This window comes from Natrialba sp. SSL1 (assembly GCF_001861355.1).
In the GTDB taxonomy this organism is placed as follows: Archaea; Halobacteriota; Halobacteria; order Halobacteriales; family Natrialbaceae; genus Natrialba.
Genome location: NZ_MASN01000018.1, coordinates 284,449 through 395,577, shown reverse-complemented (window position 1 = coordinate 395,577; position 111,129 = coordinate 284,449). Strand labels below are relative to the sequence as shown.

Sequence of the window (111,129 nt, the reverse complement as noted above, 5' to 3'; positions counted from 1 at the left end):
ACTGGGTGTCGACTCGAGTAGTTACGAGGGTTGTCTAACCCGGGGAAGAAGGCTTATAGAACTCTTCTAATTGTGTTGACTACATCAACTCTCCCGGTGAACTGGCCGATAAGTGGGTCTGCTTATTGATCAGCAGGCGTTCTATCAGGTTTGAGTGAGATTCGTAGCGTCGTGATGAATACAGAAGATGAATTCAGCGTGGCGGATTCGTTTGTTTCACTTGATATCTGAGGAACCAATCACTCGGTATGATTCGTCGACATACCACCAAGTGACAACATTTCTCACAACCGAGTGTTTATACTGTGCTAAACGCGCATATCACACATGACTGGGAGTGGTACTGTCGAACGGATTTTTATCGCACCTGAAGCTGAAGCGGAGATGGAAGAACAGACCGACGTTGAAGCAGTTGCCGGACAGGGGCTCCGAGGTGATCGCTACTTTAGCGAGATTGAGACGGGAACCTTCGTCGGGTGGGAGCCAGATGAGGAACGCCACGATGGGTACGACCTCACGTTGATCGAGCAAGAGGCTATAACAGCAATCGAACGCGAATCCGGAATTGAACTCGCACCAGGAGAACACCGACGGAACATCGAAACCCGTGATGTCGCACTCAACCACCTCGTCGGACAACGATTCCGAGTCGGTGACGCCATCTGTCGGGGGGATCGACTGTGCGAACCCTGTAATCACCTTCAGCGCATCACTCAGGACGGCGTGTTGCAGGCTCTTACTCACCGAGGTGGGCTCCGGGCGGACATTCTCGAAGACGGGGAGATTCGCCCCGGTGACGAGATCGAACCGCTCGAATAATCTGTACCCACCTGTCTGTACTCTCCTGTTTAGAAACAATTCGTATTCCCGCTTGCGGCTGCCACATCTGGTGGACAATCGACTCGCTTACGATCGGGATGTCGGGAGGAGAGAGGGATGTGTGCTACGGTAGTGCCTTCCGGAGATCCTCGCAGAGGTCATCAGCGTCTTCGAGGCCAACAGATACCCGAACCAACGTTTCGGGAATCTCCGCCGAGCCCTCACTCCGACTGAACTCATCGGGGAGCATTAGTGACGGCACCTCCACAAGGCTCTCAACCCCACCGAGACTCGCCCCTGGCGTGAATACCTCAAGTCCCTCGACGAACGCCTCAAGTTCGATGAGTGCCCCATCGAACTCGAAGGACAGCATCCCGCTGTACCCCGACATCTGCTCACTCGCAAGATCGTGTTGCGGGTGGCTCTCAAGACCCGGATAGTAGACACGAGCGACCCGATCGTGGCTTTCGAGGAACCGGGCAACTCCCATTGCGTTCTTCTCATGATGTTCCATCCGCGCGGGCAGCGTCTTGATGCCTCGTGTAACAAGGTAGCAGTCGAACGGCGAGAGCATATTCCCAAGCCCAACCCGCTGCGCGAACGCCAATTGTTCGAAAACCTCACTGTCGTCGGCGATAGCGGCACCGCCGATCGAGTCGGAATGCCCATTGAGATACTTGGTTGTGCTGTGAATGACGATGTCAGCGCCCAGTTCAAGTGGAGCTTGGTAGTACGGACTTGCAAATGTACTGTCCACGCCGAACAAGGTATCGTGGTCATCGGCGATGTCGGCTATCGTTTGGATATCGCACAACCTGATTAAGGGGTTCGACGGTGTTTCTGCCCAGATCAAGTCAGTGTCAGCGTTGACTGCATCGGCGACATTGTCGGGGTCACGGGCGTCAACGAAGTCGATGTCAATGTCGAGATGTCCGGCCATGTGGTCCGTGAGCAGTTTTTCGGTTCCGCTATAGATGGTGTCCGAAGAGACGACATGGCCTTCCGGGGGGACTAGCGACAGCATCGTCGTCGATGTGGCAGCCATCCCGGAGGCGAACGCCAATGCATGCTCGCCGCCTTCGAGGGAGGCCAACTGATCTTCGAGCACTGCCCGCGTCGGGTTGCTCTCGCGGGAATAGTCGTGTTCGTTGGCGTCCTCTCCGCTGGCCCACTCGAACGTAGTCGAGAGGTGAATAGGCGGGATAACATCGTTTGTGCCCTCTCTGTGATGACGCGTCTCGGTTCCAGCTGAGCCGACTGCGCTAGTTGCGAACCGATTCCTGTCGGATTGGCTATTGTGTCGTGTCATTGGATGCTCACCATAGGTTTACTCGAACTCAATTTAGAGGGCTGTTCATGCCAATATTTTCAGTTGCGAAGCTTAGGTGTGAAGTTCCCGGCGAAGGTGGCCAGAAACCTAAATCCGACTCGGGTGTGTCGGCGTGTCGTTGCTTGCTAACTATTGTATGCTATAGTAACAACTGCAACTATTTACACACTGATCGCACAGCCGCCGTGCGATCAGGTGTGCATTGACTTGCAGTGGCTACTATAGGGGAAGCATCTTGTTCGTATGGACGAAGGCACAGTCATGACGTATTTGGTTATGTTTCGCCTCGATCCCGGGGAGTACGACGCAGAGTTTCATGAGTTGAATGACGCGATACAAGCGGCTGCCGAAGACACGGAAGGCTATCTCGGTAAGCGGACGTGGCATGCGCCAGAGAGTAAGGAGGTTCTCGTCGCGTACTACTGGGAGTCCTTAGACGCGCTTGAGACGTTCGGCGCATATTCAGAACACAAAGAGGCGAAACAGCGGTGGACAGAGTGGTACGATGCCTATGAGGTCACCGTTACGGAAGTTATCGAATCATATGGAAGTGGATTTGGTGACGGCGCAAACCCGCCCGCATAGGGTACTACTGTCTTGTTTGGTTGGAATACTCAGCAATGATGCGAGTAAGCAAGCTCTGTGTCTCTACCGATTCGAGCAGCCCAATCTTCGTCGGTGACCGATTCGCCCTCTGTATTTAGCACGCCGTTTTTGACAGTCAATAGGAAGATTGGTACTTTGCCCTGGTGACGTCCTCGTTTGTACTTGTCGTTCGTCGGGTAGTCGCAGAGAAGGTACGAACTGTTTTATATCCCCTTCGGGAAGGTACTTTCCACACTGATTACCGCGAGTTTTTATCGAGCGAAGCGGGATCGAAACTCCCGCGAGGGCCGAGAGAGCTTTGCCTTCTCTCGAGATTGTGCCGAGGGCCAGCTTTGCTGGTCCGCAGCGCAAACGTTCGCTCAGAAGAATTTGAACAGATCGTCCCGGTTCTGTTCGTGCAGGTGCTCCCGAACCGACTCGTTCAGCGAACTGATCTGGCCGTTCTTCGCGGTGATCGGCGCGATGGTCTCCTGCCACTGCTTCCACGGCGGGAGGATCCCGAGGCGGTCACAGAGTTCGTTCAGCCGCTCGTCGCGGTCGTCGACTTTGTCCATCTTGTTGACTGCAACGACGGTGGGGATCTCGAGTTCCCGCAGGAAGTGGAACATCTCCACGTCGTAAGGGATCTCGTCGGGGCCGGAGTGGCGGTCGATGATGTCGATGACGCTCTTGCCGTCGACGACCAGAACCGCGACGAGGACGTTGTCGGCGTACTCCTCGATGTACTGGACGATGTTCGTCTTGATTTGCTCGCGTTGCTCCTCGTGGACGCCGCTCATGAAGCCGAAGCCGGGGAGGTCGGTGATGACGAAGTCTTCGGGTGCCCAGTCGTAGTGGTTCGGACTGCGGGTGACGCCGGGATTGCCACCCGTGTCGAAGCTGTGACCGGTGAGTTCGCGCATGAGCGTCGACTTGCCCACGTTCGAACGGCCGACGAGGATGACCTCGGCCTCGCGATTGGGACGGGTATCGAACATACCGCCGCTACGGGGCTCTCGGGTTTATAAGCACCGTGACTGGGCCGGCGCTGTGGCGTCTCTCCCGCCAGCAGATCGTTCGGAGATGCCCCCAAGTTATGACCCCCGGGGTATTCAGTGGCTCACGTGCGCCTCGTACAGCTGACGGTTCCAACTGGGAGACGAGAGACGATTCTCGAGACGCTCGACGAGCGAGAAATCGATTACGTCGTCACGGACGAGGCCAGCAACCGGGAGTATACCGCTGTCGTCTACTTCCCGCTGCCATCGGCTGCGGTCGAACCGGTTCTCGACGAACTGCAGGAGGCTGGGATCGACGAGGACGCCTACACCGTCGTCGTCGATGCCGAAACGGTAATTTCACGCCGGTTTCAGGCGCTCCGAGATGAGTACGAGAAGGGTGATGTCGAGTCAGACCGCATCTCGCGCCAGGAGCTACAGGCCGAAGCGGAGTCGTTGACCCCGACGTTCGGCGTCTACGCGACGATGACGATCGTGAGCGCGGTCGTTGCGACCGCCGGCCTGCTGCTCGACTCGCCGGCTGTCGTCGTCGGATCGATGGTCATCGCGCCGTTGATCGGGCCGGCACTCGGCGCGAGCGTCGGCTCCGTGATCGACGACGAGGAGCTGTTCATCGAGAGTATCCTCTACCAGATAATTGGTATCGTGCTCGCAATCGCGGCTGCGGCTGTTTTCGCCTGGCTGGTCCGGACGACGAACATCGTTCCGCCGGGCCTCGATATCGGGTCCATCGACGAAATTTCCGAACGGCTCACACCGGACTTACTCTCGCTTGCAGTCGCACTCGGTGCGGGTGTCGCCGGCATCGTGAGCATCGCGACTGGGATTTCCGTCGCACTCGTCGGGGTGATGATCGCGGCCGCGCTCATTCCGCCCGCTGCGGCCGCTGGCGTCGCCATCGCCTGGGGAGAGCCGTCGGCCGCGATCGGCTCGACCGCGCTCGTCCTCGTCAACGTGCTCTCGGTGAACCTCGCCGGACTGTTGACGCTCTGGTACGCCGGTTATCGCCCCGAGAACCTGTTCTCGCGGGACGAAACAGAAAAACGCGTCCGCGAGCGAGTCGTCGGACTCGCCGCAATCGTGTTCATCTTCGCCGTCTTCCTCGGCGGAATCACCTACGCATCTTACGGGCTTGCGACGTTCGAAGAGAGCGCCCAGAACGAGGCCGAAATCGTCCTCGAGGACGATGCGTTCGCGGAGTACCAACTCATCGAAACGGAGGTAATCGTCGACGAGGACTACCCGTTCGTCGGGCCTGAGCGTGTCATCGTGACAATCGGCGGTCCGCCGGGTTCAGAAGAGCCCGGCATTGCCGATACGTTAGCAGAGCGGATCAACCAACAGACGAACGAGGACGTGATCGTCGAGATTAGGTATATCGGCCAGGTCGAGCGCTGAGGACGGTGACGGTTTCCGACGCTATCGTCTGAGAAATCGCTCAAGCCGACTGGATCGTGTCGACTCTGTCTCCGAAGCCGACTCGCGTTCCTTCTCCGTCATCTCTCCTGTTTCTGTCTTTTCTGTCTTTTCTGCCTTCTCTGGCTCCTTTGCCTTCTCTGCCGCCTCTACCGTCGATTCCGTCTGTCTCCGTGTTCCAAAAACCGTCGATTGCAACGACTGTCGTTGACTGTCGTCTCCGTTTGCGGATTCCCGGTCTCCACTCGAGTCCGGTCCTGGCTTCACTGCCGACCACACGCTGCTGGCCAGCCAGCGAAGCCAGTTTCGCGGCCCACCGATACGCTTGACGAGATACGTCGGGAAGTAGAGTGCGATCGCTCCGAGCAGGAAAAAACCGATGCCGGCGACGATGCGGTCCGTTCGAACGAACTCGAAGCCGACGACGAACATGGGCCCCGCCATCGAGAGTCCGGCGGCGATCTGGAGCATGCTGAAGATGCCGGGTCCCTTCATGCTCTTGTCAGCTCCTCACTCCGTCTGCTCGACTCGTCCGTTCGCCAGTTCGCCCGCTCGTCCGGTCGTGGCCTCGTGAGTTCATACGCCAGTTAGCCGTCGAACGGCAACTCAGGCTCGAAGTCGATCGCCTCGACGGCCGCCTCGAGCACCGTCTCGACGTTCTCGCCCGTCTCGACGCTCATCTCGTAGTCCGCGTTCAACTCGTCGAGCAGGCTCTCGTCCCACGCCTCCGCGCGGTCCACCTTGTTCGCGAGCGTCAACACCGGTACCGTCTCGAATTGGGCCGCGATCGAATCGCGCAACTCGAGTTGGGACTCGAGCGGATAGCCACACTCGGCGCTGGGATCGACCATCACGAGCATGCAGTCGGCGAGGTGTTCGATGGCGCTGACGGCCTGAGATTCGATCTCGTTGCGCTCCGCCGGTGGTCGGTCGAGCAGGCCGGGGGTGTCGACGATCTGGTGGCGGATGTGCTGGTGTTCGAAGTGGCCGACGCCGATCCCCTTCGTCGTGAACGGGTAGGAGGCCGTCTCGCCGCGGGCGCTCGTGACGTCGTTGACGAACGAGGACTTGCCGACGTTCGGGTAGCCGGCGACGACGATCGTCGGCTCCTCGGGGTTGATCTCGGGCAAATCGCGCAGGTCGTTTCGCGACTCGTTGATGTACAGCAGTTCGTCGTTGATCTGCTCGACGATGTCTGCGAGTCGGGCGAAGGCCTGTTTGCGGTGCTTGCGGGCGGTGTCGATGTCGGTCTTGCGAAGCCGCGGCTGGTACTCGTTGTGGATCTCGCGGGCCTTCCGACTGGCCCACATCGTCTCCGAGAGCGCCTGCCGCAACTCGTCGACGTCGACGATCGCGTCCGCGAGTTCGTAGTAGAACGGGTGGACGTCGTCCTCGTACTCGAAGTCCGGCCAGGCCGTGACGACGTTTTCTAAGTTGTCTGAGATGATGTTCGCCGCGGTCTGGAGCATCGACTGCTGGGCCTCGAGGCCGCCTTTGGCCTTGCCGGCCCGCGCTGCCCGCGAAAACGCCTTGTCGATCAGCTCTTCCGACGTGGGCGTCGTCGGAAGGTCTTCGAAAATCATGCTCACAGGTAGAACGCGCGGTCTTAAAAGGTCGTTCGTTATGCGGCGAGCGCTTATCCGTTCACGACGCGAAGAGAGACACGATGACTAACTGGCGCGCGGTTATTATTGGATTTCTGGTCGCAACGGTCCTGAGCGTGGTCGGCGTGGTCGTTCCCGGCATCGGACAGCTCGTCGCCGTCCTGTTCGGTGGCTTCGTTGCGGGCTACCTCGCCGGCGGTGGCCTCGCCAGCGGCTTCTGGCACGGACTGCTCGCCGGTGCGTTCGGCGGACTCGTCGGCGGCACGCTCATCGCCCTCATCGTCGCGGTTTCGGGCTGGGCGGCCGGACCGATCGGCGGTCTCTTCTCCGGCGTCGCCGGCCTCGGTATCCTGCTCGTCGCGCTTGCCATCTCGTTCGTGATGGCACTCGAGAGCGCCATCGCTGGCGCGGTCGGCGGCGTGCTTAATCCGAACCCGCGCCGGTAGCGGGCGCGTCCGGCACCGATCGAGTGCGAGCACGTTCGTAGATCGCGCCGCTCAGACAGCCGAGGGGGAGCGTGAACCAGGCTGTGAACGTCGCTGCAACAATCGCGATGAGCGCGGTCAGCGTTGCAGCGTCCCACAGAACCGCGTCCGACCCGCCGGTAGCGTGGAGCCCGACAGCGAGGATGAAGACAATCACAATCGAGACGAGGTAGGTAAGAATCGTTGCGACGAGGCCCGCGACAGCACCGAAGTAGGGGATGGTCGTCGGGCTCATCGTTGAGAGCGTCCGCCAGACGAGGACACCCACGAGGAACGCTGCCGGGACGACGATCGGAAGCGCGGCGATCGCGCTCAGTGCCCAGAAGGGGTGACCGACGCCGAACGGCGAGCCGAGCTGTGCGAGCGCGAGCATGCTCAGGGCGAACAGTATGCTGATCGCGAGGGCGGCGCTCGCGCCCGCGTAGCCGGCCCCGATATCGCGCCGGTCGGCATTCGGGAGCCGACCGGGTCCGTACCGCTTGCAGCCGGTTGCCAGCCTGTCGATTCCGCGGCCGAGGTCGGCGCTGCGGCGGGGTGGCGAGCTCATACGGATCTCTTCAACGAATTGTCGCAAAAATGTTCGGTTGCGTTTCGTGGCTCGTCACCGCTGTGGTTAGCTCGCTGCCATCTCTCGGCAGCTTTCGGCACACTCCGGCAGGATCTCCGCACAGGCCTGGCAGTGGTCGTGGTCGTGTTGCTCGCACTCCTCGGCACACTCCTCGCAGAGGTCCGCACAGAGTTCGGCGAGCTCTCGGTGGTAACCCGAGTTCCGCGCCATCCAGCGAGCGTGCAGCGTCGTGATGTCCGCCACGTCCCGACAGAGCCGGATGCAGCGGGCCATTCCCTCGCCTTCCTCGGCGCAGGCGTCTGCACACCACTCACAGACCTGCGCGGCTTCGAGACAGTTGTCGATACATTCCTGCATGTGGTCGTCCGCGTGTGGAAGCTGGTCGAGCGCCATCACAGAACGGACACCGGCACTGCTCATCAACGTCCGATAGGCGTTTGCAAGGCGTAATCAGCAAGCCAGCAAGCCAACGGACCTGCGAATCAGCGCCGCGCCTCGAGTTCCGTCTCGAGATCCTCGATCTCCATGTCCTTCATCGAGAGCAAGACAAGCAGGTGGTAGACGATATCCGCCGCCTCGTAGGCGATTTCCTCGTCATCGTCGTCCTTCGCCGCGAGAATGAGTTCCGTCGTCTCTTCGCCGAGCTTCTCGAGTACCGCGTTCTCGCCCTTGTCGTGGGTAAAGAGTGAGGCGGTATAGGAGTCCTCGGGCAGCGTTTCCTTCCGATCTTCGATGACGGCGAACAGTTCGTCGAGCGTATCGTCCATTTACAATTCACCGGAGACGTTACGGATGTCTTCTAACTCCGCGAACTTCTCGCTGTCGTCTCGACTGTCCTCGAAGACGGCCTCCGAGACCTCGATCGCAGCGTTCGTTCGCGCGGCGAGCGCGAGCGAGTCGCTCGGCCGGGCGTCGATGACGGTCTCGCCGCGGGGCGTCGCGACGTGGAGGTCGGCGATGTAGGTGCCGCCCTGGCCGTCCTCGCGGCTCTCGATCTCGCTGACGACGACGCGGTCGATTCGACTTCCCAACTCTTCCATCACGTCGAGCAACAGGTCGTGCGTCAGCGGCCGGCCAATGTCCTCGGCTTCGAGGCCGCGGGCGATGCTCGAGGCCTCGTTGAATCCGATGAAGATGGGGACCACGTCGTTCTTGCCGTCGATCTCGAGGACGACGACGGGGACCGGGCCCTGCGGAGTGCCGGCGACGCGAACCGCGTCGATAGATGCCTGCATAGCCCTAGCGACGGCGGCCGGGAAGAAAAACGTGCCCGGTTGCGAACGCATACCTGCGCTGTGTTAGTCGGTTACGCTTACGCCGAATCCGAGGCCGGCAGCGCCGCCTCATCGTTCTCGAAGAACGCCAGTCCGTGGATTCTGCTGTCAGGCGTTAGCTCCGGATGGAAGGAGGTTCCCACGACCGGCCCGTCTCGCACCGCCACCGGCCGTCCATCCCACGTCGCGAGCACCTCGGCCGATCCCGCGTCCGCGATCGCCGGCGCGCGGATGAACACCGCCGGAAACGGCTCGTCGTCCGCGAGCCCTGCCACGTCGAGCGGCGCTTCGAAACTGTCCTTCTGTCGGCCGAAGGCGTTTCGCTCGACCGTCACGTCGAGCAACTCGAGTTCGTCCACGCGCTCGTCGCCGGTGTCGGCTGCGGCGACGATCAGGCCGGCGCAGGTGGCGAACAGCGGCTTGCCGGCCGCGACGTGGTCCTGAATTTCGGGTGCGATGCCGTCGTCGTGGAGCAGTCGGGAGATGGTCGTGGACTCGCCGCCGGGCATCGCGAGGAAGTCACAGTCGGGAACGATCCCTGACTCGCGAATTTCGCGGACCTCGACGTCGCGTCCGTGGGCCGCTGCGGCCCGTTCGATGGCTGCAACGTGTTCTGCGACGTCGCCCTGCACGGCGACGACGCCCGCCTGAAGTGTCATAGATCGGCGTAGGGAGACGAGGGTCAAAAGTGGCGCGCACGGCGACGAATCCTGTCGGTATCGGGTGGCGGTTGCTATCAGGTGGCAGTTGTTATGGGATGAACAGGCGCAAAACCTCGCCCTTCAGGGCGGGGAGGATGTCAATGGGTGCCGGGTGCTATCGGGTACGGTATGAATCGTGCCGCGAAAATGTGCTACCTGCGACGCTTACGAAACGAACGTCAGCAACTGCACGAGGACGCCGATCAGGACGCCCGTCGCGATGACCGTCTTCGGGTTGATGAGAATCGCGTTCGAGTCTTCCGCGTCGAAGTACCGGACGAGGCCGGCACTGGACATCAGCCCGCCAGTATTCTGTCCTTTATCCATACCAGTCCCTATGCGCTCCGGGAACTAAAACTTTCGACTCCCAGAGGTAGTTGTGGGTCGCTCGGTGAATCGACTCGAGTACCCTCGCTGCTCACTTCGCAGTTCGCAGTTCTCGGTTCGCGGTTCGCTGTGCGCTGCTCGCGGCTCGTTATGCCGCCGCAGCCACGATGGCGGCAAGCCGTTACGACTGGGAAACCCTTATGCGCCGCGCGTGGCAACTAGCGCTGAACCGTATGACTGTCACGCTTAAGGACTTCTACGCGGACTGGTGCGGCCCCTGCAAGACGCAGGACCCGATCCTCGAAGAGCTCGAAGACGACTGGGACGGTCGCTTCGAGGTCGAGAAGGTAAACGTCGACGAACAGCAGGACGTCGCCAACGAGTACCAGGTACGCTCGCTGCCGACGCTAATCATCGAGAACGACGACGGCATCGTCGAGCGCTTCGTCGGTGTCACCCAGCGCGGGGACCTCGAGGACGCACTCGAGTCCGCGGGCGCGTAAGCTCTGCTGCGACTCGGCGTTTTGTTTCTCTCAGCTGCGCACTGTGAGCGGTTTCGCTGGAGTCTGATTTTAGGGCTGTGCTGTGTCGTAGAACTGCTGTCGCCGAAATCAGACCCACTTCACGCCAACGTCGTGCAGCTCCTCGTTGTGCTTTGCGATGTTGATGACCAGCGGCGTCACACTCTCGACTTCCGCCGCGTTCGCGAGCGGCCCGGCATCGAGCGCGCGCAGTCCCTCGATTTCGTTCGTCAGGTTTCGCACCAACTCTTTCGCGTCTCCGTCGTCGCCGACGAGCAGCGTATCCAGGTCGAACTCGAGTTCGATGTTCGCGAGCTTTCCGGCCGCGAGGTTGTGGTACGCGCCGACGACGGGAACGCCGTCCGGCGCGCGCTGGGCGACGAGTTCGCTGACGCTGCCCGTTCCCGGCGGGTGGTAGTGCATGCCGTCTTCGTCACCCTTCATGCCGACGGCGGGGGTGACCAGAATTGTGTCCTCGTCGAGCACGTCCGCAACGGCCTCGACAGTGTCGCCGATGTGGTACGGCGGCACGCTGAGGATCACGACGTCAGCGCGGTCCGCAGCCATCTCGTTGGCGAAGCCCTTGCAATCTGCTGTGGCGCCGTGGGACTCGAGTACCGAGTTGTATTCCTCGACGGCGTCGCGCGCCCTTTCGGGGTCGCGCGAGCCGATGAGGAGTTCGTGGTCGGTATCGCGGGCGAAGCGGAGTGCGAGCCCTTCGCCGATGTCGCCAGTGCCGCCGAGTAGTGCGATTCGCATGCCTGTCACTCTCGTCGGCACTCGAATAAAGGGTGCGGGGATCGGTCGATCTCGCCGCGACTGCGTGAATAGCGTGGTCTCAGTCGAAAAGCTCGGGTGAACACCTGGATCTCAGGCGAACACCTGCACGCTCGTCTCGGCTGTAACGCCGTCACTCTCGACGCGGACGGGGAACTGTTCGTCCTGACTGGTTTCGTACGTCTCGTAGCCGAGCGTCAGTGTCTCGCTCTCGCCGGGTTCGAGCGTCACCGTCTCGCTGTCGACACTGGTCGGGTCGTGCCCGACGATAAGCTCGACCGATGCCGTCCGCGTCTCGGCCCCGTCGTTCGTCACGCTCGCGGTTACCTCGAGGAAGTCGCCGGCGTCGACGGGCGAGTTCGTTCCCTGGATCGAGAGGTCGAGTTGGCCGGTGCCCGTTCCGTCGTCGTCATCCTCGCTCTCGTCCTCGTCGTCCTCATTCCCGACTGCGTCAATCTCCCACCGCGAACTCAGTGTAGTGGCGGTGCCGTCGTCGCAGATTACCCACGGCACGACGTGACAGGTGTGACAGCCGCCCTCGATCGAAACCGTCGCCGTATCAGCATCGCCCTCGAGTTCGGTCACGCCGAGGATACGGTCTGCCTGGGTGAGCCACCAGACGACGCGGTCGAGTCCGCCGTCCGGATCGGTCGCCTCGAGTTCGAACTCGACCTGGTCGCCCTCCTGAACCGAGACGACGCGTTCGGTCGGCCGCACGCCCTCGACGGACGGCGATGCCGCGCCGTCGTCGGTAACCTCGATCTCCCAGCGGGCAGCGTAGGTCTCCTCGACGGTTTCTCCAGGTCCGGTTGGTCCATCGTCCGGAATAACGGCTGCAGTCACCTCGTGGCTACCGGGCTCGTCGAACTCGTGCCACCAGAAGTCCGCGCCGACTGTTTCGTAGTACTGCCACTCCCAGGCTCCGCCGACGCCGCTGGTCACGCTCTCGCCGTCAACCCACCAGATCGTCGTCTGAGACTCGTCCGGATCGACGGCTTCGGCTTCGAACAGCACCTCAGTACCCGGCTGTACAGTGAGTTCGTCGTCGGGACGAGCGCTCGGCAACGCCTCGGCTGCGGTGACGCTGACCGTCTGCTCGGCGACGCCGTGTGGCGTTTCGACACGCACGGGGAACTCGTCGTCCTGCGGGACGGGATAGGTGTAGAAGCCTTGCCGAATCGTCTCCGTCTCGCCAGCGCCGATTGTCATTCCGCGGCGTGTCATCTCCGTCTCGCCGAAACCGACGACGAGCACGGCCTCGGTTTGGATGTCTGTGGAGCCGGTATTCGTGAGCGCTGTCTCGACCCGCAGGTACTCGCCGGCGGGTACGGGCGCGTTCGTCTCGGTGATCGAGACCGAGAGTGATCCCTCGGTGTCCGTGTCCATGTTCGTGTGCGTATCCGTATTCGCGTCCGTGTTCGTCTGTCGTCGCGCTCGCACCGTCCTGTCACTCCACTGGACCGCACCGAGCGTGATACCCCCCGCTGTGAGTCCCTGGAGGAGTCGGCGTCGAGATGGCTTCGTCATAGGCGGACGGTCACCGAGAACGTGATAAAAGGATCACGACCGTTGCGGTCACAACGCCTCATTAGGTGCCGATTGCCCCTCGCTCAACCGTTGCTAGACACCAAAAAACCACAGCGCGTGCGGCCTCGCTGCCGTAGGCGGACGCTACTCCAGGCTTACGTCTCGGCCGACACCGTCGACTGAACGCCGTCCTACGGTGCTTCGTCCTCGTCCGGATTCATCGCCGCGCCGAGACCGCTGTCGTAGTCGTCCCGGTTCTCCACCTCGCGGATGCGCTGGTCGACACGATCCGCGAGTTCCTGCCGTCGCTTCTCGTCGACGGCTGCATCGCTCTCCAGTGCGTTGAGATCCTCGCGGGCAGTTCGAAGGACGGACAGCGCTTCCTCCTCCTCGAGTTTGGTCGCGCGATCGAGTGCTCGTCTCACATCGTCGAGCGTGCTGTCGGCCATGGACTGTCGTTCGACGGCCAGGGTGTTCAACGTGTCCGCGGCGAGTGCCGCCGTTCGACCTCGACACCCCTCTCGCTTTGCAGCCCTGAACTGAACCAGCCGTCGTAGCCCCCAAGACACTCCACCGCGTGCGTCGACTCGAGGACGAGTACATGTCCGATCCCGCACTCATCGCTCATCGCGGCTACGCCGGCGTCGCACCCGAGAACACCGTCGGCGCGGCCGTCGCGGCTGCATCCCGCGAGGACACCGCAATGATCGAACTCGATGTCCAGCCCGCCGCCTGTGGCACGCCGGTCGTCATCCACGACGAGCGGCTCGAGGGCGCCCCGTCCCGCTCGCGCGCCGGCCGTCCGCTCACCGATGCTACGGGACTCGTCTGGGAGGCTGATCTCGAGGCCATCCAGTCCGCCAGCGTGCTCGGAACCGAGGAGACGGTCTCGACGCTCGCCGACGTTCTCGCGGCCGTTCCCGACAGCGTCGCCGTCAACGTCGAACTGAAACACTGCGGTGCAAGCGACCTTCGCTTCGCCGAGTTGTTGGGGCCGGACGAACGGGCAGAACGACGTGCGCTGTGGACGCCGTTCGTCGAGCGCGTCGTCACCGACTGCGACGCGTTCGACGGCGAGATCCTCTTTTCGTCGTTCTGCGAGGGCGCACTCGCCGCAGCCCGCGACGTTGGCCCCGAGTACGATATTGCTGTGCTCGTTTGGGATGCACTCGAGTCCGGCCTCGAACTCGCGCGCCGGTACGACTGCGAGGCGATCCACCCGCCACGAAACGCAATCGCTGGCATTCCCCTCGCTGGGACCGAGTACGCTGGGTTTGGTTCCGAAGAGCCGGCTGTCGACATCGTAGAGACGGCCCACGAGGAGGGACGCACGGTCAACGTCTGGACAGTCGAGACCTGGCTGCAGTACGACCAGCTTGCGGCGGCGAACGTGGATGGAATTATCGCGGAGTATCCAGGGCTTCAGCGTGGCTCGGACCCACTGAGCCGTTAGCCATCCCGCCCACTCGTCTCGTTCTCACGCCCTGTCTGGTCCGCAATGGGACTCTCTGCTGCAGCCAATTTCGACACGAAGACAGCGCCGAGGTAGATCGGAATCAGATACAGAAGTAACAAGACGGGGACAGCGATGATACCCGGCGTATTCGGGTCGCTGACCTCGTAGACGAGCGCCGCCAGCAGGAAGGTGATGAGCGCGAGAAACACGTCAGTTCGATCCATACTCACCTCGGCATGTTGGGTGGCTAACAATCTTCTGGTTTGATGTGTTTCTGGCTGTACAAACTGTGCGCGTTTTTGTCATCGTCATTGGGAGCAGGTGGGACTCGAGTTCGGCTCGATTGAGATCCCCGGATACCGGCACAGAGTGTGTGCTGGATACAGAGCGCGAATGTGGTACTGACTGAAGCCGATCTCCGTTGGTAGTGGTCGGTCAGTGCAGTCCAAGTAGTTAATCCACAAGACACATATTTGAGAACAAGTAGAAACACGAAATAATGAACGAGAACGCAGTCGTCTTCCGTCTCAATCTGATCATCGCACTTTTGATTGCCAACATTGTACTGCTGCTAATCTTCTTTCTCCCTCCAGAATTGCTCTTTCTCGGCGGCATTCTTCCTGCCTTCCTGACCCCAGTCGCGCTTCTGCTACTCTTCCGTCTTCGGTAAGTTCGCAGATGTACTGGCCGGGTGGGGTAGGGCATTAGGAACGAAACAAACAGTGTCGCTGTGCTATCTCTCTGCTCTGTATGCAACACACCGCTCGAGTACTATCCTCGGTCACTGATTTCGACAGACTTCGAGTTTGCTGTTGTCGCCCTCTCCTCAATTCCTCTCCTCATCTCCGACTCCTCCTCAATCCTCACCCTCATTTCTGCCCACCCCTCAATCCTCGCCCTCACCTCTGTCCTCCTCCTCGCTTCTACTCCCGCTACCGACACCACTCCTGTCGATGTCGATGCTCACACCCGTTTCGGCACCTGCGCTATCACCCACATCGACACCGCCATCGATGCTGGCACTCGAGAGCCCCTCGTTTGCTGGCCCCTGAAGTACCTCGCCGTCCGGTGCGAACCGCGAGCCGTGGCAGGGACAGTCCCAGCTACACTCGGCGTCGTTCCACTCGACGAGACAATACATGTGGGTGCAGACGGCCGAAGTCGCGTGCAGGTCACCGTCTGCGTCCCGCGCACACGCCATTGGTTTCCCGCCGCGACGGATCACGGTCCCCTCGCCGGGGTCGAGCGAGCGCAGTTCGGGCGTGAGCATCGTACGGAGCCAGTCGGTCGCGAACTCGCTCACGGCGTCGACGTTCTCGGTGATCGTCTTGCTCGCCGACGCCTTCGGAGTGAGCCGCATCGGATCGAACAACTTCCGTTCGGGCGGCTTGCGGCCGTCGATGAGTGCGGCCAGCAACTGGCCGGCGGCAACACCGTTCGTCATTCCCCAGCCGCGAAAGCCGGTGGCGACGTACACGTTCTGCGCCCCCGCGCCGACGCGGCCGACGAACGGCACCTTGTCGACCGGTTTGTAGTCCTGGTTCGACCAGCGGTAGGCGACCGACTCGACGGGGAATCGTTCGCGAGCCCACTCGAGTAGCGTGCGATAGCGCTCGACCGTCGAGCCGCCCTGGCCGGTTTTGTGGTTTTCGCCGCCGACGAGGAGGAGGTCTTCGCTGTCGCCGTTGTTGCTTCCGTCGCCCCTGCTATCGCTGTCGTCGTTCTCTCCCCCATTGCTCCCGTCCTTCCCACCCCCAGTGCTGCGATACGTCCGAACAGAGCGGTAGTTGTCTCCCGTCCGGTAGTACATCCCCTCGGGCGGTTCGCCGTCGAGACGGAGCGCGAGTACGTAGGATCGTTTCGGGTGCATCCGCGCGAAGTAGCCCGCCCGGTCGAGGATCGGAAAGCCGGTCGCGAGGACGACCTGCTCGGCGGTCACCGTCGCCGACGTGGTCTGTACGCGACACGGCGTGCCGGACTCGACGTCCGTCACGCGGGTTCCTTCGTAGACAGTCGCACCGTCGTCCTCCTGCAGCACGTCCGCGATTCCGAGGAGATACTGGCGCGGGTGGAACCACGCCTGGTCGTCGAACCGGACGGCGGCCTGCGCCCGTTCGAACGGCGGTACCGAGGTTACGAAGGTCGCCGGCAGTCCTGCCAGTTCGGCGGCGTCGGTTTCGCGTTCAATCGTATCTCGATCGTTTCCGTAGAGGTACGAGGGCTGGCGCTCGAAGCCGCAGTCGATTCCGAACTCCTCGATCCGGCGCTCGACCGCGTCGATTGCCTCCTCCTGTACCGCTGCGTACTGTTTCGCCTCCCGTCGACCGAACTCCCGGCGTAGGTAGTCGTAGATCGCTCCGTGCTGGCTGGTCAGCTTGGCCGTCGACTTGCCTGTAATGCCCGCCGCAATCCGGTCGCGTTCGAGGACCGCGACCGTCTTCCCGCGCTCGCGTACCTCGAGTGCGGTCGAGAGGCCGGCGATGCCAGCGCCGACGATGCAGACGTCGACAGTTCGATCTGTTGTGAGCGCGGGGGCGGGTTCGCCGACTGATTCACCTGCTGAGTCGCCAGTTGCATCACCCGTTGGCCTATCGAGTGCCGCGTCGGCCGGTTCCGCGAGCCAGACGGGAGTCGGCTCGCCGGGCAGGGTGGGGTCACAGGAAAACGAGGGGTCGGGTGCGGTCATGGGACCACGCTACACCGAGCGGTGGCAAAAAACGGGCGTGCGAACCTGCTGGCTCCTGACCGTGTGTCCGAGTCGTCGACCCGAGGACTGGGTGGCTCGGCGATTGGACGGCCCGCCTACTCGTCCGCGAGCAACGCCGGGAGTTCGTTGACCGACTCGAGTACCGCCGCTGCGTTTTCGTCACCATACTTCTGTCGACCTTCTGTGCCGGTGAGGCCACCGGTCAGGACGCCGATGCCGTAGTACGCACGGCTCGGATCCGCCTCACTCGCGTTCGTCGCCGTTCGCACGTCGTCCAGCGTGTCGCCGACGAAGACGACGCTGTCGGCGTCGAAGCGCTCGGCCAGCGTCGTCAGCGCGTGCGGGTGTGGCTTGCCCTCGTCCCAGTCGTCCATCGTAAACCGGTGTTCGACCGGAATGTCGCCCGCGAGGCCGACGCGGTCGAGCGCGATTTCGGCCTCTGCCTCGGGTCGGCCGGTCAGGACACCGACGGAGATGACGGCCTCTTCGAGCAGCCAGTCCCGCGTTTCCCCATCGAGGATCACCGGTTCGTCGTGGATGAACCCTTCCTGGCGCAGGTCGTCGTCAGGCTCGCCGCCCTCGAGCGCCCGGTAAAGTTCGTCGCCGAGATAGAGCTGCTGGAAGACATCACGCAGGCGCTCGCGATCCCAGCGGTCGGTGACGCGTTTCGTCGCCTGTGCGCCGATACCGTCGCGGACGGCGCTCTCTGCGGCCTCGAGTCCGCCACCCGCAGCAGCGATTTCGTTGGTGAACGTCTTGAGTGAGGCGTCGTAGCCCTCGCCGGTCGCGAGCATGTAGAGTGCGGCGGCATAGGTCAGCTCCCAGTCGTTGTTGAAGCCGCCAGCGTCCTTGAACTGCTGAATGTCGTCCTTGCGGATCGTCCGGTCGTAGACGGTGTCGACGGATTCGATGATCGCGCGCCGGTAGGAGTCGGCGACGTCGACGAGAACGCCGTCGATGTCGAGGACGACGGCATCGACGTCTGCCTCGAGTGTCGCAGTCTCGTTCTTCGCGTTCGTGGTCATACCGTCTCGAACGGGCTGATGGGAATAAAGCCGGTCGATTTCTCGTTTCAGGAAATCGGCCATCACAGCCCCATACAGTCGGCCGCCTCTCACACGAGCGGCGAACCCACGACCGCGAACGCGAGCAACAATAGTCCGATCGCGTAGAGGACGTCAGCCCACAGCCACGAGAGCAGGCTCACGACGTAGACTACGAGAACGAACGGAACGCCGAGCAGGACGAGCGGTGAGCGACGCCACCTGGCGCGTGTCTGTGCCCAGAGCGCGTTCGCGTCGCCGGTGCTCGGGAAGGCGTGGACGCCGATCACGAGTCCGAGCCAGCCCAGAGCGACCACGGCGGCGAGGAGTTCGCGCGACACGACCTCCGGATCGACGGCTGGGAACACGCCGCTGGACGGGGTGACGATTCCGGTCGTCGTCACGAGGTCGGCGAACGCGAGCAGCGCGCCGAACGCGACGACGGTGTTGACCAGAAACGGCGCGACGCCGATGACGAAGGCGTCGAAGTATCGGTTGGGCTGCTCGTGGCGGACGTAACCGGCCGGATCGCCAAATCGAAAGTAGACGACCTCGTGAATCCGTGCGCCGGTGAGTCGACAGGCGACCGCGTGGGCGAACTCGTGAACGATAACACCTGGAGCGGACGCGAGCTGGAGGGCGACCCAGAGGACCGTTCCGAGGCCGGTGATCGCTACCACGATGAGTGCCGTGATGAGTACCAACAGGAGAGCAGAGAGGAGTGGCTCGGGGAGCACGGGTCGTCCTGACGAAAGGGTTCCAGTGGTGTTAATTCATGTGTCTCGACCCGAACTGGATCGCTGACTCAGGGTCGCTGACTCAGGTACAGCGTTCCCGTCTCGATTGTTCGCTGCTCAACCGGAATCGCGGGCTGGTCGCCGCCGAGCGTCGTAAACAGCAGGTCTGCACACGATTCCCAGGCTACGTCGCGGGCAGGCCTGTGAAGTTCGGGTGGCAGATTTCGGGCGTAGATCGCGCCCGCGTCGGCGTAGATCGACGGCTCGGGATCGACGATATCGTCGCGGACGAAGCGAACTCCCTCCGGCACGTCTCGGTCGTAGATATCCGTCGCCGTCACGGTACAGCCACGTTCGGCGAGCGCCGCGGCTACGTCCGTTCGACGGCCGATCCCCACCTCGACGAGCCGGTCGTACGCCGCGAGAATCGCTGTCAGTGTGGTTTGATTTCGCCGAAAGTGGCCCATGGCGGGATGTTTATGAGCAAAGCGACCATAGCGTTTGTCATGCTCGTCGACATCGTGCCGGTCGGCAACGTCCCCGCGGCAGTCAAACGGGCGGCATCCTCCGCGTTGCGATCAGTCTACGACTGCGACGTCTCCGTGACTGACTCCCAGCCGGTGCCAAACGGCGCGTACGACTCCGGACGCGACCAGTACTCCGCCGAAGCGTTCATTCAGCTCGCAGAGCGCGTCGGCCGCGGCGCGAAGAATATCGCCATTACGCCACACGACCTCTTCTACCGTCGCCGAAACTACGTTTTCGGTCTCGCCTATCTGGACGGCAGCGGCAGCGTTGTCTCGACCTACCGCCTGCAGACCTCGAGCGACGGCGGCTTCTCGAACAAGAGCGCCAGCGAAATTTTCGAGAACCGCGTCCGCAAGGAGATCGTTCACGAGATCGGTCACACCTACGGCCTCGAACACTGCGACAACAACCGCTGCGTAATGAACTTCTCGCCAACCGTCCGCGAGGTCGACATCAAAGAGGAGAACCTCTGTGGCAGCTGTCAACGGCTGATTGGCTGATTCCCGGGTTCCGCCGTCTCACCCCATCTCATCACTATGACTCCCTCCCCCTTTGAGACTCATACCGACGCGTACGACGACTGGTTCGACACAAACGACGGCGCCTATCGCGCCGAACGGGACGCACTGGAACGCGTCCATCCGTCCCCCACCCCCGACCCCGACCGGGCACTCGAGATCGGCGTCGGCACGGGCCGGTTCGCCGGCCCGCTCGACATCTCCCTCGGAGTCGACCCCGCAAGCGCCCCGCTCGACCGAGCGCGCGAGCGCGGCGTCACTCCCGTCCGCGGTGTCGCCGAATCGCTTCCGTTCGATGACGGGGGACTCGAGTACGTCCAGTTCGTCACCGTGCTTTCGTTCGTCGACGACACCGCGGCTGCGCTCGTCGAAGCCCGTCGCGTCCTCAAACAGGATGGGTCGCTCGTCGTCGCGTTCCTCGACCGGGCGAGCCCGGTTGGGCAGGTCTATCAGGAACACAAGGATGAGAGTCCGTTCTACGCGGACGCAGAATTTTTGACCGCAGACGAGGCGTCTGCCTCACTCGAGTCGGCCGGGTTCGAAATCGAGACGCGCGTCCAGACGATTTTCGAGGACCCGTCCGAACTCGAGCCGGCGGATGTCGATGTTCGCGAGGGCCACGGTGACGGCCTGTTTGCGGTGGTCCGGGCGACGCCGCTGTGACGCTGGGTCGTACGGTATCGACTATCGGCCTGGAACGCTCGGATTCGATGGATCAGTGACTGGCTCGTGCACTGGACGCACCCATCGACACGTACAGGATACTGGCAAACGACTTACACCGCTCGATCCCGTACGGATGAGTGATTGCCCAATTCCGACAGTATTGGCGCCGATGTCAATGTCGATGCCGACGCCGACACCGACACCGACACCGGCAATTCGATAGGGAACCCGCATTCACCCAGAACCCGCTTCCAACGACTCCCTCCGACTCCACTCGTGACAGACGACCACTCTCCCACCGACGCAGATTCGGACGCCGACTCGAGTGCCGACGCTGACACTCCCACTTCTTCCTACTCGAACTCAAGTCCGTCTGGCACGACCGGCGACGAGTCTGACGGTGAGGTGTCCGGCGGCGAGGTCGAGATCGAGGTGACGCGCGGACCTCCCGAGTCGAGTAATCGCCGTGACCGCCCCGACCGAATGGAACGCGTTGGACGCCCCGATCGGACGAATCACATCGACCGCTCCAAACTCGACGGCAGTGCCAGCAGTGCTCGTCGCACTGGATCGCCAGACAGTGCGGCTGGCGATGGCAATCGGTCGAACGCCGCCCACCATCCGAAGGAAGGCCCGCTCGCCGACGAACTCGGCCGCATCGACGTGATGACGACTCCCGAGGGCTACGTCGAGGGCCGGATCGCCGACGTGACCGCACTCGACGAGACGACGGTCGAACTCACCGTCTCGCTCCCCCACGGCGAGGTCATCGCGTTCGAACTCGAGAAACCGATCCCGTGGTCCGAGGACTTTCTGTTCGCTCGACTCATCGAAGACGTTGGCTACGATGCGGCGTCGATCGACCACGCGATTGGCGAACCGGTCTATCTCGAACGAACTGATCTGCCGTCCGCGGACGCCGAGGCCGGCACTGACACCGCGACAACTACTGACGACTGGTGGACGACCACCGTCCACGCCGCGAGCGACGCCGTCCTCTCCTCGCTCTCTCGCGGCCGATACCGACTCGAACGCGCCGACGAACCCGAGTGGCGACTGGTGGACCCACTCGAGCGCCCCGATGCAATGCCAGACACCGAGGACGACGGCGTAACGACCGAACTCGTCGGTATCGGACTGATTCTCTTCGGGACGCTCGTCGCCGCCGCCGGCGCGGTCTTCGGGGCGACCGGCACGCTGGTCGTCTCGAGTGCAGTCCTCGCCTACGCGCTGCTTGGCGTGCTGATGGTGTTGACGGGAATTGTCGTACTGCTCGATAGAGACGTTACGGACCTTTGAGCGGTCCGTATGCTCGTGTAATGAACGAGCGTAACGGGGGTCGTCGAAAACTGTAAACTGTAAACTGAAAACTGAAAACCCGAAGACGCGATGACGGGAAGGCCAGAATACCGGAAGTTTGGAAGACGCGGAGAACGGTCTCAGGGAGAGTAGTAGTACTCGCCTTCGCGCTTTTGCTCGCGGTCTAGCTGCGACTCAGGCTTGTTGATCCGCGGACGCGACGTACGCTCGTCACGGCGGAACGTCACCTCGAGATTAGCGAGGAACTCGTTCATGCCGTCGCGCATCGCCTGCGGTTGGCCGGCGTGACCGTGCATTGCGGGTTCACCGTCGAAGACCATCAGGCGGTCCGCGAGCAGGTCGATCATGTAGATGTCGTGATCGATGACCATCACGGTCGCGTCCTGCTGTTCGGCGTAGCGTCGGATCGCGCTAGTTGCCTGGACGCGCTGTTCGACGTCCAGGTGTGCCGACGGCTCGTCGAGCAGGTAGAGATCTGCCGAATCGGACAGACAGGCAGCGATAGCAACTCGCTGGCGCTCACCGCCCGAGAGGTCGGAAAGATTCTGTTCCATGATCCGCTCGAGTTGGAGCGGCTGGGCGATCTCGGTGTTCCAGTACGAGGAGCCGAACTGGTCCGTAATTGAGGAGAGGAACGCGTCGACCCGCATGTGCTGGTCGATCGTCACGTACTGGGGCTTGTAGGAGATCTCCAGATCGAGATCAGCGTCGCCTTCGTCCGTCTCGAGGTTCCCCGTCAGCAGCTTCGCGAACGTCGACTTCCCGATCCCGTTCGGGCCGACGATGCCAAGGACCTCGTTGCGGTGGATCTCGCCACCTTCGACCTCGAGGCTGAACTCGCCATCACCGTAGCTCTTGGAGAGGTCGGGGTAGTCGACGAGCACGTCGCCGTGGGTCGCGGTTCGTGGGGCATGCTCCTCGAACTCGATCGGATTCTGGCGAATCCGCATGTTCTCGTTGTCGAGGTAGCCCGAGAGGTACTCGTTGATCCCGTTCCGAACCGACTTCGGCGAGGTAATCACACCGTAGGCACCGGGTTCACCGTAGGCGACGTGCAGCGTGTCCGCGAGTAGGTCGAGAATCGCCAGGTCGTGCTCGACGACGAGCATCGATTTCCCCTCGTCCTCGGCGAGTTCGCGAATCAGTCGCGCTGCGGTAACGCGCTGTCCGATGTCGAGGTACGGCGTAATCTCGTCCAGGAAGTAGAAGTCCGTATCTCGCGCCAGCGTCGCTGCGAGCGCAACGCGCTGGAGTTCGCCGCCGGAGAGATCCTCGATCGCCTGGTCCATGACGGGGCCGATCGACAGCCGCTCGACGAGCGAGTCGAGGGCGTCGCGTTCGTCCGTCTGCTCCAACAGTTGGCGGGTGTTGCCGTCGAACTGTTTCGGAATCTGGTCGACGTACTGTGGCTTTCGGGCGATGGTAATGTCGCCGTCGCGGACGTCTGCGATGTAGTCCTGAAGCTCCGTGCCACGATAGGCCTCGAGTACATCGTCCCAGTCTGGCGACTCCTCGTAGCGGCCGAGGTTCGGCTCGAGTTCACCGGCCAGAATGCGAACGGCCGTGGTCTTCCCGATTCCGTTCGGACCGAGAATCCCGGTGACATTCCCCTCCTGTGGGGCCGGGAGACCGTACAGCGAGAAGGCGTTCTCGCCGTAGCGGTGTGCGGGTTCTTCCTGCAACTCCTGTGGTAGGTTGATGATCTCGATTGCGTCGAAGGGGCACTTTTCGACGCAGATACCGCAGGTTTCGCCGAGACAGATCTCTTCGGAGATGCGAACCTGCTCGGGCTGTCCCTCTGGGGTTTCTTCGCCCCGGAGCGTGATGCACTCCTTGCCGGTCCGATTCGGTGGACAGTAGTTCTTGCACTCGTAGCTACAGCGGTCGGGCTGGCACCGATCCAGGTCTACGACGGCGATGCTGTCGTCCGCCATGGTTATGCGTTAAGCTCCGCGGTGAGCAGGATTCCCCACGTCACGAACCACATAGAGAAGGTCATGAACGTGATGAACAGGTAGTGTTTGATCCCGAACTCGTCGTCGCTGTAGATGCTCGTGGCGTCAAAGAGCACGATCTGTGCGACGATCGCGGTGAGGACGAGCAAGAGCGCTCGCGTATCGCCTGCGGCCTCACCCGGTGAGACATCACCGGTGAGCGCCATGGAGGCGAGCGCCGTCCCGACGCCGAGCAGCGCGGCCAGCGCGGTGACGCTGATCGAGCGGATATGCTCGCGCCGGTCGCTAATCGATTCGGTCGACATGTCTGTGACTCTATCGTCGGTGGTGAAAAGGGGTTCGGGTTGGTGGCGGCTCAGTCAGCCAACTGTGATGGCGTCGACATCAATATCAATCGTGGAATCGCCGATGTCGTCCAATGATCCATCTGCGTCCCCAGTCCAGTCGATTTCTTCGCCGGGTTCGATCTCGATCGGTGCTGAATCCTCTCGATCCTCGCTTCGAACAGTAACCTCGCCGCTGCCATCGTCATTGAGACTTGTCTGCCACTCGAGTTCAATCTCCGTCTCACCGTCTTCGTTTAGATCACTTTCTACCACTTCTTTTGTATCGACGACCTGGCCGTCGGGGTTGGTGAGCGTAATTATCTGTGGGACATCTTCCTCATCCAGATCCGGATCACGACTTGTGACCGTAGCCTCGATTGTGGCGGATTCACTGGCATTTACGTTCTCGACGTTGTTAATGTCGACCTCGAAGATCCCCTCGGCCTCGAGTTCCCAGCCGAACCGTGGGTAATCGTCGGGGACGGCGGCCCATGGGCCACCCTCTTCCTCAAAGTTGAGATTCCCCATCCGGCCATCTTCGATGACGTTGAGTCCAGTCATCTCCTCCGTAGCACGATCGTTCCAGTTCAGCGTTGGAGTCGGAGTTGTACCAGATCCCTCTTGGCGTCCGTAGCCATCCTCGTGTTCGGTCCGATCCCAGTAGACCGCATTGGTGAATACGTCACCGCTCTCCCCAGACTGCTGGAGGATCGATCCGACGAGCGCACCGCCGCTGGTGCCGGAAACACTCACGTTAGTGTACATCTGATCAAACTCTGAATCGACGTACGATGTGGCACCGAGGACACCGCCAGCGTTCGAGTGTCCGGATCCCGTAAACTCAACATCAATGTTCTGTGTGTAACCGACGGACAAGGTCGACCCCCAGTGAGTCCGACCAACTAATCCTCCGATCCCCTCCCCAAGGAATCCATCTCTGTTATCGCCACCGATTACTGTTCCCTGAGCGACGAGTTCGTTGTCTAGCTCGGCGTGTGCACCAGCTCCGACTAATCCTCCAACCAGTTGTTCTTCTGCTTTCACCACACCGTCACTACTGGATTGATCAATCGTTCCACCGGCTTGACCTGCAAGTGCACCGACGTACCGCTGTCCATGTATATAAACGTCTTCCAGCCGGACATGACGTATTTCTGAGCCCTCACCTACGTCCACGGTTTCGAAACCGTTCTCGTCTTCAACGTGGGGAAGGCTCGTTGAACCGAATAGGCCTACGAAGCGTTCGTCCGGCCGGTCAATGTGCAGCCCTTCGATGACGCTTCCGTTCCCGTCAAACGTCCCGCTGAACAGTTGACCTTCCCAGCTACACGGTCGATCACATCGAGATGAACCTTCCAGCCAGTCGTGTCCACCGTTCCCAATTGGTTCGAATCCACGTGGTTCGCCGGACTCTGCTGGAGTTTCATAGGAGACATCCAGTTGTGCCCAGTCGTCACCCCATCCAGGATTATCTTGTATCTCTACGATCCCTGCTTCGTCATCAACGAGTTCGAAGTCTGGGTTACTATCCCAAAATCCTGCATCCACTTCGACGCTTCCTTCCACCACTGGTGTTTCCGAGAGTTCGATCTGATCTCCTGCTCCAAATTCGCCGTTTTCGGCAGTGACGGTCTCTGAGTGGCTATCCGTGTCGACCACATCTGGATTCCAGTACTCGGTCCCATGAGCATCGATGTCGTCGACGAGTTCGTAGTGATCATCGAGACCTTGGTCGTTGATACACTGAAGCTGATCGACGTTGCTTATTTGATACGGGTCATGTTCTGACCCACTGCCCTCATAATCGACGGCGTCACATTCTGGCCCATCCCGCTTGACGACGACAACTTCCTCCATCTCGTCGTCTTCTGCTTCGAAACTATCCGTCCTGACCGTGATGCGATCAGTTCGCTCTCCAACGTTATCGTACTCGAGTTCGACAGTCTCTGTACCTGCACCTGGAACCGGAACGGACTGGCTATCAGCTTCGTTTCCATCGAAGTCCTCCAGTATCACGTCCGTGTCGGCTGTATCACCCATAGCCTCGACGACTGCCTCAACGGTTACCGACCCGTCTTCCTCAACCGGATCATCAAGCACATCGACATCCGTTATGTTGAGCGAGGGATTGACTTCGACCGCTTTGGTGGTGCTGTTCGATTCTGTTCCGACTGCGATTTCGGTATCAGTGGAGTCCGTCGGCAGATCGACGCTCCCCCACTCGAGTTCGACGGATTCCTCTCCGCTCCCATCGGAATCGACTTCGGCGGTGTCAACGATATTGCCGTCGAATCCACTGAGCCAAACGAGTTGATCGTCTCCATACCCTCGCTTTTCGACATTTGCGTGGACCGTTAACGTCTCTCCCTGGCCGACTGGATCCTCGACGTTAGTGATAGTGACTTCCGGCGGATCTTCCTCGATAATGAAGTGGCCTGGCTCGTCGAGGGTGTCCCCTCCTGGATCTGTTTTGACGTTGTACTCGTACTCTTCCCCCGGTTCGACATCGATCGTGCGATCGACGTTTGCGTTACCGGTTGTGTTATCGGTTTTGAAATAGTGGTTTGCGCTGTGCGAGCCCCATTCCCAATCTTCCTGGTCGGCGGTCGAGATTGATTCTCCCGGTTCAATTTCTTGCTTCGACGTGATCTCTCGGCTTTCGACGCCAGTACCGGATTCGTCCCGAATCATGAGCGTAGCGTTGACCTGCCCTGATTCGTTTCCGTAATTGGTTAGTTTCGTATTGATATGGAAAGACTCCTCGTGCTCCAAAATATGACTAGGAAGTGGCTCGTTCCCACCTTGATGCCATAGTCCGTGGTCCTCTTCAACCAAGAAATACGGCTCTTCTGGGGCTGCATCAATCTCCTCAATTGTCAACACGACCTCGTTGGGATTCGAAGTTGACTCGACATTGACATCGAACTCGGAGAATTGTTCAGCATACTCTTTTTCGCTTTCGAGGTGGTTCTTCCACCCCTCGGCATACTCGCTCTCGATTTTAATTGCAACGTCTTCCTCCGCCCGCGCAACTGCTGAAGTGAGGTTTGCTGCCGCTTCGGACTCGCCTTCGTAGTCGTGTCGGAGGACTCCTTCCGAACCAACAGTCTCGGATTGGTGGACCTGCATGAATTCCAGTCCCAATACCCCGTTCTCGGTGAAGCCGATCGGCGGTGACTTTTCGGTTCGCACACCGGAGTCTGTGACCTCCCAGATGGCACCACCTTGGTGTGCGAGTGTCCGATCATCGAGGTTGAATTCAAGGGCACCAAGTTCTTCAGTGACCGTCCGACTCGAGTTGCCCCATGGTGGACGGTCTCCATCTGAACTGTTATACCAGGTGATTGAAATTGAGCCGTCGTTGACGACTGCTGGTTGACAATCTGGGTCGTCAAGCGCCATCGACTGGTCGTATCCCGTTGAGGCGACAGTCCCGAGTCGGTGGTCGGTCTCGTCCATGCACAAGTGGGCTTTTTCGCGATCCACCTCGGAGCCGATTCCATCGAGCATCACGGAACCAGCCGCGAACAGCAGGACCGCACCGATCCCCACCATCGCAAAGAGAAGAACGATACCTAGTACTGGACTTGCGGCCCGGTCCCCACCGAACACCCTAAAATCCCCGTCCATTTCTAGTCTTATGAGTCAGTAACTAATACCTACTATAAAAATATGTATACCTAACAATGTTACCGGGTTGAAGACGACTCGAACGGCCGAATCGTCATCGACGACCCATTGCAAGAAGCGGCTGACCACCTGGTCAATGGCCGATATCGGCACTTGCAGATGCAGTGGGTCCACTTTACTTGATTCAGCGGGTGGAATTTTCTGTAAGTCTGTCGGTGAAAGGCTCAACTTTTATACTGCTGCACGCTTTCGATTCGTAACATGGTAGAGACCGACGGGGAGGAGATCGAAGACTTGCCTCCGAGCGCCAAACTCGTTTTCAAGGTTCTCGAGTACGACGGGCCGCTCACCCAGAAGCAGATCGTCGAGGAGTCGATGCTCTCGGCGCGAACGGTTCGGTACGCACTCGAGCGTCTCGAGGAGATCGGAATCGTCGACGAGGATATCTACTTTGCTGATGCGCGCCAGAGCTTGTATCGGCTGGAGGAGCCAGTAGCGGCGGATGGAAGCGGTGTGGAAGAGGCCCCGAAGAAAGACGCCTGCTGCGCGGAATAACCGTCTCCCGCTGCCACTCTCTTTCTTGTTGTCCGAATCGACGATGACACCAAGAACGGCAGGATTATTTTGATACAGTGACGCTCCCCAGATATGGACAAGGAGGCGTTACCACGGTGGGGCTGGCTGTTGGTCGGATTGTTCGCGACGGCGATGATCGCGAATTTGCTCAACTTCACGGTCCTCGGACCAGCAGGGTTGGGGCCGGACTTTCAGGTCGTCACGATTATTACGGCGATGTCGCCGGTGTTGATCTACGTCGGCGTCTGGTACGACGAGGACCGCCAACACTACTGGGAGCAGCCGCGCGAGCACATCATCGGTGACGTGTTGTTCGTCATCGTCGGTGCCGCACTCGGCTCGGCGCTCGCGCTGGTCGCGATCGTCGGATTTGGCCTCTGGCAGATCCTGCAGGACATTATCGCGATGGGTGCCGGGTTCATGCTCTCCTGGGGGCTGTTCTGGTGGCGGAATCCGAACCTGTACCGGTACGAAGCAGAGTAGACGACTGGACCGAATAGTTTAGTAGCCAGCGGCCGCTGTCACTCAGTTCGCGTCGGTACCGCCGCGCTTGAGCCGATCGACATCCGGTATCGGCGGTCGACATCGTTTGTGCTCGGTTTCGGCACACAGCCACGCAATCGCTCGCGCCGTCTCCGAGTCGAGATCGAGATCGGCAGCAGCCTCGGTGACTGATTGCGCTTGTTCGACCAGCCGGAACAGCAGTGGATCGATCGTCTCGTACGGGGCACCGAGCTCGTCGGCGTCGGTCTGGTCGGCCCAGAAGCCAGCCGTCGGCGACTTGCTGATGATCCGCCGCGGAACGCCGATTCGTTGTGCGAGCGCTCGCACTTCGGTCTTGTAGAGGTCGCCGATCGGATAGCTGTCCGCCGCTCCGTCGCCGTACTTGGTGAAGTAACCGAGTAACAACTCCGAGCGGTTCGCCGTGCCGAGGACGAGTCGCTGCTCGCGGTTGGCCGCGTAGTAGGCACAACTCATCCGAAGGCGTGCAACGACGTTCCCGAGTTCGCAGTTGCGTTCGTTGGGTCGCGCACTGCTGGCGCTGTCGTCGGTACTGCCGCTCTCGCCGTCTCCGCCACTGTCGTCATCTTCGATTTCGACCCTGCCTCTCCTCCCGTCTCCGTCGAGCCGACACTCGAGTACACTCGCCACCGTGTCGTCGAACAACTCGAGAAGCGGCCGCAGTTGAATCTCGGTGAACGCCATGCCGAGTCCTGCCGCAATTGTGCGGGCGTCGCGGGCGTCGCGCTGTTCGGTTTTGTGACACGGGAGTGCGAGGCCGAGGACGCGTTCGGGGCCGAGTGCCTCGACGGCCAGCGTTGCCGTGACGGTCGAATCGAGGCCGCCGCTCATCGCGACGACGACGCCGTGGGCACCTGCATCGGCGACGCGCTGTTGAATCGAGTCGACAATCCGGGAGCGAACGACCTCGAGACGTGGTCGCGTTACGATGAACGGTTCGTCGGGTGCGGTGCAGGTCGAGCGACCGTCGGTCTCGGCGTCAGTTGACATTGTTGTGAAACACCATTGTATGGCTAACTCAGTGGACGATCGTCTCGTATATGTGACTACTCCTTAAACAGCTAGTGGTCATTACTGATGTTGGTTGAATACTCACACCCAATACCCCGACCACTCACTAACTCTCCAAACATCAATCTACAACAACTATACCGGTCCGCGGTCGATGCCGAGTCAATGCCGTCAACGCAGACACCCGTTCCCGGACGCGGCTTTCGCTTCCGAATGGGAGTCGCCCTCACACTCGTCGTCTGCTTGCCGTTCGCGTTCGTCTACACGTTCGTATTTCTCGCGAACACCGTCGGTATCGCGCTCCTCGAGTGGGCGAACGAACGGCCGTTCCACGGTGAGTTCTACGTCGATCCGTTGCTCCTGACCGTCGTCGTCCTCGGTGGCCTCCTCGTTCAGTACCGATACGGTCCGAGCGCTGTCCTGCGGTCGGTCGACGCACGGCCAGTCGACGCTGATGCGTACCCGTCTCTGCACGCAACAGTGACGCGCCTGTCGTCACAGATTGGCATCGCAACCCCTGGCGTCGCAGTGATCGACAGCACCGTGCCGAACGCGTTCGCGGTCGCCGGTGTCGGGCGGGCAGACGAGGAGTACGTCGTGGTCACGACCGGCTTACTCGAGATGCTCTCCGAGGAGGAACTCGAGGCCGTCCTCGCACACGAACTCGCGCATATTTCGAACCGTGACGCCAACCTGATGACCGTCGCGTGGCTGTTGCCGACGATCACGTACTATCTCGCTTTCGTCGCGTTCTACGTCCTCTACGGCTTCTATCGGCTGCTCGGCTCAGGCTTCAGCTCCGGCGGATCGGGCGGGGACAGCGACGGTCGTGCACTGCTCGTCGCCATCGTCGTCATCACCGTCTGTGCGGTCGTAACGCTGACCGTCTCGGCGATGTTCTGGCTCGCGAGCGTCCTGTTTTACCGCGTTCTCTCGCGCGAACGCGAGTACGTCGCAGACCGCGCCGCCGCCACGATCACCGGATCGCCGGCGGCGCTCGCGAGTGCACTCGAGACGCTCGATTCAGAACTGCCCAATCAGCCCGACGAAGATCTTCGGAAGCTCGACGGTGGCGTGGAGGCGCTGTACCTCGCGCCGCTCGAGGACCGCGCGTTCGGCTCGCAAGAGCTCATCAGCACGGACATCTTTCCAGACACGCATCCGCCGACCGAGACCCGAATCGACCGCCTTCGTGAACTCGAACGCGAGACTGGTGGGATGACCGCTGCGGCGAGTACGGGGAGTGATCTGGGATGACAGAGGGCCGACTCACTCGGCGGCGAGTACTCACCGCTGTCGGAACCGGGCTGGCGACCGCAGTTGCCGGCTGTGGCTACCAGCCCGGTGGCGGCGAGTTCGACTGGCACCATGCAACCGGTCGCTCGAACGTCCCTGGCCCGATGCGGACGGCGGACGACCGCTGGTTCTCCGATGGATCACACGTCGCCCACGTTCGCAATCGCAGCGGACGCACGTTCACCCAAAACGGGTTTGGCGAGGTCGACGACGCCGCTCTCACGCTTCGGGACTCGAGTGGAGACCGCGTCTGGAGCGGGAGTACACCGGCGCAGTACGTCGGGGTGCCAGCGGTTTCCGATGGGGATGCGTACTTTCAGTTGGAGGACGACCGCATCGTTTCGATCGCGTACGAGACGGATGGGGGTGAAGACGGGTCAAGCACTGGTTCCAACACCGACATCGGCTCGAGTTCTGGCACCAGCAACAGTAGTAATAGTAATAGTAATAGTAATAATAGTAGTTCCGAGTCCTCGACCGAGACCCCCATACGCTGGGAGATCACCTGGGACGGCCCGGAACTCGCGCTTCGGACCGCACGATCCGGAATCGACTCGTCGCTTCTCGTCGGCACGCATTCCGATGGACTCGTCTGCTTCGACACCGACACCGGCGAGTTGCGCTTCGAGCAGACACTTGCCGATCTCGGCGGCCGAACCGGTGATGACGGCACCAACAGCACCACTGACGACGACACCGACGTTCTGCTCAGCGCAACCGCAATCACGACGGACGATCTCTGGGTTCTCACCGCTAGCAACCCAGATTCTGGTTACGACCCAGCACTGGTCTGCCTCGATTCGGACGGCACCGTCCAATCCAGCAGCACCCACCCTCGTTTCAGGGATGTCGTCGCTGTCGGGGAGTCCGCTCTCGTGGCTCTCGACGGCAGTGACGAGCACGTTCCGGAAGTACGGGGGATCGCTCCGGACGGCGAGCAGCAGTTCACGGTACCCCTCACCGAGACTGCCGAGATGGGTGGAGTGACGTTGCGTCCCGTTTCTGCTTCCGCGTCAGCTTCCGACACGGCGCGGGTGTACTGTCGCGCTGGCGACGTACTCACGGCTGTCGACGCTGCGTCAGGTGACCTCGCCTGGCGGCGCGACGACTACGCGTTCCGTGGGACGCTCGTCGCCGACGCAGACGGCGTCTACGGCTGGGGAGTTGGACCATCAATGAATAGTTGTGGGCTCGTGGCTATCACTGCCGAGGGTGAGTCCTGGTGGAGTGTACGACCACTCGAGGAAGTCTCGTGTCGAGACGACCTGCTGCTCGCCGACGACAGACTGGTAGTGGTTGCCGACGACGGACTGTACGGACTCTACAAGGGACCTGGGCGGCGGTATACGCTTGTCTCTTGACCCCTTCCCTGCGAGAATTCGCTCTCGCTGGCCCGTCACTCACTCCGTTCATGAAGGCTCCAAAAAGCCGCTCACTCCGTTCGCGGTGTTACGACGGAACGACCGTAACCGGATCCTTGCGGTCGATCGCCTGCTCTAACTCGTCTGCGATCGCGCTGCCGCGCGAGACCTGAATTTCGCCGCCGCGGCTCACCGTTGCGGTGAAGAGGTAGTCGCCGCCAGCCTGGACCTCGACGGTCTCGCCGTGGTTGCCGTCGACGGGAATGACGATGTGGCGGGAGGTGATTTCGGGCGTGACCATCTGGCCTGCGGCCTGTCCGCCGCTGCCGCCACTGCTACCGCCACCGCCGCCGTTCGCGCTTGCACCACCCGCACCTGCGCCGTAGTTCGGATTCTCGTCGTGCGTCCGCACGTCGATATCGATCCCGAGCCGGTTCTCGATATCCGTAATTCGGCCGCCGCCTTTCCCGATGACACTCGAGATGTCGTCATCTTCGACGTAGACGGTGGCGGTGTTCTGGCCCTTCAACTGGACGTCGACGTAGCCGCGGGCGACGGAGCGAATCTCGCGTTCGATCTCCTGCTTCGCGATGCGGTCGACGCCGGATTCGCTGCCGGGGCCGCCCTCGTCCTCTTTGAGGGGGACGGTGACGACCTGCCGGTTGAAGGTGTAGATTTCGTACTCCGGCTCTCCGGTTTCGAAGTTCGTGACCTGGATGACGGGGCGTGCGAGGTCCTCCTCGGTAAGACCTGCGGGCACCTTGACCTCCGTGCGCACGTCGTAGACGGTGTTGACCTCCCCGGCCTCGATGTAGACGACGGTGTCGACGACCTGTGGAATCATCCCGAGTTCGACGCGGCCGACGAGGCGCTGCAGGGCGTCGATCGGACGGGTCGCGTGTACGACGCCGATCATGCCGACGCCGGCGAGGCGCATGTCCGCGAAGACCTCGAAGTCGTCGGTCTTTCGGACCTCGTCGTAGATGGTGTAGTCCGGTCGGACCATCAGCAGGGCGTCCGCCGTCTTCGCCATCTCGCCGCCGAGTTCGGTGTACTGGGTGATCTCGGGACCGACCTGCAGGTCCCGCGGCTTTTCCATCGTCTTGACCGCGTAGTCGTGGTTCGAGATGAACCGGGCGACCGCCTGGGCGAAGGTCGACTTCCCTGCCCCGGGCGCACCGGAGATGAGGACGCCGCGCTGGCGCTCCAGAAGGCGGTCTTTCAGCTCCTCGGCGTTCTCGTAGTCCTCGATGTCCGTCTGTGCGATCGGCCGAACCGCAGTGATCTCGATCCCGTCCGCAAACGGCGGGCGACCGATGGCGATCCGGTAGTCCCGGAACTGGACGATCTTCATGCCCGGCTCCGAGAGCTCGATGAAGCCCTCCGCGGACTCCTTCGCGGCGTCGATGACCTCGCGGGCGTACTCGTCCATTGTCGCCTCGTCCAACGGCTCGTCGGCTATTTCCTCGTAGCGCATCTCGCCGAGTTCGCCGCGCTTTGCCATCGGGACGGTGTCCGTCTTCAGGTGGACGCTCATCGTCGCCTCGTCGAAGTACGTCTCGACGGTCAGCGTCCCTACGTCGACCTCGCGGGTGTCCGGGGCAACGTGCTCGACGTCGAGGCCCTTCGCCTCGGCGACCTCGGCCTGCACGATGTCGCTCGTGAGGAAGGTCGCCTCGAGGTCCTCCGCAATGTCGCGGATCAGCGCGTCGATCTCGCCCTCGGAGGCGTGCCCGCGCTCGATCGCGTTCGGTCGCTCTCCGACGTACTCGAGTTCGATCGCGCCCTCGTCGGCGCGGTCGGCGAGCCGCTGGAGTTCTTCCAGGCCGTCCCAGCCGGTCTCGATGCCGTCGTTGGCCTGCGCCTCGAGTTCTGCGACGACCGCTTCGGGGACGGAAATCGTCGCTCCCTCGAACTGCCCATCGTCAATCGTCGCCGAGACGCGGCCGTCGATGACCACGCTCGTATCCGGCACGACGTTCATACCTGAACTGGTTCACGTACGCCTATAAGGGTGTTCACCGCATGGCCACGGTTTCGCTTTCACTGCTTGGCCGCGGGGTTGGTTCTGGTCTGGTTCGTTGGGTGGCCGCTTGTCCATTGCAGTGGCTGGTGTGCAGTTCACCGACCGCTCGGCTGTACATGACGATCTGTACCCATTCTTATTCTGCGAGAACAGTCACGGAAAGTTCAATGATACGCCCCCGATCGACTTCCAACCAATGCAACCGGAGGAGACGTTCGGAAACGGCGGACTCAACGGCACGTTCGACGTCGACGACCTCGTCGACCGCATCGGACTCGACGACGGTGAACTCGCCTGGCGGAAAGCATTCATCGGCTTCGACTCAGCTGACGAGCGGCGACTCGCCGATCTCGAGCCGCTGTTGCGTGACAACCGGGAAGCGATCGCCGACGACTTCTATGACAACGTCCTGCAGTACGACCGAACGCAGGCAATCGTCAACCGATCGCCCAAGGGGACTGACGCGCTGAAACAGACCCAGCAGGCGTATCTGGTCTCGCTGGCGACCGGCTCGTACGACCAGGACTTTTTCGCGAATCGTGCTCGGATCGGCAAGCTCCACGAGCTGCTCGACATGCCGCTGCACCACTACGTGGGACAGTACGGCGTCTACTACGAACTACTGCTCTCGCGATTGAACGAGCGCGTCCAGCAACAGGTCGTGGATGCAATCATCGAGTGGGCGGACGAACGCGAGGCGGAGGCCGAAGAGTCGGCCGGCGGACTCGGTCGGGTCGTAAACGCGCTGGGATTCGGGCGTCACAATGCGGAACCGGGAGCGGAGACAGGAGCCGAGTTGGACAACGGTGACGCCGACGGCGACGCAACGCAAACCGCACTCGAGGAGTCGTTCGAAACGACGGTTCGCGAGGCGATCGACGACGGCATGCTGGACGTGCTCTCGCTGTTGCGGCTGCTCAACCTCGATATGCAAATCGCGGTCGACACGTACGTCGACGCCGACGCACAGCGGCTCGAAGACGAAATCGAGCGACGGGCCGCTCTCGCTCGGGAGGTCGAGTCTGACGTTCAGGCACCGCTTGCTGACCTTCACACCGCGGGGGAGACGGTCGCCCAGCGGGCTGAATCGATCAGTGACCAGACCGAAACGCAGGCGACTCACATCGAAAGTGCCGCCCGGGAACTCGACGACGTCAGCAACGCGGCTGACGAAATCGCATACGCAGCCGACGCGGCCCGCACAGAGAGTGCCCGAACCGAGCGCCTCGCCGCCGACGGCGTCGACGCGGCCGACGAGGCGCTGGACGAACTCGGTGCAATCGAGGACGCGACCGATCACGTCGCAGCGGACATGGACGCGCTCGCCGACCGGATCGAAGCGATCGACGATCTCGTCGACCGACTCGACGACCTGACACAGCGAACGTCGGTGCTGGCGGCGAACGCGAAGATCGAATCCGCTCGAGCGACGGGCGACAGTGGCGCTGGTGCCGACACTGGAAACAGCAGCGAAACCATGGGCATCATCGCCAGCGAGGTCCGCTCGTTCGCCCAGCAGACGAAGACTGATCTCGCAGACATTGCACGCGCCGCGGAGGCGATCCGCGAGGATGCCGCCGCCGCAGTCGAGACCACCGAGGAGACGGTCGAGCGCGTCGATACCGGCACAGATCGCGTCCGTCGAACGATCGACTCACTCGAGGAGATCCACGAGTCGGCACAGACGACGACCGCGCGAATGGACGAGGTTGCGGCCGCAGCCGATCAACAGGTCGCCGGCGTCGAATCGACGGCACAGACGCTTGCCGATCTCTCGGAGTCGGCCAACGAGGTTGCGAGTTCGGCTGCATCGGTTGCGGCGGCGAGTGAGGAACAGACGGCGAGTCTTCGGACTGTCCGCGACTCTGTCGATCGGCTTACTGATGAGGTCGAGACGGGGGTCGACGACAGCCAGCCGGACCGGTCTGTTTGAGCACGGTGAACGGCGATTTGAGCACGACTCGGCGGGTGATCCACGATGTCCGGTGGACTGAACACCTCGGCCGACGACACTCAGCGTATGACAGTTGCGACGCTGACCCGTGAACTCGTCTCGATTCCGAGCCACACAGATGAGGGTGAGGCCGAGGCTGGCGAGTTCATCGAGTCGTGGCTCCGCCGCGAAACGGACGCGGACGTCGAGCGAGACGCAGTCGGGAACGTGATCGCGCGGAAAGGTGACCGAACAGAGGGCGACACACCGGATGGCGACACACTCGCCCTCGTCGGCCACCACGACGTCGTCGCCCCGGACGACACCCAACTCGAGGCCGGCGGCTCCTCCCACGTCGAGGAGCGAAACGGACGCCTCTACGGCCGCGGCACAGCCGACATGAAGGGTGCCGTCGCAGCAGCCATGCTCGCGTTCCGCGACAGCGATATCAACGCGCCCGACTCGAGTAGCCCGCCCCCTTCACAGTCCGGTGAGACAGACGCCCCCGGCGAACTCGTCTTCGCGAGTTTCGTGGGCGAGGAAGTCGGCGGTACAGGCGCTCGACACGCCATCAGCGAGGGCTTTTCTCCCGAGTACGCCATCGTCGGCGAGGGCTCGACCAACTACTCCGGTCCCGACGTGACCGACGTCGCCGTCGCCCACAAGGGCCGCCGCGGCAGCACGATTACGGCACACGGCAGTGCCGCCCACGCCAGCGAGATCGACGCCGGTGAGAACGCCATCTACCGCGCGACCGATGCCGTCGCTCGCGTCCGGGCACTCGAGTTCCCCGCGGTCGACGTGACTGGGGAGGTACTCGAGGGTACCATCGCGGTCACCGAAATCGAGGGCGGGACGGCGATGAACGTGATCCCCGACCGTTGTACGATTACGGTCGACGAGCGGACGGTGCCGGGCGAGCGCGCGGATCTCGGACAGGTCGAGGAACTCGTCGGTGTGGAGTGGACGGTCGACCAGGATCTCCCGCCGATGCGGTGTGACGACATGTCCTTCGCGGGGACGGTCCAGTCGGTTGCTGACGACGTGCAGTCCGGTTCACCGGAACTCGTGACGAAGCCGCACGCGACGGATGCGGGGTGGCTCTCGGAGGCGGGAACGGAGTGTGTGATCTACGGGGCGTCCGAACCCGGTGAGGCCCACACTGCTGACGAGAGCGTCTCAGTCGAGGTACTCGAGCGTTGTTACGAGACGTATCGTGGTGTTGCAGAGACGTGGCTGCAGTGATGGGGTGGCTGAGCAGCGTCCCTGACGAAGGAGACCACAGTCAGCAAACGTGCCGCGACCAGCGCTGTTAGACGCCCGGCACACCAACCGCCTCGAAGCCGGTGAGGCCGAGTGCGGCGAGGGCGTAGAGCACGATCAGGACGGTGACCCACGCGACCAGGCCGATCATTGCCGCGGCAGTCCAGTCGGCGGGATACCGGAAGTTGATCACCGCGATGTACGCGAGCAATGCGAGGAGTGGGCCGACGAGCGGGATCCAGCCGACCAGATAGCCGACGACTGCCCATATTATCGCGCCGAACAGGGCAGTGACGATCGCGTGATCGAAGCTGCGCTCGCCGACGATGATTCGCGCGCCGACGTAGATTCCCAGTGCGCCGATGAGCAGGCTGACGACGAAGACGACGGCTGATGCGACGACCATACCCGTGACACAACAGCGAACGCGAACAGCCTGCGGCTTGCACGTTCCATCCGTGTATCACCGGTCCCACGTATCGTCGTCCGGACGCACTCTCTCGACCGACAGCGCGGATTCACGATCAGTACCGATGCTGACAGACGTGGCTGCGTCGCTGGTGAATCGCCGACGGGCCGCAGGCGGATCACTGACGGACTACCGATGGACTGCCGACAGATCGTTGACGGATCGCTGATAACCTGTCGGCCATCACGCCCATCGTGGCTCGCCGACAGCGGGTTCCGGAACCACGAGGTTGATACCAGTACCCACGTTATCGGCTAATATGTCAGCCGATCAGACCCAGCCCGACGGGGAGGGATCGACCTACGACGAGTTCGAAACGCGCATCGAACGCATCGCGAACGTCGCGAACGCCGGCGGCGTCCTGCGGTGGGACCAGGAAGTCGTCATGCCCGAGGAGGGGACGCCAGCCCGAGCGAAGCAGCTCTCGACGCTCTCGTCGATCAGCCACGAACTGCTGACCGCCGACGAGACCGGTGAGCTACTGGCGGAACTCGAGGACAGCGACCTCGACGGACAGCAGGCCGCCGCCGTCCGCGAGATTCGCCGGCGTTACGACCGCGAAACCAGCGTCCCGCAGGAACTCGTCGAGGAAATCTCCGAGACGACCGCGAACGCCCACCCGAAGTGGATGCAGGCCAAGGAAGAAGACGACTTCGAGGCCTTCGCGCCGACACTCGAGAAGCTGGTCGAACTCAAACGCGAGTACGCGAACCACATCGATCCCGACGCGGACCCCTACGAAGTTCTCTTTGCGGACTACGAGCCGTACCTCGACCTCGAAACCGCAGAGCGCGTGCTCGAACGCTTGCGCGACGAACTCGTTCCACTGATCGACGCGATTCAAGAGAGCGACGCCGACATCGAGACTGACGCCTTTGCGGGCGAATTCGACGACGACGACCAGGAAGCGCTCGCCCGCGACGTGCTCGACTCACTCGAGTACGACTGGTCGCGCGGCCGTCTCGATACGGCACCGCACCCGTTCTCCTCGGGGACGCAGTACGACGCGCGCGTCACGACGCGATTCGAGGAGGATGACCTGCTGGGTTCGATCACGTCCGTCATCCACGAGTTCGGGCACGCGAACTACACGCTGGGACTGCCGGACGAGCACTACGGGACGCCGCTGGGTGAGTCGCGGGATCTCACCGTCCACGAGTCCCAGTCCCGCCTGTGGGAGAACCACGTCGGTCGTTCGCGGCCGTTCTGGGAGCACTTCCTGCCGATCGCTCGTGAGCGCTTCGACGAACTCGCGGATGTCTCTCCCGAGGCGGCCTACGAGGCTGCGAATCAGGTGTACGACGACAACCTGATCCGGGTCGAGGCGGACGAACTCACCTACCACCTCCACATCGTGATCCGGTTCGAAATCGAGCGCGAACTCATCTCGGGCGACCTCGCGGTCGAAGACGTCCCCGAAGTCTGGAACGACAAGTACGAGGAGTACCTCGGCGTCCGCCCCGAAACGGACGCGGAGGGCTGCCTGCAAGACATCCACTGGTCGCACGGTTCCTTCGGCTACTTCCCGACGTACTCGCTCGGTTCCGTGCTCGCCGCGCAGCTCTACGCTGCGGCCGAGGACGAGTTAGGGAGCGAGGCGAGCGCCTCGGAAGCGCCGAGCGGCGACGAGCCGCGAGGCGCGTTCGACGACCAGATCCGCGAGGGCGAGTTCGAGGAGCTCAACGGCTGGCTCCGGGAGAACATTCACCAGCACGGCAAGCGCTACACGACGCCCGATCTGATCGAGGACGCCACCGGCGAGGCGTTCACGGCGGACTACTTCCTCGAGTACGCTAAATCGAAGTACGGCGAACTGTACGACCTGGACGACTACTGAGGCCGCCCGTCTCGAGCCCACAGATTCGTTTGCTGCTATTTTAGCAGCCTACAGCTGCCGGTCGTCTCGATCGCCCCTTCCCGAGGATTTAGTAGCGCTTGCTCTGTCCGTCGAGACGGAACATGTCAACTGCGGACGATTCACACGATACGGCGGACGCACCCGAGGCGTACCACGACCTCCTCGAGCGATCGGAAAAGCTCTCGAACGTCCACATGGCCTCGATGGCGCTCGGCTGGGACCAGCGCGTGATGATGCCCGAGGGCGGGACACCCGCCCGAGCCGGCCAGCTCTCGACTCTCTCGGGGCTCAGCCACGAACTGCTCGTCGACGACGATGTCGGGGCGTGGCTGGGCGGACTCGAGTCCGCCGAACTGACTGACGAGCAGGCTGCCGTCGTCCGCGAGCTTCGCCGCCAGTACGACCGCGCTGCTGACATGCCGGCCGAACTGGTCGAACGAGTTGCGTCCCACCAGGCCGAAACCCAGCAGGTCTGGCAGGAGGCCAAGGCCGAGGACGACTTCGCACACTTCGCACCGAATCTCGAGGAACTGATCGACCTTCACCGCGAGCGCGCAGCCGCCATCGACCCCGACGCGAATCCCTATCGGGTGCTCTACGAGGATCGGCTTCCGTACCTGCCACTCGAGACGGTCGAGGGAATTTTCGACGAACTTCGTGAGGGACTCGTCCCGCTAATCGAGGAGATCAAAACCGACGGTCGCGAGCTGCCGTCGGTGTTCAGGGGCCACACCTACGAGGAGGACGACCAGATGGCGCTCTCGCAGGAGGTCGTGGACCTGCTCGGCTACCCCGAGGAGCACGGCCGGCTCGACACTGCGCCACACCCGTTCATGGCGGGCAACCAGTTCGACGCCCGAATCACGACCCGCTTCCGGGAACACGATCCGACCGACGCGCTGATGGCGACGATTCACGAGTTCGGCCACGCGACCTACCAGCTCGGCCTGCCGAAGGGAGAGTACGGGAATCCGCTGGGTGAGTCGCTCTCCTCGGGCGTCCACGAGTCGCAGTCGCGCTTCTGGGAGAACCACGTCGGCCGCACGAAGCCGTTCTGGGAGTTCTTCCTGCCGACGATGAAAGAACACTTCCCGCATCTCGAAGACGTCACCGTCGACGAAGCCTACGCCGCAGTGAACCGGATCTACCCGGAGAACCTGATCCGCGTCGAGGCGGACGAACTCACCTACCACCTCCACATCATCCTCCGGTGTGAGATCGACCGGGCGTTCGTCGAGGGCGACCTCGACGTCTCCGAGATCCCGCGCGTCTGGAACGAGAAGATGGACGACTATCTCGGCGTCGTCCCCGAGACCGACACCGACGGCTGTCTGCAGGATACCCACTGGTCCGCTAGCTTCGCAGCCTTCCAGGGCTACACCGTCGGCAGCGTGCTGGCCGCCCAGCTCGACGCCGCGATTCGGGAGGATCTGGATGTCGATGGCCTGATCCGCGAGGGCGAGTTCGAGCCCCTCTGGGAGTGGATGACCGACCATATCCACCGCTACGGCCAGCGCTATCCGACCGAAGAACTGATCGAGGTCGCGACGGGCGAACCGCTCACCGCCGACTACTTCCTCGACTATGTCGAGTCGAAGTACGGCGAACTGTACGGTCTGGACGGCTATTGAGACTGCCCACCGTTTCCCGCCGTCTCGCCCGCTTTTCCGTCGCCTCGCCCGCTTGCCAGCCCGCTCGCGTGCCAGCCGCGACTTTATCATCGTTCTTATCCTACCAGTGTGCCCCGATGATGGTGACGACGCACGCGCTCGTCGGTCTCCTCGTTGCCCTCCCGCTGGCAGTGCTCGCCCCCGAGCACGCCACGGCTGTGCTCGCGGCGGGCGTTGTCGGTGGTATCGCCCCCGACTTCGACGTGTTCGCGACACACCGGAAGACCCTCCACCTCCCGACGTACGGCACCGTTGCGGCCGGCGTTGCGCTCGTACTCGCACTCGCTGTACCGACGCCTGCGACGCTCGCCACCCTCGCGTTCCTCCTCGCTGCCGCCCTCCACAACGCCGGCGACATCGTCTGCTGCGGACTCGGCGCTCGCCCCTGGCACAACCGTTCCGAGCGCTCCGTCTACGACCACTATCGCGGTCGATGGATTCCACCCAGACGATGGATCCGGTACGACGGCGCGCCCGAGGACCTCGCACTCGCTGTCGGTCTCGCCGTTCCGTCAGCGGCGATACTCGAGTGGCGCTGGCAACTGCTGACTGTCGCCCTGCTCGGCGTGTCGGTCGTCTACACGCTAGCCAGAAAGCGACTCGAGTGCGTCGCGCGGTGGGGTGTTCAATTCTTGCCGGCGCGGGTCCGTCGGTACGTTCCGGAGCGGTACGTGACTGGGTGAGCAGTCGGACGGCGCTCGCGACTTGGCGATCTGATTCTCCAGGTACCGTGTTGTGTGCACACAGCGCCCATGGGAGCTGAAACGCCGGGAATGACGGAAAGCATATACCGATACTCGTCCGATTCTGTGAGTGATCGAAGAGGAACGAAAATGACCGACATCGAACTCGTCAACAACCGCTGGGGTGACCGGAACGTCGAGGAGCAGGTAACGCGGCTGTTCGAGGACGATGGGACGATCTACCTCGTCACTGGCTTCTTTACGTACAACGCCTACCGCGTGATGCGACCCGATATCGAGGCGTTCCTTTCGCGGGAGCAGACGAACGAACTCGTGATCGTCGTCGGCGCGGCCGCGGACCAGTTCTCCGCGACGATCGCACGCGACCTGCGGGAACTCGACGAGAACGAGCAGATCAGCCTCTACAAGTACCCTGACGGCTTCCTGCACGCGAAGCTCTACCTCCGAGAGGGCGAGAACCCGGCTGCAATCGTCGGCTCGGCGAACCTGACGCAGGTCGCCTTCGAGCAGAACCTCGAACTGAGCGCCTACGTCGAGGGTGAGTCGATGCAGGATGGGCGTATCGAACCGTTCCGAGCGTGGATCGACGACCTGCTCGCGGTCTGTGACCCCGTTCGCCGTCGTGATCTCTTCAAACCAGTGATGATGGCCAAGACGGCCGTCAACTGGCTCAACAAGGGTAAACTCCTGCCAACTCGCGCCGTGTTCGGCCACCGAACGCCGTACGTGGTCGGGATGGTTATCCTCTGGCTGGTGCTCTCGAACGCGTTCGCCTGAAAGCGGTTCGCTGGCTCTGCTCGAGTTCCGATCCGTTGTGGCTGGCCGTGCGCGGGGATATAAAAGCGGGCTGGCACTGCCAGGCCTACACTCACCCCGGACGAACCCCACGGTCCGGTATGCGACTCTCCATTCCGGGCCTTCCCGGCGTCTACTACGACACTGACGCGGGGACCACGGCGATTGCAACGCTCATGTCCACCGCCGGCCGCCGCGCACCGAAGCCGAAGGGGTACGCGATTCAGGCGCTGCCGTACCTCTGGTCGTTCAACGTCGACCTCCACGAAGTCCCGAACGACCACCCGATCCAGTATCTCCACCCCGAGAGCGCGACCAGTCTCGGCGAACTCTCGAGTGACCGCCGTGCCCGTCAGGCTGGCACCGAACTCGAGTCCGTCCTCAGATTCGCGTGGTCGGTGAACCAGGAGGTCGAGTCCGCGACGAGTTCGCTGCTCGGCCAGACACAGACCCAAGACGGCGTCACGATCGAGATTCGGGATGGAAGCATCGTCGCGGATGGGGAGGAACTCGAGACGGACGAGTTCGATGTCGATGACCGAGCGGCCGATACTGGCGACGAGTTCGATACCGACGACCGGACGACGGATGCTGATTTCGAGACGGACGACTCGATCGTGGACACGGAGTTCGACGAGTTCGACGAGGATGAGGACGAGGAGTTCGGAACGGACGATGGCGAGTCCGATGGCTTCGACGGATCTGACGGGTTTGACGACTCGGGCAGCTCAGACGACGAACCCGACACTGACAGGTACGACACCGGTAACGAACGCTAACTGCTGTCCGATTCCCTCTGTCCCCGAGAACGGAACACGGTCTCGGAACACAGACTGCTATCCTGCTCACCGGGGCCGCTGTTTTTACTCACGCGCTGTGTACGACCAGCCATGCAAATCGTCACGACGCTCCCCTCGGCGACCGAACTGGTCGTCGCGCTCGGACTCGAGCCCGCCGGCGTCTCCCACGAGTGTGACTGGCCGCCGCGGGTCGAATCGGTCCCGTCGATAACCCAGTCACGCATCGACACCGACGGCTCCAGCGGCGAAATCGACCAGCAGGTGCTCGACGCGGCTGGAAACGACGAGAGCGACGCCACCGGAACCGGCGTCTACGACATCGACACCGACACGCTCGCCGCTCTCGACCCCAATCTCGTCATCACGCAGGGGATGTGCGACGTCTGCGCCATCGACGACATCGCCATCGCGGACGCACTCGAGTCCATCCCGGCCAACCCCGACCTGCTGACAACTGACCCGCACAGCATGGCGGACGTGTTCTCGGATCTCGAGCGCATTGGCCGCGCCGTGGGCCGCGAGGAACGCGCCGCCGAGGTGCGAGCCGAACTCGAGTCCCGGATCGACCGCGTTCGAGAGCGCACCCGGGACTGCACCCCGCAGGAACGCCCGCGAGTCGCCATCTTCGACTGGACCGACCCCGTCATGGTTGCCGGCCACTGGACCGCCGAACTCGTCGACTGGGCTGGCGGCGAGTACGGTCTGGCGGCCGTCGGCGAGCGCTCCCGCCCGCGCGAGTGGGACGAAATACGCGAGTACGATCCGGAGTGCATCGTCATGGCACCCTGTGGCTTCGGACTGGACCAGACAGCAGCAAACGTCGGGGACCTCTCCGAGCGCGAGGGCTGGGACGAGTTGACTGCGGTTCAGAACGACCGCGTCTGGGCGATGGACGGGAACCACTATCTGAACCGCCCTGGGCCGCGACTGGTCGACACGCTGGAGGCGCTCGCACCGGTCATTCGGCCGGAACTGTTCGGTGATTCGTCCGACCCAGCGCCAGCAGACGAGTTCGTCGTCCCGCTCGACGCACTCGAGACGGATCGAGCAGCACTACAGGTGGAGTCGTGACCCGAGAGTCGAACACCGACGCTCGCCCTCTCAGCGAAGCAGCCACCGACGGGGACGACCCGACGCTCGTCCTCCCCGACGAAATCCGAACACAGCTCTGCGAGCGCGCTCGCACCGGCACACCCGAAGAAATCTGTGGGATCCTCGGCGGCACGTTCGACGCAGACCGAAGTCAGGTCGCCTCCGCCTACCCCGCGACCAACGTCGCCGACACCCCGCGGACGCGCTACCGGATCGATCCCGAGGAGCAACTCGAGTGCTTCGAGCGACTCGAGGCGGCGGGCGAGGAAATCGTCGGGTTCTATCACTCGCATCCGAACGGGCCGGCGCGACCGAGCGAAACGGACGTCGAGGCGGCGACCTGGCCGGATCGTTCCTACGTGATCGTTTCACTCGAGCCGTTTGCGGTGGGGTCGTGGCGGTGGCGGTCGGACGATTCTGTGGACGGTGAGTCCGGCGGACAGTTCAAACGCGAGCGAATAATTTCCTGAGCACGGTTCGTTTCCAACCGCCCTCACAGGTCCATGAACCGGAGGAACAGCCCCAGAAGCAGGACGCCGAAACCGATGATCGCCCCAACAAACGGCGGGAGGACCGGAATCGGGATCACGATCAGGAGTAGCCCGACGATGAGTACTTTCGTGGAGAGGCGCATGGGTTCGCTTCGGTTGCCTTGCAGAAAAAGCTATAGTGAGGGTGACACTGAAAATTCGGAACGTCACACTGACTAGCCGGGGATCGCCAAATCTTCGAATTCGAGAATTCGAGTACGTGGTCGGTTTGCAGTGTTGTTCCTGCGATGTCAGCGCTATACCGACGCTACGCCAGCGCTGCACCGACGCTACGCCAGCGCTGCACCGACGGTGCTCCGGTACTACTGTGAATCCGAACTCTCGCTTTCGTCTGCTGCCTGCTCTCTGAACTCCTCAGCCTGCTCGCTCAGTTTCTTGCCGACGAGATACTTGAAATCGTCCGGCATCAGCCCGCGCTGGATGTCGATCGTCACCATCGTATCACAGCCCGCGACGATCTCCGGGGCCCACTTCCCCTGTGCCAGCTTCGACTCGTCGGTGACGACCGCCTCACCGTCTTCGACATCGATGAACGCCGTCACCGTGTTCCAGATGCGCGGATCGCTCGTTGTCGCCTCGTCGAACAGTCCCTCGAGTCGGGAGTCCTTGATCGGCTCGTCGCGCAGTTCTTTGATCAGGTCCTCGAGTGCGATGGCGAGTTCCTCGTACTCCTCGGGGGTCATGTCGTCGCCGTTGCCGCTGGCGGCGGTCATCGCATCACCCGTCGCATTCTGGTTCCGGTTCTGATCCCAGTTCCGGTTCCATTCGGGAGTGGCGCGCTCATACGAGGACATTGCCGTGGTCGGCGTATAAACTCCGTGTCCTGCGGCTGACACTGTGTCCGTCTGGGTGGTCTGCGTCCCATCGCGTACTCCCTGTTACGGCTCCTCGGTCGCCCGCAGCACGTCCGGCACCCACTTTCGATTCGGATCGTCGGTCTCCTCCATCCAGTTGATCAGTTCCGTTCGGAGGTCTTGGCGAACAGCGGCGTAGTCGGGGTGGTCGATCAGGTTCTGCAACTCCGCCGGATCTGCCTCGAGGTCGTACAACTCGTCTACGTCCGGCGCGTTGTAGACGTACTTGTACCGATCCGTGCGGATCATCCGCTGAGTGTAGAGGCCGAATTCGTCGCCGTGGTACTGGGCGAAGACTGAATCTGACCACGTCGGCGACGCAGTTCGCTTCCCCTCACTTTCACCCTCTCCCTTTCCCTCACCCTCTCCCATTCTTTCCTCCGCGTCAGCAGCTTCCAGCAACGGCACGAGACTGCGCGAAGCAAAACTCTGAGGGATCGCCACGCCGCCCATCTCGAGAAACGTCGCCGCCAGATCGTGAAGGTGCACCGGCTCCTTGCACACCGATCCCGGCTCCGTAACGCCCGGCCAGCGCACCTGCAGCGGGATGTGATACGTATCGTCGTACATCAGCGGCCCCTTGTTGAACTGACGGTGCCCTCCAGCGAAGTCGCCATGATCCGAGGCATGGACGACCACCGTCTCGTCCGTGAGGCCGGTGGACTCGAGTACATCCAGAATCCGACCAAGTTGGTCGTCGATCAGGGTGACGAAACCCCAGTACTTGGCGATGGCTTCCGTCCAGATCTCTCGGTCGAACTGCTCGACGCCGCGGTAGGAGCGGTAGTTCGCGTGGACCTGCGGCTTTCCGGCGTCGGTTTCGGCGTAGCTCCCGGGGAGATCGACGTTCTCGGGGTCGTACATCGAGGCGTAGGGTTCGGGGACGACGTAGGGATGGTGCGGGCCGTAGAAGTCCGCTCGGTGGAAGAAGGGGTCGTCACGGTCACCGTTCGCGTGTGCTTCGATCGCGTCGATCGTTCGCTCGGCCAGGAACCAGACGCGTGTCTCTTCGACATCGACCGAGGTCGTGGCGGCGACGAACGTCCCGCTGCTGTCGTCTCGGGGATCGGTGCCGGTATAGATGATGTCTTCGAGATCAGCCTCACCGACGGGCGTCCCGCGTTCGGCGCGGTACTCGCGGAACGCGTCGTCGATGTCGTCGTGGTGTGTGTCGCTGCCGCCGAGATAGGAGAAGCCGAAGTTCTCGGGGGTTTGATCGCGGCCGACGTGCCACTTCCCGGTGTAGGTCAGGTGGTAGCCGGCATCGTCGAGTTTCTCCGAGAACGTCGGGATTCCGGGCGGCAGGTTGGGCTGGAGGGCGTCGTCCTCGTGGCAGTTGTTCAGCATGCCGTGGCCGTGGGGGAACCGGCCGGTCAGCAGCGACGCGCGGGCGCTTGAGCAGATACTGATCGGGGTGAACGCGCGCTCGAAGTGCGTGCCGGTCGCCGAGAGGTGGTCTATCGTCTCCGTTTCGACCGTGTCGGCGACCGGCCCATCGAGGGCGCTGCAGTCGTAGCGCTCCTGGTCCGTGAGCACGAGCAGGACGTTCGGCCGGGTGTCGGCGTCGACCATCGCGGGTGCTACATCGCTGGGACAGTTAACTGTGAGACTTGCCTTTCGCCGGCACCCACCGGTGCCCACCGGCACCCGCCGAGGACCGCCGGGGGCCGCTGGGGCCACCGAAGGACGAACGGGGTCCCCATCTTAAACGCGCTGCGTATGAACCCGCACCCTCATTAGAACGCAGTTCCAGTCCTCACTCGTGCCAACCGCATACTGTGGGGAGTGTGAGTGGACGCACACCGTCACGGCAGAGGAGACGACCGACCTCGATCTCGCGATGATCGACCACCACGTCGACACCGGCCATTCGCCGATCGAACGTGGCGATCTGGTCGAGCCGATTTCGGCCGCCGGTGGGTCGGACGACGCGAGCAACGCGACCAAGATCAAACTCGAGAGCGCGCACGACGAGGGGGACAAGCAACAGCGCGAGACCGCTCCGACAACCGATGCAGAAGCGCAGACTGAACTCGAGTAACCGCTATCGGTGACGAGTAACGGGTGACGGGTGATGGGTAGCCACAGCCGGCTCTTCTGAGCAACAATCACTGCCGACTGAAACTCAGTCTGCGTATTCGATTCTTGTCCGACGCAGGGCAGTCAGTACTTCTGCTCGCTCGGCGGAATCCCGAGATCGTCGTAGAACGCCTGATCTATCCGGTCCCGTTCTGCGAGCCACGTGTCGAACGTCGACGGATCTGTCGGATAGGCCTCGTACTGCTGTTCGTACCTGGCGACGTGATTCCGTGTCTTCCTGACGGTACGGATGGACTCGAGTAGGTCGCGTTTGCTCACGCCGAGGGTGTCGAAGGAGTCCTTGCGATACTCGGAGACGAAATTCTTCAGGACCCCGGTACCGACGAGGAACTTGCTTTTGAGGCTGTCAACCTCCGTGGAGGTGCCGACGATCTCTCGAATTTCGGCCTCGGGGAGGAGTGCAGCGACGGCCCGCAGGGTGTTTACGTCGAGCATGCTCGCGGCGACGTTGTACGCGTCCCACGAGGCGAGCTTTGCGGCCTCGCCGTGCTCGCGGTAGAGCCAGCGGTTGTGCTCCCAGAGTCCGGCCTCCGAGGTGTCGCCGTCCTCGATGGCCTGGGCGACGGCACGGCCGGCGGAGTAGCCGGAGTAGGCCGCACCGCGGATGCCCTTGCCCGTAATCGGGTGGGTCGTCCCCGCTGCACCGCCCGTCGCCAGGTAGCCGGGGGCGACCATCGAGTCGAGCGGTCGGCGGAGGGCAATCGCCGCGCCGAGTTTGTTCGTGTTCCCGAATCGCTCTGCGACGGTTGCGCCCTGGTACTCGTGGCGGTGCTCGATATCGCGGCGCAGGCGGTCGGCGAGCGGGATCGGCTCCTTGTTCATCTGGAATCCCAGCCCGACGTTGATCTGGGTTGGCGTCCGCGGGAAGTACCAGATGTAGCCCATCTCCTCTAGAGGCTTGCCGACGATGGCGTTGTGGTACTCGACGGGCTGTTCGGTCTCGATGATTTCGCGGTAGGCCGACCCGAAGTGGGTGTAGTGGGGCACCTCGAACGTCGGCTCGCTGGGGGTATCGAGGTCCTCGAAGCTGACCATGTCCTGCAGGATCGACTGTGCGCCTGCAGCGTCGATCAGCACGTCACACTCGTAGCTGACTGGCTCCCCGTCCCGGACCGCTTTGACGCCGGTGATCTGTCCGTTCTGGGTTACCTCGTTGACCACCGTGTCGTAGTGTTGCTCGACGCCGCAGTCGGCTGCCTGCTCGAGCAGGCGCTGGCCGAACTCGTAGCGGTCGACGACGTTGCTGCTGTCCTCGTAGGGTAAGACCTTCCGTACGTCGAGTTCTTCGTCCCAGTACTCGATCTGGTCGATGTTGTTGTCGACGAGGACGGCCTCGTCGTCGGCGATCGCGTCCATATCGATCGGCCCCGGGTAATTCTTCGGATCGCGAGGGCTCTTGATCGCATCGCCACAGGCGATGAACCCGCCCTGCTCGCGGGGTTTGCGCTCTAACTGAACCACGTCGATCCCCTCCGCGGCTGCAGTTGCTGCCGCGAAACAGCCCGCGATCCCGCCCCCGACAACGATCACGTCGTACTGGTTGCGCACCATTGGGTACTGTTCCTGCCTTCGGAAATTGGGTACGTAACTCTTGCTTTTGCGGTGGTCTGGCAGGTGGACTGCTAGCGATCCTCCCGTACTCGCCCGCCAACCCGCTGCACACAGAAACTCGGCTGTGCCGCTCCTGGAACTGGACTCCCTATTCGAAGTCAGCGAGCGTCGGCCGCTCGTGCTCGCCGGGGAACGACTCGACTGGGACCTGCAACTGGTCTCCCGACGCCATATCTTTGATCGTCACCTCGTCGTTTGCGAGATCCTGCTCGCCCGCGATGACGACCGTCTCGGCGTTGATCGAGTCCGCGTAGTTCAGCTGCGAGCCGAACGAGCGGCCGGCGACGTCCGTCTCGACGACGTGGCCACGCTCGCGCAGGTCGCGCGCGATTCGGGCCGCTTCCGTTCGGGTGTCGCCGATCTGGAGGACGTAGTAGTCCGTCGTAACCTCTTCTGCGGGCCAAACGCCCGCGCGCTGGAGAAGCAGCGGCAGCGTCGCGTGTCCCGGTGCGACGCCGACCGCGGGCGTCGGCTGGCCACCGAAGCTCTCGATGAGGTCGTCGTAACGCCCGCCGCCGAAGATCGACCGCGAGACCTCGCCCGCGGAGTCGAAACACTCGAAGACGACGCCCGTGTAGTAGTCCAGTCCGCGGGCCGTCTCGAGTGAGATCGTACAGAACTCGCGCGCCCCGAAGTCGTCGGCGGCCGCGAGAACGTTCTGGAGGTTGTCGACCGCGGCATCGACGCGCTCGGTGTTCGCGAACTCTCGGACTTCCTCTAAGTCGCCGCCGGCGATGAGGTCGTCGAATTCGACGGCCTGATCGGCCGTGAGTCCCGCACCGATCAGCAGGTCGTGGTACTCCACGGTCGAGAGTTTGTCCGACTTGTCGACCGCGCGAATCGCGTCCTCGGTGTCGACGTCGGCGTCGTAGCTCTCCAGAACGCCGCCCAGAATATCGCGGTGGGAGATGCGGAACTCGAAGTGCTCGCCGGTGAGTCCGAGGTTGGTCATCGCGTCTGCGGCCCAGGCGAGAATCTCGGCGTCGGCTTCGGGTTCCGAGGAGCCGAAGATGTCGACGTTGGTCTGGTAAAATTCGCGCTGGCGGCCCTGCTGGACCTGCTCGTAGCGCCAGAATGGGCGCGTCGAGAACCACTTGATGGGTTTCGAGAGTTCCTGTTGCTTGGCGACGACCATCCGCGCGACGGTCGGCGTCAGTTCGGGCGTCAGGGTAACGTGGCGGCCGCCCTGGTCCTCGAAGGCGTAGAGTTCATCGACGATGTCGTCGCCGCTCTTGTCGGTCCACATCTCGGCGCGCTCGAGTGCGGGCGTCCCGATCTCGCGGAAGCCGTAGCCGCGGGCGGTGTCCTCCAGCGTGTCGATGGTCGCCCGTCTGGCGGCCATCTCACCGGGATAGAAGTCACGAAAGCCCTTGATCCGGTCGTACATGACTGGTGGTTCGCCGAGGGCGGACTTCTATCCTTTCGTTTCTGGACGGTTCTGCGCTCGTCGTCGGCACTCGATACCGGTCCGAACTGTGGTCGGTGCCCTCGCTCTGCAACTGCTATTCTTGTCCGTCGTACTCCGCACCTCATCCGCTCACGCGCTGTTTCGCGAAATCGAGAGCGAGCACGATGAGCGCGACCAGAACAGACACCCACAGAACGTATCCGACGTCGATCGAGCCGCGGTAGTACTGAAACGCCAGCAGGACGAGTCCGACGACGAGCGCCTGCACGACTCGATCACGGAGCGTTCGATTTGCGAGTTCCATTGTGGGGGGTGTACTCGGGTACGGGCTACCGCAAATCAGTCACGTACGTCTGTTCGTGATCCGGAAACACGTCCGTAACCGCCGCCGGGCCGTCCTCCTCGGCGATGAGTTCCCGAAGTTCTGCCTCGTAGTCGGCGCGGTCGATCTCCTCGCTCGGACCCACCGTCACGTCGAGGCGATCCTCCACGAGTCGATCGACGGCCGTCCGGCCGAAGCCCGACAGCGGCGCGATATAGTCGACGCCGTGGCGGTCCTCGAGGCTCTGGGCCTGTGCGCGCGAAACAGTTGGGACGCGGTCGTCGCGTCGGGTTCCGTCCGCGATTGCATCGAACTCGCCTGCGGCGAGCGCCTCGAGTGCGTGCTGGTGAACGTGCTGGATACCGTTGCGCGGGAAGCCGTCCTCCCGAATCCGGTCGACGGCCTCGTGCGCGACATCGGGGTCGAGTTCGAGGCGCTCGAACTCGAAGCCGGTTGCGTGGGCGGTTTCGCGGGCGTGTTTCCAGTCGTCGCTGATTCCGAAGTATGCCGTGGTGAGGGTGACGTCGTAGAACTCGTCGAGGAGAAGCGCGGCGAGCGTCGAGTCTTTCCCTCCGCTGTAAAGCAGTCCGAGATCCATTCCAGGTCGACGGTTAGCGGCGCTGGATGTCGAAACTCTTCGAGTCGGGTTTGAGTTCCTGCAGGAGTTGTTTCATCTTCTGGTCGTCGATCTTGCCCTGAATGCGGCCGCTGCGGGCGAGACTGATGACCTGACGTTCGACCTGTTCGCCGAACTGGGGTTTGCTCATCTTGACCGTGTTGAGTCGCTTGCGGGCGTCGTCGGTCAGATGCTGGCGCAGGACGGCCTTCTTCTGGGCTTCAGCCTGCTGGCGGGCTGCCTCCTGCTCTTCGCCCCCCTGTTGGGAGTCGGCGCGGTCCTGGAGCTGTTCCATCTTTTTCTGGCGAAGCTCCTCGAGTTTCTCCTCGTCTGGTGAGCCGCTCATAGCTATACCAACAGCTTGTCCTGCAAGGTGGAAAATGATTTCGGACGCGGCCGCTGGCGCGGCGTTTGCGTGGGAGTTGGTCCAGGAAGGGGGTTCGCCGTCCTCTCTGCTCGCGTCTAGCGGAACGCAACAGCCACAATTCGGAAGCGACGGCTGGCGCTCCAACACTGGACGTGAAAAATCTCGATCAGCGCAAACCCGTACTTACGCGTAGCGCTCGAGTTCCGGACGGTCGAGGTCTTCGAGAACGGAGCCGGCAGTGTCGTCGAGCAGGCTGCGGCCCTCGGCGGTGATTCGGCGACCCTCACCCTCTGCGGTCTCGACGAGGTCCTCCTCTTCGAGCTGCTGGAGAATCGTTCGGATCAGGTTCTTCGAGCCGTCGACGCGCTTGTCCGGTGCGACCTGGTAGCGGTTCGAGCCGTTCTTGCCGCCGCCGTACTCGGTCGAGAGTCGCTCGACACCGACAGGGCCGCGGTCTGCGACCTTGCGCAGGAGACTTGCAGCGCGGGTTGCCCAGAAGTCTTCCTGTTCTGGTGGCAGCTCTCGGTCGACGCCGCTCTTTGCAAACTCTCCCCAGTCCGGTTCGTCGAGTCGGTCCGCGAGGTCCTCGGCGAGCGCCTCGATGAGGTCGTCCGCCGGAACGTCATACATCGTAGCCATTGCCGTTTGGTTCCCTGTCGCGGCATTTAAGACCATCGTATCCGATCCGAGCGTGGACCCGGAACCCGGACGGTTTTTCGCACTCGAGTCGAAACGAGGCGTATGGACGAACGCGCCGCCCTGGCGCTACTCGCGGACGAACTCGAGTACGCCGGCGACGACGCCGCCGTGGTCGACGACCTCGTGGTGACGACGGACATGCTCCACGAGACGACGGACTTTCCGGCGGGGACGACCCGCTACACGGCCGGCTGGCGCGCCGTCGGAGCGTCGCTCTCGGACGTGGCTGCGATGGGCGCTGAGGCGGTTGCCGCGGTCGCCGCCTACGCTGCTCCCGAGTTCGACGGGGAGGACCTCCTCGATTTCGTTCGCGGCGCGCGCGACGTCTGTAACCTCGTCGGTGCCGACTACGTCGGCGGCGACCTCGACGGCCACGACGAGTTTACGGTGACGACGACCGCGATCGGCCGGTGTGAAGAGCAGCCAGTCCCGCGAAGCGGCGCGAACCCGGGCGACCGCCTCTGTGTCACCGGCACCCTCGGCCGCAGCGCCGCCGCACTCGAGTACTTCGCTCTCGCCCGAGATGAAGATGAAAAAGAAGGCGAAGACGGGAACAACACCGAACGCGCGAACGAACTGTTCCAGTTCGAGCCGCGAATCGACGCCGGGCGCGCGCTGGCACCCCACGCCACAGCGATGATGGACTCGAGTGACGGGCTCGCGCGCTCGCTACACCAACTGGGAGAGGCGAGCGGTTGCGGGTTCACAGTCGACGCGTCCTGCGTTCCGATCGCGGAGTCGCTGCGCGAGGTCACCGACACTGACGACGAAGCGCTGGAGCGGGCGACCACGTTCGGTGAGGACTTCGAACTCGTTGCGACGATTCCAGAGGGGATGGTAGCGGCGGTTCGCGAGGCGGTGCCGGTACCGATTTCGGTGCTTGGGTCGGTGGTTCCGCGCGAGGACGGAATCACGATGGACGGAGAGGAGATGCCGGATCGGGGCTTTACGCACGGCTCCGGCTAGTTCTGGAGTAGATAATAGAACACTGCGTTTCTACTGCCACACAGTGCCCACAGCAGCCGCCTCACTCGATGATCTCGATCGGAACCGGCATGAAACAGAGCACGCCGAGGACGAACGTAATGAGGCCGAGTACGAATCGGCCGGTCCCCAGCGAATCGTCACGCACGGGATGGGCCGGCCCGACGGAGGCCAGAACCGCCGTAAACAGCCCCCAGACGGCCCAGATGAGCACCGAGTTCCCGCTGTAGCCGCTGACGTAGTAGAGGTACGCCGCGAGGCCGAACAGGACGCCCGGAACCAGCGCTGCGATCGTCTCCTGGAACCGGCCGGTCATCGCGCGCAAAATGTGCCCGCCGTCGAGTTGGCCCACCGGAATCAGGTTCAGGAACGTGACGAACATCCCGACCCAGCCCCCGATAACCACCGGGTTCACCGCCATCGCCGGATCGTCGCGGTACAACGGCTGGTCGAAGGCAGCGGCGAGTAACTCGAGTAGCGGCGGGTAGCCGAGCTGGATCTGGATCGCGTTGGGATCCTGGACGACGCTATCGGGGGCGACCGTCGGCGGGAGGTGGAGACCGACGATGGTGACACCGATGGTGGCGATCAGGCCGGCGAGCGGGCCGGCGACGCCGATGTCGAACAGCGCCTTGCGGTCGGGCATTCGGCCTTTCATTTTGATGACCGCGCCCATGGTCCCGATGAGTGTCGGAACGGGGATGAAGTACGGCAGCGAGGCGTCGACCTCGTGGTAGCGGCTCATCACGTAGTGGCCCATTTCGTGAACGCCGAGGACGCCCAGAATCGCGACGGTGAACGGCCAGGCGCGCCACATCTCTGTGGGATTCGAGATGGGGTCGATGTGGTACCACATCGAGCCGGCGAAGAGGGTCGAGACGACGGTTGCGAGCAGTAACAGGATGTTCGTCCACGGGATGCCGTCGATGCCGACGCTCGTCGGCTCGGCAACGAGCACGTACTCGCCGTAGCGCGTCGAAAAGCGCGGTTCGTAGCCGTGTGAGCGGAAGACAGGCCACAGATCCTGAAGCAGCTCTTCAGGCGGTTTGCGAGGGTCGCCGTAGTATACCAGTTGCTCGCCGTCGACGTGAACGTCGTAGACCGCGAAGGCGGAGTCGATCCGCTCGATCGGAGGACCGTCGACAGTCTGCTCGGTGGCGGTGGTCGCCTGGCGCGTTGGGTCAGGGCCGGAGTTTGGCTCGGACGAAGCGCGGTCGTCCATCACCAGTGATTCATCATGGGTTCGTATAAATCGACTGCAGTTGGTCAGTTCCTGTTAGCCGTGTCCCATCTTCGACGGTGACCGTGTGTTGGTGTTGGACGTGACATGGTCGTTAGAGCGGACGTTGACGCTGGTGCTCTCTGGGACATGGTCGCTGTACTCGTATTCGGACGCGCTACACGCGAGAATCGAGAATAATGACGGGAGCCCGGACCTGGGTCGTCGGACCCGATCTGGCTCGCGTCTGGGGTGCGTCTGTCGGAGTGGCACGCGACGGATTGATGGTGTGTCTGTGGGGTGTCTGCAGCCCAAACGGGTGTGGCTACCCGATCTGGCTATCCAGTGGCGGAATCGAGCCGTGAGAGTCACGGCAGACGGGTGTGAAGCGGGGGGATACGTCGGAGGCGGGGACCGAACTCCGAGCGAGCCCGTCTCGATCCGCTACTGGATGGCCGCTGTGTCGACGGGGATCGACTTAGGCAGGTTCGACGCGCCACGTGGTCGCGCTCGTGTAGGACCACTTTTCGATCTCGAGGTCGTTCGCCGAGTCCGAGAGCTTGACCATGAGCGCGCCGATCTCCTTCGGGGACATGCCGACATCGTCGGCGATGAACTTCCCTTTGAAGTAGAGCTCGCCGTCTTCGGCGCGCTCGCGAAGGTATCGCTTCAGGCGGTGTTCTTTGCTTTCCGTGGAGGGGTGTGCTGTCGTGCTCATCGACAGAAACCACTATTTCCGGTAACATGTTATAAAGGGTGGATGGTTAGCGAAATTTCGATTGCGTTCAGCCATCACCCCCCGCTGTAACGTTTTATCGCGGTTCATCGACCTGGACAGAGACGCCCTGAGAGTCGATTAGAAATTTTAGAACGGCAGCTAACGTGTTATCTCTGTCCGGGGTGACTTGCCAAAACAGTCACGATAGTTGATAGTTTAGAACGCTATTCTACCACCGACTGAACTCAATTCGCTGCTGTGTGTGGCACACGACACCACTACTCACGATGTGGTTACGACTGCTCGTGCACCCAGAACTCGTCTTCGATCGTCACTTCCTTCTTGAACAGCGGTACTTCGTCTTTCAACCGGTTGATCCCGTCCTCGACCGTTCGAAACGCCTCCTCGCGGTGTCCCGCGAGCACGACGACGAACACGATATCCTCGCCATCTTCGACGACACCCGTTCGATGGTACAGTTCGACCGCGAACACACCCTCGCGCGCCTCGAGTTCCGACTCGAGTGCAGCCATGCGCTCGTCCGCTACGCCCTCGTACTTCTCGAACTCGAGGTACTCCGTCGGCGTGTCGTCTTCGGCGTCCTTCTGCCGGACGCGTCCCGTAAACGTCGCGATCGCGCCGGCGCGAGGCGCTTGGGGTGAGTGCTTGACCTCGCTGACGAGGGACTCGAGCGTCCGGTGTGGCTCGGTGGACTCGAATGCGCCGGTGAGCGCGAGCGTGTCGAGGTCGGTAGGGGAGTCGATGGTTGCGAGAGTGTTTTGGGTGTGGTCGAGGCTGCGTGCCCTGTCGTCGCTCGCAGCGCTGTCTGTGTCCACGTCACCGCCAACGATGAGCGTTGGATACCGCCGCTGGAGCGACGGAACGCCGACGACGACGCCGTAGTCGCAGGTGGTCGCGAGTTGGTCGATGGCGTCCTGCACGGAGAGGCCGGTGCCGGTTGCGGTCCAGTCGCCGTCAGCACCGAGGCCGTAGGTGACATCGCCGCCAATGGTGAGTGCTTCGTGGGTGCCGTCCGCGATCGTCGCGTCGTAGCGGATGACGCCGACACGGCCGTCCTGTGCGAGTTCGTCGACGGCTCGATCGACGACGGCGTCGAGCGTCGCCTCGTCGGCGTCGCGACCGAGAATCCCGAGTACGTGCATGGTCGACGTATGGTCCGGTCAGACTTTGTAGCTGTCGCCGTGGCGACTTCCGGCGGGTCCGGAGCGCAGTCGGCGCTGGCGGGGCGGAAACCGTCGGAATACCGACGCGTTCGCGGTGCTGGCACCGCACGGTCGCCACGGAGTTGGCAACCCTTAAGATAGCAACCCGGTTACACCGGGTTAGCATGAAAGTGGTCGTTTCTATTGGCGGCAGCGTGCTCGTCCCGGAACTCGGGACCGACCGGGTGGCCGAACACGCGGCCGTCGTCGAGGACCTCGTCGCGGACGGCTGTCGCGTCGGAACCGTCGTCGGGGGCGGCGGTGTCGCACGCGAGTACATCGGTGCCGCTCGCGGACTTGGGGCAAACGAGATCGAACTGGACCAGCTAGGTATCGACGTGACGCGGCTCAACGCGCGGCTGCTCATCGCCGCGCTCGGTGAGGATGCCGTCACCGCGCCCGCGGAGGACTACGACGAGGCCGGCGAGGCGCTCCGGCGTGGCGACGTCTCCGTTATGGGCGGCGTTGCACCGGCACAGACGACTGACGCCGTCGGTGCCGCGCTCGCGGAGTACATCGACGCGGACTTGCTCGTTTACGCGACCAGCGTCCCTGGCGTCTACAGCGACGATCCGAACGAGGACGACGACGCGACGAAGTACGACGACCTTCGCGCGGACGAACTCGTCGGCGTCATCGCCGGACTCGAGATGAACGCCGGTGCATCGGCACCGGTTGACCTGCTCGCGGCGAAGATTATCGAGCGCTCTGGCATGCGCACGATCGTTCTCGACGGGACGGATCCGGACCGGATCGCGAAGGCGGTTCGCTACGGCGAGCACGACGGGACGGACGTGATTCCGGAGGGTGCGGGCGAGGAACCAACCTACTGGGCACAGGACGACGATGAGTGAGGACGAACTCGACACTGAGGAGGGGCGCAGTCCGTACACCCTCCAGCAGGACGACGACGAGACGCGCCACGCCTTCTGGGCAGACACCGTCGCGGACCAGGTCGAAGCGCGTGTCAGCGAGCAGCAGTCAGATTCCAATTCCGATTCAGACGCCGATTCCGGCGAGGACGACCCTGAAATCGTCATCAAGGGCGGCATCTCGCCCTCTGGCGTTCCCCACCTCGGCAACGTCAACGAGATCCTTCGGGGCTACTTCGTCGCTGAAGTCCTGCGCGAGCGGGGGCACGACGTTCGGCAGGTCTTCACCGCCGACGACCGCGACCCGCTGCGAAAGCTTCCGCGCACGCTCTGTGATCTGGATGGAAACCTCGTCGACCTCGGTGATGTCGACGCGGGCGCGCTCGGACGCAACCTCGGCCACCCGTACACCGACATTCCGGACCCCTTCGGCTGCTGTGACTCCTACGGCGACCACTTCTCGACGATCATCCAGGACAGCGCCGATGCCGTCGACGTGCCGATCGACATGGTCTCGACGACCGAACTCTACACGGACGGCGAGTTCGACGAGGTCACCCGACACGCGCTGGCGAATCGCGATCGCGCACGGGAAGTGCTCTCCGAGTATCAGGACAAGGTCGACGAGGAGTACATCCCGTTCAACCCGATCTGCGAGGAGTGTGGCAAGGTTACGGAGACGGTGACGGGTGTCACGCTGGAGCCGGAAGAGAGCGACCTCCCCACCGTCGACTACCGCTGTACCGATATGGACGCCGGCGACCAAACCATCAACGGCTGCGGCCACGAGGGCACCGCCACCATCCGCGAGGGTAAGATGCCCTGGCGCTTCGAGTGGCCCGGCCAGTGGGGCGTCCTCGGCGTCGACTTCGAACCCTTCGGCAAGGACCACGCCGAAGGCTCCTGGCCGAGCGGCGACGACGTCGCTCGCAACGTCCTCGACATCGAGCCGCCCGTCCCGATGGTCTACGAGTGGTTCACCTTAGACGGCGAGCCGTTCTCCTCCTCCGAAGGGAACGTAATTCTCGTCTCGGACGTCCTCGAACTGCTTGAGCCGGAGGTCCTCCGGTACTTCTTCGCGAAGGATCCCTCGCGAGCGCGGGACTTCAGCATCGAACGCCTCGATCAGTTGGTCGACGAGTTCGACCGCTTCGAGGCGACCTACTTCGGCGAGGTCGAGGAGGCGACCGAGGACGAACGGGACTTCGCCGATCGTGTCTACCCGCTCGTCGTAGAGGATCCTCGCGAGGAGCGGATCCGCCTGCCCTACACCTTCGCCGCGGTGCTCGGCATGACGGACGATCCGGACCTGCGCGAGGAGATCGCCCGCCGCGAGGGACACATTCCGGACGACGCGCCCGAGTGGGCCGTCGAACAGGCGCTCGCGCGAGTCGAGCGGGCTCGCAACTGGGCGCGCCGAACCGAGAACGAGTTCGACTACGAGCTCAAGCGCACCGAAATCCCCGACCACGAGTTCGACGCCGAGATCGAGGACGCCCTCGCCGAACTCGCGGACTTCATCGAGGCGGGTCACGACCCAGAGGAGATCCAGGGCGAAATCTACGAAACGGCAAAGCGAAACGACATCGACACCGGCGAGTTCTTCGGCGCGGGCTACCGGCTGTTCTTCGACGAGGAACAGGGACCGAAGCTCGGCCCCTTCCTGGCGAAGGTCGATCAGGAGTTCGTCGTCGCGCGCCTTCGCCGGGAGCGCTAGGCGGCGCTCGCCGGTTCTCAACAGCGCTCGCCGGTATCCGAGTACGAGCCGACCCGATCTGGCAGCTCGATTCTTCACAAGCGCGGTGAAAACTATCAGCTGTGGTGAGGCAACGCCAGACAAAAGCCCTTTGAGAACACCGCGCTGAATTACTGTCGATGGATTACGGCACGCCAGCTGTCGTCTCGGTTCCCGAACTCTTCGGGTCGGAGCTGCTCACGTGGGTCGTCGTGGGTCTCCTGCTCTACTGGGCCGGGATTATCGCACTTCGGAAGCTGGACCTCCTGCCCGAATTTGTCGGGGCTCAGGGTCCAATTCTCACCTTCCATACGAAACGCGGTCGCGACTTTCTGGACTGGCTCTCCGGGCCGAAACGGTTCTGGCGGGCGTGGGCGAATATCGGGATCGGAATCGCCGTCGTCGTCATGGCGACGATGTTCGTCTTCCTGTTGCTCGCGGCGATCGCCGCGCTGACGACGCCACAGCCCACCGGCGGCGTCCAGCAGCCACGGAACGTTCTCGTTATCCCGGGCGTCAACGACTTCCTGCCGCTCTCTGCGACGCCGGGGATCGTCGTCGGCCTTCTCGTCGGTCTCGTCGTCCACGAGGGCGGCCACGGACTGCTCTGTCGCGTCGAGGACATCGACATCAACTCGATGGGAATCGCGATGCTCGCGATCATCCCCTTCGGCGCGTTCGTCGAACCCGACCAGGAGAGCAGCAAGGACGCCTCCCGCGGCGGCCAGACGCGGATGTTCGCCGCTGGCGTGACGAACAACTTCGCCGTCACGATCATCGCCTTCGCGCTCCTCTTCGGCCCGATCGCGGGCGCGATCGCCGTCGCTCCCGGTGCCGCCGTCGGCGGCGTCGCCCCGGGTTCACCCGCCGAAGACGCCGGTATCGAGCCAAACGACCGCATCACCGCCATCGACGGCGAAGCAGTGGAAGACAACGACGACCTCCTGGCGTCTCTCGACCCCGATAGCGACGAGGTCACCGTCGAACTCGACGGCGAACGGACGACCACAGTCGATCGCTCACTGCTCGTCACCGCCGCAATCGACGGCGGTCCAGTCGACCTCTCGACCGGCGACCGAATCGTCGCCGTCGACGGCACCGATGTCGGCACGGAACAGGCCTTCATCGACGCCGTCGGTGACGACCACACCGCGTCGCTCACCGTCCAGCCGGCGGACGACAGTGAGCAAACCGACACCGAGGTCCCGATCGGTGCAGCCGTCGAGGTCGCCGACGGCGAACCGCTCGACGACGCAACCGGCCAGGCCGGTACCGTCGTCATCATCACCGCCATCGGCGACGAGCGCGTCCACGATTACGCCGCACTCGAGTCCCAGCTCGCAGACGCCGACCCCGGAGACGAACTGTCTATCGTGAGCTACGCCGACGGCGACCGCGATGAGGCGGCAGTCACCCTCGGCGAGCACCCACAACAGCCCGGCAGCGCGTTCCTGGGAATCCGGGGTGCGCCGGGAACGTCCGGACTCGAGTTGAACGATCTCGGCGTGCAGCTCTACCCGGCTGAGGAGTACCTCGCCGTCCTCGGTGGGGGCGGCGAGAGCAGCTACGGGGCGGTGACTGACACGTTCCTCGGGAAGATCGGTCTCGCGCTCCTGTTGCCGTTGATCGGTGTCGTCGGGATTCTCCCGTTCAACTTCGCTGGCTTTACCGGCGGTGTGCAGAACTTCTACGAGGTGCAGGGGTCGCTCGCCGCGATGGGGGACGGGACGGTCTTCGTCCTCGCGAACCTGTTGTTCTGGACCGGGTGGATCAACGTCCAGCTCGGCTTCTTCAACTGCATTCCGGCGTTCCCGCTCGACGGTGGGCACATTCTTCGGACCAGCACGGAGGCGGTCGTCTCCCGGTTGCCGATCGAGGCGAACCGCGGGATGGTCCGCGTCGTGACGACTTCCGTGGGACTCACGATGTTGATTAGCTTCCTCGCGATGTTGTTCGCGCAGGGCTGGTTAGCGAGTTAATCGTCGCCGTTCCTGTTCTTTCACGCTGCTCCTGCTCCTGCTCCTGCTCTTTCGAGTGTGGCTGACACCGTCTCAAAAGAGCGCCGACAGACAGCCCTCCTATTCTCCGTCGCCTGCTACTCGCTGTCTGCTCTCTGCCGTCCGCTACTCGTCGTCCGTCTCGATTCCGTGACTCTCGTAGAACTCCTCCGGCGTCGCCTCGATACGCTCGAACTCCGTGTCGAAGTAGTGCTCGTGGTGGCGAACCACCTGCTCGACGACCCAGCGGCTGAAGTCCTCGTTGAACTGCCACTCGCCCTCGACGTCTGGTATCTCGAACCGCTCGTCCGTCGAAAACGCCGCGTAGACGTGGAAGAAGCCGAGGATTACGTCAGCGAAATCGCGCGCCTTCTCCGTACTGCTCTCGCGTCGCTCCTCGAGTTCCTCGTAGCCCGACTCGGTGAGTTCGAAGTACTTGCGGTCGGGTTCGTCCTCGCGCTCGATGCGCTCGGCCCACCCCTTCTCTTCGAACTTGTAGAGGATAGGGTAGACGGAGCCATACGATGGTTCCCAGTGACCGCCGCTGATGTCGCGAATTTCTTTGAGAATTTCGTACCCGTATCGAGGCTTCTCCTCGAGTAACTCGAGGACGAGGTAGGCGATGAGTCCCTTCGGCGGTCCACTTTTCCGCATATGACGCGAGATTTAAACGGATGTACGTAAAGGGTTTCGGTCGCCGGGTTGGGTCGCCGGTTTCTCGGACGGTTTTGTCTCAGATCGCCAGTTGCTCCGCTTCCGTTCATGTTTCTACTCCTGTTTCCGTTCCCGTTCCCGTCCCCGTTCGTGTTTCCGTTCCCCACCCGCTTCCGCTCGCGCGAGCGAAACCCGTTCCTTCTTGACTTCGCCGCCCCAACTCGCGCGTATGGAACGACGCCAACCGCCACAGACCGACGAAGGCTGGTACGTCCTGCACGATTTCCGCTCGATCGACTGGGACGCCTGGCGCAACGCTCCCGAGCACCGCCGCTCGCGGGCGCTCGGGGAGGGCATCGACTACCTCTCGGCCGCGAGCGATGTCGCGGACGCCGACGCGGGCGACTCTGCAGTGTTCTCCGTGCTCGGCCACAAGGCAGACCTCCTCATCTTGCACCTCCGTCCGACGCTCGCAGAGCTGGACACACTCGAGCGCCGGTTCGAACAGACCGCGCTCGCCGAGTTCACCGAGCGCGCGGACTCCTACCTCTCCGTGACTGAGGTTTCGGGCTACATGTCCCAGGAGTACTTCGAGGAGGACGGCGAGATCGAGGACACCGGCACGAAGCGCTACATCGAATCCCGCCTGAAGCCGACGATTCCGGACAGCGAGTTCGCCAGCTTCTACCCGATGGACAAGCGCCGCGGCCCGGAGCACAACTGGTACGACCTGCCGTTCGACGAGCGCGCGGACCACCTCTCGAGTCACGGCGATATCGGCCGGGACTACGCTGGGCGCGTAACCCAGATCATCTCGGGCAGCGTCGGCTTGGACGACTTCGAGTGGGGCGTGACCCTCTTCGCGGACGACCCGACGGACGTGAAGGAACTGCTCACCGAGATGCGCTTCGATCCCTCGAGTTCGGCGTTCGCCGAGTTCGGGCGGTTCCTCTCGGCGCGGCGGTTCCCGCCGGCGAACCTGGGCGCGTTCCTCGCGGGCGAGGAGGTTCCGCAGGACCAGGAGTCCAGCCACGGCAATCATCACGGCTCGGGTGGGCAGGGCCACAGTCACAGTCACGACCACGGCAGCGACTCGAGTAGCCATCATCACGGCCACGACCACGGCGATAGCGACGGTGGTCACGGTCACGATCATGCTCACGGCTCCGGCGGACCCCACGGTGACGACGACAGCGAGGAGGACGAAAGCGTCCGCAGCGAACTCGAGGAGCTCGGCGTCTACGCGGGCCAGCCCCACGGCGAGGACGTCCACGCCGTCGTGCTCTACTCCGCGGCCGACGCCGACGAACTGTTCGAGGAGGTCGAGGGACTACGGACGAACTTCGACCACTACGATACCCACGTGAAGACGGCCGTCTACGAGGCCCAAGCCGACGACTCCGACGCGGAAACCGCGGTCGTCAGCCTCTGGGAGACGGACCGCGCAGCGAACACAGCCGCCGGCTTCCTCGCCGACCTGCCGGATATCGTCCGCCAGGCTGGCGACGACGAGGACGACTCCTGGGGAACGATGGGGATGTTCTACACGGTCAAGCCCGAGCACCGCGGTGATTTCGTCGGCGTCTTCGACGATGCGGCCGAGATTCTGGCGGAGATGGACGGCCACCGCAAAACTGACCTGCTCGCGAACCGCGAGGACGAGAACGACATGTTCATCGCCAGTCGCTGGGATTCCCGCGAGGATGCCATGCAGTTCTTCCGCAGCGAGGAGTTCTCGGAGGCCGTCGAGTTCGGTCGCGACGTACTCGCCGACCGACCGCGACACGTCTTCCTGGCCTGAGCGACGCGGCCTTTTCTCGACCGACGTTTCAGTGTGCTCACGCCCGTCACACTCGTCAGATCCGTTAGCCTGTCATAGGTGACGGTTAGTCTCTCCGGAACCGCCACCGGTTGATAAGTGCCGTTCCAAGCGGGGGCGATGACTGAGACGTCGCAGTCGCAGACTCACTCACTGGCACATCGTTCGTGGCGTCGGTATCGCTCCGTACCGATCATCTATCGCATCGCTGCCGCGTTCGTCCTCGGCTCCGCACTCGGTGCCGTTCTCGGCGAACAGGCCGGTGTTCTCAGCCCACTTGGCGATATCTTCTTACGGCTCCTCGAGATGCTGATCATCCCGATCATCGTCTTCACGCTGCTCGGCGGGATGCGCAAACTCACCCCCTCGCGGCTCGGCAAAGTGGGCGGCCTGACCGTCGGCCTCTACATCGTCACCACGACGATTGCGGCCGCGATTGGGCTCGCAGTCGCGAACCTATTCGATCCCGGCAGCGCGGTTGAGTTCACCGGCGGGGAAGCCCAGGAGGCCGAACCGCCGACGGTTACGGAAGTGCTCCTCGGCATCGTCCCCGAGAACCCGCTGGCAGCGATGGTCGAAGGCGACATTCTCGCGACGATCTTCTTCGTCATCGTCTTCGGCCTCGCGCTGACGATGGTCCGCGAGGCGGCCACCGAGGAGTCGGTCACGGACGCCATCGACGGCTTCTTCGCCTTCATCGAGGCCGGCACGCAGGCGCTGTTCAAGATCGTCTGGGGCGTGATGGAGTACGGCGTCATCGGCGTCTTCGCGCTGATGGCTGCCTCGATCGGTACCGAGGGACTCGGTGCGATCGTCCAGCTCGGTTCGCTCGTGGCAGTCATCGGGATCGGCATCGTGATCCACATGACCGTCACCTATCTCGGCGTGATGACGATCGGGATCCTCGGTCAGTCGCCGATCGCCTTTCTGAACGGCGCGAAGGACGCCATGGTGACCGCATTTGCCATCCGCTCCTCGAGTGGCACGCTCCCGGTGACGGTGACGAACGCCGAGAAGAACCTCAAGATCGACGAGTCGGTATACGGCTTCGGGCTTCCGCTCGGCGCGACGATCAACATGGACGGCGCAGCGATTCGCCAGGCGGTGACGGCCGTCTTCGCCGCGAATCTGGTCGGTATCTCGCTTGGTCTCGGCGAGCAGATCCTCGTTCTCTTTACCGTAATCCTGATCAGCATCGGTACCGCCGGCGTCCCCGGGGCCGGATTGATCATGCTTACGGTCATCCTGAGCGCGCTCGGACTGCCACTCGAGATCGTCGGCTTCGTCGCGGGCGTCGATCCGATCCTCGGTCGACTCGCAACGACGAACAACGTCACCGGCGATCTTGCCGTCTCGTCGGTGGTCGGCAAGTGGACGGATGCGATCGACTTCACCGAGGGGACGTGGGTCGATAGACCAGCGTCGGAACTCGGCCAGGAGTCGGTCACAACGGACGACTGAGCGACCAGTTATATCGAGCCGCCGCTCTCGTCGTAGAAGAAGTAGCCGGCGAGTCCCGCCAGGCCGAGTGCGAGCGTGATGTACGGCCAGTTTCCGGCCGGTTGGCCTGTCAGCCGAGCGTGTGCGGCAACGAAGACTGCGAAGCCGGCGTGTGCGATCGCGGTCGCGAGGAGGAACGCAGCGATGTCCATTGTGTGTTGCTTCGACGTGATCCAAATAGCGATTTCGGACCTCGCTTCTCGACGCCCGGTTTTCGACTCGTGTCCCCGGTGCTTGGTTTCCCAGTCGGAGCGACCGCTCCTCGTTCGAGACGGTCAGAACAGAGAACTGTGTTTCATCGCAGGCTTCCCACGTATTCGTCGGAACGTTTGCCGCCAGAAACGGCGTTAGAAGTCGTGGTCCGGGTCGTCTTCGACCGAGCGCTTCAGCGAATCGCGGCGAGCCTTGGCGTCCCGGCCGGTCGCCTCGAGCAGGAAGTCGTTCTTCGCATCGACTGCCTCGGCGGCGGCCTCGAGTTCGTCCGGCTCGAGTTCGGTTGGGTCGCGCTCGTGGAACTCGACGGCGAGTTTGTCCTTCTTCCCGGAGTATTCGACGGTACCGACGACGATTTTCTCGAAGACGGGGTTGTCAGGCTCACCGATGACGAAGAGGTCGCTGCCCTTGAACTCCTGCGTTTCGGTAATCGGACCGAAGTAGTCCACGACGGTCGACTCCATGTCGGGGATTCGCTCCTCGAGATATTCACCGCGGCGCATCTTGTACTCCTTCATGGCTTGGAGATACACGGCGGAGTGTTTACCTCTTTTCATAGCCGACGGTATGGGCACCCAACAGGTCCGTAACATTGCCGATGGACCACCCTCGTGTTCGTCTGCGCTAGGCGGAAAGAGCGAAGAGAAATCGACAGACACCGGCACGGCACTACAGTCTTGACTGCGACTGGCTGCGGACTATCGACTACTGTCGAGCCCGTTCTCCTAAATACCCCTTCCGACAGTCGGGACAGATATCCCCCGCCCGGAGCGAACCCCGGTCGCTAGTCGCAACGAACTCACAGCGCGGACAGTAGAACTCGCTCGGCACGTCATCGCCCGGATGGTCGGCATCACCCGGAACCGGAGCGTCACTAACACGCTCGATACCGCTCCCGGCCCCTGCTGTCTCCGATTCGGAGGCGGTCTCGGCTCCCGCATCCACACTGCTACTCGAGTTCGCACTGGCATCGGAGCCGGACGCCCAGTTCGGAGCTGACTCGCCAGCAGCAGCCGTGGGCTGTTGCTGTTCGTCGTCCGGTTCTGCCATCCCGTCGAACTGGGTGTGCTCGGCCGAATCGACGGTCGCCGTTCTGGCGTCGACCGCAGACTCGTCTTCGTACGCCGTCGAGTCGTGCTCGAGAACGACTGCGTCGTCGTCGGCTTGCTCGCCGGCGTCGGGCCACCCGTCGTGTTCGCCTTCCGCGTCGTCGACTGGTGGGCCGACATCGTCGGAGTCCGGCCACTCGCCGTGTTCGCGGTCGCTCTCGCGATCCGCGTGGTCGGTTGCCGGCTCGTCCTCGAGTATTTCGCCGTCGTCGGTGACGGGATTGCCGTCTTCGTCGGTTGGGATGTCGAACTCGTCGCTGTGTTCGCTGTGGTTACGGTGTTCTCGGTGTTCTCCGCGCTCTCCGTGCTCACCGGGTTCACTATACTCACTACCACCATCACCGCTATCGCCACCCACATCGCCGTCACCATATTCCGGTTCGGTCCCGGATTCGACGGCCGCCGCGTCCGGCTCGCCGTCGATAATCATGCCATCGTCGGTGACGCCATCCGCCTCGTCGATCTCGGTTGTACTCGAGTCGGCCGTAGCGTGGGTCGGTTCGTCGGTGGGGGGTGTCGATACCTCGTCGTGGGACGGGTCGGGGTCTGGTGTCGAAGTCGTCTCGGAGTCGGGTGCGGTTGCGTCCGTGACGGTGTCCGACTCAGTCTGGGTCGCCGAGACGGCCGAGAGACTCGTCACCTCAGTGTTCTCACTGATGACGTGTCTGTCACCGCAGCGGACACACTCTTCGTACTCCTGTACGGTGACGACGACTTCACTGCCCCGTTCTTCGCGCTCGCGTTCGACGTCGGATTCCCCGTAGTCGTGTCCGAGCAGCGAACATCGCAGGACCATTGTCCCATCGTACCGAGCCAGGCCATAAAAAACGTACCGCCTGGACTGTTCTGACCTGTGTCATGTGTGCTGTCTGGGGTCTTCGCGGATTGTGTTCGAGCGTGGACGCTCACTCACACGGGAACGTCACTCTCGGGATCGTCTGCAGCCGATAGTGAGACGATCGGAGACTGGTTTGCCACTGACCGCCGACCGCCGACTGCCGACTGCCGACAGCCGACCGCCGAATATTGGTCGTCGGCCGGTTCTCAGCTATCGGTGACTGTAACCGACCATCGACTACCACCCACCGACGGCCGGTTCGCGAACGACAAACGTCAAATCCCGGGTCGTCGAAGAGACATATCGATGAAAGCAAAGCCGGAGTATCGGAACCGGGAACGGACCCAGGTAGCGGTTCTCGATGAACTCGTCGACCGCGCCGACGACGGGATGTCCGTCCTCGAGCTCCGGGCCGCGGTTGAAGCCGAGATTGACGATCTCGAGGAGGCCCTCTCGACGCTGAAAGCGGATCGGCTCATCGTCGTCGAAACGGACGGCAGCGAGACGCTGATCAAACCCGACGAGCGCGTGATTCCGGATAATCCCACCGAAGAGGACGACGAGCAGTCGATCGGCGAGTGGCTCCGCGAGCGATTCCCCTTCTGACTCCCGACACTGCGCTCCCATCGAATCATCGAATCATCGAATCGAAACGCCTGTGGGTCCCTGGCCCCTCCACAGCGTCATGAGCGTTATCTCGTCCATTCACGAGGACCACGGTGCGACGTTCGGCGAGCGCGGCGGCCGAACCATCGTCGAGCACTACGGCCGGCCGGAGCGCACCCACCGCGCGGTCCGCAACGGTGTCGGGCTCATCGAACTGGCCTACGGCGTGATCACGGTCACGGGTGAGGACCGACGGGACTACGTCGACAACGTGGTCTCGAACCACGTTCCCGACACCGACGGACAGGGCTGTTACGCGCTGGTGCTCGGCCCGCAGGGTCGCATCGAAGTCGAACTCTACATCTACAACGCGGGCGAGCGGATCCTGCTGTTCACACCGCCGGGCGAGGCCGAGGAACTGGCAGCCGACTGGTCCGAGAAGGTGTTCATCCAGGACGTCGAGATCGACGTTGCGACCGACGAATTCGCCATCTTCGGCATCCACGGCCCGCAGGCCACGGAGAAGGTCGCGTCCGTACTCAACGGCGCGGCATCGCCCGACGAGCGCTACAGTTTCGTCCGCGGAACGATGGGCGACGCGGGCGTCTCCGTCATCCGAACCGACGCGCTGACCGGCGAGGAGACGTACGAGGTCATCTGCGGAATCGACGACGCCGAAGCGGTGTACGACGTCCTCCTCAACCAGGGACTCAACGCCGCCCCCTTCGGCTACCGGACGCGCGACAGCCTCGCACTCGAGTCCGGGTCGGCGCTGTTCGAGACCGAACTCGAGGGCACCGTGCCGAACGTGCTCGGTCTCACAACAGCGCTCGATTTCGAGAAGGGGTGTTATGTCGGCCAGGAGGTCGTTTCACGGGTCGAGAACCGGGGGCAGCCGAGTCGGCGGCTGGTTGGGTTGACGATCGATGCGGATGCTGGGTCCGAAACTGACGCCGAGGCAGAACCCGAACCCCACGCTGACGCAGACACCGCCGAACTCGTCCCCGACCCCGGCGCAGCCGTCTTCGACGGCGACGCCTCCGTCGGCGAAATCTCCCGTGCCGGACTGAGCCCACTCCTCGAGACGCCCATCGCGCTGGCGCTACTCGAGTACGATCACGACGGCGAGTCGTTCACGGTTCGAGTCGACGGTGAGGAGGTACCGGCGACGCGGACGGAACTGCCGTTCGTCGAGGGCTCGGACGTGTCGGACCGGTTGCCGGACTACTCGTAACTGTCTCTGTTTTTGCCGCTGGAGCGGCTCACACTCGGTCGTCTCGTCAGGACAGACCAGAACTGGCCGGGCACACGCTTACGGAAGACGCCACTGGAGCCACGCACATGACCTTCGAGAGCACTGACTTCGCCGAACTCGCAGACCGCGTTCGTACCCAGTCGGCCGACGCCCCTGGTTCTGACACCGAACGCGTGACTATCCGATCACTCGAGTCCCTCGACACTGACGCGCTCGCCGACCTTCTCGAGATGGCCGAAACTGATCACGACCGACCCGCCGACCTCGTGTTCGTTCTCCCCCAGCCGCCGACCGATCTCGCGGCGGACGCGTCGCCGGATGAACTCGAGGACGCCCTCGGCCGAACGGTACGTGTCGAGGAGGAACTACCGGACGACACGGTGCTCCTGTTGACGCCAGACGCGGTCGACGGTGCGGAATTGGTCGAACCAGTTTCGATCACCTGTGGTATCGTGGGGACGGAATAAGCCTCTCGTCAGTACAGAGACCACCGTCAACCACCGAGACATTCCGGTACGCGCGAGAACGGCGACTCGGTTATCTCGTTCGGCAGCGTACGTTTATTCATGTCAATGACTGGCAAGTCTCCGGGTGAGGAATCGCTCGCTCGTCTCTCGCGCAACGCCGTCGAATCGTTCACGGCTGATTTTTCGGGCGACGTTTGGTTGCCGTCCGACGAGATGTACGACGAGGCGAGGCGAATCTGGAACGGCATGATCGACAGGTATCCCGCGATTATCGCCCAGTGTGCCGGCGTCGCTGACGTCGTCGCGGCGGTGGATTTCGCTCGCGAGCACGAGTTGCCCGTCGTCGTTCGGGGTGGCGGCCACAATGTCGCGGGCACGGCCGTCACGGACGGCGGCCTCGTCGTCGACCTCTCGAATATGCGCGGCGTCCGGGTCGATCGTGAGGCGGAAACGGTTCGCGTCGAAGGCGGGGCAACCCTCGGTGACGTCGACCGCGAGACGCAACTGTTCGGTCTCGCGACGGCACTCGGTGCCGTTTCGGAGACCGGCGTTGCCGGGCTGACGCTCAACGGCGGCTACGGCCACCTCAGCCGCCAGTACGGGTTGGCTCTGGACAATCTGGTCAGCGTCGACGTCGTCACGGCGGACGGCGAGGCTCGAACGGCGAGCGCCGATCGAAACGCAGACCTGTTCTGGGCGCTTCGCGGTGGCGGCGGCGCGTTCGGCGTCGTCACGTCGTTCGAGTTCACGCTCCACGAGGTCGGTCCCGACGTAGACGCGCTCTTCATCTGGTACATCGATGACGACGCGGCAACGGCGATGGATCGCTACCGCGAGTGGGTCGAGACCGCACCGCGAGATGCGGGCGTCCTCATGGTCGCCGCGCACGTCCCCGAACTCGAGGAGTTCCCCGAATCTGCGTGGGGTGAACCGGCAGTCGCGCTCCTCGGCTCCTCTCGCGGCGACCGTGCGGACGCCGACCACGTTTTCGAGTCGCTTCGGACGGGTCTGACGCCGGTCGCCGACTTTAGCGGGCCGATGGCGTTCACCGATCTGCAGTCGATGCTCGACGAAGACTACCCGGATGGGTTCCGGTACTACTGGAAGTCGATCTACGTCACGGCGCTTACCGACGACCTCGTGGACGCCGTTCTGCAGTGTAACGAGTCCGCGCCGTCGGCGCTCTCGACGGTCGACATCTGGCACCTCGACGGTGCAGTTGGCGACGTACCACAGGACGAAACCGCGTTCTGGCACCGGGACAAACCGTACATGGTCACGTTCGAGGCGAACTGGGAGGACCCAGCGGACGACGATGCGAACGTGACCTGGGCCCGCGAAGGAATCGGCGACGTGCAGGATCTGCCAGTCGCCTCGGGCCGCTATGGGAACTTCCCGGGACTGAACGAGGATCCCGGAAACATGCTCTATGGAGAGAACTACGACCGGCTCGTGGACGTAAAGTCGACGTACGACCCGGCAAACCTGTTCCGCGGAAACGGAGCAATCGTCCCGAGAGCCGCCGACTGACGAGAGCTCTCGTCGTCGGACACCATATTCCTATGTATCGAGATCCGACGAGGACGACGGCCGATACCGTCGGCTCACTGCCTTCCAGCGCCCGCGCCTGAACAGCGCGTAGTTGATCCCGCCCGGGACGAACGTCTCGAGCAACAGCGCGAGGTAGAGTGCCACGACGTCGAGCGGCGTAACGACGCCGAGCAGTGCGACTGGCAGCGCGAAGACGTAGCGGCCGACCAGCGAGGCGACGAACGGCAGGCGGGTGTCGCCCGCACCGAGCAGCGCGCCCGCCGCCGCGCCGTCGATCCCGAAGCCGATCGAACTCACCGCGCCGACGGCGACGAACACCGCCGCAGCCTCGATTGCACCCGCATCGTCGACGAACACGCTCGCGATCGGCTCTGCAAACACGATCACGAGCACCGCAATCGCGACGTAGAGCACGGTAGAGAGCCGAATGATCGACGCGCCGTAGGCACCCGCCTCGTCCTCGTCACCCGCACCGAGGTGCTGGCCGACAAGCGAGCTCGCAGCCAACGAAAGCCCCCAGTTCACGCTGTTGATCAGACTCCGAACGCGGCGGCCGACCTCGAGTGCGGTGACGATGACGGGGCCGAAGGTACCGGCGATCCAGAGGAGCGGAAAGACGACTGCACCGCCGGCAAGTCGACGGCCAATTTCGGGCGTCGAGATTTCGATGAGTTCGCGGACGACGCCGAGGTCGAACCACGGTCCGCGCAGGCTGATCGGAACGGGACTCGGCTCCATGCCGAGTCGGCCGTACGAGCGGCCGGTCATGCCCCAGGCGAGCACGAGCGTCACGAAACCGGTCGAGAGGCTGGTCCCAATCGCCGCGCCCGCGACACCGAGACCGAACCCGAAGATCAGCAGGCCGCTCAGGAGGATGTTGAGGACCGCGCCGCCGGCGCGGGCGACCATCTCGGTGAACGTGTCCCCGACGCCGGTGTAGGTTCGGCTGGCGATCAGGTTACAGAGTTCGAACAGGACGGCGGGCGCGACGAAGATGAGATAGGTGCTGCCGTGGCCGATAGCCTCAGGGTTCGAGCCGAGCAGTCCGATCAGGGGCGCGGCGGCGAGGAGAAAGACGGCCATGATCGGCAGCGCGAAGACGACGGTGAGCAGGAGGCTCTGCGTGACGACGAGCGAGGCGCGCTCGGTTTCTTCACCGCCGTAGTTCTGGGAGACGAGCGAAACGGTGCCGCCCGCGAGTCCGAGGCCGAGCATCGTCACGAGTTCCCAGTACGCGAGCGCGTAGGCCATCCCCGCGGTACCGGTGACGCCGACGGCCAACCCGACCATCGCCAGGTCGGCCGTCTGCTTCGACATGATCGCGAAGCCGGTGACGATGCGGGGCCACGCGAGGTCCATCGTCGGGCGAAAGCGCTCGGCGCTAATGATTCCGAGGCGTTCGAGCACGCTCGCAACGAACGCGACAACGCCGGCGTATCGCCCTGCCATCGACTGCTGGTTTCGGGACTGCTCCCTTCGGTCTGTCGTTTACGGTCTCGGTTGCCGCTCGCGGTCGTTCTGTCTGCGGGTCGGCACGGGGTTCAAACTACAACGCTGAAGGACGAACTGCAACCGCTCGAACGTACCAACGAAACAGACATTTAATACCGTTCGGTCGCACTGTCGCAGTATGCAGTCGCCCTCCTCGCGTCTCGCAGCCGGCGTCGCAGTCGCTGTCGTCGCCATCACCGGTGCAGTCGCCGCCACGACACCGGGGCTCGCACAACAGGGGCCGGACGCCGCACAGGTCGGCGCAGAGACGGTCTTCTCCTCGCTCTTCTCTGCGAACAGCCGGCCCGCGCTCGTGACGCTACTCGTCGGCGGCGGATTGGTCGCGTTTGCGCCCGACGCAACGCAGTCACTGACCGACCTCGCACTCGCACGACCGGGCTTTGCGCTCTTCCACGGTCTACTTAGCATCGTCCTCGCCGTTGCAATCGTCTACATGGCCGCGCTGCCGCTCATTGGCTGGGCGTCGATTCCACTCCTCGCACTCTACGTCGTCGCCCTAGTCGTGGGAAGCGCGCTGGGATTCCTCGCGTCGGTCGCCTCGTGACTGACGCCTTACCGGTCGCTCTCCCCCTCGCGGTCGTCGCTGCAGCGGGTACCGCGTTCGTCCCCACGGTTGGGCCGGCGGTCGCGTTCGTCGTGGTTCACGTTGGAGTCGGCACGATTGCGATGGACCTGGTCGGTATCGGAACGTCGGAAGCGCCTGCTCCCCGGAAGAACCAGGCTTCGACAGAGTCGTCCTGACTGGAACGGTTCAGAGCGCACAAACTGGGAGTTGAGCGGGAAAACGGACATTCACGACCTACGGTCCACAACCGACGATCCACAACCGACGGGCCGATCGACGCCGGAACGCTGGCTCAGCGCCAGGAGAAGACCGTCTTGAGGTGTTTCGCAGACACCAGCGATGTTGGCCGGTCCATGTGGACACCGATTTCGCCCGAGAGCGCGCCGAGGCCGAGGTGCTGGACCGGTTCGGGAAGTGAGTACGCTCGGCGGAGCCAGTGACCGAGTTCCTGATCGCGCTCGATATCGTTGCGCCAGGCGCGCTCGTAGGCGGCGAGCGTCGTCGGCCGGTCGGGATCAATCTCCCGGGCCGCGTGGTCGGCGCTCGTCATCCCGTAGAGGATGCCGCCGCCAGTGAACGGTTTGGTCTGGGCAGCCGCGTCGCCGAGGAGGAAGCCACGGCGACTCGTCACGCGGTCCGGCGGGCCGATCGGAATCGCACCCGAGCAGCGGTGTGAGACGTCGATCTCGTAGCCGTCGATCAGTTCCTCGAAGTGCTTCGTAACCTGCACACCCGGCGGCGCGGCGAGGCCGTACTCGACGCCAGCGTCACCCCGCGGGATGCGCCACGCGAAGAACGTCGGCGCGGTGAGGTGGACGTCGACGAAGTCCTGGTCGTCCGCCTCGTCCGAAAACGCGAGTACCCCGTGGAGCAACTCGTCGGGCTCCGGTAATCCAAGTTCGCCGCGGACGCGAGAGCGCGGGCCGTCGCAGCCGGCGACCATCTTCGCCTCGAACGTAACGGGGCCGTCGGGGCCGCTCACGTCGACCTCGACGCGGTCGTGGTGTTCGCGGACATCTGTGACGGTGTGTTCCTCGCGAACGTCCGCGCCGGCCTCTCGGGCGAGGTCGGCGAGGTGGCGATCCAAGCCGACGCGGTCGATGACGTTCGAGGCCACCTCGCGCTTGTAGAAGGGATACTCGTCGCTGTTCGGCCCGCCGACGTGAAATCGCGCACCGTAAATCTCGTTCTGGAAGAGCTCCTCGCGCGCACCCGGGCCGGTGAACTCCCAGATGTCAGTGCTGACGTGTCCCGAACAGGCCAGGGGCGTGCCGACGGTGCCCTTCTCGAGTGCGAGCACGTCGAAGCCCTTCTCGGCGGCCCGTCGGGAGAACCGCGCGCCGGCGGGGCCGACGCCCACCACGACGAAATCGTACATGTCCGTCACGTTCACGGCGGTCGGTAAATATCCTGTCGAACGTCTCGATTTGGTCAGTCGGGTGCGTTCTCCATTGCCATCTCGAGGTCAAACAGATTGTCACACCGACTAGTAGACGATAGTCATATGTGGCATAATACGTTACACAGAATATAACGAATGGACGTCGAAGTACGATTGCCGCTCCCGGACGAGCAGGTCTTTCGGTACGCGGCAATGGATGAGGCACTCGAGATACTCGCCCGCAACCCGACCGAGGAGTTCTCGAACCGGGAGCTTCAGCGATTGACCGGATACGGCGGTCCCAGCGTCTCGAAGGCGCTTGCGCTCCTCGAGGCGATGGGGCTCATCGTGAGGCGCGACGCCGGGAATCGGACCCTCTACCGCATCGACGAACGTCGGCTCCGAGACGCCGACGACCCGCTTCTCGAAATTCCGCAAACAGAATTTCGCGCTCCGCTCAGACGATTCGTCGAGCGAGTAGATGGCAACGTGCCGTCAATCGTGGGAGTCCTCTGTTTCGGTAGCGTAGCGCGCGGCGAGGCTGACCGCGCAAGCGATATCGACGTTTTTGTCCTCGTTGGCGAAAACGAAGACCCGGTTTCTGCGCGACGGACCGTCTCGGACGTCGTCCGCGATCTGGAAGCCGAACCGATCGACGGTGATCGATACGAGTTCGAGGTTTTCGTCGAATCACCCGAGAGCGCCCGCAAGCGCGGCGATGATTTGCGTCCTATTCTGCAGGAGGGGATTCCCCTCGTCGAGAGCGAGACGCTCCGACGGGTGAAGCGTGATGTCTTCGGGGTGGACGGATGACGTCGACGGACCTCGAAGCAGCACTCGCAGACGCAGAAGATGCGTTCCAGCGAAAGCCCGAGCAGCCGGAGGTTGGACTCGAGTACGTCACCGACCCGGCCGTTCTACAGTTGCGGAAGGCGTGCCGGCTCCTCGACGCTGCCAGCTTTCTGCTTGCACGGAACGGCCATTACACGGTTATCATCGAGAGTTCCTTTGTCGCCATCGAGCGGTCGATCCAGTTCTACGTCGAGGAGAAGGGATACGATGTCGCCGGTCAGCGCCACACCGAAGTGTACGACCTGGGTGTGAGGGCGGGGCTCTTCTCGAGAGGCGTCGCTGATCGGCTCGAAGCACTCTGGATCGAGAACCGGTCGGAGTCCTATTATCGAACCGGCGTCGCCGGCGAGTACCGGGCACGGACGCTTCACGACCTCGCAGTGCAACTTCACGACGAGACTGTTCAGTTAACTCGGACGCAGGACTGCCTCTGCGAGTGACTGCAGTCGGGCCTGACGCACGATGGGCGAGTTTCTCGCCGTTGGCGCAGCCCTTGGCACATAGTAGTATTCTAATCATTACTCTGGAACGGATATCTGAGGGCACCACCGGATACTATGTGACCTGGGACAGTCTCCCACCGTATGCACGATGCGATCACGGCCACCGGCGGGGCGCTGATCGACCTCAGTATCGGCCTCGAGGACGGCGTTCCGAGCGAACCGACGCCGCCCCGGATCGACGCCTTCGATCACGAGGCGGGTGCCGAGCGACTTGCCGCGACGCTCCGTGAACAGGGGTACGATATCGAAGCAGAGGACTTTCCAGACCAACAGGGGCTGGCCTGGGAGGAACTCAACGTGATCCCTCACGCCGGTACACACTTTGACGCGCCCTCACACTACGGCCCCGAGGTTAACGGGAAGCCGGCGAAGACGATCGAGGAGGTGCCACTCGAGTGGTGTCGCGGTCACGCGGTCGTTCTCGACTTCCGGTGGAAGGAGGCGGGCAGCGAGATTTCCGTCGCGGACATTGAGAGCGAACTCGCGGACCTGAACCACGAGCTCTCGCCGGGCGAAATCGTCCTCATCCAGACTGGTGCGGACGAGTACTGGGGGAGCCCCGAGTACCTCACGGAATTCCCCGGGATGAGCGCCGAGGGGACGAAATTCCTCGTCGAGCAGGGCGTCCGCGTGATCGGCACGGACGCCTACGGTTTCGACAAGCCGTTCACGGCGATGGCCGAGCGCTACGCGGAGACCGGCGACGAGGCCGAACTCTGGCCCGCCCACCTCGCGGGCCGGGAGGTCGAGTACTGCCAGATCGAGAAGATGGCGAACCTCGACGCCCTCCCGCGGCGGACGGAGATTCCGCTCGTGGCGTTCCCCATCACGATCGAGAACGGCAGCGCGGGCTGGGTGCGCCCCGTTGCGCTTTTTGAGGACGACCCCGAGAGGAGGGACGCATGAAACTCGCCACCTTCGAAGTCGACACTCCCGTCGGTCCCATCGAGCGCATCGGTGCCGTCGCCGAGGCGAGTGAATCAGATAGCGACGCAGCCGGCGAAGCCACCCTCGTCGACCTCACCGCCGCCTACGGTGCCGCACTCGAGTCCGAGGGCGAACCCGCCCCTGCAGACCTCGCACACGCCCACGTCCCACCCGAGATGATCGCCTTCCTCGAACGCGGCGAGCGCGCGATTGCGGACGCTCGGGAGGCACTCGAGTACGCCGCCGAGACGAGTGCCGAACGCGGCCCCGCCGGTGCGAAGATCGAGTACGAACCCGTGGAGTACGATCTGCTCGCGCCGCTGCCGCGGCCGAACTCGCTGCGCGATTTCATGGCGATCGAAGAGCACGTCGAAAATAGTATGGACGGCGAGATCGCCGACGTCTGGTACGAGCTCCCGGTCTACTACAAGGGCAATCCGGACAGCGTGGTCCAGCCGGGCGAGACCATCCAGTGGCCCGACTACTCGCGGATTATGGACTACGAACTCGAGATCGCCGCCGTGATCGGCACGCGCGGGCGGGATATCCCTGCCGAGGAAGCCGAGGAGTACATCGCGGGCTACACGGTTTTCAACGATTTTAGCGCCCGGGACACGCAGGGCGAGGAGATGGAGGCCCGACTCGGCCCCGCGAAGGGGAAAGACTTCGCGAACGGGCTCGGCCCCTACCTCGTCCCCGCCGACGATATCGACGTGCTCGAGGCCCCGATGACCGCCCGCGTCAACGGCGAGGTCTGGTCGGAGGGCACCGTCGACGAGATGTACCACTCGTTTGCCGACATCATCGAACACGTCTCACAATCCGAGACGCTCCACCCCGGCGACGTCATCGGTAGCGGCACCGTCGGCGAGGGCTGTGGCCTCGAACTCCGCCAGTGGCTCGAGGACGGCGATACGGTAGCACTCGAGATCGAGGGGATCGGGGTACTCGAGCACACCGTCGTCGAATCGGAATAGGCGGTTCGAAAGACTTCGTTTGCCGTCAGAAAATCGGGTTAGCTATCCGGGTCGAGTAACAGCAACGCCCAGAGCCGCTCGACATCACCGTCGAAGCGCTCGAGTAGGTCGCGCATCTCAGCGCGGTGCTCGCTCGTTACGCGCACGTGGACCATCCCCTCGTCGGGCTGGCCGTAGACCACGCTCGCACCCTCGGGCGCGGCGGCGATTGCCGGGACGGCGACCAGATCCTCCTCGCCGTCGACCAGCACCGTCGCCGGCTCCTCGTCGTCGAGTCCCTCACGGAGCGCGCGGATCACGTCGCCGGAGAGCTCGGCCGGCGGGTTGACGGCCTCGTGGGTCGGCTCCGTCGCGACGGTGTCCCGGATCTCCTCGTCGACAGCGTCGCGCTTGGTTCGCTCGTCGACGAACGCTACGTCGGGGACGCGGCCGGCCTGCAGCAGATGGTAGGTGACGACGTCACCGACAGCGATGAGCGGGCCGTCGACGGACTCGAGTAGCCGTTCGGCGTCCGTTTCGATTGGGCCCATCGGCTCCTTGAGTTCGTGGCGGAGGTCGTCGGGCAGAACCAGTAGCTGGTCGTAGTCGCGGTTGGGGGCGTCGTCGCTCTGAGCGCGCTTGCGGTCTGCGTCGCCCGTACTGGTGTCGTCAGGTGTCACAGCGATCGACTGATTACCGGACCTTGAGCGCGTATGCGCCGGGTTCGGTGACCTGCATCTCGGTTGCAATTTCGCTGTCTTCGGGGTGGGCGATAACGACGTAGCCCGCCCAGTCCTCGGTCAGCGACGAGGAGTTACAGGCATCACAGGTTTCGCTGTCCGGGTCGTTGACCCGGTGACACTCACGACAGACGAGGCGGTCGGCTGCCATCGTTATTCACCTGCGGTTGCTTCTTGTTGCTCGTGTTCGTTCTTGAGCCAATCGTGCTTGCCGAGACCGGGCTGTTTCGCCGTGAGCCCGATTTTCGAGTCGCGCGGGTTGCGCTCGTCGATGCTCTTGGTGACGATGCGGGCGCGGATCGAATCGCCGACACCCAGCGTGCGGTTGGACTCGTTCGAGGCGAGTTGCTGGTTCTCGGCGTCGAACGCCAGATACTCGTTGCTGATCTGGGAGACGTGGAGCAGTCCGTCGACGGGGCCGATGCCGACGAACGCGCCGAACTCGACGACCTCGACGACGGTGCCGTCGACGACCTCCTGCATCTGTGGGTCGAACGTGACGGCGTCGAAATCGGCCTCGTAGTAGACGCCTGGCCGATTCGGCAACACCGTTCCGTCACCGATATCGCGTACCTTGGTGACGGAGACGATGCTTCCGACCTCCTCGTCCATGCGTCCCTCGAGTTTGTCCTGTAGCAGTCGCTTGACGAGCGTCGGCGACACGTCGCCGAGCTCCTCCGGCGGTACCTCCACTGTATCCTTCAATCTAACCCGTTTGTACATCTTATGGTTGAGTGATCGCTAACTTGTTTCTCCCGCGTAATGCAATTACCGGTCTGTGCTCCTCGAGTACCCGGTCGCGCAGCGGCCGGTCGTTGGTGACGACGTAGTCGACGGTGCCCTCGCGGGCGAGTTCGACGAGTGCGTCGTCGGCGTAGGATGCCTCGGTATCGACGACGAGACAGCGTTCGGTTGCCAGATCGTGACCGACGTTTGCGGCGGTGCCTTCGCGTCCACCCTTCTCGGAGAGGCGGCGCAGTTCTTCGATGACGGCCTGCGGTGCCGTCGGTTCGAACGAATCGAGGAGTCGCTCGAGTTCGTCGAACAGCCGCACGTCGAGTTCGACTGGCATCATCAGCGCGCTCGTATCGAGGGCGACCCGGGTGCTCATCGTGTGTCGTGTTTCTCGTATCGGCTACTCCTGTAGCGTTCCGAGACCAATCAGCCGCCAGCGAGCGCCGATGCGGCGGTTGATCGCGATCTTCGCGCCTGGCTCGGCGGTGACGGGTCGCTTGAGGTTGACCTCACACTCGCCCTCGCGTGCGCTCGTCACTGCACCGACGGTGGTGGCCGTGCCGACGGTCATCATCAGCGGCTCACCGGTACTGATATCGTCGACCTCGCCGCCGTCGGTACCGACGACGCGCTCTAGCAGGTCGACGTCCATCGTGAACTGCTGCCAGGTTGGCGGCAGCGACCCCGGTGGACCCGCGATGCGTCCGGCGAGGGCGTCACCCTTCGTCAGTGCCGGGTCGAGTCCCGTTCCGACGCCGAGGAGTCCGCCCGGCGTGACGGTGTCGACGGTCTCGCCACCCGCCTGCAGCGAGCGGATCGTCGTCTCGATCGGGACGTATTCGGTCTGGCCGCCCTCTTCGACCTCTCGGCCCGGTTTGATCTCGATCTCGTCACCGGATTCCAGTTCACCCTCAACGAGACTGCCGCCGAGGACGCCGCCGGTGAGATCAGCAGCGCTGGTTCCCGGCTTGTTGATGTCGAAACTGCGGGCGACGTGCATCCGGGCGTCGGCCTCGGGATCGCGATCGGGCGTTGGAATCTCTTCCTCGATCGCCTGGATCAGCAGGTCGAGGTTGACCTCCTGGCCGGCGGAGACGGGGACGACGGGTGCGTCTTCGGCGACGGTACCCTCGACGAACTCCTGGATTTCCTCGTAGTTTCGTCGTGCCTGGTCACCGTCGACGAGGTCGACCTTGTTCTGGGCGATGACGATGTTTTCGATCCCGATAATGTCGAGCGCCATCAGGTGCTCTTCGGTCTGGGGCTGTGGGACGGGTTCGTTCGCGCTGACGACCAGCACGGCGCCGTCCATCAGCGACGCGCCGGAGAGCATCGTCGCCATCAGCGTCTCGTGGCCCGGTGCGTCGACGAACGAGACGGTTCGAAGCGGTTCGCTCTCCGAGCCGTCTTCACACTCTTCTTTGACCGTGTAGCGCTCGGGTTCCTCCAGATCGGGACACTCGCGGAACGTCGCGTCCGCATAGCCCAGCCGGATGGAGATTCCGCGCTTCATCTCCTCCGAGTGCTGGTCCGTCCACGACCCACTGAGCGCCTGCACCAGCGTCGTCTTGCCGTGGTCGACGTGGCCGACGAGTCCGATGTTCACCTCCGGTTGTTGAGTTCCTGCCATAAGACGATGAGTAATCTTAGGTAGGCCTTCCCTTGTGCGATTGATAAACCTACTGTTCTGCAGGCGCCTGTGCTGTTGGGACCGTTCCGTCCGTCTGGCAGTCTCCGCGTCCGATCGGTTCGAGAGTCGTGTTGTCGAACTCGCTCGTTTCTGCACGTCACGCGAACGATTCGACCCCACCACTGCCCGAAACTGTGTGATCGTCTGGCCCGACAACTCGAGAACACATCCGACGAGTTACAAAAAACCGTTTGAGCGAACCACTTTGGTCCCTGTCGGCGTATGCCTCACCATGAGCAAGTCAAACAGTGCGATCGACCGTGACTCGGAGTCCGATCGCAACCGCGAGCACGCATCCGACAACGCCTCCGATCACGAGTCCGACCGACGCGACCAGGGGGTACTCGAGTGCACCGACTGTCTCGACCCCGCCGACGCGTTCGCGTTGGTCGGGAACGAGGTACGACTGTCGATCCTCGAGGCGCTGTGGGCTGCCGAGGAGTCGCCGGTATCGTTCTCGGAACTGCGCCGTGAGGTCGGGATGCGCGATTCGGCGCAGTTCAACTATCACCTCCAGAAGTTGGTGGGCCATTTCGTCACCCAACAGGGGGATGGATACGTGTTCAAACACGCCGGTGAGAAGGTGGTTCGGTCGGTGATCGCAGGCTCGTTCAACGAACACCCGTCGATCGAACCGTTCGACGTTACGGGCGCGTGTTTCGCCTGCGACGGCCCACTGGCGGCGACGTACGAGGACGAACGACTCGCTATCGACTGCCGAGCCTGCGGTCAGGGCCACGGCGAGTATGCGTTTCCACCAGGCGGCCTGGCCGACCGGACGCGAGCCGAAATCGCGGACGCGTTCGATCAGCGAGTGCGACATCTGCACTGTCTGGCCGCCGACGGCGTCTGTCCGGAGTGTAGCGGCCGGATGGAAACCCGAATCGTCGAGGAAGACGACTGCTGTCTCGGCGTCAGTCTGCGCGTCGACCACGAGTGTCGGCAGTGTGCCCACACGCTCTGTTCGGCCGCCGGCCTGCGTCTGCTCGACCACTCCGAGGTCGTCACCTTCCACCGCGAGCGCGGCGTCTCGCTCGACGACCGCCCCTACTGGACGCTGCCGTGGTGCGTCTCCGACGAGTTCACGCGCCTCGTCGACCGTGACCCTTCCCGGCTCGAGGTTCGGATCCCACTCGCTGGTGACGAGCTTCGTGTGACGATGGACGACGAACTCGCGGTAGTCGAGACCCACGAAACCAGTCCGTCCAGCGACTGAAACGAAATTCAGTAAGCGGCCATACTGAAATGATTTTCAGATTACACTTACTGTCGAGCGGTGCCTCTGCTCGAACGAACAATGACTCACGCACCAATCGCTCCACGTCCGATCGATCCGTTTCCGAACGACAGTCTCCTCACGGCCGCTGTCGTCGCGTTCGGGCTGTCGTTCCTGCTCGTTGGAGCAACGCTGGTCACGCTGTCGATCATCACCGCTGTCGGGAGCTACCCCGTTGTGATCGGTGCCGCCGTGTTCCTCGGTGGGCTCCTCTCGTTCGTTGCGAGCGTACTCGTCGTGAGACGGGTCAGACGGCGAGTCGTCACGAGGGTCGCTTGAGTGTACCACCACCGGCTTTCTGACCGACTGCAACACCTGCGAATCCGATCGCTTTTCTCGGTCGCGCGCCTTGCTTGACTGTGTCCGAATTCGCGTTCGAACTCGCGCTCTGTGCGCACCTCGAGCGATCCTCCACTCCGCCGATAGCGGACTCCAACCCGCTCGTTGCTCGCCAGATCGGCGGAAGCGTCGCCGATCCCGGCGGTCGAATCCTCGATATCGTCTGTGTCGAACCGGGACTCGAGTTCGACGCGCGAACAGCGATTACGGACGCGGAGATTCCGGACGCCGCTATCGAATCTGCTGTCGGTCCAGGGCGATCGCGCTACTGGAAGGACGCCTTCGACTGCCATCCGAACCACGCCCGGCGAGCGATGGAACGGGCCTGCGAGATCGGCTTTTTCGAGTCCGAGCGGCGCAACGGCCGCGAGTACGTGCGGCAGGTTGCGCGGTACCCTGACTGGTACGACCGCATCGTCGCCATCGAAAACAAACCCGACCTCGGTCGGCCCGGCGACCTCGAGATGCAACTTCGGACTGACGTGAGCCTGGCGCTGGTCGACGAAGTCATCCTGGCGACGGAGAGCTACGTGTCGCGGGCGCACCTGCATCGACTTCCTGATCCGGTCGGCGTCTGGCGGGTGCATCGGGACCGTGACCGTAGCGGAGGCGATCCGTCAGCACCGGAACGTGAGAGTTCGGGCAAGGTTGAGACCGAGGCTGGAGTCGGCGTCGAAATCGAGGTCGTCCGCGAACCGACGCCGTTGCCGACCGCCGGCCCTGGCATCGAACCGCTCGCATTCGAACCCGGCCGGACCGAAATCGAACCCGTTTCCGCCGCCGAAAAAGCCCGAGCACGCCGCCGACTCGCCGAACGAGCCTACGGCAAGGGCTGGCGAACGTACGACTTTCCGGGCTGTGCGTCCTGTGTTCCGACCGACGAGGCGGCTGCGACGCTGCCCTACTGCGCGTGGGCGGGCGACTTCGTCGATGCGAACGCAGACTGCGGCCCCGACTGCCCGGGCTACGAGTCGGCGGCCGCCCCCGAGGTCGACCTCGACGGGGAACGGGACCGACGGACCGCCTGGCGAGCGTCACCCAGCGGACATCGCCGCCAGCAGTCTGGACTGGATCAGTTCCGGTGAGTTCGGGGACCGCAACGCAGCAGTCAGGATTCTTCCTCGACGCGCCCGTACCGGTCCTCCACTGTCGCGAGATAGCTCGCCAGAAATGTCTCGGTCTCTTCCTCGCCGGCGTGGAGTTCGACGAGGATGTCCTCGAGTTCGTCGCGTGGCTGATGGCAGAGTTCGTTGTGACAGGTCGGACAGAGATGTTCGAACTCCTTATCGCGGCGGTCCCACTGGTTGCCGTACTTGTCGTACTCTCGAGCAGCAGACCGTGAGATGCCATCGCCACAGGCGAGACACGTGACCGTCGCCGACGGGGATCGGGAGGACCATGGCCACATAGCTACTCCAAGGCCATGTGGTTACTTAGCAATTGTCACACGTTCGTTTTAGCGGGAGTGTCTACGCAGAGAATCGGTTGGCGGACGAACTAGTCGACGCACGAACTGGTCGCTCAATCGGACCGGTTGACTCGATAGTACCGCACCCAGAGCCACTGCAACGGGGCAATCAGTATCGGAACGAAGAACGCGAGCGAAAGGTCGACGAGCGCGACACCGACCGAGAGCACGAAGACGGCGGGGGCGATCAGCCCGCGAACCGTCACCAACCGCGCTGTCCAGTCGTCGATCTCGTCCGCAACGAAGCCCGACCGTGCGGCGTAGCTCCAGACGAACGTCAGAAACGTCCCGACCAGAATGATGTTGGTCGCATACAGCACCCAGGCAAACTGCGTTCCGTACAGGCCCATGATCTCCGTCGGATACGGCAGAAACGATATCGAGAGCAAGAACAGGAGGTTCAGCCACAGCAGTATCCGATCGTGGTCGACGATATTTCGAAAGAGATTGTGGTGGACGATCCAGTAGACGCCGACCACCAGATAGCTCAACAGGTAACTGAACAACAACGTCTCCTGATCTGCGATCGCTCCTGGCAATTCACCTGCGGAGACGTCCGGCACCTCGAACTGCAACACGAGTAAGGTGAGCACGATTGCGAATAACCCGTCGCTCAACCCCTCCATTCGGTCCGTCCCCTCGCCGCCGAGCGAGTCGATCATAGCTGGTGTTCACCGAACGAGACCATGATTATGCGTCGCCAACTCGCCAGGGATCTGTGTCCAGACGCCGTCTCTCGTTGCCTTCTGTGGTCCACGAGACGCAGACCGCGAAATGGGGCCACGAGAAATCTATTCTATTAAATGGGCTCGCACGGTAGCACGGGTATGCAAGTCAAATCTCGCCACCACCTTCGCAGCGACGATGTCTCGGCACTCGAGTCCGATCTCTCTGAGAAGTTGGGCGTCTCACCTGACGGCGACACGTACGAGCGCGTCGAGTTCGAAGACGCGGACCGCGAAGTCATTCTAATTGACGGCGAGCCACAGGTTGCGTTTTTCGACGAGGTGCCGTTTTTGACGGTTCGCGGTGCGAACGCCTACGAGCCCGAACGGCGGTTGGTGACGGTCGATGCCGGCGCGATTTCGTTCGTCAGCGACGGGGCTGACGTGATGCGGCCGGGGATCACGGAGGCGACGGAAGACATCTCGCCGGACGACCTGGTCGTTATCGCGGAGGAGTCCCACGGCAAGGTGCTGGCGATCGGCCGTGCTCGCGTCGAGGGCTCGGAGATGGCTGGCAACGAGGGGAAGGTGGTTGACTCGCTACACCACGTTGGCGACGAGTTGTACGAATTTACGGCGTAACGTAGCTCGCACTCTCTCAGTCGGGCTTGCTGAGGTCCTCAAACGGTGATCTGTTTAGGAATCGTGCTGCATACAGCGCACGAATGTGACACTCGATAGGAGTCAATCAACGAAGCGTGTCGACCGCTCAGTCGAGATGGAGGGAAAACCGGTCAACCAGCAACTCACAGACTAGTATCCAGCTCAATACAGTGGTTGAACGAATCGATCATCTAGGGCGGTGAGTTGCTGAGCGAATCGGCATCGTCCGATTTCATGTGGACTTCAAGGATGCCGTTCTTGAACCACGCGTTCTGTATTTCGGGCGAGGCCCACGGAAGGTCAACTCGTCCAACGACAGTTCCAGTCTTCTCGATGACAAGCTCGTTTGTTCTCGGGTTGACACCGACCGTGATGTCGTCTAAACTAGCACCAAACAGATCAGCAGTGACGGTGAACTTATCGTCGGTGAAGCGAGTATCGAGTAAGCACTCTTCGGATTTCGATTCACGCGTCCGTCTTACGGTGTCTGCACCCCGATTCTGATTTGCTTGCCTTCTAGCAGACGGATGTGGTTGAGACGGTGTTCTGGAGGGCACTGTACCTGTACTTGTGTCTCCTTCCACTGCGTTCCTCAATCCATTGGCTACCGATCGCAACCCAGCTTGCAGAGAGGCTTCGAGAGCGGCTCCAAGCGAGTTCTCCTCTCTCGGACTATCAGATTCCGACGATTTACTGTTTTCTCGACCGTTTTTGTCTCCGTTGCCCATGAATGACCACCGCTTGTTGTGATATCATATGGTATGGGGCGGGATAAGGTACTGGATCATCCACTTATTGTGAGTCATCAGTACCGTCATCTATCCTCCAATCACGTTCAACTACTGAACTCTCTGTCCGCCTCTCACTCAGCTCTCTGCCGCTTCCTCCATCGAATCCTGTTCGTACGCCTCCGCGTATCGCTCGAGTGTGGCCTCGTAGCCGTCCACCGCGAGCTCGTAGGTCTCCTGAAGGTCCGCGACTGGCGTCTCGGTCGCGTCCACGCGCAGATCGTTGTACGGCTTCGTCACGTCGTGGGACTCCGTCGATTCGACGACCACAGCCGCGCTCTGGACCGTCAGCCCCTCGCGCTTGTCGCCGCCCTGCTCGTGACCCGCCGCCAGCGCGTCGATCAGTCGCTCCGCGAGCGGAGCGGGGCCGTCGCCCTCGCGCGGACTTCCGTCCGTCTCGTCCGTCGTCTCGTGTACCGCTGCATCCGCATACATTGCGGCCGTCTCTTCGATCACTGCTTCGCCGGTGAGGAGATTCCCGGCAACTGTGAAGTGCTCGCCCTCCTGGTGGCCGAACCAGTCGCCACACTCCGCACCCGAGAAGGCGAACGTCTCCTCGGCGTCGACGCCGTGGAGTTGGCGCTGGGGTGCACCGTCGTCTGCATTGAGGAGGGACTCGAGTGCGTCGTCAACAGCGAGACCGTCGTCGATGTATTCGATGCCGGTTCGCCCGAGGTCGATGTTGACGAGGCTCTGGGTGGCGACGGCACCGTGTTCGCTGACGAACGGACAGAGGGTGCCAACACCGGGGAGGCGGGTCGTGACGGCGACACCGAAGCGCTCGTGTTCCTCGCCGTCGGGGGTGGTGTAGGATTCGTGGACGCAGATGCTGAAGGTCATCGGCTGAGGTGACGGAGTGAGAGTCAAAAAATATGGAGGTAGCGGCCAATGCGTGGGCGACTGGTGTGGGAGTGTAGGCAGAGATTCCAGTGTCACCGCTCGGGATATAGTAACAACTGCAACTAGTTACACACTGATCGCCGAGTCGTCTGGCGAGCAGGTGTGCAGTGACTTGCAGTGGCTACTATAGTGACACCAGCAGACGAGACAGTTGTCCAACAGTCTCGATCAATGGAGTGTCCGTCTGACGTAAGAACTATACTGGCGGCCCCGGTGGGTAACGGCAATGGGACTGATGAGTAAGATTCTCGGTGGCAACCAGTCGCGGACTGCCGAGGACTACGTCGAACTGAATCTCGACGACGTTTCGGCGAGTTCGGCCGACGCGGCGGCGATGCAGGTACACATCGCGGAAGTCGGCAGTCAGGCGGACGCGATCGATATCAAAGACGCCGTCTACGACGGCGACATCGTCATTGCGGATATCACTCGGCTCCGAACCGAAGATAGCACTGTCGAGCATATCGTCGACGAACTCCGGCAGGTCGCCCAGGAGGTCGACGGCGACATCGTCCGCAAGGGCGAAGATCAGATGATTATCACGCCGACTGGTGTGCATATCAGTCGCGAGAAACTCGGCCAGCAGCTGTAGCGTTCGCCGGCAGCATCGCTGTTTTCGTGGCTCTGGGCCGCTAGGGCTGTTTTAGCATCAAATTGTACGATGAATTACTGCTCTGGTCGGTAGAGTTAGCGTCAGCGCCAGCGTCACACGACGAACGTGAGGACGAACGCGCTGACCATGACAAGACCGAGCCATGCGCCGAAGATGATTGCTGCGTGCGTTCCAGTTAATGCCTCTCCGTCGAGGAATTCACTGATTTCCATCGTCTGAGTCTCGGGTGGCTGTTCTGGTAAGCCGCAGGCTAATTCCATCGCCGCGAGAATTGCCGATACTCATGTGAACGAGCGAACGCGTTCGAATGTGTGGCTTGCCTCGATGAGGTTCCCAGACGGCGACCGGGGATGACGTGCTCCTCAACCGTGCTGTACTCTTCAACCGTGCTGTGCTCCTCGACCGATACGGCCGCGTGTGTCTGCCCTCGCGCCGGAACTAACTTACAACAGTCCGTCTGACTGGTCATATGGACGTTATCCACACGGCACTCTGGGTATCGGATCTCGAGCAAACGCGATCCTTCTACGTCGACGCGCTCGGCCTGACGGAGAACTGGTCGTTCGAGACGGACGACGGCGTCGAAAACGTCTACATCGGCGGCGAGAACGCGGAGTTCCAGTTCAAGTACGATCCGGCTGGCGGTCCCGAGATCGATCCCGGCACGATGGCTCACGTCGCCGTCGGCGTTGAGAGCACCGACGAGGTCTTCGACCGACTGGTTGCACAGGTTGACCCGCCCGTTGAGATGGAGCCGACGACGATGGACGATATCGGTTGCCGGGTTGCGTTCGTCGAGGATCCGAACGGCTACGTTGTCGAACTCGTCGAACAGATGGATACCTGAGTGTGCTTTGTGAGCACGCTTCATTGCCAGAAATCTGCGGCCAGGGACCGACTCCCGTCTGTTGACAGATCACGGCGAGAAAACGACAATACTTTTCCATCGGCGACTGAAATTCCACGGTATGGCAGACGACCTTAAAAAAGGGCTTGAGGGCGTCCTGGTCGCAGAGTCAGACCTCAGCTCGATCGATGGTGACGCGGGACGGTTGATCTACCGTGGCTACGCGATCGAGGACCTTGCCCGTGGCGCGAGCTACGAGGAAGTCCTCTATCTCCTCTGGAACGGCCACCTTCCTTCCGAAGACGAACTCGCGTCGTTTACCGAGGCACTCACCGAGGAACGCACCGTCAGCGACGACGTGCTCGCGACGATGGAGCGTCTCGCCGACGCCGACGAGCAGCCGATGGCTGCCCTTCGGACCGCCGTCTCGATGTTCTCGGCAACCGAACCCGAGACCGACGCTGACCCCGAAAATCTCGACGTGACGCTTCGTAAGGGTCGACGAATCACGGCCAAGATTCCGACCGCACTCGCCGCCTTCGAGCGCTACCGACTCGGCGAGGAGCCCGTCGATCCCGATCCTGATCTGGGACTCGCCGCGAACTTCCTCTACATGCTCACCGGCGAGGAACCCGACGACATCGCCGCTGAAACCTTCGATCAGGCGCTCATCCTCCACGCCGACCACGGCCTGAACGCCTCCACGTTCACCTCGATGGTTATCGGCTCCACGATGGCAGATATCTACAGCGCCGTCACTGGCGGCATTAGCGCACTCTCCGGCCCGCTCCACGGTGGCGCCAATCAGGACGTCATGGAAGTCCTGATCGAGATCGACGAAAGCGACCTCGACCACCGCGAGTGGGTCGAACAGGCCACCGACGAAGGCCGACGCATCCCCGGCTTCGGCCACCGCGTCTACAACGTCAAAGACCCCCGCGCGAAGATCCTCGAAGAACGGAGCAAGGAACTCGCCGAAAACGGCGACGACAAGTGGTACAACTACACCACAACGATCGAACAGTATCTCTCCGAGGAGAAGGGCCTGGTCGAGAAGGGCATCGCCCCGAACGTCGACTTCTACTCCGGCTCGGTCTACTACCAGCTCGGCATCCCGATCGACATGTACACCCCGATCTTCGCTATGAGCCGCGCTGGCGGCTGGATCGCACACGTACTCGAGTACCAGGACGATAATCGCCTGATCCGACCGCGCGCCCGGTATACGGGTCCGGAGGACCAGGAGTTCGTACCGATTTCGGAGCGCTAACGACACGCCGTAGAGCGGTTTGGTTTCTTGCGCTGATCGTGTTTGGCTTGTTTTGATTGTGGGTGCCACTACCGTGATCGCTCGTCGCGAAGCCATCTCGAGCGCGTCGCAACCGAAAAGTAGCCGCCTCGAGATAGTTTGACTGACCTGTGTGCGCTCACGACCTCTCCTTCGTCTTCGTCTACGGAACGCTGACTGACCGCGAACAGGCCAGTGCCGTCCTCGGGGCCGAGTGGCCAGATACCGAAATCGTCGGCGACGCCGTCCTCGGGGGCTGCCGTCAGGTCGACGGCCAGTACCCGACGCTCGCGCCGGCTGGGTCGGCGATGGAGGACGGGACAATGGGGAACGAGACGACGAGCGGTGAAACAACGGACAGTGAAGCGACAGGCGGCGAAACGACCGGAACACTGCTCGCCGTCACCGACTCGGGACTCGAACGGCTCGATCGGTACGAAGGCGTCGAGCACGGACTCTACGTTCGCGTCCGCGTGCCGTGGCTCACGAATGTAGATGCGGATACGGGTGTGGACGCGGGCGCGGACGCGAATTCGAATACGGCTACGGGAACAGCCGCAGGTACGGGAAGAAACGCAAACGCGGCCACGGACAGCCGTCCGGTAGACGAGAACAGCCAGCCCCCGGTCTGGACCTACGTCGGCAACCCCGATCGACTCGGCATCGAGTCGGCACTCGAGTGGCCCCGAGCGGCGACGTTCGAGGGGAGTGTTCGCGAGTACATCGACGCACACGATGTCGGCGTTCGAGTGGCGAATGACACCCGTGCGCCGGGCGTCTGACGGCAGTCTGAACCCGACGCCTGCTTGCGATTTCACTTTCACTCTGGAGGGGTGGGTTTTATGGTGTCTGCGTGCCCGTCTATAGTTGCACGTCACACGCCGTGCATTCCCTGTATCCCTGTCGTGTTGCCGCTGGCAGCACGTTCCTGTTCCTGTCGGGGTAGTGGGGGTGGGGCGCCGCCCGCTCGATCGTCCCCGACAGTCTTACAATATCTGCCGAATAGGCACGCATATGATCGAACTTGCTGACGTTCTCGAAGCTCAGGACCGGGTACGTGCAACATCCAGACACACCCCGCTCGAATATTCACACACCTATTCGTCGATGACCGACGCCGATGTCCACCTCAAACTCGAGACCTTCCAGCGGACGGGGTCGTTCAAGATCCGCGGTGCGACGAACCGCGTCGCGACGCTCTCTCAAGCGGAAAAAGATGCGGGAGTCGTCACCGCGAGCGCGGGGAATCACGCCCAGGGCGTCGCCCTCGCCGCCACGCGCTCTGGCGTCGACTCGACGATCGTCATGCCCGAGCACGCGCCCATCTCGAAGGTCAAAGCGACCCGTAACTACGGCGCGAAGGTCGTCCTCGACGGGACGGACTACAACGAGGCCGCCCAGCGCGCCCACGAACTCGAGGAGACGGAAGACCGTACGTACGTCCACGCCTTCGACGACGAGTACGTGATGGCCGGTCAGGGGACGATCGGCCTCGAAATCCTCGAGGACTGCCCCGATGTCGACACCGTCGTCGTCCCGATCGGCGGCGGCGGCCTCATCAGCGGCGTTGCCGCGGCGATCAAGGAGCAGCGACCCGAGACGCGCGTCATCGGCGTCCAGGCAGAGGGAGCCTCGAGCGCGGCGACCTCACTCGAGAAGGGCGAGCGAATTTCGCTCGACGGCGTCGACACCATCGCTGACGGAATCGCGACGCGAAGCGTCGGCGAGAAGCCGTTCGCCCACATTCAGGAGTACGTCGACGAGGTCGTCACGGTCTCGGACTCCGAAATCGCGGTCGCGATCGTCTACCTGCTCGAGCGCTCGAAAACGCTGGTCGAAGGTGCTGGTGCGGTACCGCTCGCCGCGCTCCTGTTCGAGCACTTCGACTACGAGGAGGGCGAGACCATCGTGCCAATCCTCTCTGGAGGGAACGTCGATCTCAACACGCTCACCAATATCATCGTCCGCGGGCTCGTCGAGACCGGCCGCTATCTGAAGATCAGAACCGTGCTCAAGGATCGTCCCGGGGCACTCGAGAAACTACTCGAGATCTTCACCGAGTATCAGGTCAACATCTACGCGATCCACCACGACCGCACCTCGCGCGAGGTCGAGATGAGCGATACGGAAGTCGAGATCGAACTCGAGATGCGCGGTCCCGACCACGTCGATTCGTTCCTCGAGGCGCTCCGTGAGGAGGGGTACGTGGTCGATATTCTGGCCTGATCGGTCCACAACACGTAGTCGATTGGCGAGGATCGGCGAGACGACCGCGTTTCGCCTGCATTTAAGACCAATCGGGAAGCAGTAGCGGGTATGAAGCGAATCATCGACACCGACGAGGCGCCATCCGCAGTCGGCGCGTACAGCCAGGCGGCAACCAACGACGACCTGCTGTTTACCGCCGGCCAGATTCCCCTGACGCCCGACGGCGATCTCCTCGACGACGAACCGATCGACGTGCAGGCCGAACAGGCCCTCGACAACCTCGTCGCCGTCCTCAACGAAGCCGACGCGACCCCTGCAGACATCCTCAAGGTCACCGTCTTCCTCGACGACATCGAGGACTTCGACGCGATGAACGACACCTACGCCAGCTACTTCGACGACGAGCCACCAGCCCGCAGCGCCATCGAAGTTGCCGCACTCCCGAAGGGCGTCGGCATCGAGATCGAAGCGATCGCGTCACTCGAGTAACCACCGTTTTGCACTCTCTTGAATGGACGACGGAGTGAACGACGAATGAATCCACGAACGAAATCCGCCCTGTTATGGGGCGCGGTCGGCTTCATGGCGTTTCTGGTCCTCGTCCAGGGCTACGCGCTGGTCGTCGAGCCGCTGGTGTCGATCATCCAGGGGTTCGCCGTCGCAGTCCTCGTCGGTGTGGGGACCGCTGTGAGCGCGTACGTACTCGAGTACCGGGTGGCGGCCTGGTCGGCGAAGCGAGCGGCGGAGCGGACGCAGGACTGACGCCGTGGGTAGACGACGCTGCTGCGGACGTTGTTCGTAGCACCGGTACTGGCAGCGGTTGACACGGTCACTGACACTGGCGCTGACGGCGACTAAAAGTAAGAGTTAAACGAGGGACGTGGTTACGATAAGGTGAGCCAGGATGGCCGAACGGTAAGGCGCACGCCTGGAAAGCGTGTTCCCTTTGGGATTCTGGGTTCAAATCCCAGTCCTGGCGTTTCTTGGATTCATTCTCCCGAGTAGCGCGGTTTACTTTTCCTCATCCGTGACTTCCGCTTCTTCCTCATCTTCGACCGCTTCGTCGGACTCAATTTCGAACGTTCCCTGGCCTCCGACCTCGATGGTTGCTTCCTGATTCGTAACTGTGATCGTAGCGGTCGCCGTCTGTGTGGCAGTCAGTTCGTCTTCGTCGGGGACGACGACTTCAATCTCCACTTCTAGCTCACGGACCCTCGTTGCACCATCGTCGTCTTCTTCGAAATCGCTCAATTCGATTTCGGTGTGCTCTGCGACGTCAACTGGCTGTGACTCTCCGAAGACATCGAGCCAAGTGAACGCAGCGGACCCGTTCGTTCCTTCAAGCGTTTCTGATCCGGTCGCTAGCTCTTCTTGCTCCGTCGTTTCGTCTCCGCCGGCCCAGGTACCGCCGTCGCCGCCATCGGTCCCTGCGAGAGACACGTTGAAGGTCGCATCACGCGTGTCCGCGTTGAATCCGGACCATTCCACAATGAGTCGATTGTCGTCGTCCTCGAGTTCATCCCCGTCGGCTATTTCGTCGGGGTCGCCGAACGTCACCGCATCGACACTACCATCGTGCGTCGTGATTTCGGCCGAGTTGGCGATCCATTCCTCGGGATCGTCGACTGCGAGTGCCGGGCTACTGCCGAACCACACGAACCCCAGTCCGGCACCGCTCACTCCTGCAAGGATCGCGGCTCCCTTTCCGAACGTCCGCCGTGTGAGTATGGAGTCGTTCTGTGTCGCTGATTCAGTAGTTTGTGCGGTCTCACTCAGTTCGTCGGTAGATGCTGGTGCCATGCGCCACACACCCAGATATCAGAGTAAAGTAATGAATAGAATTTCTATTGGAAATTACCGTCTATATCTGGGTAACCTCTCTCGATACTGCGTTACTTTTATGTAAAACTACAGACATTGGCTCGCTATGATACAGCATACCCGGAGAACGAGCACACTACGGAACATGTTCACAGCGCAACCGGAGGCAACCGTAGTGGCCACTGTAAGTTGATGTCTACCAGATCACACGACGGCTACTGGCTTCTCGGTGGTCGGTACGAGAATTCGACCTGTTTTGGGTGCTCCGAACGGAACGTGTACATCACTGAGAGGATCCTCACTGTCGTCACTGGGACAGCAGCGTGCGACTCAGCTAGACGTGCTCACCGCTCGAGTTCGATCGGTGAATCCGTCGCGATCCAGCAGTTTGCCTTCTCGCGGTCTCGAATCTCGAGCTTCCCGTCCTGACACACGATCATTTCGTAGCGGTCTGACCCGGTTGTCGTCATTGGTGGCCCAGCCCACATTCCGAAGAGAACCGCTATCGTAACGATGGGCCTACGGCCGGTTGCCGAGCCAGTACGCAGCGCGTACCGACGAGTAGTCGCCTACTACGCGCTCGACCGTCGTTTCACGCGCCACAACATTCACCCGCCCAACGACCGCTGTTATCGCTCTCAACCTCCGCTCACTACTTGCCAGTCTCGGACCTGCCGATCATCGAGCGGACAACGCTTTACCCGCGCCGAGCGAGGGTGACAGTATGTGCGGTCGCTACACACTCATGCTCGCGCAGGACGAACTCGAAGACCGGTTCGGTGTGCGGTTTGCATCGGATGGCGAGCAGTTCTCCCCGCGATACAACATGGCCCCCGGGCAGGACCTCCCGGTGATCACTGATGAGACGCCGACGACGATCCGGGAACTCGAGTGGGGATTGGTGCCGACGTGGGCGGACGATGCGAGCGGGACGAGGTCGGGAATCATCAACGCGCGTGCGGAGACGGTCGACGAGAAGCCGAGTTTTCGGGACGCGTATCGGCAGGCGACGGGTGCGGATGCAGAGAGTGCAGCGATGGAGCAGAACGCAAACGACCGCAAGACGCCCGCGGCCGGGCGCTGTCTCGTCCCCGCCGACGGCTTCTACGAGTGGGTCGAGACGGACGACGGGAAGCAGCCCTATCGAGTCGCCTTCGAGGACGACCGGCCGTTCGCGCTGGCGGGGCTCTGGGTCCGCCGCGAGCGGCCACAGGACGAGACGACCCAGACCGGCCTCGACGCGTTCGGCGGTGGGGCCGCTGAAAGTGATACTGATGGTGCTGAACCGGGGCCACTCGAAACGTTCACGATCATCACGACGGAACCGAACGACCTCGTGGCGGACCTCCATCACCGGATGGCGGTCATTCTCGACCCCACTGACGAGCAGCGGTGGCTCTCGGGAGAGGATCCAGCGGACCTGCTCGCACCGCATCCTGCCGCGGAGATGCGAGCGTATCCGGTTTCGACCGCGGTCAACGACCCAAGTATCGACTCTGCTTCGCTGGTCGAACCGATGTCGCCGTAATCGGGAATATATACTTAAAGATGGTGGGATGTCGCGTCCTGTGAGGGCGTCTCGTGAATGCGACGGAGCACGACCGTTCTGAGTGGGTCGGCGCGCACTACGGTGGTTTTACCGCGTTTCTGATGAGTGCCCACACCTCGCCCTACTCTCTCCGAATCGGTGCATTTATGTAGAATCACAATCAATGATTCGGCTGACTATGAGCCAGCGAATGCAGCAGGGACAGCCGATGATCGTGATGAGCGAGGACTCCCAGCGCGTCAAGGACAAGGACGCGCAGGACTACAACATCAGCGCCGCTCGCGCGGTCGCTGAGTCCGTCAAGTCCACACTCGGCCCGAAAGGGATGGACAAGATGCTCGTCGACTCGATGGGATCGGTAACGATCACCAACGACGGCGTCACCATCCTTCAGGAGATGGACATCGACAACCCGACGGCCGAAATGATCATCGAGGTCGCCGAGACCCAGGAGGACGAGGCTGGCGACGGCACCACGACGGCCGTCTCGATCGCCGGTGAGCTCCTCAAGAACGCCGAGGACCTCCTCGAGCAGGACATCCACCCGACGGCAATCATCAAGGGCTTCCACATGGCGAGCGAGCAGGCTCGCGAAGAGATCAACGACATCGCCGTCGACGTCGACACCGAGGACGAGGATCTCCTGCGCTCGGTCGCCGAAACCTCGATGACCGGCAAGGGCACCGAGGTCAACAAGGAACACCTCGCAAACCTCATCGTCGAGGCCGTCCGCCAGGTTACCGTCGAGGACGCCGAGGGCAACAACGTCGTCGACCTCGAGTTCCTCAACATCGAGACCCAGACCGGCCGCGGCGTTTCCGAATCCGACCTCCTCGAGGGTGGCATCATTGACAAGGACCCAGTCCACGACAACATGCCGACCTCGGCCGAGAACGCCGACATTCTGCTGCTGAACGAGCCGATCGAAGTCGAAGAGACCGACATCGACACCGAGGTCTCCGTCACGGACCCAGACCAGCTCCAGCAGTTCCTCGACCGCGAGGAAGAGCAGCTTCAGGAGAAGGTCCAGCAGATCGCTGACCTCGACGCTGACGTCGTCTTCTGCCAGAAGGGCATCGACGACCTCGCACAGCACTACCTCGCCAAGGAAGGCATCCTCGCCGTCCGCCGCGCGAAGAAGTCCGACCTCGAGTTCCTCTCGGAGGTCGTCAACGCGGCCATCGTCTCCGACCTCGGCAGCGCGTCCGCCGCGGACCTCGGCCACGGCGACGTTCTTCGCGACGAGGAGGACGAACTGTTCTACGTCGAGGGCGAGGACGCCCACGGCGTCACCCTCCTGCTCCGTGGCTCCACCGACCACGTCGTCGACGAACTCGAGCGCGGCGTCAACGACGCACTCGACGTCGTTGCGCAGACCGTCTCCGACGGTCGTGCCCTCGCCGGCGGCGGTGCCATCGAGGTCGAACTCGCCTCGCGCCTTCGTGACTACGCCGACTCCGTCTCCGGTCGCGAACAGCTCGCCGTCGAGGCCTTCGCTGACTCGCTCGAGCTCGTCCCACGCGTGCTCGCCGAGAACGCTGGACTCGACTCCATCGACACGCTCGTCGACCTCCGTGCCGCACACGACGACGGCGATGTCGAGGCCGGCCTGAACGTCTTCACGGGCGACATCGAGGACACCTACGACGCCGGTGTCGTCGAGCCAGCCCACGCCAAGGAGCAGGCCGTGACCTCCGCTGCCGAGGCCGCGAACCTCGTGCTCAAGATTGACGACATCATCTCCGCCGGTGACCTCTCCACCGACAAGGGCGACGACGAAGGCGGTGCCCCAGGTGCCGGCGGCATGGGCGGTATGGGCGGCGGCATGGGCGGCATGATGTAACTCGGCTCAGGTTACACCCCCCATCCAACCGCGCTCCCGTACGCTGTACACACTCTCGTACACCTGTACACCTGTACACCCGTACACCGCACACGTACAACCCGTACAGCCCCACTCGAATTGACCACTCACCATTGGACTCGAGTACAGAGTGGACTCGAGTACCGCCGTTCATTTTTCGCACACCACGCGTCGCCTGTGTCGCCAGCAGTGCTCTCGTGATCGGTATCGATACCGAGAGTCGTTGCTGGCCTCCCAGCAGGCTGGTGAATTATGCGTCTCGATCCCGTCCGCTTCGTATGGCATATCAAACGACAATCGGCTGGTCGCTGTTCTCCTCAGGTGTCGTCACGCTCGTTCTGAAAGTGCTCCCCGGCGACTCGCTCTGGTGGGGGCTGCTCCTGCTCGCACTGGGGATACTCGTTCTGTATATCCGTTGAGGACTCATCTTGGGCTCACGGCGAGCTGACGGAATCGGCGGCTCCGACTTTATGCGCCCCGCCGTGGTAGTTCGACACTCCTCTCACCACACCATGGACAGACGAACGTTCCCGGTGCTCACGGACGCAGATGAGCCGCTCATCACGCGGCTCGCGGCGGGCCTCGGTGAGGACGCCGGCCGCGTTCTCGCGTACCTGCTGTGCCGGGTTCGGGAGGCCGACCTCGACCGTACGGCGACGCTGACCGCGATCCACATCGGAACGAGTCTGAGCAAGAACGCTGCGCGGACGAGTCTCGACCGACTCGAGGAGCGCGACTTCGTTGAACGCACGACTATCCAGACCTCGTCGCCGGGACGGCCGCCGAACGCGTGGCACGCGGTGGATTCACTTGCGACTACTGCCCGGCAGGTCGCCGATGACCACGCCGACCGGCTGCTCCGGCAGGCAGCGCGGTTCGACGATGACGACAACGGGAACGGGGCGCCGACCGGTTCAGACCAGGAACACCGGAACGAAACCCCACAACGGGTGCGCGTCGCACTCAACTGGCATCCGAACGGCTTCCACGGGGCGTTGTTCGGTCCGGTTGCGGCTACTATCGGCGACGAGCCAGGCACACCCGATCGTCCAACCGAACCCGAGACCGGGTCCGAGACTGAGTCCGAACTCGGACTTGGACTTGAACTCGAACTCGAACTCCAACTCGAGTTGGAGTTCGAGTACCACGCCTGCCCCGGCTCGAGTGCAGCCGTCCGAACGGTCGTCGAAGACGAGAAAACGGACCTCGCCGTCGCGGGCGCAGCAACGGTGTTGTGCGAGCGCGCTGCTGGCCGTGATGTCGTGCCAGTTGCAGTCCTCCTCCCGCGCTCACCCGTCGTCCTCTACACGACACAGTCCGCCTTCGGCGAGCCGTTCGAGCGCCTCGACCAGCTTCGTGACCGTCGACTCGGCATGCCGCCAGCCTCAGAAACTGGTCTTCTCGGCCAGCTCCTGCTCTCCCAGGCCGGCATCCGTGACGCGGTCGACGTCGTTGAACTGGCTGGTGAGGAACGCACTGCACTCGAGTCCGGCGAGGTCGACGCGGTCACAGGCATGGCGGCAGATGCGACGCGACTCGAGCGTGACGGCGCGACCGTGGATGTAATCTCGATCGCAGAGCAGTATCCGGTGTACGGCCCGGCGCTGGTCGCCAGCCGCGAGGGGGTCACTGATCCCGAGACACAGGCTCGGATTCGGGCGTTTCTCGCGGCAGTAACGGCCAGTTGGGGGTGGGTACAGCGCTCGCCCTCGTCGGTTGCGACGGCGATTGCTGACCGGGCGATGAGAGCCGAGGGTGTCGATGAGGCACAGTCTCGTGAGCAAATCGAACGAACGCTCCGACTCGCCACTGATCAGTTCGCCCGAAGCGACGGCGTCCGGAAACACGGCTGGGGGTGGCACACACCCGACGACTGGCAGCGGCTCCGCGCGGCGCTCGTTCAGGGCGGTGTACTCGAGAGCCGATGCGCCTGACGCTGCTGCACGCTTGGCTCACCGCACCGACAGACCCGATCCGCCACCGTCGCTCGCCTCGCTGAACTCGAGTTCGATCTCGAGTTCGCGCTCGCGCTGTTTCGTGAACTCGATTTCCACTTCGATCGGTTCGCGGTACTCGAAGGGAATTTCCCACTCTGAGCCGGCGACGGTGACGTTCGTGTCGGCTTCGATCTGATCTGCGAGGTCTCGGAGGAAGGTGGCGGTTTCCTGCCGGGAGAGGTAGACCTCGCGTTCGAAGAAACCGTCCGTGATCGTTCGCTGTGTGCGGTCGCGGTCGTCCGGTACGTTGACCCGGTCACTCATGCCCTCGAACTACGACGAGGACGGCCATAAACCTGGACCTGATTCTGAGCCGACAGCCACGAAATCCGGTATGTCAGGTGTTCGTACCTACACAACGTTTCTGTGTGCGGCCGTGGACGACTGTCATATGTCACTCATCGAGGCGTTGGGGAACGGGACCAGGCTCGAGATTCTGCGCGAACTGTCCCGCGAGCCGAAGTACGTCTCGGAACTGACGGAGGACGTCGGAATGGACGGCAAGACGGCGGTGCATCACCTCTCGACGCTCGAGGAAGCCGGCCTGGTCGACTGGTACATGCGTGGGAACCGCAAGTACTACCGGTTGACGGCAGCCGTGGAGTTGCGTCTCGCACCCCCACCAGAGCGGACGTTCGTCCTGCAGGCAGACCAGACCGAGCCGGAGGTTTCGGAGACCGACTGAGCCCACTTTCGACTCAGTTCCCGACAGCCGTCTCACCACGTCAACGTCTACGTCCACGTCCGAACCTCCTACAGCGGAAACGCCGGCACCGAATGACTCGCCGTAATCGACACCGACACCGGCGTCCCGACCTCGTACCACGTCTCGTGTGAGCAGCGACACTCGAGTACCGGCGCGCCATCGGCGATATTCTCGCCACGCTGGCCGACTGACTCTCTGTTTTCCAGCCCGGCTGTGGACTCGAGTACTACTCGGTATCGGACTGTCGAACCGGTGAACTGGCGGTGGACGATTCGGCCATCGGCGGTGTCGGGTGCGCTGTTGGTAATGGAGATGTCGTCGGGGCGGAAGAGGAGGTCGAGGTTGTGGGTGGTGCTGTTGTTGTCCTCGTTGTTGCTGGTGGCGTCGGCGTCTGCACCGGCGTCGTTGTCACTACTGTTGCCACCGTCGTTGCGCTCCTGTGCCTGCTCTTGGTCCGTAGATCCACCCCGTTCAGCGTTGGACTGCACTGCGACACGATCTCCGTCGAGCGTTCCGATCGGCGTTTCGACGACCCCGGTGCCGTTCTGGCGTCCGGGGAGGTAGCTCGCCTGTCCCAAAAAGTCGGCGACCGCCCGCGACTTAGGGCGCATAAACAGCGATCGCGGGGAATCGGCCTGTGCGATCTCCCCGTCGATCATCACGGCGGTCCGATCGCCGACCGAGAGCGCCTCCGTCTGGTCGTGAGTCACCCAGACCGCCGTCACGTCGACCCGGTCGAGTATCTCCGAAACGGTTTCGCGCATCCGAACGCGAAGGCCGGCGTCGAGGTTCGACAGCGGTTCGTCGAGCAACAACACGTCCGGCTCCGGAGCCAGTGACCGCGCCAGCGCGATGCGCTGTTTCTGCCCGCCGGAGAGTTCGTCCGGAAACCGATCGCGGTAGTCGCCGAGCCCGACTAACTCGAGTAGGTCGTCGACGGTTTCGTCGACAGGCTTCCCTCCCCCGCCGGCCCCATCGAGATCATTGAGGCCGAAGGCGACGTTCTCTGCGACCGTCTTGTGGGGAAAGAGCGCGAAATCCTGGAAGACGATGCCGACATCGCGGCTCTCGGACGGGACGAACGTCTCGTCGGCGGCGTCTGCCACAGAGTCATCGCGGATCCGAATGGTGCCGCTGTCGGGCCGCACTAGCCCGGCGATCAGGCGTAGCGTTGTCGTCTTCCCGCAGCCGGAGGGGCCGAGTAACGTGAGTAGTTCGCCTTCCCGAACCGACAGCGAGAGGTCCGACACGGCTGGTCGCACGCCGTAGGATTTCGTGACGGACTCGAGTTCGAGCACGGGCGATTCCTCGTTGTCCGACCGCGAACGGTTTGACTCCTCGCTGTCCGATCGTGATCTATTGGATTCTCCGCTGTCCGATTGCGGATGGGCGGGTGTGTCGTCTTGAACGGGGCTCCCGCCGTCGGTCGCGCTCCGTGTCTGGGTTGGCGGGGAAGCGGATCGGCTGAACGGGTCTGTGTCGTCGCGGTCGGTCGCGTCTTCGGTCTGAGTTGGTGGGTTCATGCGTTTGGTCCCGATACGGCGACGCACTCGCCGCCAGAGTGAGGTTCCGTTGCCCGGCAGCACCCCGACGATTGCCAGCGCCGAAACGCAGACGAGGACGAGCGCGGGAACCGCCGCGTAGCCGTAGTAGGCGTTGCGCTCGGCCATCCAGATGAACGTCGCGAGCGAGTCGAAGCCGGCGGGTCGGAGGAGGAGCGTCGCAGGAAGCTCCTTCATCCCGTGGAGGAAGACCAGCGCGCCGCCGGCGACGAGTCCGGGCACGACCAGCGGGAGCGTCACCCGGCGGAAGGCCGTGCGCGGCGGACAGCCGAGCGACCGGGCGGCCTCGACGAACCGCGGGTTGACATACAGGAACGCCGTTCTGGCCGCCCCGACCGCGAGCGGCAGGTAGAGCACGACGTATGCGAAGACTAGCAACGGAATCGTCTGGTACAGCGTCGGTGCGTAGGCTGACCCGAAGTAGACCAGGCTCAGCCCGATGACGACGCCGGGCACGGCGAACCCGACGTACGTCGCGCGCTCGAGTACCGTCGACGCGAGCGAGCGATATCTGGCGGAGAGGTACGCGACCGGCAGCGCGAGCACGACCGCCGCGAGCGCGGCCAGTAGCGAGACCGACACCGAGTTCAGGGCGTACTCGAGTCGGAAGCCGAACGCGCCGACGTAGGTCTCGGGGCCGCGGACGAGCCACCACAGGAGCACCGACACCGGGAGGATGACGGCGAGGCCGACGATGGCGGCGCAGACGGCCAGCGCCGGCCACTTCCAGGCGCCGAGGTGGAACGTGTACGAGCGCGAGCCGCCGCGGCTCCCGCCGTGGATCGTCCGGTGTTCGCGCACGGCGTACTCGAGGACGAGGATGACGAGCGTGATCGCGACGAGGTGGAGGGAGAGCATCGCGGCGTAGTCGTGGGAGAGGGCGTTGTGTTCGACGTAGATCTGTCGCGTGAAGACGTTGAGTCGCAACATGGCGGGGACGCCGAAGTCGCCGGCCGTCTCGAGGGCGGCGAGCAGCGCGCCGGCGGCGATGGCGGGTTTCGTCATCGGGAGGACGACCTCCCGAAAGACCCCGAGAAGGTTGTCCTCGAGGGTGCGCGCGGCGTCGATGTACGTCTTGTCGAACGCGCGCAGCGCCGCGACGGTGGTGATGAAGACGAACGGGTAGTTGTACAGCGTGAGGATAGCGACGGTGCCGGGCATGCCGTAGAGTTCGGGTAGCGAGGAGACGCCGAGCGGTTCGACGAGCGACTGGGCCAGCCCGTGCGGCCCCCAGATGGAGATGAAGGCGTACGCGCTGGTGTAGCTCGGAATCACGAGCGGGAGCGCGAGTGCGGCCAGCCAGAACCGCCTGAAGGGGAGATCCGTCAGCACCGTCAGTATCGCGAGCGGCACCCCGATGAGCACCGAGAAGGTGGTGACGAGCGCGATCAGGACGAGCGTGTTCGCGAGAACCTCGAGCGTCATCGGCCGGAAGATGATCGACAGCGCCCGCTCTACATCGACGGTGAGCGCCATCACGCCGATCCAGGCGACGGGGACGACGATTACGGCGGCGACGGCGGCGGCCAGCAGGGTGAGTCCCCACGGTCGCGAGCGCCCGTCGTCCCCGGATTCGTCGCCTGCAGCGGCTCTGGCTCTGTCCTCGGAGGCTACTGCGTGCGCTCGCTCGGCGCTCGCCGGCGCTGTCACGCCGTCGTTCGTTCGGAATGGATCTGGTCCCATGTCGTCACTCGGAACGTCGATGTTGTTTCCCGCGTCCTCAGAGAACGTCTTCCTCTCGCAGAAGTTCGAGCGTCGGATCGGGGTCGTCGAGCTCGTTCAGATCGAACTCGGGTGGCTCGAACTCGTCCGTTCCGGGGAGTTCCGCGAGCGGTTCGACGCCGTCGATGACGGGGTACTCCCAGGTTGTCGTCGCGAAGTACTCCTGGGCCTCCGCCGAGAGCATGTGCTGGACGAAGTTCGCGGCGGTTTCGGTGTCGTCACTGTCGGCCATCACCGTGCCGCCGGTGACGTTGTACATCGCCCCCGCGTCGTCGCTGGTAAACGCCAGGCCGACGGAGTCGCCGCCGTGGTCGCGGACGACGTAGTGGTTCGTCAGCCCGACACTGACCTCGCCGTCGCCGACGGCCTGGGCCAGTGCGCTGTCGCCGCCCGGCGAGGCCTCGACACCCTGATCGTCGACCATCGACTGGATCCACGAGCGGGTCTCGTCCTCGCCGTGGAGGAGCCGCATCGAGGTGATGAACGCCTGGAACGAGCCCTGATCCGGCGGCCACATGATATCGCCCTGAAACCGCTCGTCCTCCGCATAGGCGAAGATGTCGTCCGGTAGCTCGTCCGCATCGTACGCGTCCCTGTTGTACGCCACCGCGCGGAATCGGCGGGTGAAACCCGTCCAGTGACCGTCCGGATCGACCGAACCCGTGTCGACCAGGTCGACGACCTCGTCCGGCAGTTCGACGGTGTAGCCCTCGTCCTTGAGGTGGGTCATCGACTGCGTCTCGCTGCCGTAGAAGACGTCCGCCGGCGTCTCGGCCTCCGTCTCGATCGTACTGATCAGATCCGCCGTGTCGTCGTATCTGACCTCGATGGTCAGGTCGTCGTACTGTGCCTCGACGTACTCGATCAGTTCGCCGATCCGCGGCTGGCTGCGTCCCGAGTAGATAGTCAGGTCTCCGTTCAGGTCCGGCATGTCTTCCATCGAGACACCACCCGGATCCGGTCGATCCTCTCGATACTCGGGATCACCGAGCACGTCCGATTCGTCGTCTCCGAGCCCGAGACAGCCGCTCACCACGCCCACCGAAACGAGTCCGACTGCGGCAAGGTATCGTCGACGATTACCGCTCCACCCGTCCCGCCCGCTCTCGTGGTCTCGTTCGCTCCGGTCGGGTACTCGAGTCCCACTCGATCCGTGCATGACGGACAATATCACGGTAAGCGGCTGTATAAAGCCCGAGAGTCGGGTATAGTCGTCCGTTGGAAAAGTATACACGCGTCGCTCGTCAGGGTCGCCCGTCCGCCTCGACGTGGCGCTCGAACCGGTTGGAGTGTTAAGTGGTTCAACGGTGTGGAACTCCCATGGTCGCAGCGGGAGTCGGACTCCTCCTCTTCGGCGGACTGTTCTTGCTGGGCGTGCTCCTGGTTATCTGGTTCGTCGAGGTGTTCATCGAGGCGGTCGCCCAGAGCGCCGTCTCGCTCGGGATCTCCGGCTTCTTCCTCGCCGTGATTCTGGCCGGCATCGACCTCGAGAACGCCGTGTTGGGCGTCACCGCCGCGTCGGTTGCGCTCCCCGATCTCGCGCTCGGAACCGTCTTCGGCGAGTCGCTGTTCGTGCTCGCGATCGCCGTTGGACTCGCGGGACTCTTCGTTCCATTCGAGATTGACGTTCCGTGCGTGTACCTGTTCATGCTGTTGCTCGTCCCGATCCCGGCGTTCGTGCTCTCGCTCGGCGGGACGATCGATCAACGCCAGGGAGTACTCCTCGTCGCGGTGTTCGTCCCGCTGCTCGCACTCATCTACGTTCTCGAGAGCCGATCGGAGACGGTGTACATGCTCTCGGAGGAGGTCCAGGAGAGCGTGGAGACGGATCTCGGGCCGTCGGTACAGGCGAACGGCGCCGGCGTGGACGAGGATAATGACGATCGGTCGGGTAAAATCGAACGCGAGAGCGTCTCACGCGGGTGCGTTCTGGATATCGACCTTGACCTCGATCTCGACGAGTTCGTCCCCGAACTCGGACACCGCAGCGGGCGGTTCACTCTCGGCGTTGCGCTCCTCGCGATCGTCGGGCTGACGGCCGGCTCGCTGCTCACGGTGTTCAGCGCGGAACGGATCTTCGTCGCGTTCGGCATCTCCGGTCTCGCGTTCGGCGCGACGGTGTTGAGCTTCATCGCGTCGATCGAAGAGCTGGCCCTGACCGTCGAACCGGTTCGGCGGGGGCAACCGCAGCTGGCCGTCGGAAACATCGTCGGAAGCACGGTCTTCTACACGACCGCGAACATCGGTCTGATCGCGCTCCTCCACCCGATCGACACCGGCGGGGCGGTGATGACGATCCACTGGCCGTTCTTCGCTGCGTGCTTGCTACTCGTGACGGTGATGCTAGCCCGAAGCCGCGTAACGCGCGCCGACGGTGTGCTCCTCGTGGCACTCTACGCCGCGTACTGGGTCGCGAACTTCGCCTGAGACCGGGCCACGGAGGCGACAGAAACCCGGGTCGTGAGAGGCCACAGACACCGGCCGCCGCCGCACCCTGATCGTGGCCACAAAGAACGGAGAAAAAGAGATCGATCCCGGCTACTCGATCTCGAGATATGCGTCTCCGACGACGCGGTTCCGGACGCGCTCACCGCCCGACAGGTAGGCCTCGTCGACCGCACCCTGGCTGGCGACCCAGTCGAACGTCCCGCTGCCGGTCGTATCTCGGTGCAACATGACGAGGTACGAGCGCGACTCCTCGAGTGCCTCCTCGAGTTCGATCGTGAACTCGTCGTAGGAACCGGCGTCGAGGCGCGGTGAGTGTCCGAGAACGGTCAGGTCGAACCACCGCTCGTCGCCCTCGACCTGTTCTTCGAAGTTCCGTACGGCGAGCGTCGGATCCTGAATCGAGATGAAGCCCCCGCGAGGCAGCGTCGCCGATTCGATTTCGAGGCTCGTGCCGTCCGTCGTTTGTTCGGGGAAGACGATCTCTGCCTGGGTCTCGTCGACGGCCTCCTCTTCGATCTCCTCGCCCTGTGCGTCCTCTGCGACTGGAATCTCGTCATCGTCGACATCCTCGTCTTCGTCGTCCTCCTGTGCCGCCGTACCTGCGCCCATCGCGGCGGTCGCGCCGCCGGCTGCGGTTAGCTTGATCACTGTGCGCCGGAGTACCTTGTCGCTGGTTTCGGTGTCGCTGTTGGTCTCGTGCATGATCTACGCCTCCAGTGAGTAGACGTTGAGCACCTCTTCTTCGTCGACGGAGACCGCGACGTAGTGGGTCTCTTCGTCCGGATCCTCCCAGCAGATTGGGCCGCCGCGGACGTTGCCACCGATGTCGTCCTCCCAGAGGTGCTCGCCAGTCTCGGTCTCGTAGGCGATGAACTCGCCTTCGGCCGTGCCGAGGAACGTCACGCCCGGAGCGGTGCTGACGGAGACGCCTCGTTGACTCTCGTCGCGCCACTCCTGCCACTTTAGATCGCCCGTCACCGGATCGAGCCCCGCGATAACGCCCTGGTGACCGTTCCACTCCTCGATATCGTCGTCTTCGGTCGCCCGCTCGGTTTCCATTCCTTCGAAAGGGAACTCCGGTCCGTCGTACTCGATCTCGAACCAGGAGAACTGCATCGGCGTGTTCGCCGCCGTCACGACCATCGTCCGGCTGTCGCGGTGGTACGAACTCGGCTGTGGATTCGTGCCGCCACCGAGTTCGGGGATGATCCACGGCGCGTTCTCGATGTCGTCCTGTGGCGGCAGCGACCACGTGTTCATGTGCTGGACGTAGCCCTCGCTTCGCTCGACGAGTTCGCCTGTCTCCACATCAACGGTGTAGACCCAGCCAGTCTTCGAGGGCCAGGAAGCGAGGCGACGCTCGTCGCCGTCGACGTCGGCGTCGTAGACGAGCGCCGGACTCGGCGAGTCGTAGTCCCACCACTCGTGTGGGGCGTCCTGGTAGTTCCACTGGTACTCGCCCGTCTCGATATCCAGCGCGACCTTCCCCGCGGTGTAGGGGTTCCAGCCCGGCCGGACGGTCCCGTACCAGGGACCCGGATTCGCGCAGGGAGCGATCACGGTCTCGGTCTCGGGGTCGATCGCACCCGACGCCCACGTCGTGCCGCCGGCGTGAACCCAGGACTCGCCGACCCAGAGGTCCTCCGGCGTCGTATTCACCCGCCACTGTGGTTCGCCGTCAAGGTTGATCGCGTCGAAGAAGCCGGTGACGCCCCACTCCGCGCCGTAGGTCCCCTTCATCAGTGTTCCCTCGTAGATGAGTGGCGGGAACGACGATGTCGGACCGAACGTCTCGTAGTCCAGTTCCCAGTGAACCAGTTCATCTGCGGGCTCGTCGCGGTAGACGCACGCGCCGTTGTAGTACCACCGCTCCTCGCCGGTGTAGCGGTCGATCGCGAGCACGCCGTAATCGAGCGTACTCTTGTAGACCGTATCGCCGAGCACTGCCGGCCCCCGCTCGGCAGAGGCACCGGATTCTGCAGCACCAGTCGCCGGCTCGTAAACGTGACTCCAGAGAATCTCGCCGGTTCGCGCGTTCAGCGCGTAGAGCGAGTCCGGTCCGACCGTGTAGTACATGATCGGCGGATCGCCGTGGACCACCAGCGGCGTCCCCTGGTGGTCGTCACCCTCCGCAGGGTTCTCGAGTTGGTACTCGAGTTCCAGCTCGTCGACGTTGTCGGGGGTGATCCCGTCGCCGGGGAAGTACCGCTGGCCCTCGTAGGAGCCGCCGAAGATGAGCCAGTTGTCCGTTCGTTCGCCGGTCTCGTAGAGGTCTTCCTGCGTGATTTCGACCTCGGGAATCTGGTCGATATCTCCCTGTTCGATCTCCGACTCGCCGGGTTTCTCGTCGTACGGTCCCTCGCGGATGAGTTCGACGTCCTCCAGATGTGCGGCCGGTCTGTCGTGCATCGGGTGCATGCTCACGCACCTCCGTTTCTGTTTCCGCGCCGCGTTCCGTTCCGCGGTTCGTCACCCGAACGCGTCGACCGGCGCGGCTTGCGGTTCTCGTCAGTGACGCGAACGAGATCCGTCTCGAGTGACTCCTGGCCGAGGATCATCGTCGCGGTGCTGGCGGTGATGAGCGTCGTCAGATCGTCGTCGCTGATCGTTCCCGCTGCGACGCGCCGGGCGGCGTCGCCGAGCAGGTACGCGCCGGCGAGCATCGCTTTCACGTCCCAGAGGCCGCGTTCGATCATCTCGTCGGTGAGCATCACCTTGTTCTGCCAGATGTACCAGTCGAGGCCGTCGATCCAGAGACAGACGCCGCCCATCGCCCGTTTGTGCAGCGGCGGGACGTACTCGTGGTCGACGCCGTCCTCGAACCCTTCGTCGGTCGCGTCGGGGTAGTTGATCGTCGGCTCCCACCACGAGAGCTGCTCGCTCGAAGTGACGATGTTCGTCACGAGCGCGAGCTGTTCGTCTCGCGCCAGTCCGAGCAGGGACAGCGTCTCGGGAAGGGACTCGAGTTGCAGGAGCTGTTCCGTCGTCGTCTCGATGTGTGCCGGCGTGAACGACGGCAGGTTGGACTCCGCGCTCGCGAAGAACGAGGTGTCGGTCAGGTGGTCTTCGATTCGCCACGCCGGTTCGGCGAGGTCCTGATACGGTGTGTCTCCGTACTCGGGAATCGGGTCTCGCTGCAGTTCGGGAAATCGGTCGAAGCGCTCGGCCATCGCCGACAGCGCCGTTTCGAGTGTTTCCTCGTCCAGCGAGTCGGAGAGGTCTGCCCGTACCGCTTGTCCCATCTCAGCCAGTTCGTCGGTCTCTCCGGGTGAGACGGCCGATCGGAGCGTTTGCAGGCTCGGTTCGGTCGGAACGCCTGTCGTGGGCAGTCCCAGTCGTTCTCGGAACTGTCGTTGCTGGGCGTCGGTGACGACGCCGTATCGATGCTCCCCGCCGGTGTTTGTACCGTTGCCCATGATATAAATTGACACACGCTGGCTGGCTCAATAGTAGTATCCACCTATGGGAGATTGTGAATTTAATTGTTTGAATGAGGCCTGGTCCGGTATTTGTGGCGCCACGTACGCTCTCGGCGGTGCGAACTGTTCGACCGAGCGCAGTCATCTCGAGTCGGGGCTGCTGTGGCCCTCGATCGGGTCGTATTTCGCAGTACGGGACTCGCGTGGCTGGGCGTGATCGATCGATGTGGATTTACGATTCGAAACAATAGCGGGTGTCAGTGACTACCGAGACCGACGAGACGCCGTTCGACGTCTACCGAGAGGACGTCGACCGGCCGATTTCGAGGCTGTTTCTGTCGTACGCACCGGGTCGATTAGGCTGGTTTTCCGCGGGGATGGTTGCCAATTTCGTCGCGCGGATGGCGAGTCTCGTTCCGCCGCTCCTGCTCGGCGTCGCCATCGACGCGATTTTCACCGACGCGGACGGCGCGTTCGAACTGCCGCTCGTCCCCGACGCCTGGCTGCCGGCGGAGCCCATGGCTCAGTTCTGGTTCACGATTGTTGCCATCGCCGTCTCGTTCGTCGTCGTCGCCGTCTTCACCTGGATATACGGCGTCACCGCCAACCTGTTCGCTCACAG

General features: G+C 62.9%; 117 protein-coding genes and 1 tRNA gene (1 of these 118 only partly in view). 59 read left to right on the top strand and 59 right to left on the bottom strand.

The genetic code is table 11. From position 1 onward, the window contains the following. Nucleotides 1-327: 327 nt before the first annotated feature. Nucleotides 328-819 carry an MOSC domain-containing protein gene (locus BBD46_RS06110; protein WP_071400839.1) on the top strand — a complete coding sequence of 164 codons (492 nt, stop codon included), beginning with the start codon at nt 328-330 and terminating at the stop codon, nt 817-819. A 124-nt stretch (nt 820-943) separates the two neighbouring features. Here BBD46_RS06110 and BBD46_RS06105 read toward each other — a convergent pair whose 3' ends face one another. Continuing rightward, complete coding sequence (locus BBD46_RS06105; protein ID WP_071400838.1) at nt 944-2,128, bottom strand: trans-sulfuration enzyme family protein; 1,185 nt, start codon at nt 2,126-2,128, stop codon at nt 944-946. A 264-nt stretch (nt 2,129-2,392) separates the two neighbouring features. Between BBD46_RS06105 and BBD46_RS06100 the strand changes: the two genes are divergently transcribed. Further along, on the top strand, nt 2,393-2,734 hold the full coding sequence (locus tag BBD46_RS06100; protein ID WP_253184509.1) for an antibiotic biosynthesis monooxygenase family protein: 342 nt from the start codon (nt 2,393-2,395) through the stop codon (nt 2,732-2,734). A gap of 380 nt (nt 2,735-3,114) precedes the next feature. On the opposite strand, the gene engB is transcribed toward BBD46_RS06100, so the two are convergent. Next, nucleotides 3,115-3,732 (bottom strand): GTP-binding protein EngB, encoded by a 618-nt coding sequence (gene engB, locus BBD46_RS06095; protein ID WP_071400837.1) that lies wholly within the window; start codon nt 3,730-3,732, stop codon nt 3,115-3,117. Nucleotides 3,733-3,858: 126 nt separating this feature from the next. Between engB and BBD46_RS06090 the strand changes: the two genes are divergently transcribed. Further along, the gene (locus BBD46_RS06090) at nt 3,859-5,151 is read left to right on the top strand and encodes a TIGR00341 family protein (RefSeq protein ID WP_071400836.1); all 1,293 of its coding nucleotides are present in this window, start codon (nt 3,859-3,861) and stop codon (nt 5,149-5,151) included. Nucleotides 5,152-5,172: 21 nt separating this feature from the next. Here the strand turns inward: BBD46_RS06090 and BBD46_RS06085 are convergent, their stop codons facing one another. Beyond that, the gene (locus tag BBD46_RS06085) at nt 5,173-5,664 is read right to left on the bottom strand and encodes a hypothetical protein (protein WP_071400835.1); all 492 of its coding nucleotides are present in this window, start codon (nt 5,662-5,664) and stop codon (nt 5,173-5,175) included. A 92-nt stretch (nt 5,665-5,756) separates the two neighbouring features. Beyond that, on the bottom strand, nt 5,757-6,752 hold the full coding sequence (locus tag BBD46_RS06080; RefSeq protein WP_071400834.1) for an NOG1 family protein: 996 nt from the start codon (nt 6,750-6,752) through the stop codon (nt 5,757-5,759). A gap of 83 nt (nt 6,753-6,835) precedes the next feature. Between BBD46_RS06080 and BBD46_RS06075 the strand changes: the two genes are divergently transcribed. Next, nucleotides 6,836-7,219 (top strand): DUF5518 domain-containing protein, encoded by a 384-nt coding sequence (locus BBD46_RS06075; protein ID WP_071400833.1) that lies wholly within the window; start codon nt 6,836-6,838, stop codon nt 7,217-7,219. Here BBD46_RS06075 and BBD46_RS06070 read toward each other — a convergent pair. The 6 genes from BBD46_RS06070 to BBD46_RS06045 all read right to left on the bottom strand — a co-directional run bounded on the left by BBD46_RS06070 (nt 7,197) and on the right by BBD46_RS06045 (nt 10,128). After that, nucleotides 7,197-7,805 carry a hypothetical protein gene (locus tag BBD46_RS06070; protein WP_071400832.1) on the bottom strand — a complete coding sequence of 203 codons (609 nt, stop codon included), beginning with the start codon at nt 7,803-7,805 and terminating at the stop codon, nt 7,197-7,199. The two genes, BBD46_RS06075 and BBD46_RS06070, sit on opposite strands and share 23 nt — an antisense overlap. Nucleotides 7,806-7,871: 66 nt before the next feature. Next, nucleotides 7,872-8,219 carry a four-helix bundle copper-binding protein gene (locus tag BBD46_RS06065; RefSeq protein ID WP_071400831.1) on the bottom strand — a complete coding sequence of 116 codons (348 nt, stop codon included), beginning with the start codon at nt 8,217-8,219 and terminating at the stop codon, nt 7,872-7,874. 89 nt (nt 8,220-8,308) lie between these two features. After that, nucleotides 8,309-8,593, bottom strand: coding sequence for a phosphoribosyl-ATP diphosphatase (gene hisE, locus BBD46_RS06060; protein WP_071400830.1), 285 nt, complete (start codon nt 8,591-8,593; stop codon nt 8,309-8,311). Beyond that, entirely contained in the window at nt 8,594-9,061 is a 468-nt protein-coding gene (locus BBD46_RS06055) for a bifunctional nuclease family protein (RefSeq protein WP_071400829.1), read from the bottom strand. A gap of 77 nt (nt 9,062-9,138) precedes the next feature. Further along, a complete protein-coding gene (gene pdxT / locus BBD46_RS06050; protein ID WP_071400828.1) occupies nt 9,139-9,759 on the bottom strand; it encodes a pyridoxal 5'-phosphate synthase glutaminase subunit PdxT in 621 nt (206 codons plus the stop codon). 207 nt (nt 9,760-9,966) lie between these two features. Beyond that, the gene (locus BBD46_RS06045) at nt 9,967-10,128 is read right to left on the bottom strand and encodes a preprotein translocase subunit Sec61beta (RefSeq protein WP_004217418.1); all 162 of its coding nucleotides are present in this window, start codon (nt 10,126-10,128) and stop codon (nt 9,967-9,969) included. A 167-nt stretch (nt 10,129-10,295) separates the two neighbouring features. Here BBD46_RS06045 and BBD46_RS06040 point away from each other — a divergent pair, with 167 nt between their 5' ends. After that, the gene (locus BBD46_RS06040) at nt 10,296-10,631 is read left to right on the top strand and encodes a thioredoxin family protein (RefSeq protein ID WP_139173513.1); all 336 of its coding nucleotides are present in this window, start codon (nt 10,296-10,298) and stop codon (nt 10,629-10,631) included. Between the two features lie 108 nt (nt 10,632-10,739). Here BBD46_RS06040 and npdG read toward each other — a convergent pair whose 3' ends face one another. The 3 genes from npdG to BBD46_RS06025 all read right to left on the bottom strand — a co-directional run bounded on the left by npdG (nt 10,740) and on the right by BBD46_RS06025 (nt 13,402). Further along, nucleotides 10,740-11,408: an NADPH-dependent F420 reductase gene (gene npdG, locus BBD46_RS06035; protein WP_071400826.1), complete on the bottom strand. Its 669-nt coding sequence runs from the start codon at nt 11,406-11,408 to the stop codon at nt 10,740-10,742. A gap of 111 nt (nt 11,409-11,519) precedes the next feature. Further along, complete coding sequence (locus BBD46_RS06030) at nt 11,520-12,953, bottom strand: hypothetical protein (RefSeq protein ID WP_071400825.1); 1,434 nt, start codon at nt 12,951-12,953, stop codon at nt 11,520-11,522. Nucleotides 12,954-13,144: 191 nt separating this feature from the next. Further along, the gene (locus tag BBD46_RS06025) at nt 13,145-13,402 is read right to left on the bottom strand and encodes a hypothetical protein (RefSeq protein WP_071400824.1); all 258 of its coding nucleotides are present in this window, start codon (nt 13,400-13,402) and stop codon (nt 13,145-13,147) included. Nucleotides 13,403-13,554: 152 nt separating this feature from the next. Between BBD46_RS06025 and BBD46_RS06020 the strand changes: the two genes are divergently transcribed. Next, nucleotides 13,555-14,406 (top strand): glycerophosphodiester phosphodiesterase, encoded by an 852-nt coding sequence (locus BBD46_RS06020; RefSeq protein WP_071400859.1) that lies wholly within the window; start codon nt 13,555-13,557, stop codon nt 14,404-14,406. Here BBD46_RS06020 and BBD46_RS06015 read toward each other — a convergent pair. Beyond that, a complete protein-coding gene (locus BBD46_RS06015; protein ID WP_071400823.1) occupies nt 14,403-14,633 on the bottom strand; it encodes a hypothetical protein in 231 nt (76 codons plus the stop codon). The two genes, BBD46_RS06020 and BBD46_RS06015, sit on opposite strands and share 4 nt — an antisense overlap. A 275-nt stretch (nt 14,634-14,908) precedes the next feature. Here BBD46_RS06015 and BBD46_RS22565 point away from each other — a divergent pair, with 275 nt between their 5' ends. Further along, entirely contained in the window at nt 14,909-15,079 is a 171-nt protein-coding gene (locus BBD46_RS22565; protein WP_171908160.1) for a hypothetical protein, read from the top strand. A gap of 216 nt (nt 15,080-15,295) precedes the next feature. On the opposite strand, the gene BBD46_RS06010 is transcribed toward BBD46_RS22565, so the two are convergent. From BBD46_RS06010 to BBD46_RS05995, 4 genes are all read right to left on the bottom strand, one after another. Further along, nucleotides 15,296-17,095, bottom strand: coding sequence for an FAD-dependent oxidoreductase (locus BBD46_RS06010; protein WP_071400822.1), 1,800 nt, complete (start codon nt 17,093-17,095; stop codon nt 15,296-15,298). A gap of 116 nt (nt 17,096-17,211) precedes the next feature. After that, nucleotides 17,212-18,141 carry a TIGR01548 family HAD-type hydrolase gene (locus BBD46_RS06005; protein WP_071400821.1) on the bottom strand — a complete coding sequence of 310 codons (930 nt, stop codon included), beginning with the start codon at nt 18,139-18,141 and terminating at the stop codon, nt 17,212-17,214. 89 nt (nt 18,142-18,230) lie between these two features. Further along, nucleotides 18,231-18,896: a DUF3267 domain-containing protein gene (locus BBD46_RS06000; protein ID WP_071400820.1), complete on the bottom strand. Its 666-nt coding sequence runs from the start codon at nt 18,894-18,896 to the stop codon at nt 18,231-18,233. 68 nt (nt 18,897-18,964) lie between these two features. Beyond that, a complete protein-coding gene (locus BBD46_RS05995) occupies nt 18,965-19,363 on the bottom strand; it encodes a UPF0146 family protein (RefSeq protein WP_071400819.1) in 399 nt (132 codons plus the stop codon). Between the two features lie 39 nt (nt 19,364-19,402). Here BBD46_RS05995 and BBD46_RS05990 point away from each other — a divergent pair, with 39 nt between their 5' ends. The 3 genes from BBD46_RS05990 (at nt 19,403) to BBD46_RS05980 (ending at nt 21,907) form a co-directional block, all read left to right on the top strand. After that, a complete protein-coding gene (locus tag BBD46_RS05990) occupies nt 19,403-19,924 on the top strand; it encodes an archaemetzincin family Zn-dependent metalloprotease (protein ID WP_006652739.1) in 522 nt (173 codons plus the stop codon). Nucleotides 19,925-19,960: 36 nt separating this feature from the next. After that, nucleotides 19,961-20,605, top strand: coding sequence for a class I SAM-dependent methyltransferase (locus tag BBD46_RS05985; RefSeq protein ID WP_071400818.1), 645 nt, complete (start codon nt 19,961-19,963; stop codon nt 20,603-20,605). 279 nt (nt 20,606-20,884) lie between these two features. After that, a complete protein-coding gene (locus BBD46_RS05980) occupies nt 20,885-21,907 on the top strand; it encodes a hypothetical protein (protein WP_071400858.1) in 1,023 nt (340 codons plus the stop codon). A 140-nt stretch (nt 21,908-22,047) separates the two neighbouring features. Here BBD46_RS05980 and BBD46_RS05975 read toward each other — a convergent pair whose 3' ends face one another. The 3 genes from BBD46_RS05975 to BBD46_RS05965 are packed head-to-tail and all read right to left on the bottom strand — an operon-like array spanning nt 22,048 to nt 27,839. After that, nucleotides 22,048-23,862 carry a ribosome biogenesis/translation initiation ATPase RLI gene (locus tag BBD46_RS05975; protein ID WP_071400817.1) on the bottom strand — a complete coding sequence of 605 codons (1,815 nt, stop codon included), beginning with the start codon at nt 23,860-23,862 and terminating at the stop codon, nt 22,048-22,050. Between the two features lie 2 nt (nt 23,863-23,864). Then, nucleotides 23,865-24,188 (bottom strand): hypothetical protein, encoded by a 324-nt coding sequence (locus BBD46_RS05970; protein ID WP_006652735.1) that lies wholly within the window; start codon nt 24,186-24,188, stop codon nt 23,865-23,867. A gap of 54 nt (nt 24,189-24,242) precedes the next feature. Then, nucleotides 24,243-27,839, bottom strand: coding sequence for a DUF7289 family protein (locus tag BBD46_RS05965; protein ID WP_071400816.1), 3,597 nt, complete (start codon nt 27,837-27,839; stop codon nt 24,243-24,245). A gap of 261 nt (nt 27,840-28,100) precedes the next feature. Between BBD46_RS05965 and BBD46_RS05960 the strand changes: the two genes are divergently transcribed. After that, nucleotides 28,101-28,394 carry a MarR family transcriptional regulator gene (locus tag BBD46_RS05960; protein WP_006652733.1) on the top strand — a complete coding sequence of 98 codons (294 nt, stop codon included), beginning with the start codon at nt 28,101-28,103 and terminating at the stop codon, nt 28,392-28,394. A 93-nt stretch (nt 28,395-28,487) separates the two neighbouring features. Next, nucleotides 28,488-28,898 carry a hypothetical protein gene (locus BBD46_RS05955; RefSeq protein WP_071400815.1) on the top strand — a complete coding sequence of 137 codons (411 nt, stop codon included), beginning with the start codon at nt 28,488-28,490 and terminating at the stop codon, nt 28,896-28,898. A gap of 42 nt (nt 28,899-28,940) precedes the next feature. On the opposite strand, the gene nadE is transcribed toward BBD46_RS05955, so the two are convergent. After that, entirely contained in the window at nt 28,941-29,927 is a 987-nt protein-coding gene (gene nadE, locus BBD46_RS05950) for an NAD(+) synthase (RefSeq protein ID WP_071400814.1), read from the bottom strand. A gap of 186 nt (nt 29,928-30,113) precedes the next feature. On the opposite strand from nadE, the gene BBD46_RS05945 reads away from it, so the two are divergent. Both BBD46_RS05945 and BBD46_RS05940 read left to right on the top strand, forming a co-directional pair. Then, complete coding sequence (locus tag BBD46_RS05945) at nt 30,114-31,205, top strand: M48 family metalloprotease (RefSeq protein WP_253184508.1); 1,092 nt, start codon at nt 30,114-30,116, stop codon at nt 31,203-31,205. Then, complete coding sequence (locus BBD46_RS05940; protein WP_071400812.1) at nt 31,202-32,605, top strand: PQQ-binding-like beta-propeller repeat protein; 1,404 nt, start codon at nt 31,202-31,204, stop codon at nt 32,603-32,605. The genes BBD46_RS05945 and BBD46_RS05940 overlap by 4 nt, the downstream gene beginning before the upstream one ends. An 88-nt stretch (nt 32,606-32,693) precedes the next feature. On the opposite strand, the gene BBD46_RS05935 is transcribed toward BBD46_RS05940, so the two are convergent. After that, on the bottom strand, nt 32,694-34,589 hold the full coding sequence (locus BBD46_RS05935) for a PINc/VapC family ATPase (protein WP_071400811.1): 1,896 nt from the start codon (nt 34,587-34,589) through the stop codon (nt 32,694-32,696). Between the two features lie 238 nt (nt 34,590-34,827). Here BBD46_RS05935 and BBD46_RS05930 point away from each other — a divergent pair, with 238 nt between their 5' ends. Further along, nucleotides 34,828-36,564 carry a globin-coupled sensor protein gene (locus BBD46_RS05930; protein ID WP_071400857.1) on the top strand — a complete coding sequence of 579 codons (1,737 nt, stop codon included), beginning with the start codon at nt 34,828-34,830 and terminating at the stop codon, nt 36,562-36,564. A gap of 87 nt (nt 36,565-36,651) precedes the next feature. Continuing rightward, nucleotides 36,652-37,809, top strand: a complete 1,158-nt coding sequence (locus BBD46_RS05925; protein WP_071400856.1) for a M20 family metallopeptidase — start codon at nt 36,652-36,654, stop codon at nt 37,807-37,809. A 67-nt stretch (nt 37,810-37,876) separates the two neighbouring features. On the opposite strand, the gene BBD46_RS05920 is transcribed toward BBD46_RS05925, so the two are convergent. After that, complete coding sequence (locus BBD46_RS05920; protein ID WP_004217382.1) at nt 37,877-38,233, bottom strand: hypothetical protein; 357 nt, start codon at nt 38,231-38,233, stop codon at nt 37,877-37,879. 322 nt (nt 38,234-38,555) lie between these two features. Between BBD46_RS05920 and BBD46_RS05915 the strand changes: the two genes are divergently transcribed. The 7 genes from BBD46_RS05915 to BBD46_RS05885 all read left to right on the top strand — a co-directional run bounded on the left by BBD46_RS05915 (nt 38,556) and on the right by BBD46_RS05885 (nt 45,685). Beyond that, nucleotides 38,556-40,133, top strand: a complete 1,578-nt coding sequence (locus BBD46_RS05915) for a carboxypeptidase M32 (protein ID WP_071400810.1) — start codon at nt 38,556-38,558, stop codon at nt 40,131-40,133. Nucleotides 40,134-40,255: 122 nt separating this feature from the next. Next, nucleotides 40,256-41,785: a carboxypeptidase M32 gene (locus BBD46_RS05910; protein WP_071400809.1), complete on the top strand. Its 1,530-nt coding sequence runs from the start codon at nt 40,256-40,258 to the stop codon at nt 41,783-41,785. A 119-nt stretch (nt 41,786-41,904) separates the two neighbouring features. Continuing rightward, the gene (locus BBD46_RS05905) at nt 41,905-42,507 is read left to right on the top strand and encodes a hypothetical protein (protein ID WP_084777684.1); all 603 of its coding nucleotides are present in this window, start codon (nt 41,905-41,907) and stop codon (nt 42,505-42,507) included. A 150-nt stretch (nt 42,508-42,657) separates the two neighbouring features. Beyond that, nucleotides 42,658-43,305, top strand: a complete 648-nt coding sequence (locus BBD46_RS05900) for a phospholipase D family protein (RefSeq protein WP_071400807.1) — start codon at nt 42,658-42,660, stop codon at nt 43,303-43,305. Between the two features lie 119 nt (nt 43,306-43,424). Then, nucleotides 43,425-44,102 (top strand): hypothetical protein, encoded by a 678-nt coding sequence (locus BBD46_RS05895; protein ID WP_071400806.1) that lies wholly within the window; start codon nt 43,425-43,427, stop codon nt 44,100-44,102. A gap of 111 nt (nt 44,103-44,213) precedes the next feature. After that, nucleotides 44,214-45,194, top strand: a complete 981-nt coding sequence (locus BBD46_RS05890; protein ID WP_071400805.1) for an ABC transporter substrate-binding protein — start codon at nt 44,214-44,216, stop codon at nt 45,192-45,194. Further along, nucleotides 45,191-45,685 (top strand): desampylase, encoded by a 495-nt coding sequence (locus tag BBD46_RS05885; RefSeq protein WP_071400804.1) that lies wholly within the window; start codon nt 45,191-45,193, stop codon nt 45,683-45,685. Before BBD46_RS05890 ends, BBD46_RS05885 begins: the two co-directional genes overlap by 4 nt. 23 nt (nt 45,686-45,708) lie before the next feature. Here BBD46_RS05885 and BBD46_RS22560 read toward each other — a convergent pair whose 3' ends face one another. From BBD46_RS22560 to BBD46_RS05875, 3 genes are all read right to left on the bottom strand, one after another. After that, the gene (locus tag BBD46_RS22560; protein ID WP_004217371.1) at nt 45,709-45,849 is read right to left on the bottom strand and encodes a hypothetical protein; all 141 of its coding nucleotides are present in this window, start codon (nt 45,847-45,849) and stop codon (nt 45,709-45,711) included. A gap of 219 nt (nt 45,850-46,068) precedes the next feature. Beyond that, nucleotides 46,069-46,479: a hypothetical protein gene (locus BBD46_RS05880; protein ID WP_253184507.1), complete on the bottom strand. Its 411-nt coding sequence runs from the start codon at nt 46,477-46,479 to the stop codon at nt 46,069-46,071. Nucleotides 46,480-46,644: 165 nt separating this feature from the next. Next, nucleotides 46,645-48,192 carry a sulfatase-like hydrolase/transferase gene (locus BBD46_RS05875; protein ID WP_071400802.1) on the bottom strand — a complete coding sequence of 516 codons (1,548 nt, stop codon included), beginning with the start codon at nt 48,190-48,192 and terminating at the stop codon, nt 46,645-46,647. Nucleotides 48,193-48,382: 190 nt separating this feature from the next. On the opposite strand from BBD46_RS05875, the gene BBD46_RS05870 reads away from it, so the two are divergent. Then, entirely contained in the window at nt 48,383-48,661 is a 279-nt protein-coding gene (locus tag BBD46_RS05870; protein ID WP_071400801.1) for a hypothetical protein, read from the top strand. 122 nt (nt 48,662-48,783) lie between these two features. On the opposite strand, the gene BBD46_RS05865 is transcribed toward BBD46_RS05870, so the two are convergent. The 6 genes from BBD46_RS05865 to BBD46_RS05840 all read right to left on the bottom strand — a co-directional run bounded on the left by BBD46_RS05865 (nt 48,784) and on the right by BBD46_RS05840 (nt 53,683). Further along, nucleotides 48,784-50,271: a geranylgeranyl reductase family protein gene (locus BBD46_RS05865; protein WP_071400800.1), complete on the bottom strand. Its 1,488-nt coding sequence runs from the start codon at nt 50,269-50,271 to the stop codon at nt 48,784-48,786. A 148-nt stretch (nt 50,272-50,419) separates the two neighbouring features. Further along, entirely contained in the window at nt 50,420-51,718 is a 1,299-nt protein-coding gene (gene hisS / locus BBD46_RS05860) for a histidine--tRNA ligase (protein WP_071400799.1), read from the bottom strand. A gap of 142 nt (nt 51,719-51,860) precedes the next feature. Further along, nucleotides 51,861-52,043, bottom strand: a complete 183-nt coding sequence (locus BBD46_RS23090) for a hypothetical protein (RefSeq protein WP_071400798.1) — start codon at nt 52,041-52,043, stop codon at nt 51,861-51,863. Nucleotides 52,044-52,068: 25 nt separating this feature from the next. Continuing rightward, the gene (locus BBD46_RS05850) at nt 52,069-52,659 is read right to left on the bottom strand and encodes a DUF7411 family protein (protein ID WP_071400797.1); all 591 of its coding nucleotides are present in this window, start codon (nt 52,657-52,659) and stop codon (nt 52,069-52,071) included. Between the two features lie 13 nt (nt 52,660-52,672). Then, nucleotides 52,673-53,023 carry a DNA-binding protein gene (locus BBD46_RS05845; RefSeq protein ID WP_006166608.1) on the bottom strand — a complete coding sequence of 117 codons (351 nt, stop codon included), beginning with the start codon at nt 53,021-53,023 and terminating at the stop codon, nt 52,673-52,675. Nucleotides 53,024-53,227: 204 nt separating this feature from the next. Next, the gene (locus tag BBD46_RS05840; protein ID WP_071400796.1) at nt 53,228-53,683 is read right to left on the bottom strand and encodes a 30S ribosomal protein S19e; all 456 of its coding nucleotides are present in this window, start codon (nt 53,681-53,683) and stop codon (nt 53,228-53,230) included. Nucleotides 53,684-53,785: 102 nt separating this feature from the next. On the opposite strand from BBD46_RS05840, the gene thiL reads away from it, so the two are divergent. Beyond that, complete coding sequence (gene thiL / locus BBD46_RS05835) at nt 53,786-54,709, top strand: thiamine-phosphate kinase (RefSeq protein ID WP_071400795.1); 924 nt, start codon at nt 53,786-53,788, stop codon at nt 54,707-54,709. A 61-nt stretch (nt 54,710-54,770) separates the two neighbouring features. Here the strand turns inward: thiL and BBD46_RS05830 are convergent, their stop codons facing one another. From BBD46_RS05830 to BBD46_RS05820, 3 genes are all read right to left on the bottom strand, one after another. Next, the gene (locus BBD46_RS05830) at nt 54,771-55,949 is read right to left on the bottom strand and encodes a site-2 protease family protein (protein WP_071400794.1); all 1,179 of its coding nucleotides are present in this window, start codon (nt 55,947-55,949) and stop codon (nt 54,771-54,773) included. Between the two features lie 475 nt (nt 55,950-56,424). Beyond that, complete coding sequence (locus BBD46_RS05825; RefSeq protein ID WP_071400793.1) at nt 56,425-56,664, bottom strand: DUF7123 family protein; 240 nt, start codon at nt 56,662-56,664, stop codon at nt 56,425-56,427. 293 nt (nt 56,665-56,957) lie between these two features. After that, entirely contained in the window at nt 56,958-57,827 is an 870-nt protein-coding gene (locus BBD46_RS05820; protein WP_071400792.1) for a molybdopterin synthase, read from the bottom strand. Between the two features lie 185 nt (nt 57,828-58,012). Between BBD46_RS05820 and pyrH the strand changes: the two genes are divergently transcribed. The 3 genes from pyrH (at nt 58,013) to BBD46_RS05805 (ending at nt 62,473) form a co-directional block, all read left to right on the top strand. Beyond that, nucleotides 58,013-58,741 (top strand): UMP kinase, encoded by a 729-nt coding sequence (gene pyrH, locus BBD46_RS05815; RefSeq protein WP_071400791.1) that lies wholly within the window; start codon nt 58,013-58,015, stop codon nt 58,739-58,741. Then, nucleotides 58,734-60,476: a lysine--tRNA ligase gene (lysS, locus tag BBD46_RS05810; protein ID WP_071400790.1), complete on the top strand. Its 1,743-nt coding sequence runs from the start codon at nt 58,734-58,736 to the stop codon at nt 60,474-60,476. Before pyrH ends, lysS begins: the two co-directional genes overlap by 8 nt. Before the next feature lie 158 nt (nt 60,477-60,634). Beyond that, on the top strand, nt 60,635-62,473 hold the full coding sequence (locus BBD46_RS05805) for a site-2 protease family protein (RefSeq protein ID WP_071400789.1): 1,839 nt from the start codon (nt 60,635-60,637) through the stop codon (nt 62,471-62,473). 144 nt (nt 62,474-62,617) lie between these two features. Here the strand turns inward: BBD46_RS05805 and BBD46_RS05800 are convergent, their stop codons facing one another. Beyond that, nucleotides 62,618-63,145 (bottom strand): PadR family transcriptional regulator, encoded by a 528-nt coding sequence (locus BBD46_RS05800; protein ID WP_071400788.1) that lies wholly within the window; start codon nt 63,143-63,145, stop codon nt 62,618-62,620. A 229-nt stretch (nt 63,146-63,374) separates the two neighbouring features. Here BBD46_RS05800 and BBD46_RS05795 point away from each other — a divergent pair, with 229 nt between their 5' ends. Then, complete coding sequence (locus tag BBD46_RS05795) at nt 63,375-64,946, top strand: heme-binding protein (RefSeq protein ID WP_071400787.1); 1,572 nt, start codon at nt 63,375-63,377, stop codon at nt 64,944-64,946. 138 nt (nt 64,947-65,084) lie between these two features. Further along, nucleotides 65,085-66,425 (top strand): dicarboxylate/amino acid:cation symporter, encoded by a 1,341-nt coding sequence (locus BBD46_RS05790; protein WP_071400786.1) that lies wholly within the window; start codon nt 65,085-65,087, stop codon nt 66,423-66,425. Nucleotides 66,426-66,433: 8 nt separating this feature from the next. Here the strand turns inward: BBD46_RS05790 and BBD46_RS05785 are convergent, their stop codons facing one another. From BBD46_RS05785 to BBD46_RS05775, 3 genes are all read right to left on the bottom strand, one after another. Further along, a complete protein-coding gene (locus tag BBD46_RS05785) occupies nt 66,434-66,616 on the bottom strand; it encodes a hypothetical protein (RefSeq protein ID WP_071400785.1) in 183 nt (60 codons plus the stop codon). 195 nt (nt 66,617-66,811) lie between these two features. Beyond that, nucleotides 66,812-67,195 (bottom strand): DUF5611 family protein, encoded by a 384-nt coding sequence (locus BBD46_RS05780; protein WP_071400784.1) that lies wholly within the window; start codon nt 67,193-67,195, stop codon nt 66,812-66,814. 187 nt (nt 67,196-67,382) lie between these two features. After that, nucleotides 67,383-68,582: a DUF7093 family protein gene (locus BBD46_RS05775; RefSeq protein ID WP_071400783.1), complete on the bottom strand. Its 1,200-nt coding sequence runs from the start codon at nt 68,580-68,582 to the stop codon at nt 67,383-67,385. A gap of 348 nt (nt 68,583-68,930) precedes the next feature. Here BBD46_RS05775 and BBD46_RS05770 point away from each other — a divergent pair, with 348 nt between their 5' ends. The 4 genes from BBD46_RS05770 to BBD46_RS05755 all read left to right on the top strand — a co-directional run bounded on the left by BBD46_RS05770 (nt 68,931) and on the right by BBD46_RS05755 (nt 72,482). Then, nucleotides 68,931-69,230 (top strand): DUF6432 family protein, encoded by a 300-nt coding sequence (locus BBD46_RS05770; RefSeq protein WP_071400782.1) that lies wholly within the window; start codon nt 68,931-68,933, stop codon nt 69,228-69,230. 79 nt (nt 69,231-69,309) lie between these two features. After that, nucleotides 69,310-70,464, top strand: a complete 1,155-nt coding sequence (locus BBD46_RS05765; RefSeq protein WP_071400781.1) for an aminomethyltransferase family protein — start codon at nt 69,310-69,312, stop codon at nt 70,462-70,464. 107 nt (nt 70,465-70,571) lie between these two features. Beyond that, nucleotides 70,572-70,952 carry a hypothetical protein gene (locus tag BBD46_RS05760; RefSeq protein ID WP_071400780.1) on the top strand — a complete coding sequence of 127 codons (381 nt, stop codon included), beginning with the start codon at nt 70,572-70,574 and terminating at the stop codon, nt 70,950-70,952. A gap of 99 nt (nt 70,953-71,051) precedes the next feature. Continuing rightward, nucleotides 71,052-72,482 carry an FAD-binding oxidoreductase gene (locus BBD46_RS05755; RefSeq protein WP_071400779.1) on the top strand — a complete coding sequence of 477 codons (1,431 nt, stop codon included), beginning with the start codon at nt 71,052-71,054 and terminating at the stop codon, nt 72,480-72,482. 30 nt (nt 72,483-72,512) lie between these two features. Here the strand turns inward: BBD46_RS05755 and BBD46_RS05750 are convergent, their stop codons facing one another. Further along, entirely contained in the window at nt 72,513-73,952 is a 1,440-nt protein-coding gene (locus BBD46_RS05750; RefSeq protein WP_071400778.1) for an MATE family efflux transporter, read from the bottom strand. 181 nt (nt 73,953-74,133) lie between these two features. Between BBD46_RS05750 and BBD46_RS05745 the strand changes: the two genes are divergently transcribed. Together BBD46_RS05745 and BBD46_RS23085 are read left to right on the top strand one after the other, a co-directional pair. Next, entirely contained in the window at nt 74,134-74,559 is a 426-nt protein-coding gene (locus BBD46_RS05745) for a hypothetical protein (protein ID WP_253184506.1), read from the top strand. Further along, nucleotides 74,556-74,756 carry a hypothetical protein gene (locus BBD46_RS23085; protein ID WP_253184505.1) on the top strand — a complete coding sequence of 67 codons (201 nt, stop codon included), beginning with the start codon at nt 74,556-74,558 and terminating at the stop codon, nt 74,754-74,756. Before BBD46_RS05745 ends, BBD46_RS23085 begins: the two co-directional genes overlap by 4 nt. A 116-nt stretch (nt 74,757-74,872) precedes the next feature. On the opposite strand, the gene BBD46_RS05740 is transcribed toward BBD46_RS23085, so the two are convergent. Next, nucleotides 74,873-75,958, bottom strand: coding sequence for a geranylgeranyl reductase family protein (locus tag BBD46_RS05740; RefSeq protein WP_071400777.1), 1,086 nt, complete (start codon nt 75,956-75,958; stop codon nt 74,873-74,875). A gap of 159 nt (nt 75,959-76,117) precedes the next feature. On the opposite strand from BBD46_RS05740, the gene BBD46_RS05735 reads away from it, so the two are divergent. The 4 genes from BBD46_RS05735 (at nt 76,118) to BBD46_RS05720 (ending at nt 79,220) form a co-directional block, all read left to right on the top strand. Further along, on the top strand, nt 76,118-76,774 hold the full coding sequence (locus BBD46_RS05735; RefSeq protein ID WP_071400776.1) for a nucleotidyltransferase domain-containing protein: 657 nt from the start codon (nt 76,118-76,120) through the stop codon (nt 76,772-76,774). Continuing rightward, nucleotides 76,771-77,253: a hypothetical protein gene (locus BBD46_RS05730; RefSeq protein WP_071400775.1), complete on the top strand. Its 483-nt coding sequence runs from the start codon at nt 76,771-76,773 to the stop codon at nt 77,251-77,253. Before BBD46_RS05735 ends, BBD46_RS05730 begins: the two co-directional genes overlap by 4 nt. 144 nt (nt 77,254-77,397) lie before the next feature. Beyond that, nucleotides 77,398-78,222 carry a cyclase family protein gene (locus BBD46_RS05725; RefSeq protein ID WP_071400774.1) on the top strand — a complete coding sequence of 275 codons (825 nt, stop codon included), beginning with the start codon at nt 77,398-77,400 and terminating at the stop codon, nt 78,220-78,222. Next, nucleotides 78,219-79,220, top strand: coding sequence for a fumarylacetoacetate hydrolase family protein (locus BBD46_RS05720; protein WP_071400773.1), 1,002 nt, complete (start codon nt 78,219-78,221; stop codon nt 79,218-79,220). Before BBD46_RS05725 ends, BBD46_RS05720 begins: the two co-directional genes overlap by 4 nt. A 38-nt stretch (nt 79,221-79,258) precedes the next feature. Here the strand turns inward: BBD46_RS05720 and BBD46_RS05715 are convergent, their stop codons facing one another. From BBD46_RS05715 to BBD46_RS05695, 5 genes are read right to left on the bottom strand one after another with little or no spacing between them, the layout of a single operon-like run. Next, entirely contained in the window at nt 79,259-79,879 is a 621-nt protein-coding gene (locus BBD46_RS05715; protein WP_071400772.1) for a GTP-dependent dephospho-CoA kinase family protein, read from the bottom strand. Nucleotides 79,880-79,892: 13 nt separating this feature from the next. Beyond that, a complete protein-coding gene (spt4, locus tag BBD46_RS05710) occupies nt 79,893-80,090 on the bottom strand; it encodes a transcription elongation factor subunit Spt4 (RefSeq protein WP_071400771.1) in 198 nt (65 codons plus the stop codon). Nucleotides 80,091-80,092: 2 nt separating this feature from the next. Beyond that, a complete protein-coding gene (locus tag BBD46_RS05705; RefSeq protein ID WP_006652682.1) occupies nt 80,093-80,662 on the bottom strand; it encodes a DNA-directed RNA polymerase in 570 nt (189 codons plus the stop codon). Between the two features lies 1 nt (nt 80,663). Continuing rightward, nucleotides 80,664-81,050 carry a PIN domain-containing protein gene (locus BBD46_RS05700; protein WP_004217295.1) on the bottom strand — a complete coding sequence of 129 codons (387 nt, stop codon included), beginning with the start codon at nt 81,048-81,050 and terminating at the stop codon, nt 80,664-80,666. A 24-nt stretch (nt 81,051-81,074) separates the two neighbouring features. Continuing rightward, complete coding sequence (locus BBD46_RS05695; protein ID WP_071400770.1) at nt 81,075-82,304, bottom strand: translation initiation factor IF-2 subunit gamma; 1,230 nt, start codon at nt 82,302-82,304, stop codon at nt 81,075-81,077. Nucleotides 82,305-82,596: 292 nt separating this feature from the next. Here BBD46_RS05695 and BBD46_RS05690 point away from each other — a divergent pair, with 292 nt between their 5' ends. The 3 genes from BBD46_RS05690 to BBD46_RS05680 all read left to right on the top strand — a co-directional run bounded on the left by BBD46_RS05690 (nt 82,597) and on the right by BBD46_RS05680 (nt 85,064). After that, nucleotides 82,597-83,580, top strand: coding sequence for a winged helix-turn-helix domain-containing protein (locus BBD46_RS05690; RefSeq protein ID WP_171908158.1), 984 nt, complete (start codon nt 82,597-82,599; stop codon nt 83,578-83,580). Nucleotides 83,581-83,661: 81 nt separating this feature from the next. Further along, nucleotides 83,662-83,919, top strand: coding sequence for a hypothetical protein (locus tag BBD46_RS05685; protein WP_071400769.1), 258 nt, complete (start codon nt 83,662-83,664; stop codon nt 83,917-83,919). Nucleotides 83,920-83,999: 80 nt separating this feature from the next. Then, entirely contained in the window at nt 84,000-85,064 is a 1,065-nt protein-coding gene (locus tag BBD46_RS05680; RefSeq protein WP_071400768.1) for a DUF5787 family protein, read from the top strand. Nucleotides 85,065-85,087: 23 nt separating this feature from the next. Here BBD46_RS05680 and BBD46_RS05675 read toward each other — a convergent pair whose 3' ends face one another. Beyond that, complete coding sequence (locus BBD46_RS05675; protein ID WP_071400767.1) at nt 85,088-85,387, bottom strand: DUF7562 family protein; 300 nt, start codon at nt 85,385-85,387, stop codon at nt 85,088-85,090. A gap of 113 nt (nt 85,388-85,500) precedes the next feature. Beyond that, on the bottom strand, nt 85,501-86,109 hold the full coding sequence (locus tag BBD46_RS05670; protein WP_071400766.1) for a TMEM175 family protein: 609 nt from the start codon (nt 86,107-86,109) through the stop codon (nt 85,501-85,503). A 165-nt stretch (nt 86,110-86,274) separates the two neighbouring features. On the opposite strand from BBD46_RS05670, the gene BBD46_RS05665 reads away from it, so the two are divergent. Beyond that, a complete protein-coding gene (locus BBD46_RS05665) occupies nt 86,275-86,754 on the top strand; it encodes an RNA-binding protein (RefSeq protein WP_071400765.1) in 480 nt (159 codons plus the stop codon). 212 nt (nt 86,755-86,966) lie between these two features. Here the strand turns inward: BBD46_RS05665 and BBD46_RS21520 are convergent, their stop codons facing one another. Continuing rightward, a complete protein-coding gene (locus tag BBD46_RS21520; RefSeq protein ID WP_084777683.1) occupies nt 86,967-87,503 on the bottom strand; it encodes an Hsp20/alpha crystallin family protein in 537 nt (178 codons plus the stop codon). A 138-nt stretch (nt 87,504-87,641) separates the two neighbouring features. Then, the gene (locus BBD46_RS05660) at nt 87,642-88,403 is read right to left on the bottom strand and encodes a DUF1028 domain-containing protein (protein ID WP_071400764.1); all 762 of its coding nucleotides are present in this window, start codon (nt 88,401-88,403) and stop codon (nt 87,642-87,644) included. A gap of 286 nt (nt 88,404-88,689) precedes the next feature. On the opposite strand from BBD46_RS05660, the gene BBD46_RS05655 reads away from it, so the two are divergent. The 8 genes from BBD46_RS05655 to BBD46_RS05620 all read left to right on the top strand — a co-directional run bounded on the left by BBD46_RS05655 (nt 88,690) and on the right by BBD46_RS05620 (nt 94,398). Beyond that, the gene (locus tag BBD46_RS05655; RefSeq protein WP_004217285.1) at nt 88,690-89,055 is read left to right on the top strand and encodes a cell division protein SepF; all 366 of its coding nucleotides are present in this window, start codon (nt 88,690-88,692) and stop codon (nt 89,053-89,055) included. 490 nt (nt 89,056-89,545) lie between these two features. Continuing rightward, nucleotides 89,546-89,923 (top strand): VOC family protein, encoded by a 378-nt coding sequence (locus BBD46_RS05650; RefSeq protein ID WP_071400763.1) that lies wholly within the window; start codon nt 89,546-89,548, stop codon nt 89,921-89,923. Between the two features lie 121 nt (nt 89,924-90,044). Beyond that, nucleotides 90,045-91,193: a citrate synthase gene (gene citZ / locus BBD46_RS05645; protein WP_071400762.1), complete on the top strand. Its 1,149-nt coding sequence runs from the start codon at nt 90,045-90,047 to the stop codon at nt 91,191-91,193. Nucleotides 91,194-91,342: 149 nt separating this feature from the next. After that, nucleotides 91,343-91,993, top strand: a complete 651-nt coding sequence (locus BBD46_RS05640) for a gamma-glutamylcyclotransferase family protein (protein ID WP_071400761.1) — start codon at nt 91,343-91,345, stop codon at nt 91,991-91,993. 232 nt (nt 91,994-92,225) lie between these two features. Further along, nucleotides 92,226-93,437: a threonine ammonia-lyase gene (gene ilvA, locus BBD46_RS05635; RefSeq protein ID WP_071400760.1), complete on the top strand. Its 1,212-nt coding sequence runs from the start codon at nt 92,226-92,228 to the stop codon at nt 93,435-93,437. A gap of 90 nt (nt 93,438-93,527) precedes the next feature. Then, nucleotides 93,528-93,908, top strand: a complete 381-nt coding sequence (locus tag BBD46_RS05630) for a Rid family detoxifying hydrolase (protein WP_071400759.1) — start codon at nt 93,528-93,530, stop codon at nt 93,906-93,908. A 45-nt stretch (nt 93,909-93,953) separates the two neighbouring features. Continuing rightward, on the top strand, nt 93,954-94,181 hold the full coding sequence (locus BBD46_RS05625) for a hypothetical protein (protein ID WP_071400758.1): 228 nt from the start codon (nt 93,954-93,956) through the stop codon (nt 94,179-94,181). Nucleotides 94,182-94,317: 136 nt separating this feature from the next. Further along, nucleotides 94,318-94,398 (top strand) — tRNA-Ser (locus tag BBD46_RS05620). A gap of 32 nt (nt 94,399-94,430) precedes the next feature. On the opposite strand, the gene BBD46_RS05615 is transcribed toward BBD46_RS05620, so the two are convergent. Then, nucleotides 94,431-95,219, bottom strand: a complete 789-nt coding sequence (locus BBD46_RS05615; protein WP_071400757.1) for a hypothetical protein — start codon at nt 95,217-95,219, stop codon at nt 94,431-94,433. A gap of 365 nt (nt 95,220-95,584) precedes the next feature. Then, entirely contained in the window at nt 95,585-95,710 is a 126-nt protein-coding gene (locus BBD46_RS23340; protein ID WP_004217278.1) for a hypothetical protein, read from the bottom strand. Between the two features lie 254 nt (nt 95,711-95,964). Here BBD46_RS23340 and BBD46_RS05610 point away from each other — a divergent pair, with 254 nt between their 5' ends. The 4 genes from BBD46_RS05610 (at nt 95,965) to BBD46_RS05600 (ending at nt 100,587) form a co-directional block, all read left to right on the top strand. Beyond that, entirely contained in the window at nt 95,965-96,768 is an 804-nt protein-coding gene (locus tag BBD46_RS05610) for an SOS response-associated peptidase (RefSeq protein ID WP_071400756.1), read from the top strand. 211 nt (nt 96,769-96,979) lie between these two features. Continuing rightward, complete coding sequence (gene thsB / locus BBD46_RS05605) at nt 96,980-98,632, top strand: thermosome subunit beta (protein WP_071400854.1); 1,653 nt, start codon at nt 96,980-96,982, stop codon at nt 98,630-98,632. A 299-nt stretch (nt 98,633-98,931) separates the two neighbouring features. Then, nucleotides 98,932-99,072 carry a hypothetical protein gene (locus BBD46_RS22555; protein ID WP_004217276.1) on the top strand — a complete coding sequence of 47 codons (141 nt, stop codon included), beginning with the start codon at nt 98,932-98,934 and terminating at the stop codon, nt 99,070-99,072. Nucleotides 99,073-99,165: 93 nt separating this feature from the next. Then, the gene (locus BBD46_RS05600) at nt 99,166-100,587 is read left to right on the top strand and encodes an ABC transporter substrate-binding protein (protein WP_071400755.1); all 1,422 of its coding nucleotides are present in this window, start codon (nt 99,166-99,168) and stop codon (nt 100,585-100,587) included. Between the two features lie 18 nt (nt 100,588-100,605). On the opposite strand, the gene BBD46_RS05595 is transcribed toward BBD46_RS05600, so the two are convergent. Further along, entirely contained in the window at nt 100,606-100,914 is a 309-nt protein-coding gene (locus BBD46_RS05595) for an amphi-Trp domain-containing protein (protein WP_071400754.1), read from the bottom strand. 127 nt (nt 100,915-101,041) lie between these two features. Between BBD46_RS05595 and BBD46_RS05590 the strand changes: the two genes are divergently transcribed. Then, nucleotides 101,042-101,335 carry an ArsR/SmtB family transcription factor gene (locus tag BBD46_RS05590; protein ID WP_071400753.1) on the top strand — a complete coding sequence of 98 codons (294 nt, stop codon included), beginning with the start codon at nt 101,042-101,044 and terminating at the stop codon, nt 101,333-101,335. A gap of 68 nt (nt 101,336-101,403) precedes the next feature. Here BBD46_RS05590 and BBD46_RS05585 read toward each other — a convergent pair whose 3' ends face one another. Both BBD46_RS05585 and BBD46_RS05580 read right to left on the bottom strand, forming a co-directional pair. Continuing rightward, nucleotides 101,404-104,601 (bottom strand): ATP-binding cassette domain-containing protein, encoded by a 3,198-nt coding sequence (locus BBD46_RS05585; RefSeq protein ID WP_071400752.1) that lies wholly within the window; start codon nt 104,599-104,601, stop codon nt 101,404-101,406. 37 nt (nt 104,602-104,638) lie between these two features. Then, nucleotides 104,639-105,799 carry an extracellular solute-binding protein gene (locus tag BBD46_RS05580; protein WP_071400751.1) on the bottom strand — a complete coding sequence of 387 codons (1,161 nt, stop codon included), beginning with the start codon at nt 105,797-105,799 and terminating at the stop codon, nt 104,639-104,641. Nucleotides 105,800-105,960: 161 nt separating this feature from the next. Between BBD46_RS05580 and BBD46_RS05575 the strand changes: the two genes are divergently transcribed. Next, the gene (locus BBD46_RS05575; RefSeq protein ID WP_071400750.1) at nt 105,961-107,067 is read left to right on the top strand and encodes a sodium:calcium antiporter; all 1,107 of its coding nucleotides are present in this window, start codon (nt 105,961-105,963) and stop codon (nt 107,065-107,067) included. A 111-nt stretch (nt 107,068-107,178) separates the two neighbouring features. Here BBD46_RS05575 and BBD46_RS05570 read toward each other — a convergent pair whose 3' ends face one another. Genes BBD46_RS05570 through BBD46_RS05560 form a run of 3 tightly spaced genes read right to left on the bottom strand, consistent with a single transcriptional unit; the run spans nt 107,179 to nt 110,504 of the window. After that, complete coding sequence (locus BBD46_RS05570; protein ID WP_071400749.1) at nt 107,179-107,790, bottom strand: DUF7282 domain-containing protein; 612 nt, start codon at nt 107,788-107,790, stop codon at nt 107,179-107,181. A gap of 3 nt (nt 107,791-107,793) precedes the next feature. Further along, a complete protein-coding gene (locus BBD46_RS05565) occupies nt 107,794-109,497 on the bottom strand; it encodes a PQQ-binding-like beta-propeller repeat protein (RefSeq protein ID WP_071400853.1) in 1,704 nt (567 codons plus the stop codon). A gap of 11 nt (nt 109,498-109,508) precedes the next feature. Then, nucleotides 109,509-110,504 carry a hypothetical protein gene (locus tag BBD46_RS05560; protein ID WP_071400748.1) on the bottom strand — a complete coding sequence of 332 codons (996 nt, stop codon included), beginning with the start codon at nt 110,502-110,504 and terminating at the stop codon, nt 109,509-109,511. Between the two features lie 263 nt (nt 110,505-110,767). Between BBD46_RS05560 and BBD46_RS05555 the strand changes: the two genes are divergently transcribed. Further along, a protein-coding gene (locus BBD46_RS05555) for an ABC transporter ATP-binding protein (protein WP_071400747.1) crosses the window boundary here: on the top strand, nt 110,768-111,129 show its 5' end (the start). 1,558 nt of this gene lie beyond the right edge of the window; only the first 362 of its 1,920 coding nucleotides appear in the window; the start codon lies at nt 110,768-110,770; its stop codon lies beyond the right edge, outside the window.

Coding starts and splice junctions, on each gene's coding strand:
- BBD46_RS05565 (WP_071400853.1), bottom strand. CDS start 109,497: ATGCACGACAGACCGGCCGCACATCTGGAGGACGTCGAACTCATCCGC.
- BBD46_RS22565 (WP_171908160.1), top strand. CDS start 14,909: ATGAACGAGAACGCAGTCGTCTTCCGTCTCAATCTGATCATCGCACTT.
- BBD46_RS05670 (WP_071400766.1), bottom strand. CDS start 86,109: ATGATCGACTCGCTCGGCGGCGAGGGGACGGACCGAATGGAGGGGTTG.
- BBD46_RS05630 (WP_071400759.1), top strand. CDS start 93,528: ATGAAGCGAATCATCGACACCGACGAGGCGCCATCCGCAGTCGGCGCG.
- BBD46_RS05765 (WP_071400781.1), top strand. CDS start 69,310: ATGAGCGTTATCTCGTCCATTCACGAGGACCACGGTGCGACGTTCGGC.
- BBD46_RS05575 (WP_071400750.1), top strand. CDS start 105,961: ATGGTCGCAGCGGGAGTCGGACTCCTCCTCTTCGGCGGACTGTTCTTG.
- BBD46_RS05935 (WP_071400811.1), bottom strand. CDS start 34,589: ATGAACGTCGTGCCGGATACGAGCGTGGTCATCGACGGCCGCGTCTCG.
- BBD46_RS05785 (WP_071400785.1), bottom strand. CDS start 66,616: ATGGACATCGCTGCGTTCCTCCTCGCGACCGCGATCGCACACGCCGGC.
- BBD46_RS23340 (WP_004217278.1), bottom strand. CDS start 95,710: ATGACGACAACCGGGTCAGACCGCTACGAAATGATCGTGTGTCAGGAC.
- BBD46_RS05895 (WP_071400806.1), top strand. CDS start 43,425: ATGCGACTCTCCATTCCGGGCCTTCCCGGCGTCTACTACGACACTGAC.
- BBD46_RS05780 (WP_071400784.1), bottom strand. CDS start 67,195: ATGAAGGAGTACAAGATGCGCCGCGGTGAATATCTCGAGGAGCGAATC.
- BBD46_RS05775 (WP_071400783.1), bottom strand. CDS start 68,582: ATGGTCCTGCGATGTTCGCTGCTCGGACACGACTACGGGGAATCCGAC.
- BBD46_RS06030 (WP_071400825.1), bottom strand. CDS start 12,953: ATGACGAAGCCATCTCGACGCCGACTCCTCCAGGGACTCACAGCGGGG.
- BBD46_RS05820 (WP_071400792.1), bottom strand. CDS start 57,827: ATGCACGTACTCGGGATTCTCGGTCGCGACGCCGACGAGGCGACGCTC.
- BBD46_RS05615 (WP_071400757.1), bottom strand. CDS start 95,219: ATGGCACCAGCATCTACCGACGAACTGAGTGAGACCGCACAAACTACT.
- BBD46_RS06005 (WP_071400821.1), bottom strand. CDS start 18,141: ATGACCACGAACGCGAAGAACGAGACTGCGACACTCGAGGCAGACGTC.
- lysS (WP_071400790.1), top strand. CDS start 58,734: ATGAGTGAGGACGAACTCGACACTGAGGAGGGGCGCAGTCCGTACACC.
- BBD46_RS06040 (WP_139173513.1), top strand. CDS start 10,296: ATGGCGGCAAGCCGTTACGACTGGGAAACCCTTATGCGCCGCGCGTGG.
- npdG (WP_071400826.1), bottom strand. CDS start 11,408: ATGCGAATCGCACTACTCGGCGGCACTGGCGACATCGGCGAAGGGCTC.
- BBD46_RS05590 (WP_071400753.1), top strand. CDS start 101,042: ATGTCACTCATCGAGGCGTTGGGGAACGGGACCAGGCTCGAGATTCTG.
- BBD46_RS23090 (WP_071400798.1), bottom strand. CDS start 52,043: ATGGAACTCGCAAATCGAACGCTCCGTGATCGAGTCGTGCAGGCGCTC.
- thsB (WP_071400854.1), top strand. CDS start 96,980: ATGCAGCAGGGACAGCCGATGATCGTGATGAGCGAGGACTCCCAGCGC.
- BBD46_RS05915 (WP_071400810.1), top strand. CDS start 38,556: ATGTCAGCCGATCAGACCCAGCCCGACGGGGAGGGATCGACCTACGAC.
- BBD46_RS05965 (WP_071400816.1), bottom strand. CDS start 27,839: ATGGACGGGGATTTTAGGGTGTTCGGTGGGGACCGGGCCGCAAGTCCA.
- BBD46_RS05925 (WP_071400856.1), top strand. CDS start 36,652: ATGACAGTTGCGACGCTGACCCGTGAACTCGTCTCGATTCCGAGCCAC.
- citZ (WP_071400762.1), top strand. CDS start 90,045: ATGGCAGACGACCTTAAAAAAGGGCTTGAGGGCGTCCTGGTCGCAGAG.
- BBD46_RS05770 (WP_071400782.1), top strand. CDS start 68,931: ATGAAAGCAAAGCCGGAGTATCGGAACCGGGAACGGACCCAGGTAGCG.
- BBD46_RS06055 (WP_071400829.1), bottom strand. CDS start 9,061: ATGCAGGCATCTATCGACGCGGTTCGCGTCGCCGGCACTCCGCAGGGC.
- BBD46_RS05825 (WP_071400793.1), bottom strand. CDS start 56,664: ATGAGCACGACAGCACACCCCTCCACGGAAAGCAAAGAACACCGCCTG.
- BBD46_RS05850 (WP_071400797.1), bottom strand. CDS start 52,659: ATGGATCTCGGACTGCTTTACAGCGGAGGGAAAGACTCGACGCTCGCC.
- BBD46_RS06010 (WP_071400822.1), bottom strand. CDS start 17,095: ATGACCGCACCCGACCCCTCGTTTTCCTGTGACCCCACCCTGCCCGGC.
- BBD46_RS05995 (WP_071400819.1), bottom strand. CDS start 19,363: ATGGGCCACTTTCGGCGAAATCAAACCACACTGACAGCGATTCTCGCG.
- BBD46_RS05880 (WP_253184507.1), bottom strand. CDS start 46,479: ATGACCGCCGCCAGCGGCAACGGCGACGACATGACCCCCGAGGAGTAC.
- BBD46_RS05800 (WP_071400788.1), bottom strand. CDS start 63,145: ATGCGGAAAAGTGGACCGCCGAAGGGACTCATCGCCTACCTCGTCCTC.
- BBD46_RS05740 (WP_071400777.1), bottom strand. CDS start 75,958: ATGTACGATTTCGTCGTGGTGGGCGTCGGCCCCGCCGGCGCGCGGTTC.
- BBD46_RS06100 (WP_253184509.1), top strand. CDS start 2,393: ATGGACGAAGGCACAGTCATGACGTATTTGGTTATGTTTCGCCTCGAT.
- BBD46_RS06045 (WP_004217418.1), bottom strand. CDS start 10,128: ATGGATAAAGGACAGAATACTGGCGGGCTGATGTCCAGTGCCGGCCTC.
- BBD46_RS06015 (WP_071400823.1), bottom strand. CDS start 14,633: ATGGATCGAACTGACGTGTTTCTCGCGCTCATCACCTTCCTGCTGGCG.
- BBD46_RS06025 (WP_071400824.1), bottom strand. CDS start 13,402: ATGGCCGACAGCACGCTCGACGATGTGAGACGAGCACTCGATCGCGCG.
- BBD46_RS05570 (WP_071400749.1), bottom strand. CDS start 107,790: ATGCACGAGACCAACAGCGACACCGAAACCAGCGACAAGGTACTCCGG.
- engB (WP_071400837.1), bottom strand. CDS start 3,732: ATGTTCGATACCCGTCCCAATCGCGAGGCCGAGGTCATCCTCGTCGGC.
- BBD46_RS06070 (WP_071400832.1), bottom strand. CDS start 7,805: ATGAGCTCGCCACCCCGCCGCAGCGCCGACCTCGGCCGCGGAATCGAC.
- BBD46_RS05830 (WP_071400794.1), bottom strand. CDS start 55,949: ATGGACGACCGCGCTTCGTCCGAGCCAAACTCCGGCCCTGACCCAACG.
- BBD46_RS05560 (WP_071400748.1), bottom strand. CDS start 110,504: ATGGGCAACGGTACAAACACCGGCGGGGAGCATCGATACGGCGTCGTC.
- BBD46_RS05990 (WP_006652739.1), top strand. CDS start 19,403: ATGCTCGTCGACATCGTGCCGGTCGGCAACGTCCCCGCGGCAGTCAAA.
- BBD46_RS05685 (WP_071400769.1), top strand. CDS start 83,662: ATGACTCACGCACCAATCGCTCCACGTCCGATCGATCCGTTTCCGAAC.
- BBD46_RS06065 (WP_071400831.1), bottom strand. CDS start 8,219: ATGGCGCTCGACCAGCTTCCACACGCGGACGACCACATGCAGGAATGT.
- ilvA (WP_071400760.1), top strand. CDS start 92,226: ATGATCGAACTTGCTGACGTTCTCGAAGCTCAGGACCGGGTACGTGCA.
- BBD46_RS05790 (WP_071400786.1), top strand. CDS start 65,085: ATGACTGAGACGTCGCAGTCGCAGACTCACTCACTGGCACATCGTTCG.
- BBD46_RS05985 (WP_071400818.1), top strand. CDS start 19,961: ATGACTCCCTCCCCCTTTGAGACTCATACCGACGCGTACGACGACTGG.
- BBD46_RS05975 (WP_071400817.1), bottom strand. CDS start 23,862: ATGGCGGACGACAGCATCGCCGTCGTAGACCTGGATCGGTGCCAGCCC.
- BBD46_RS05650 (WP_071400763.1), top strand. CDS start 89,546: ATGGACGTTATCCACACGGCACTCTGGGTATCGGATCTCGAGCAAACG.
- BBD46_RS05865 (WP_071400800.1), bottom strand. CDS start 50,271: ATGGTGCGCAACCAGTACGACGTGATCGTTGTCGGGGGCGGGATCGCG.
- BBD46_RS06085 (WP_071400835.1), bottom strand. CDS start 5,664: ATGAAGGGACCCGGCATCTTCAGCATGCTCCAGATCGCCGCCGGACTC.
- spt4 (WP_071400771.1), bottom strand. CDS start 80,090: ATGGCAGCCGACCGCCTCGTCTGTCGTGAGTGTCACCGGGTCAACGAC.
- BBD46_RS22555 (WP_004217276.1), top strand. CDS start 98,932: ATGGCATATCAAACGACAATCGGCTGGTCGCTGTTCTCCTCAGGTGTC.
- BBD46_RS05610 (WP_071400756.1), top strand. CDS start 95,965: ATGTGCGGTCGCTACACACTCATGCTCGCGCAGGACGAACTCGAAGAC.
- BBD46_RS05725 (WP_071400774.1), top strand. CDS start 77,398: ATGCACGATGCGATCACGGCCACCGGCGGGGCGCTGATCGACCTCAGT.
- BBD46_RS05920 (WP_004217382.1), bottom strand. CDS start 38,233: ATGGTCGTCGCATCAGCCGTCGTCTTCGTCGTCAGCCTGCTCATCGGC.
- BBD46_RS05705 (WP_006652682.1), bottom strand. CDS start 80,662: ATGTACAAACGGGTTAGATTGAAGGATACAGTGGAGGTACCGCCGGAG.
- BBD46_RS05695 (WP_071400770.1), bottom strand. CDS start 82,304: ATGGCAGGAACTCAACAACCGGAGGTGAACATCGGACTCGTCGGCCAC.
- BBD46_RS05625 (WP_071400758.1), top strand. CDS start 93,954: ATGAATCCACGAACGAAATCCGCCCTGTTATGGGGCGCGGTCGGCTTC.
- BBD46_RS05905 (WP_084777684.1), top strand. CDS start 41,905: ATGGTGACGACGCACGCGCTCGTCGGTCTCCTCGTTGCCCTCCCGCTG.
- pyrH (WP_071400791.1), top strand. CDS start 58,013: ATGAAAGTGGTCGTTTCTATTGGCGGCAGCGTGCTCGTCCCGGAACTC.
- thiL (WP_071400795.1), top strand. CDS start 53,786: ATGGACGAACGCGCCGCCCTGGCGCTACTCGCGGACGAACTCGAGTAC.
- BBD46_RS05945 (WP_253184508.1), top strand. CDS start 30,114: ATGCCGTCAACGCAGACACCCGTTCCCGGACGCGGCTTTCGCTTCCGA.
- pdxT (WP_071400828.1), bottom strand. CDS start 9,759: ATGACACTTCAGGCGGGCGTCGTCGCCGTGCAGGGCGACGTCGCAGAA.
- BBD46_RS05600 (WP_071400755.1), top strand. CDS start 99,166: ATGGACAGACGAACGTTCCCGGTGCTCACGGACGCAGATGAGCCGCTC.
- BBD46_RS05805 (WP_071400789.1), top strand. CDS start 60,635: ATGGATTACGGCACGCCAGCTGTCGTCTCGGTTCCCGAACTCTTCGGG.
- BBD46_RS05760 (WP_071400780.1), top strand. CDS start 70,572: ATGACCTTCGAGAGCACTGACTTCGCCGAACTCGCAGACCGCGTTCGT.
- BBD46_RS22560 (WP_004217371.1), bottom strand. CDS start 45,849: ATGCGCCTCTCCACGAAAGTACTCATCGTCGGGCTACTCCTGATCGTG.
- BBD46_RS05595 (WP_071400754.1), bottom strand. CDS start 100,914: ATGAGTGACCGGGTCAACGTACCGGACGACCGCGACCGCACACAGCGA.
- BBD46_RS05755 (WP_071400779.1), top strand. CDS start 71,052: ATGTCAATGACTGGCAAGTCTCCGGGTGAGGAATCGCTCGCTCGTCTC.
- BBD46_RS05660 (WP_071400764.1), bottom strand. CDS start 88,403: ATGACCTTCAGCATCTGCGTCCACGAATCCTACACCACCCCCGACGGC.
- BBD46_RS05735 (WP_071400776.1), top strand. CDS start 76,118: ATGGACGTCGAAGTACGATTGCCGCTCCCGGACGAGCAGGTCTTTCGG.
- hisS (WP_071400799.1), bottom strand. CDS start 51,718: ATGTACGACCGGATCAAGGGCTTTCGTGACTTCTATCCCGGTGAGATG.
- BBD46_RS05690 (WP_171908158.1), top strand. CDS start 82,597: ATGAGCAAGTCAAACAGTGCGATCGACCGTGACTCGGAGTCCGATCGC.
- BBD46_RS05845 (WP_006166608.1), bottom strand. CDS start 53,023: ATGAGCGGCTCACCAGACGAGGAGAAACTCGAGGAGCTTCGCCAGAAA.
- BBD46_RS05580 (WP_071400751.1), bottom strand. CDS start 105,799: ATGCACGGATCGAGTGGGACTCGAGTACCCGACCGGAGCGAACGAGAC.
- BBD46_RS05585 (WP_071400752.1), bottom strand. CDS start 104,601: ATGGGACCAGATCCATTCCGAACGAACGACGGCGTGACAGCGCCGGCG.
- BBD46_RS06020 (WP_071400859.1), top strand. CDS start 13,555: ATGTCCGATCCCGCACTCATCGCTCATCGCGGCTACGCCGGCGTCGCA.
- nadE (WP_071400814.1), bottom strand. CDS start 29,927: ATGTCAACTGACGCCGAGACCGACGGTCGCTCGACCTGCACCGCACCC.
- BBD46_RS06075 (WP_071400833.1), top strand. CDS start 6,836: ATGACTAACTGGCGCGCGGTTATTATTGGATTTCTGGTCGCAACGGTC.
- BBD46_RS05840 (WP_071400796.1), bottom strand. CDS start 53,683: ATGGCTACGATGTATGACGTTCCGGCGGACGACCTCATCGAGGCGCTC.
- BBD46_RS05890 (WP_071400805.1), top strand. CDS start 44,214: ATGCAAATCGTCACGACGCTCCCCTCGGCGACCGAACTGGTCGTCGCG.
- BBD46_RS05900 (WP_071400807.1), top strand. CDS start 42,658: ATGACCGACATCGAACTCGTCAACAACCGCTGGGGTGACCGGAACGTC.
- BBD46_RS05930 (WP_071400857.1), top strand. CDS start 34,828: ATGCAACCGGAGGAGACGTTCGGAAACGGCGGACTCAACGGCACGTTC.
- BBD46_RS05745 (WP_253184506.1), top strand. CDS start 74,134: ATGCAGTCGCCCTCCTCGCGTCTCGCAGCCGGCGTCGCAGTCGCTGTC.
- BBD46_RS06110 (WP_071400839.1), top strand. CDS start 328: ATGACTGGGAGTGGTACTGTCGAACGGATTTTTATCGCACCTGAAGCT.
- BBD46_RS05700 (WP_004217295.1), bottom strand. CDS start 81,050: ATGAGCACCCGGGTCGCCCTCGATACGAGCGCGCTGATGATGCCAGTC.
- BBD46_RS06105 (WP_071400838.1), bottom strand. CDS start 2,128: ATGACACGACACAATAGCCAATCCGACAGGAATCGGTTCGCAACTAGC.
- BBD46_RS05940 (WP_071400812.1), top strand. CDS start 31,202: ATGACAGAGGGCCGACTCACTCGGCGGCGAGTACTCACCGCTGTCGGA.
- BBD46_RS06080 (WP_071400834.1), bottom strand. CDS start 6,752: ATGATTTTCGAAGACCTTCCGACGACGCCCACGTCGGAAGAGCTGATC.
- BBD46_RS05955 (WP_071400815.1), top strand. CDS start 28,488: ATGGACAAGGAGGCGTTACCACGGTGGGGCTGGCTGTTGGTCGGATTG.
- BBD46_RS05795 (WP_071400787.1), top strand. CDS start 63,375: ATGGAACGACGCCAACCGCCACAGACCGACGAAGGCTGGTACGTCCTG.
- BBD46_RS05720 (WP_071400773.1), top strand. CDS start 78,219: ATGAAACTCGCCACCTTCGAAGTCGACACTCCCGTCGGTCCCATCGAG.
- BBD46_RS05750 (WP_071400778.1), bottom strand. CDS start 73,952: ATGGCAGGGCGATACGCCGGCGTTGTCGCGTTCGTTGCGAGCGTGCTC.
- hisE (WP_071400830.1), bottom strand. CDS start 8,593: ATGGACGATACGCTCGACGAACTGTTCGCCGTCATCGAAGATCGGAAG.
- BBD46_RS05730 (WP_071400775.1), top strand. CDS start 76,771: ATGACGTCGACGGACCTCGAAGCAGCACTCGCAGACGCAGAAGATGCG.
- BBD46_RS05910 (WP_071400809.1), top strand. CDS start 40,256: ATGTCAACTGCGGACGATTCACACGATACGGCGGACGCACCCGAGGCG.
- BBD46_RS05875 (WP_071400802.1), bottom strand. CDS start 48,192: ATGGTCGACGCCGACACCCGGCCGAACGTCCTGCTCGTGCTCACGGAC.
- BBD46_RS05970 (WP_006652735.1), bottom strand. CDS start 24,188: ATGTCGACCGAATCGATTAGCGACCGGCGCGAGCATATCCGCTCGATC.
- BBD46_RS05675 (WP_071400767.1), bottom strand. CDS start 85,387: ATGTGGCCATGGTCCTCCCGATCCCCGTCGGCGACGGTCACGTGTCTC.
- BBD46_RS05655 (WP_004217285.1), top strand. CDS start 88,690: ATGGGACTGATGAGTAAGATTCTCGGTGGCAACCAGTCGCGGACTGCC.
- BBD46_RS21520 (WP_084777683.1), bottom strand. CDS start 87,503: ATGGGCAACGGAGACAAAAACGGTCGAGAAAACAGTAAATCGTCGGAA.
- BBD46_RS05960 (WP_006652733.1), top strand. CDS start 28,101: ATGGTAGAGACCGACGGGGAGGAGATCGAAGACTTGCCTCCGAGCGCC.
- BBD46_RS05665 (WP_071400765.1), top strand. CDS start 86,275: ATGCAAGTCAAATCTCGCCACCACCTTCGCAGCGACGATGTCTCGGCA.